At 66.6% G+C, this 93898-nt stretch carries 77 protein-coding genes and 1 tRNA gene; 42 read left to right on the forward strand and 36 right to left on the reverse strand.

What is annotated here, in order from left to right:
- Nucleotides 1-4018 precede the first annotated feature (4018 nt).
- The 7 genes from OCW50_RS22550 to OCW50_RS22580 all read left to right on the forward strand — a co-directional run bounded on the left by OCW50_RS22550 (nucleotide 4019) and on the right by OCW50_RS22580 (nucleotide 13103).
- Entirely contained in the window at nucleotides 4019-4873 is an 855-nt protein-coding gene (locus OCW50_RS22550; RefSeq protein ID WP_262299039.1) for a hypothetical protein, read from the forward strand.
- A 306-nt stretch (nucleotides 4874-5179) separates the two neighbouring features.
- Nucleotides 5180-6316 carry a glycosyltransferase gene (locus tag OCW50_RS22555; protein WP_262299040.1) on the forward strand — a complete coding sequence of 379 codons (1137 nt, stop codon included), beginning with the start codon at nucleotides 5180-5182 and terminating at the stop codon, nucleotides 6314-6316.
- Between the two features lie 321 nt (nucleotides 6317-6637).
- Nucleotides 6638-7879: a sensor histidine kinase gene (locus tag OCW50_RS22560; RefSeq protein WP_262299041.1), complete on the forward strand. Its 1242-nt coding sequence runs from the start codon at nucleotides 6638-6640 to the stop codon at nucleotides 7877-7879.
- Nucleotides 7876-8520, forward strand: coding sequence for a response regulator (locus OCW50_RS22565; protein WP_262299042.1), 645 nt, complete (start codon nucleotides 7876-7878; stop codon nucleotides 8518-8520). Before OCW50_RS22560 ends, OCW50_RS22565 begins: the two co-directional genes overlap by 4 nt.
- A gap of 449 nt (nucleotides 8521-8969) precedes the next feature.
- Nucleotides 8970-9953, forward strand: a complete 984-nt coding sequence (locus OCW50_RS22570) for a TAXI family TRAP transporter solute-binding subunit (RefSeq protein WP_262299043.1) — start codon at nucleotides 8970-8972, stop codon at nucleotides 9951-9953.
- Nucleotides 9954-10043: 90 nt separating this feature from the next.
- Nucleotides 10044-12215, forward strand: coding sequence for a TRAP transporter permease (locus tag OCW50_RS22575; protein ID WP_262299044.1), 2172 nt, complete (start codon nucleotides 10044-10046; stop codon nucleotides 12213-12215).
- Between the two features lie 78 nt (nucleotides 12216-12293).
- Nucleotides 12294-13103, forward strand: a complete 810-nt coding sequence (locus OCW50_RS22580) for a tellurite resistance TerB family protein (RefSeq protein WP_262273139.1) — start codon at nucleotides 12294-12296, stop codon at nucleotides 13101-13103.
- Nucleotides 13104-13114: 11 nt separating this feature from the next.
- Here OCW50_RS22580 and OCW50_RS22585 read toward each other — a convergent pair whose 3' ends face one another.
- Entirely contained in the window at nucleotides 13115-13711 is a 597-nt protein-coding gene (locus OCW50_RS22585; protein ID WP_262299045.1) for a hypothetical protein, read from the reverse strand.
- 235 nt (nucleotides 13712-13946) lie between these two features.
- Between OCW50_RS22585 and OCW50_RS22590 the strand changes: the two genes are divergently transcribed.
- Both OCW50_RS22590 and OCW50_RS22595 read left to right on the forward strand, forming a co-directional pair.
- On the forward strand, nucleotides 13947-15755 hold the full coding sequence (locus OCW50_RS22590; RefSeq protein WP_262299046.1) for an IlvD/Edd family dehydratase: 1809 nt from the start codon (nucleotides 13947-13949) through the stop codon (nucleotides 15753-15755).
- Nucleotides 15756-15781: 26 nt separating this feature from the next.
- A complete protein-coding gene (locus OCW50_RS22595) occupies nucleotides 15782-16525 on the forward strand; it encodes an SDR family oxidoreductase (protein WP_262273136.1) in 744 nt (247 codons plus the stop codon).
- A gap of 137 nt (nucleotides 16526-16662) precedes the next feature.
- Here the strand turns inward: OCW50_RS22595 and OCW50_RS22600 are convergent, their stop codons facing one another.
- Nucleotides 16663-16917: a hypothetical protein gene (locus OCW50_RS22600; RefSeq protein WP_262299047.1), complete on the reverse strand. Its 255-nt coding sequence runs from the start codon at nucleotides 16915-16917 to the stop codon at nucleotides 16663-16665.
- A gap of 808 nt (nucleotides 16918-17725) precedes the next feature.
- Here OCW50_RS22600 and OCW50_RS22605 point away from each other — a divergent pair.
- On the forward strand, nucleotides 17726-18811 hold the full coding sequence (locus OCW50_RS22605) for an AraC-like ligand-binding domain-containing protein (RefSeq protein WP_262299048.1): 1086 nt from the start codon (nucleotides 17726-17728) through the stop codon (nucleotides 18809-18811).
- 46 nt (nucleotides 18812-18857) lie between these two features.
- Here OCW50_RS22605 and OCW50_RS22610 read toward each other — a convergent pair whose 3' ends face one another.
- The 8 genes from OCW50_RS22610 to OCW50_RS22645 form a co-directional block, all read right to left on the reverse strand.
- The gene (locus OCW50_RS22610; protein ID WP_262299049.1) at nucleotides 18858-19823 is read right to left on the reverse strand and encodes a 2-hydroxyacid dehydrogenase; all 966 of its coding nucleotides are present in this window, start codon (nucleotides 19821-19823) and stop codon (nucleotides 18858-18860) included.
- Nucleotides 19824-19846: 23 nt separating this feature from the next.
- Nucleotides 19847-20149, reverse strand: coding sequence for a TfoX/Sxy family DNA transformation protein (locus OCW50_RS22615; protein WP_262273132.1), 303 nt, complete (start codon nucleotides 20147-20149; stop codon nucleotides 19847-19849).
- Entirely contained in the window at nucleotides 20146-21069 is a 924-nt protein-coding gene (locus OCW50_RS22620; RefSeq protein WP_262299050.1) for a DMT family transporter, read from the reverse strand. The genes OCW50_RS22615 and OCW50_RS22620 overlap by 4 nt, the downstream gene beginning before the upstream one ends.
- Nucleotides 21070-21262: 193 nt before the next feature.
- On the reverse strand, nucleotides 21263-21793 hold the full coding sequence (locus OCW50_RS22625; RefSeq protein ID WP_262273130.1) for a MarR family winged helix-turn-helix transcriptional regulator: 531 nt from the start codon (nucleotides 21791-21793) through the stop codon (nucleotides 21263-21265).
- 260 nt (nucleotides 21794-22053) lie between these two features.
- The gene (locus OCW50_RS22630) at nucleotides 22054-22899 is read right to left on the reverse strand and encodes an ABC transporter permease (protein ID WP_262273129.1); all 846 of its coding nucleotides are present in this window, start codon (nucleotides 22897-22899) and stop codon (nucleotides 22054-22056) included.
- The gene (locus OCW50_RS22635; protein ID WP_262299051.1) at nucleotides 22896-23675 is read right to left on the reverse strand and encodes an ABC transporter ATP-binding protein; all 780 of its coding nucleotides are present in this window, start codon (nucleotides 23673-23675) and stop codon (nucleotides 22896-22898) included. Before OCW50_RS22635 ends, OCW50_RS22630 begins: the two co-directional genes overlap by 4 nt.
- 36 nt (nucleotides 23676-23711) lie before the next feature.
- Nucleotides 23712-24716 carry an ABC transporter substrate-binding protein gene (locus OCW50_RS22640; RefSeq protein ID WP_262299052.1) on the reverse strand — a complete coding sequence of 335 codons (1005 nt, stop codon included), beginning with the start codon at nucleotides 24714-24716 and terminating at the stop codon, nucleotides 23712-23714.
- Between the two features lie 417 nt (nucleotides 24717-25133).
- Nucleotides 25134-26705, reverse strand: coding sequence for an OpgD/OpgG family glucan biosynthesis protein (locus tag OCW50_RS22645; protein ID WP_262299053.1), 1572 nt, complete (start codon nucleotides 26703-26705; stop codon nucleotides 25134-25136).
- A gap of 644 nt (nucleotides 26706-27349) precedes the next feature.
- Between OCW50_RS22645 and OCW50_RS22650 the strand changes: the two genes are divergently transcribed.
- Nucleotides 27350-28504: a type III PLP-dependent enzyme gene (locus tag OCW50_RS22650; RefSeq protein ID WP_173946044.1), complete on the forward strand. Its 1155-nt coding sequence runs from the start codon at nucleotides 27350-27352 to the stop codon at nucleotides 28502-28504.
- A 185-nt stretch (nucleotides 28505-28689) separates the two neighbouring features.
- Nucleotides 28690-29262, forward strand: coding sequence for a GNAT family N-acetyltransferase (locus OCW50_RS22655; protein ID WP_262273125.1), 573 nt, complete (start codon nucleotides 28690-28692; stop codon nucleotides 29260-29262).
- A 7-nt stretch (nucleotides 29263-29269) separates the two neighbouring features.
- Here the strand turns inward: OCW50_RS22655 and OCW50_RS22660 are convergent, their stop codons facing one another.
- Complete coding sequence (locus tag OCW50_RS22660; protein ID WP_262299054.1) at nucleotides 29270-30499, reverse strand: MFS transporter; 1230 nt, start codon at nucleotides 30497-30499, stop codon at nucleotides 29270-29272.
- A gap of 250 nt (nucleotides 30500-30749) precedes the next feature.
- On the opposite strand from OCW50_RS22660, the gene OCW50_RS22665 reads away from it, so the two are divergent.
- Both OCW50_RS22665 and OCW50_RS22670 read left to right on the forward strand, forming a co-directional pair.
- Nucleotides 30750-32177, forward strand: coding sequence for a homospermidine synthase (locus OCW50_RS22665; RefSeq protein WP_262299055.1), 1428 nt, complete (start codon nucleotides 30750-30752; stop codon nucleotides 32175-32177).
- 199 nt (nucleotides 32178-32376) lie between these two features.
- Nucleotides 32377-32715 carry a hypothetical protein gene (locus OCW50_RS22670; protein WP_262299056.1) on the forward strand — a complete coding sequence of 113 codons (339 nt, stop codon included), beginning with the start codon at nucleotides 32377-32379 and terminating at the stop codon, nucleotides 32713-32715.
- 174 nt (nucleotides 32716-32889) lie between these two features.
- Here the strand turns inward: OCW50_RS22670 and OCW50_RS22675 are convergent, their stop codons facing one another.
- Genes OCW50_RS22675 through OCW50_RS22685 form a run of 3 tightly spaced genes read right to left on the reverse strand, consistent with a single transcriptional unit; the run spans nucleotide 32890 to nucleotide 34722 of the window.
- Complete coding sequence (locus OCW50_RS22675) at nucleotides 32890-33414, reverse strand: DUF2937 family protein (RefSeq protein ID WP_262299057.1); 525 nt, start codon at nucleotides 33412-33414, stop codon at nucleotides 32890-32892.
- A gap of 13 nt (nucleotides 33415-33427) precedes the next feature.
- On the reverse strand, nucleotides 33428-33706 hold the full coding sequence (locus tag OCW50_RS22680) for a hypothetical protein (RefSeq protein WP_262299058.1): 279 nt from the start codon (nucleotides 33704-33706) through the stop codon (nucleotides 33428-33430).
- 8 nt (nucleotides 33707-33714) lie between these two features.
- Nucleotides 33715-34722: a WD40 repeat domain-containing protein gene (locus OCW50_RS22685; protein WP_262299059.1), complete on the reverse strand. Its 1008-nt coding sequence runs from the start codon at nucleotides 34720-34722 to the stop codon at nucleotides 33715-33717.
- A 176-nt stretch (nucleotides 34723-34898) separates the two neighbouring features.
- Here OCW50_RS22685 and OCW50_RS22690 point away from each other — a divergent pair, with 176 nt between their 5' ends.
- Nucleotides 34899-35144 carry a hypothetical protein gene (locus tag OCW50_RS22690; protein ID WP_262299060.1) on the forward strand — a complete coding sequence of 82 codons (246 nt, stop codon included), beginning with the start codon at nucleotides 34899-34901 and terminating at the stop codon, nucleotides 35142-35144.
- A gap of 165 nt (nucleotides 35145-35309) precedes the next feature.
- Here OCW50_RS22690 and OCW50_RS22695 read toward each other — a convergent pair whose 3' ends face one another.
- The 6 genes from OCW50_RS22695 to OCW50_RS22720 all read right to left on the reverse strand — a co-directional run bounded on the left by OCW50_RS22695 (nucleotide 35310) and on the right by OCW50_RS22720 (nucleotide 40963).
- Entirely contained in the window at nucleotides 35310-36272 is a 963-nt protein-coding gene (locus OCW50_RS22695) for a CobW family GTP-binding protein (protein WP_262299061.1), read from the reverse strand.
- A gap of 146 nt (nucleotides 36273-36418) precedes the next feature.
- On the reverse strand, nucleotides 36419-37342 hold the full coding sequence (locus OCW50_RS22700) for a metal ABC transporter substrate-binding protein (protein WP_262299062.1): 924 nt from the start codon (nucleotides 37340-37342) through the stop codon (nucleotides 36419-36421).
- A gap of 24 nt (nucleotides 37343-37366) precedes the next feature.
- Entirely contained in the window at nucleotides 37367-38233 is an 867-nt protein-coding gene (aztB, locus tag OCW50_RS22705) for a zinc ABC transporter permease AztB (protein WP_262299063.1), read from the reverse strand.
- A gap of 12 nt (nucleotides 38234-38245) precedes the next feature.
- Nucleotides 38246-38995, reverse strand: coding sequence for a zinc ABC transporter ATP-binding protein AztA (aztA, locus tag OCW50_RS22710; protein WP_262299064.1), 750 nt, complete (start codon nucleotides 38993-38995; stop codon nucleotides 38246-38248).
- Nucleotides 38996-38998: 3 nt separating this feature from the next.
- Complete coding sequence (locus tag OCW50_RS22715; protein WP_262299065.1) at nucleotides 38999-39175, reverse strand: hypothetical protein; 177 nt, start codon at nucleotides 39173-39175, stop codon at nucleotides 38999-39001.
- Between the two features lie 210 nt (nucleotides 39176-39385).
- A complete protein-coding gene (locus OCW50_RS22720; RefSeq protein WP_262299099.1) occupies nucleotides 39386-40963 on the reverse strand; it encodes an OpgD/OpgG family glucan biosynthesis protein in 1578 nt (525 codons plus the stop codon).
- 156 nt (nucleotides 40964-41119) lie between these two features.
- Between OCW50_RS22720 and OCW50_RS22725 the strand changes: the two genes are divergently transcribed.
- The 3 genes from OCW50_RS22725 (at nucleotide 41120) to OCW50_RS22735 (ending at nucleotide 44835) form a co-directional block, all read left to right on the forward strand.
- Entirely contained in the window at nucleotides 41120-42088 is a 969-nt protein-coding gene (locus tag OCW50_RS22725; RefSeq protein ID WP_262299066.1) for a TAXI family TRAP transporter solute-binding subunit, read from the forward strand.
- Between the two features lie 87 nt (nucleotides 42089-42175).
- Nucleotides 42176-44467: a TRAP transporter permease gene (locus tag OCW50_RS22730; RefSeq protein ID WP_262299067.1), complete on the forward strand. Its 2292-nt coding sequence runs from the start codon at nucleotides 42176-42178 to the stop codon at nucleotides 44465-44467.
- Entirely contained in the window at nucleotides 44467-44835 is a 369-nt protein-coding gene (locus OCW50_RS22735) for a DUF1850 domain-containing protein (protein WP_262299068.1), read from the forward strand. The genes OCW50_RS22730 and OCW50_RS22735 overlap by 1 nt, the downstream gene beginning before the upstream one ends.
- Before the next feature lie 160 nt (nucleotides 44836-44995).
- Here the strand turns inward: OCW50_RS22735 and OCW50_RS22740 are convergent, their stop codons facing one another.
- Nucleotides 44996-45193 carry a hypothetical protein gene (locus OCW50_RS22740; RefSeq protein ID WP_262299100.1) on the reverse strand — a complete coding sequence of 66 codons (198 nt, stop codon included), beginning with the start codon at nucleotides 45191-45193 and terminating at the stop codon, nucleotides 44996-44998.
- A gap of 148 nt (nucleotides 45194-45341) precedes the next feature.
- Between OCW50_RS22740 and OCW50_RS22745 the strand changes: the two genes are divergently transcribed.
- Complete coding sequence (locus OCW50_RS22745; RefSeq protein ID WP_262299069.1) at nucleotides 45342-46940, forward strand: gamma-glutamyltransferase family protein; 1599 nt, start codon at nucleotides 45342-45344, stop codon at nucleotides 46938-46940.
- A 312-nt stretch (nucleotides 46941-47252) separates the two neighbouring features.
- Here the strand turns inward: OCW50_RS22745 and OCW50_RS22750 are convergent, their stop codons facing one another.
- Together OCW50_RS22750 and OCW50_RS22755 are read right to left on the reverse strand one after the other, a co-directional pair.
- A complete protein-coding gene (locus tag OCW50_RS22750; protein ID WP_262299070.1) occupies nucleotides 47253-48269 on the reverse strand; it encodes a nickel/cobalt transporter in 1017 nt (338 codons plus the stop codon).
- Entirely contained in the window at nucleotides 48260-48901 is a 642-nt protein-coding gene (locus OCW50_RS22755) for a DUF1007 family protein (RefSeq protein ID WP_262299071.1), read from the reverse strand. Before OCW50_RS22755 ends, OCW50_RS22750 begins: the two co-directional genes overlap by 10 nt.
- A 207-nt stretch (nucleotides 48902-49108) precedes the next feature.
- Here OCW50_RS22755 and OCW50_RS22760 point away from each other — a divergent pair, with 207 nt between their 5' ends.
- Both OCW50_RS22760 and OCW50_RS22765 read left to right on the forward strand, forming a co-directional pair.
- Nucleotides 49109-52609 (forward strand): indolepyruvate ferredoxin oxidoreductase family protein, encoded by a 3501-nt coding sequence (locus OCW50_RS22760; RefSeq protein ID WP_262299072.1) that lies wholly within the window; start codon nucleotides 49109-49111, stop codon nucleotides 52607-52609.
- Between the two features lie 133 nt (nucleotides 52610-52742).
- Nucleotides 52743-53510 carry a DUF2243 domain-containing protein gene (locus OCW50_RS22765; protein ID WP_262299073.1) on the forward strand — a complete coding sequence of 256 codons (768 nt, stop codon included), beginning with the start codon at nucleotides 52743-52745 and terminating at the stop codon, nucleotides 53508-53510.
- 76 nt (nucleotides 53511-53586) lie between these two features.
- Here OCW50_RS22765 and OCW50_RS22770 read toward each other — a convergent pair whose 3' ends face one another.
- Together OCW50_RS22770 and ung are read right to left on the reverse strand one after the other, a co-directional pair.
- The gene (locus OCW50_RS22770; protein WP_262299074.1) at nucleotides 53587-54795 is read right to left on the reverse strand and encodes an amino acid aminotransferase; all 1209 of its coding nucleotides are present in this window, start codon (nucleotides 54793-54795) and stop codon (nucleotides 53587-53589) included.
- A 104-nt stretch (nucleotides 54796-54899) separates the two neighbouring features.
- Nucleotides 54900-55607, reverse strand: a complete 708-nt coding sequence (gene ung / locus OCW50_RS22775; protein ID WP_262299075.1) for a uracil-DNA glycosylase — start codon at nucleotides 55605-55607, stop codon at nucleotides 54900-54902.
- A 198-nt stretch (nucleotides 55608-55805) separates the two neighbouring features.
- On the opposite strand from ung, the gene OCW50_RS22780 reads away from it, so the two are divergent.
- The 5 genes from OCW50_RS22780 to OCW50_RS22800 all read left to right on the forward strand — a co-directional run bounded on the left by OCW50_RS22780 (nucleotide 55806) and on the right by OCW50_RS22800 (nucleotide 62655).
- Entirely contained in the window at nucleotides 55806-57317 is a 1512-nt protein-coding gene (locus tag OCW50_RS22780; protein ID WP_262273047.1) for a bifunctional metallophosphatase/5'-nucleotidase, read from the forward strand.
- Nucleotides 57318-57553: 236 nt separating this feature from the next.
- On the forward strand, nucleotides 57554-59761 hold the full coding sequence (locus OCW50_RS22785) for an HWE histidine kinase domain-containing protein (protein WP_262299076.1): 2208 nt from the start codon (nucleotides 57554-57556) through the stop codon (nucleotides 59759-59761).
- 142 nt (nucleotides 59762-59903) lie between these two features.
- Nucleotides 59904-60965 carry a ferrochelatase gene (gene hemH / locus OCW50_RS22790; RefSeq protein ID WP_262273045.1) on the forward strand — a complete coding sequence of 354 codons (1062 nt, stop codon included), beginning with the start codon at nucleotides 59904-59906 and terminating at the stop codon, nucleotides 60963-60965.
- A 260-nt stretch (nucleotides 60966-61225) separates the two neighbouring features.
- Nucleotides 61226-62209 (forward strand): SPFH domain-containing protein, encoded by a 984-nt coding sequence (locus OCW50_RS22795; RefSeq protein ID WP_262299077.1) that lies wholly within the window; start codon nucleotides 61226-61228, stop codon nucleotides 62207-62209.
- Nucleotides 62206-62655: an NfeD family protein gene (locus OCW50_RS22800; RefSeq protein WP_262299078.1), complete on the forward strand. Its 450-nt coding sequence runs from the start codon at nucleotides 62206-62208 to the stop codon at nucleotides 62653-62655. Before OCW50_RS22795 ends, OCW50_RS22800 begins: the two co-directional genes overlap by 4 nt.
- On the opposite strand, the gene OCW50_RS22805 is transcribed toward OCW50_RS22800, so the two are convergent.
- Nucleotides 62656-63651, reverse strand: a complete 996-nt coding sequence (locus tag OCW50_RS22805) for a KpsF/GutQ family sugar-phosphate isomerase (protein WP_262299079.1) — start codon at nucleotides 63649-63651, stop codon at nucleotides 62656-62658.
- A 73-nt stretch (nucleotides 63652-63724) separates the two neighbouring features.
- Nucleotides 63725-64591: a UTP--glucose-1-phosphate uridylyltransferase gene (locus OCW50_RS22810; protein ID WP_262273055.1), complete on the reverse strand. Its 867-nt coding sequence runs from the start codon at nucleotides 64589-64591 to the stop codon at nucleotides 63725-63727.
- Between the two features lie 545 nt (nucleotides 64592-65136).
- Here OCW50_RS22810 and OCW50_RS22815 point away from each other — a divergent pair.
- Both OCW50_RS22815 and OCW50_RS22820 read left to right on the forward strand, forming a co-directional pair.
- Nucleotides 65137-66363, forward strand: a complete 1227-nt coding sequence (locus OCW50_RS22815) for a lytic murein transglycosylase (protein ID WP_262299080.1) — start codon at nucleotides 65137-65139, stop codon at nucleotides 66361-66363.
- A 57-nt stretch (nucleotides 66364-66420) separates the two neighbouring features.
- Nucleotides 66421-67665 (forward strand): SGNH/GDSL hydrolase family protein, encoded by a 1245-nt coding sequence (locus tag OCW50_RS22820; RefSeq protein ID WP_262273040.1) that lies wholly within the window; start codon nucleotides 66421-66423, stop codon nucleotides 67663-67665.
- Between the two features lie 758 nt (nucleotides 67666-68423).
- On the opposite strand, the gene OCW50_RS22825 is transcribed toward OCW50_RS22820, so the two are convergent.
- Both OCW50_RS22825 and gltB read right to left on the reverse strand, forming a co-directional pair.
- Nucleotides 68424-69845 carry a glutamate synthase subunit beta gene (locus OCW50_RS22825; protein ID WP_262299081.1) on the reverse strand — a complete coding sequence of 474 codons (1422 nt, stop codon included), beginning with the start codon at nucleotides 69843-69845 and terminating at the stop codon, nucleotides 68424-68426.
- Nucleotides 69846-69863: 18 nt separating this feature from the next.
- A complete protein-coding gene (gltB, locus tag OCW50_RS22830) occupies nucleotides 69864-74582 on the reverse strand; it encodes a glutamate synthase large subunit (protein WP_373371492.1) in 4719 nt (1572 codons plus the stop codon).
- Nucleotides 74583-75440: 858 nt separating this feature from the next.
- Between gltB and OCW50_RS22835 the strand changes: the two genes are divergently transcribed.
- Nucleotides 75441-76517: a threonine aldolase family protein gene (locus OCW50_RS22835; protein ID WP_262299082.1), complete on the forward strand. Its 1077-nt coding sequence runs from the start codon at nucleotides 75441-75443 to the stop codon at nucleotides 76515-76517.
- Between the two features lie 163 nt (nucleotides 76518-76680).
- Here OCW50_RS22835 and OCW50_RS22840 read toward each other — a convergent pair whose 3' ends face one another.
- Nucleotides 76681-77139: an Hsp20 family protein gene (locus OCW50_RS22840; RefSeq protein ID WP_262299083.1), complete on the reverse strand. Its 459-nt coding sequence runs from the start codon at nucleotides 77137-77139 to the stop codon at nucleotides 76681-76683.
- A 288-nt stretch (nucleotides 77140-77427) separates the two neighbouring features.
- Here OCW50_RS22840 and OCW50_RS22845 point away from each other — a divergent pair, with 288 nt between their 5' ends.
- Complete coding sequence (locus OCW50_RS22845; protein ID WP_262299084.1) at nucleotides 77428-78489, forward strand: alpha/beta fold hydrolase; 1062 nt, start codon at nucleotides 77428-77430, stop codon at nucleotides 78487-78489.
- On the opposite strand, the gene hisN is transcribed toward OCW50_RS22845, so the two are convergent.
- Complete coding sequence (hisN, locus tag OCW50_RS22850; RefSeq protein WP_262299085.1) at nucleotides 78409-79191, reverse strand: histidinol-phosphatase; 783 nt, start codon at nucleotides 79189-79191, stop codon at nucleotides 78409-78411. The genes OCW50_RS22845 and hisN overlap by 81 nt on opposite strands.
- Before the next feature lie 117 nt (nucleotides 79192-79308).
- Between hisN and OCW50_RS22855 the strand changes: the two genes are divergently transcribed.
- Nucleotides 79309-80568, forward strand: coding sequence for an MFS transporter (locus tag OCW50_RS22855; RefSeq protein WP_262299086.1), 1260 nt, complete (start codon nucleotides 79309-79311; stop codon nucleotides 80566-80568).
- A 323-nt stretch (nucleotides 80569-80891) separates the two neighbouring features.
- Here OCW50_RS22855 and OCW50_RS22860 read toward each other — a convergent pair whose 3' ends face one another.
- Nucleotides 80892-81782, reverse strand: a complete 891-nt coding sequence (locus OCW50_RS22860; protein WP_262299087.1) for an N-formylglutamate amidohydrolase — start codon at nucleotides 81780-81782, stop codon at nucleotides 80892-80894.
- A gap of 174 nt (nucleotides 81783-81956) precedes the next feature.
- On the opposite strand from OCW50_RS22860, the gene cpdR reads away from it, so the two are divergent.
- The 5 genes from cpdR to OCW50_RS22885 all read left to right on the forward strand — a co-directional run bounded on the left by cpdR (nucleotide 81957) and on the right by OCW50_RS22885 (nucleotide 84321).
- Nucleotides 81957-82313 (forward strand): cell cycle two-component system response regulator CpdR, encoded by a 357-nt coding sequence (cpdR, locus tag OCW50_RS22865; protein WP_036361886.1) that lies wholly within the window; start codon nucleotides 81957-81959, stop codon nucleotides 82311-82313.
- Nucleotides 82314-82402: 89 nt separating this feature from the next.
- Nucleotides 82403-82477, forward strand: a tRNA-Val gene (locus OCW50_RS22870).
- A gap of 44 nt (nucleotides 82478-82521) precedes the next feature.
- The gene (gene ykgO / locus OCW50_RS22875; RefSeq protein WP_009763379.1) at nucleotides 82522-82647 is read left to right on the forward strand and encodes a type B 50S ribosomal protein L36; all 126 of its coding nucleotides are present in this window, start codon (nucleotides 82522-82524) and stop codon (nucleotides 82645-82647) included.
- Nucleotides 82648-82719: 72 nt separating this feature from the next.
- Nucleotides 82720-83325 carry a tetratricopeptide repeat protein gene (locus tag OCW50_RS22880; RefSeq protein ID WP_262299088.1) on the forward strand — a complete coding sequence of 202 codons (606 nt, stop codon included), beginning with the start codon at nucleotides 82720-82722 and terminating at the stop codon, nucleotides 83323-83325.
- Nucleotides 83326-83340: 15 nt separating this feature from the next.
- Nucleotides 83341-84321 (forward strand): alpha/beta fold hydrolase, encoded by a 981-nt coding sequence (locus tag OCW50_RS22885; protein ID WP_262299089.1) that lies wholly within the window; start codon nucleotides 83341-83343, stop codon nucleotides 84319-84321.
- Here the strand turns inward: OCW50_RS22885 and pyk are convergent.
- The 3 genes from pyk to OCW50_RS22900 form a co-directional block, all read right to left on the reverse strand.
- A complete protein-coding gene (gene pyk / locus OCW50_RS22890) occupies nucleotides 84312-85748 on the reverse strand; it encodes a pyruvate kinase (RefSeq protein WP_262299102.1) in 1437 nt (478 codons plus the stop codon). The genes OCW50_RS22885 and pyk overlap by 10 nt on opposite strands.
- Nucleotides 85749-85750: 2 nt before the next feature.
- Nucleotides 85751-86212 carry a DUF1036 domain-containing protein gene (locus OCW50_RS22895; protein ID WP_262299090.1) on the reverse strand — a complete coding sequence of 154 codons (462 nt, stop codon included), beginning with the start codon at nucleotides 86210-86212 and terminating at the stop codon, nucleotides 85751-85753.
- Nucleotides 86213-86412: 200 nt separating this feature from the next.
- Nucleotides 86413-87351: a DMT family transporter gene (locus OCW50_RS22900; RefSeq protein WP_262299091.1), complete on the reverse strand. Its 939-nt coding sequence runs from the start codon at nucleotides 87349-87351 to the stop codon at nucleotides 86413-86415.
- A gap of 111 nt (nucleotides 87352-87462) precedes the next feature.
- On the opposite strand from OCW50_RS22900, the gene OCW50_RS22905 reads away from it, so the two are divergent.
- The 4 genes from OCW50_RS22905 (at nucleotide 87463) to OCW50_RS22920 (ending at nucleotide 90523) form a co-directional block, all read left to right on the forward strand.
- On the forward strand, nucleotides 87463-88302 hold the full coding sequence (locus tag OCW50_RS22905; RefSeq protein ID WP_262299092.1) for an N-formylglutamate amidohydrolase: 840 nt from the start codon (nucleotides 87463-87465) through the stop codon (nucleotides 88300-88302).
- Nucleotides 88303-88306: 4 nt separating this feature from the next.
- Nucleotides 88307-88612 carry a DUF1244 domain-containing protein gene (locus OCW50_RS22910; protein ID WP_210812398.1) on the forward strand — a complete coding sequence of 102 codons (306 nt, stop codon included), beginning with the start codon at nucleotides 88307-88309 and terminating at the stop codon, nucleotides 88610-88612.
- 61 nt (nucleotides 88613-88673) lie between these two features.
- Nucleotides 88674-88934 carry a DUF2312 domain-containing protein gene (locus OCW50_RS22915; RefSeq protein WP_262299093.1) on the forward strand — a complete coding sequence of 87 codons (261 nt, stop codon included), beginning with the start codon at nucleotides 88674-88676 and terminating at the stop codon, nucleotides 88932-88934.
- Nucleotides 88935-89503: 569 nt separating this feature from the next.
- Nucleotides 89504-90523, forward strand: a complete 1020-nt coding sequence (locus OCW50_RS22920; protein WP_262299094.1) for a purine-nucleoside phosphorylase — start codon at nucleotides 89504-89506, stop codon at nucleotides 90521-90523.
- A gap of 461 nt (nucleotides 90524-90984) precedes the next feature.
- Here OCW50_RS22920 and OCW50_RS22925 read toward each other — a convergent pair whose 3' ends face one another.
- A complete protein-coding gene (locus OCW50_RS22925; protein ID WP_262299095.1) occupies nucleotides 90985-91407 on the reverse strand; it encodes an Lrp/AsnC family transcriptional regulator in 423 nt (140 codons plus the stop codon).
- A 128-nt stretch (nucleotides 91408-91535) separates the two neighbouring features.
- Here OCW50_RS22925 and rocF point away from each other — a divergent pair, with 128 nt between their 5' ends.
- On the forward strand, nucleotides 91536-92534 hold the full coding sequence (rocF, locus tag OCW50_RS22930; RefSeq protein WP_262299096.1) for an arginase: 999 nt from the start codon (nucleotides 91536-91538) through the stop codon (nucleotides 92532-92534).
- Between the two features lie 64 nt (nucleotides 92535-92598).
- Nucleotides 92599-93666 (forward strand): ornithine cyclodeaminase, encoded by a 1068-nt coding sequence (ocd, locus tag OCW50_RS22935; protein ID WP_262299097.1) that lies wholly within the window; start codon nucleotides 92599-92601, stop codon nucleotides 93664-93666.
- Nucleotides 93667-93898 lie beyond the last annotated feature (232 nt).

A 93898-nucleotide genomic window follows, 5' to 3' on the forward strand; every position in this document is an offset into this window, starting at 1 on the left:
ACAGGTCCGAGTGGTGCTACCGGCGCGACGGGTCCGCAGGGCGAAACAGGTGCCACGGGTGCAACCGGCTCGCAAGGCGAGACCGGCGCGACCGGTCCAACGGGAGCCACTGGAGCGACGGGACCGCAGGGCGAAACCGGAGCGACGGGTCCAAGCGGTGCCACCGGAGCGACGGGGCCGCAGGGTGAGACCGGCGCCACCGGCGCGACAGGTCCGCAAGGTGAGGTAGGCCCGACCGGAGCCACTGGTCCGTCCGGAGCGACGGGGGCAACGGGCCCATCCGGAGCTACCGGTCCGCAGGGTGAGACAGGAGCCACTGGCCCGCAGGGCGAAACTGGTGCCACCGGAGCCACTGGAGCAACGGGTCCGCAGGGCGAGACTGGCGCCACCGGTCCGAGCGGTGCAACAGGCGCGACGGGTCCGCAAGGCGAGACTGGTGCGACCGGCCCTCAGGGCGAGATTGGAGCGACAGGTCCGTCCGGAGCCACTGGCGCGACGGGCCCGCAAGGCGAGACAGGCGCAACCGGTCCGTCCGGCGCCACCGGCGCGCAGGGCGAGACCGGCGCGACGGGAGCCACGGGTCCGTCCGGAGCTACCGGAGCCACTGGTCCGCAGGGTGAGACTGGCGCCACCGGTCCGTCCGGCGCAACAGGTCCATCGGGTGCGACTGGAGCGACGGGCCCGCAGGGGGAAACCGGTGCCACCGGTCCGAGCGGCGAGACCGGGGCTACAGGCCCTGTCGGCCCCACAGGCGCGACCGGCCCGTCCGGCGCAACGGGAGCCACGGGTCCAAGCGGCGAAACAGGCGCGACGGGCCCGCAAGGCGAGACTGGGGCGACAGGTCCGTCCGGCGCTACGGGTGCAACCGGCCCGCAGGGTGAGAGCGGAGCGACAGGTCCGACGGGAGCCACCGGTCCGTCCGGAGCAACCGGAGCGACCGGCCCAACCGGTTCTCAGGGCGAGACTGGCGCCACCGGTCCACAGGGTGAGACAGGCGCAACGGGAGCCACTGGTCCGCAGGGCGAGACCGGTGCCACTGGAGCGACGGGTCCGCAAGGTGAGACTGGGGCCACAGGTCCCAGCGGAGCGACAGGTGCAACCGGTGCCACCGGCCCGCAGGGTGAGACTGGCGCCACGGGTCCGTCCGGAGCAACCGGAGCCACCGGTCCGCAGGGTGAGACCGGCGCGACGGGTCCGCAGGGCGAGACTGGTGCCACCGGGCCAAGCGGTGCCACGGGAGCGACGGGCCCGCAGGGCGAGACCGGAGCCACGGGTGCAAGCGGCGCCACTGGAGCCACTGGCCCGCAGGGCGAAACAGGTGCCACCGGTCCCAGCGGAGCGACAGGTGCGACTGGCCCGTCCGGATCTACTGGCGCGACAGGTCCGCAGGGCGAAACCGGCGCCACAGGCGCAACCGGTCCGTCCGGAGCCACTGGCGCAACAGGTCCGCAAGGCGAGATCGGAGCCACAGGTCCGTCCGGCGCAACCGGTCCGCAGGGTGAAACCGGCGCCACCGGTCCGAGCGGCGAGACCGGGGCTACAGGCCCCGTCGGCCCCACAGGCGCGACTGGTCCGTCCGGCGCAACGGGAGCCACGGGTCCAAGCGGCGAAACAGGCGCGACGGGCCCGCAAGGCGAGACTGGGGCGACAGGTCCGTCCGGCGCTACGGGTGCAACCGGCCCGCAGGGTGAGAGCGGCGCCACGGGTCCGACCGGAGCGACAGGTCCGTCCGGAGCAACCGGAGCGACCGGCCCAAGCGGCGCCACCGGAGCCACTGGTCCGCAGGGTGAGACAGGCGCCACCGGTCCGTCCGGTGCGACTGGAGCCACTGGCCCGCAGGGTGAGACCGGAGCAACAGGTCCGAGTGGTGCTACCGGCGCGACGGGTCCGCAGGGCGAAACAGGTGCCACGGGTGCAACCGGCTCGCAAGGCGAGACCGGCGCGACCGGTCCAACGGGAGCCACTGGAGCGACGGGACCGCAGGGCGAAACCGGAGCGACGGGTCCAAGCGGTGCCACCGGAGCGACGGGGCCGCAGGGTGAGACCGGCGCTACTGGAGCGACGGGCCCGCAAGGCGAGACCGGAGCCACCGGTCCGAGCGGCGAGACCGGGGCTACAGGCCCCGTCGGCCCCACAGGCGCGACTGGTCCGTCCGGCGCAACGGGAGCAACGGGTCCGAGCGGTGCTACCGGAGCGACAGGTCCGCAGGGTGAGACTGGTGCCACCGGCGCGACAGGTCCGCAAGGCGAGACTGGAGCCACGGGTGCAACCGGTCCGCAAGGCGAAAGTGGCGCGACTGGCCCAAGCGGTGCCACTGGAGCGACAGGTCCGTCCGGGGCGACGGGCGCAACCGGCCCGCAGGGCGAGACTGGTGCAACCGGCCCGTCCGGTGCAACCGGCCCGACCGGAGCCACAGGTCCGACCGGCCCGCAGGGTGAGAGCGGCGCCACGGGTCCGACCGGAGCGACAGGTCCGTCCGGCGCTACGGGTGCAACCGGCCCGCAGGGTGAGACCGGCGCGACGGGTCCGACGGGAGCCACCGGTCCGTCCGGAGCAACCGGAGCGACTGGCCCAACCGGTTCTCAGGGCGAGACTGGCGCGACCGGCCCAAGCGGTGCCACCGGGGCAACAGGTCCAACCGGACCCACGGGCGAGACCGGTCCGACGGGAGCCACCGGTCCGACCGGCAGCACGGGTGCCACGGGCCCGACCGGAGCCACAGGTCCGACAGGTCCCACCGGCGCCACCGGTGCAACGGGACCGACAGGACCCACAGGCCCAAGCGGTGCCACCGGCCCAACAGGTCCGACCGGCCCACAGGGTGAGACGGGCGCAACCGGTCCAACCGGAGCCACGGGTCCGAGCGGCCCGACCGGCAGCACGGGTCCCACGGGACCGACGGGTCCAAGCGGTCCGACAGGTGCCACCGGTCCCACCGGTCCCAGCGGCTCGACGGGTCCCTCAGGGCCTACGGGAGGAACCGGCGCCACGGGTGCGACCGGAGCGACTGGCCCAACCGGAGCGACCGGTCCGAGCGGAGCGACTGGCCCGAGCGGTCCCACGGGTCCGAGCGGCCCGATAGGTCCGACTGGAGCGACTGGTCCGTCCGGGTCAACCGGCCCGACGGGACCCACAGGCCCAAGCGGCCCGACGGGAGGCACGGGTGCGACGGGTCCGATCGGCGGCACGGGTCCAAAGGGTCCGACGGGAGGCACGGGTGCGACGGGCCCCACAGGCGGCACGGGTCCCAAAGGTCCGACAGGCGGCACAGCTCCTGGCGGTCCTACCGGCGGCACGGGTCCCAAGGGGACGGCGGGAGCCACCGGTCCGAAAGGCGCGCCCGGCCCCAAGGGTCCGGGTCCGAAGGATGATCACGGCCACGTTAAGGGGCATGGTCATGACAAGGGACATGGTCATGACAAGGGACATGGTCATGAGAAGACCCCGTCGAAGCCGAGCAAGGTTCCTGTCTGCTCGAACAAGTGGTGCCCGGGCGATGGCAAGCTGCACTTCGTCAAGGACCACCATCACGGCGGCAGCCATTCCCTGCCTCCGCTGGTCAAGGGCCACACGGCTTCACTCGTAAGCTTCGGCTGGGGCCACGAGGCGGGCGGCCTGAACGCGAAGTCCCTGCTGGGTCTTCTGCAGAGCGTGCTCAAGGATCACCTGACCCATGCGGGTGTGATGCCCCCGAAGAGCAAGCCTTCGGTGGGAGGGACCATCCCGCAGCATGGATCCAACCAGGGCGCACCGGCTCCGACTTGGGAGGATCCCTCCAAGACGGGTCACGGGGTGTGGAAGCAGAGCACTTAGTCGCCGCGTGATGGCAGAGTGTTGGGGCACGGGACCAGGCAACTGGTCCCGTGCCCCGAACGTTTCGAACTGGCGCCGCCGGTACGAGAAGAGGCGAGCCGAAGGTGATGTCGTGACGAGGTGCGGACACAGACAGGCGACGCGCCGCACGGTCCTCGCCGGGTTTGCCGGTTGCGTTTTCAGTCGAGAGTTCAGGACGACCAGCATGGCGCAAGTCCCTTCCCCCGCATCGGCTTCCCCCGATCCGAGCCTGCTCGCCGCTCCCGTCACATTGACGGGAAACTGGGGCGCCTCTGCCGAGGCGGCCGCGCAGGTGGTGGCCCGGATGCGCGAGGCGTGCCTGTCCGGCATTCCCTTGAGGTCCGACAGCCAGCCGCGAAGCCTTCTGGTCGACAACCGCTCCGCCAGCGGCGCCACGTCCCCGCCGGCGCAGCCTCCGGCGGAGCAGCCCTCCGTGCATCTTCATGCGGATCGGCCGCAGATGGCCTGGATCGTCGTCACCGCCGGGGAGCGCGACTGGTCGCGGCTCTCCTATCAGTTCGGGCACGAGCTCGGTCACGTGTTCTGCAACAGCTGGCAGGCCTTCGCCAAGCCCCAGCTGCCATCGCAATGGGTGGAAGAGGCGCTCGTCGAGGCCTTCTCCATCCGGGGCCTCGGCCTCCTGGCCGACGGCTGGGAGCGCAAAGCTCCATTCGCCGGTCAGGAGCCGTTCGCCGGGAAGATCCGGCAGTACCGGGACAACCTCGTCGCCAAGTACGGGAAGCGTGCGGCGGAACTGGGCGCGCAGGACGATCTGGCAGCCTTCTTTCGGACACATCGGAAGGCACTCGACAGCGATCTCGGCGTGGCACCGAAGACCGCCGGGGCCGTGTCCGGGTTCTTGGCCGAACTCGAGCGGGACAGCAGCCTCGTGGCCGATCTCGGAGCCTTGAACCGCTGGCCCGAGCGCAGCGCCGTTCCGGTGGAGCGCTATCTCGATCAGTGGGAGGCAAGCTGCTCCGAGGTCGGGACCTCCGGCCTCCTGCCAGGGCGCATCCGAGGCCTGCTTAAGCTCGGATAAGGGTCTGCGGCGGAATACGCCGGAATGAGCGGGAGGCGACCTCCGGTGCCATCCCTCGGGGGTAGGGACAGCCGACTAAATTCTGTGCATGCTGCCTGAAATCGGTCTTTCGAGAGGCTCTTCGCACCCATCATCCGTGAAGCAGCAGCGTCAGGTGAGCGGAGTGCATGGCGTCCCCGTCGAAGCGGAAGTGCCACACGTGCAGGAAGGTCTTACCTAATGCAGATATCGCGCGTCGATGCGACAGCCACAGCACTCGTGCCCGGTGCCGCACCGGACCAAAGGCCCAAGCGGATCGGTCTTTGCATGATCGTCAAGAACGAGGCGCATGTGATCATCGATTGCCTCGAGAGCGTGCGGCCGCTGGCGGATTATATGCTCATCGAGGATACCGGCTCGACGGACGGAACGCAGGAACTCATAAGGAGCTACCTGGCCCGCGAGGGAATCGCCGGAGAGGTGATCGAGGAGCCGTGGCGGGACTTCGCCCACAATCGCAGCCTCGCCCTGTCTCGTCTGCGCGAGCGCACGGATGTGGACTTCGCGCTGATGATCGATGCCGACGAGGTTATCGCCTACGATCCGGGCTTCGACGCGGTGGCGTTCAAGAAGGGTCTGACGCAGGATCTCTACTCCATCAAGATCCGCCTGCATTCGATCGAGTATTCCCGGCCGCAACTCGTCAGCAACAGGGCGGAGTTCCGTTATCGCGGCGTCCTGCACGAATTTGTCGAGGGCCCACCCGGCGGCTACTCCTCGGACACCGCCGAGGGCTTCTGCATGCTGTCGGGGCGGGGCGGCGCCCGGAGCAAGAACCCTCGCAAATACGAGGACGATGCGGCCGTTCTCGAGCGCACGCTGCAACATGAGACGGACCCGTTCCTGGTCTCGCGCTACACGTTCTATCTCGCGCAGAGCTACAGGGACAGCGGTAGGCCGGAGAAGGCCTTGCCGCTGTATCTCAAGCGCACGGAGCTGGGCTTCTGGGATCAGGAGACTTTCATTAGCCTCTACTCCGCCGCACAGATCCTTGAGCAACTCGGGCGCCCGGATACGGAAGTCGTTGGAGCCTATCTGCGCGCCTACGAGGCCTGTCCGTGGCGCGCGGAGGCGCTTCACGGCGCCATGCGCTACTGCCGCCTCGCCGGCAAGCATCACCAGAGCTACCTGATCGGACGGCATGCGGTTACCCTACAGCACCCTGCGGGCGGTCTGTTCGTCCAGCCGTGGGTCTACGAGTACGGCGTGCTCGACGAGTTTTCGATCGCGGCCTACTGGGCGGGTCACTATCAGGATTCCTTCGATGCCTCCCAAAGACTTCTCCGGGAGGACAGGATCCCCGCAGGGGAAAGATCCCGCGTTCTGGCGAATATGAATTTCGCGCTGAAAAAGCTCCCAGGGTCCGCAGCGGCGGAGCAGCCTCTTGAAAGCCTCGCGTCATAAAAGGCTTCGCTGCGCCTCATTTCTCGGCCGCCGGACAAGTGATGCCTGTGCGAACGATCGTCCCCGCCCATCCGCGTTGGCTCCAGGCATGCAACCCCTTTGGAGAAATTTATACTCCCAAATTTGAGTATTATGCCCTGTTGTGATTGTTAAAATCAGCATCGAGGAGGATTTTCTTGATGGCCGACACAAAATATCCGCCCGCCAATCTTAGCAATAACGAGCTTGGCGGAAGTTCCCGAGCTACAGTTTCATTCAAGTTCTAGTTCTATGCACGCCATCCTCGCTTCAATTCTCCACCGTGGCGAAACTTCTCAGGCAATGCTTCGAACGCCTTTGATCGGCCTTGGGCCGGAAGCTCGTCCGGCGGTGGCGGCCGAGCGGATGTTCTCCCGGGGCCGTGCCTTTCTGGCCGGTGCAGCGGCCCGCTGCGGTCGCCGCCGCGCGCCGGCCATGGAGATGGCCGCATGGCCGGCCCCGGGGAGCCTTTCGGGCGGCATGCCGCTTGCAGCTTTGCTCCCCCACGCCGCAGGGATCATGGGGGCCGCTCACATTCTCGTCGTCTGCGACCATGACGACGAGCCGGGCCGTCGGATCGTCCTATGGTCGAATGGCGAGTACCAGACCTGGACCCTGCCTCCGCATGCGGTCGCGCGGCCGGTCGCGGCCGGGCGCGATAAGGCTGCGGAGGCCGGAACACACTCACGCTATCACCCCCTGTCGGATACCCGTTTCCTGTCGGGCGACATCGCGCTGCTCGATCCCTTTCTGAGCCGCGCGTTTCCGGTCCAGAACACCGTGACGGCTCCTTTCCGGCGCCTCTCGTGCCGGGGACGGATCTTCATCCTGCGCCGTGCGTCCTGGAACCAGGGTGACGCGGATCTCGCTAGGCTCGTGGCGCTTCGGGTCGGGATCGAACTCGAGAATCATGTGGTCCGTTCCAGGGACGAGGCGGCGGCTGCGCGCCGCGAGCGGGCGCAGATGGCCCGGGATCTGCACGACAGCATCCTGCAGAGCCTCGCCGCCGCGAGCCTCCATCTGAGCCTTGGCGCCAGCCGATCGTCTGGTGAAGCCAAGAAGCACCTTGACCAAGTGCGCTGGATCCTGTCCTTCGAGGCCGGCCGCATCCGGCGGATCGTGGACGAGACCCGATCGGGCCCGCCTGCAGAGCGCGGCAGCGTGCGGATCGCTGCCGAGCTGGGCCGGCTGATCGATGGGCTGGCGCAGCAATGGGCCTGTTGCATTGCGCTCGATGCGGGCCCGGACGATCTCGCGGTCGCGCCATCGATCGCCGCCGGCATCAGCCACATTCTCATGGAGGCGGTGTCGAACGCCGTCCGCCATGGGCAGGCGTCAGAGGTGAAGGTCTCCGTTCAGGCGTCAGGCTCCTGTCTCGTCGTCGGCATCGAGGATAACGGCGCCGGTTTCGCCTGGTCCTTGGAAGCGGTCGGTCCGCGAGCCGCTCCCGTGTCCCTCTCCTCGCGGGTTGACGACATGGGAGGAACCCTCTTCGTCGCCAGCCGCAAAGGCAGCACCCAGGTCCGAGTAGAACTGCCATTATGATCCAAGCATTGCGGGTTTCGATCGCCGATGATCATCCAGTATTCCTGGGAGGATTGGAGGCGCTTCTTCGGGATCGGCAGGAGTTCCATGTCGTCAGCGTCGACGCGGACGGCACATCGGCCATCGGGAGCATCCGCAGGCTCACCCCCGACATTGCCGTTCTCGACGTGGCCATGCCTGGCCTCACCGGCATTCAGGTCCTGAAGCTTGCGAGCAGCGAGCAGCTGCCCACCCGGATCGTGTTCCTCACCGCTTCGTTGACCAACCAGGATGTTTTGGATGCGGTCGAGTGGGGAGCCTGGGGGATCGTCCTGAAGGAGGCAGCCGCAGACACTCTCGTGCAGTGCCTGATGCAGGTGGCTCAGGGAACCCGGTGGCTCTCCAGCGAACTGATCAATAGTGCGGCAGAGCGCCTATCCGAGCGGCGCCAGAACGTCGGCAAGTTCGAGACGCTTACGACCCGTGAGCGGGAGATCGCTCTACTGGTGGCCGACGGGCTGTCCAACAAGGAGATCGCGCGCCATTTCAACATTTCGGACGGCACCGTTAAGATCCACCTGTACAATGCCTACTATAAAGTCGGCGTCGCTAACCGTGCCTCACTCGCTGCGTTGGTTCGGGCCTATATCGGCAGCACATAACATTCGCGTTGGAACGATCCTGACACGGCGCTGTCCCTTCGTGTCCGCAGCGGTGATCACCATGAAATGGGTTGGACACAGGGATTTGGAACAGTCGTAGGCTTCACCTTCGTCCGACGATCCACCTGCGACGAAGCCCTCGCACGACAACGGCCAGGACCGTCGGCCTTTCGGCGGAACCGCACGGAACACCCGACGAGGATATCCGACGCCGTGGCGCCGGCCTGCCTCTCGAGCTCGACAGACCGGCGATATGCCTCCGCGTCGAACAATGGCCAGCCGGCAACCCGTCGCGGGCATCCATTCCCTGTTGGCGCGCTGATCTCGTCCGCAGGAAAGAACAACATCCCTGGAACTGAGCAGAACCGCCTATGGACGGGGACCGGTTTCCAGCTAGAGTGAAGCAGAACCGTGTTGCAAGCGGTCACATCCTTCACCAGGGGAACACCATGTCCGTCAGATTCACCCGCCGCGACCTCGCGAAGATCGGCCTCGGCCTCGGGGCTGCCACTGTCCTGAGCCGCCACGCCCTCGCACAAGCACCTGCCTTCTTCCGCATCGGCACCGGCGGCACGGCCGGCACCTACTACCCGGTCGGGGGCCTCATCGCGAATGCCGTCTCGAACCCGCCGCAGCTCGTTCTGACCGCCCAGGCGTCGAACGGCTCGGTGGCCAACGTCAATTCCATCGTGTCGGGTGCCCTCGAGTCGGGCTTCACCCAGGCCGACGTCGCCTACTGGGCCTATACGGGGACCGGATTGTTCGAGGGCAAGGGCAAGATCGAGGACCTGCGCCTCCTCGCAAACCTCTATCCCGAGAGCATCCATCTGGTGGCGGCGAAATCCGCCAACATCAAGTCCGTCGCCGACCTCAAGGGCAAGCGCGTGTCGCTCGACGAACCGGGCTCCGGCACCCTCGTGGATTCCCGGATCATCATGTCGGGCTGGGGGGTCAAGGAATCGGACGTGAAAGCGGATTTCCTCAAGCCCAACCAGGCGGCCGAGCGCATGCGCGACAGCGGGCTCGACGCCTTCTTCTTCGTCGGCGGCTATCCCACCAGCGCCATCACGGAGCTCGCGGCGACGGGCGGCGGCGTCGATCTCGTCCCGCTCTCGGGCCCCGAGGCGGACGCGATCCGCAAGCAATACAGCTTCTTCGCGGCCGACGAGATCCCGGCCGGCACCTACAAGGACGTGGCTGCCGTGAAGACCCTCGCGGTGGGCGCCCAATGGGTGACCTCCGCCAAGGTGCCCGAGGCGGTCGTCTACGAGGTCGTCAAGGGTCTATGGAGCGACAAGACCCGTGCGGCCCTCGATGCCGGACACGCCAAAGGCAAGCTCATCCGCAAGGAAAGCGCCCTGGCGGGCGCGGGCATCCCCGTGCATCCCGGGGCCGAGCGCTTCTACAAGGAAGCCGGCCTGTCGAAGGGCTGATCCGTCCCGTCCATCCGCCCGTTCGACCTCCCGTGGCCGACGCCGCGGGAGGTGCTTTGCCTGCCACGTTTGCCTGCCACGAGAGCCCCCATGCCCGCAGCCGATCCCAGCGTCATCATCGAGAACCGCAGCCTCGAGGAGAAGTTCGATCCCGAGATGCGCTTCCGGCCCCTGCCGCCCGGCACCGCCTGGCTCGTGGCCGGTCTGCTGTTGGCGCTCTCGTTCTTCCACTATTACACGGCCGGTTTCGGGCTGCTGCGGGAAGCCACCCATCGCGGCATTCACATGGCTTTCGTCCTGGGCCTGATCTTCCTCGTCTTCTCGGCCTTCAAGAGCGATCAGGACCGGATCGCTCCCTCCACGTGGTGGCGGCCGGGCAGCATCTCCCTGCTCGACTGGGCTCTCGCCGTGGCGGCGGCCGTCTCCAGCCTCTACGTCCCCTGGATCTTCAGCGAACTCGCGTTCCGGGTCGGCAATCCGTCGCCGACGGACGTCGTCATGGGGACCATCCTGATCCTCGTCCTCCTGGAGGCGACCCGCCGATCCGTGGGCTGGCCGCTTCCGGTGATCGCCATCGGGGTCATGCTCTACGCCTATTTCGGCCCCTCCATGCCGGGCATCCTCCAGCATCCCGGCGCCTCCTGGTCCAACATCGTCAACCATCTCTACCTGACCAGCCAGGGCATCTACGGCATCGCCCTGGGGGTGGTCGCCACCTACGTGTTCCATTACGTGCTCTTCGGCGTGCTCGCGACCCGGGTCGGCCTCGGCAAGCTCTTCATCGACCTCGCGACCTGCGTGGCGGGCCGCTACGCGGGCGGCCCGGCCAAGGTGTCGATCTTCGGCTCGGCCCTGTTCGGCATGATCTCCGGCTCCTCCATCGCCAATACGGTCACGGTCGGCTCCCTGACGATTCCGGCCATGATCCGCGTCGGCTACCAGCGCCATTTCGCGGCGGCGGTGGAATCGGCGGCCTCGACCGGCGGCCAGATCACCCCACCGATCATGGGCGCCGCCGCCTTCCTCATGGTGGAGTTCCTCAACGTTTCGTACCAGACGGTGATCCTGGCGGCGGTCGTTCCGGCCTGCATGCATTTCTTCGGCGTGTTCATGCAGGTCCATCTCGAGGCCAAGCGCTCCGGGCTGAAGGGGCTGCCCGCGGAGGAACTGCCCCGGGCCGCCCAGGTCGTCCGCGAGGGCTGGCAGACGATCATGCCGCTCGCCGTGCTGCTGATCGTGCTGTTCTCCGGCTTCACCCCCTATCTCGCGGCCTTCTGGGGCATCACGGCCTGCCTGGTGGTCGGGGCCTCGCGCGTTCCGGCCATCACGCTCGGATTCCTGGCCGCCATCGTCGGGGCCATCGCCATGGGGGTGCTCACCCAGCTGGTCTTCGTGGTCCCGCTCCTGGCCCTGGTGCTGGCGCTTCTCGTCGTCACGTTCCTGCGGAGCGAGGCCGGAAAGGCCATCGTTCTCGACCTCGTCGACGCCTTCGTGGTCGGGGCCAAATATGCCATCGGGGTGGGCGCGGCGGCCGCGACCGTCGGCATCATCGTGGGCATCGTCACGCTCACCGGCGTCGGCTTCAAGATCTCCTTCATCGTCACGTCGTTCGCCGCACAGCTCGCCCAGGGCTTCATGGACTTCGCGCCCGCGGGCCTCGCCGACATGAAGGCCATGACGCTGTTCTTCACCCTGCTGATGACCGCCATCGTGTGCATCCTGCTGGGGTGCGGCGTGCCGACGACGGCGAACTACATCATCATGGTCACGGTCGCGGCGCCGGCCCTGGGCCTCCTCGGCGTCCAGCCCCTCGTGGCACATTTCTTCGTGTTCTATTACGGGGTGCTGGCCGACATCACGCCGCCCGTGGCGCTCGCCGCCTATGCGGGGGCGAGCATGGCGGGGGCGGATCCGTTCAGGACGGGCAACACGGCCTTCCGGCTGGGCCTGGGCAAGGCCCTCGTTCCGTTCGTGTTCGTCTATGGCCCGGCCATGCTGATCGTCACCCCGGAATTCACCTGGCCGGGCTTCCTCTTCGTGACGGCCGGAGCCGTCATCGGCATCGTGTTCCTGTCGGCGGCTTTCGCCGGGTACGGGCTCACGCTGATGCGGCCCTGGGAGCGCTGGCTCATCGGCCTCGCGGCGCTGCCGATCATCGCGCCCGACGTGGAGACCACTCTGATCGGACTGGTGATGGCGAGCCCCGTGGTCGTGTCGCAGCTCGTGAGGGCGCGGGCCGCGATGGTGCCGAGACCTGCCTGAAGATCGGCCGCGCAACCTGAACCATTCGGCGATCCTCCCGTTGTTCTTTGCTTGGATCGAAGACAACGGGAGAGCCTCATGGTCGATTACAGGAAGCTTCTGGATGCGTTCGTGGGAGCCATCGGCCGTCCTGATCACCGCACTCCCGACCAATCCGGTCCCGGGAACCAGGGCCAGCAGGCCGGCAGGAGCGTGACCCAGATCGCCGGTCACACGCCCGATCAGCTCCTGCAGAAGGCGAAGGACTTCGCCGCCCAGCATCCCGGGCTCACCCAGACGGCCCTGGTCAGCCTCGCGGGCCTTCTGTTCAAGGGGCGCAAGAAGGGCAAGGTGACCGGCAATCTGGTCAAGCTCGGCGGCCTCGCGGTGATCGGCGGCCTAGCCTACAAGGCCTACCAGAACCAGCAGACGGCCAAGGGAGCGTCAGCGGGCGGAACGACCGCGCCCTCCGCTCCCGCAGCCCGATCCGAGGAGGATGTCGCGCAATCCGCCCTGAGCCTGCCGGAGACGTCGCGGTTCCACCCGGTCTCGCAGACCGAGGACGACGCGCTCCTGTTCCTGCGCACCATGGTGGCGGCCGCCGCCGCGGACGGGCACATCGACCAGGCCGAGCGGGCCAGGATCGCCAAAGGGCTGACCGAAGCCGGAATCGACCCGGAGGCGAGCCGCTGGCTGGAGACGGAAATGGCCTCGCCGGCCGACGTCGAGGAGCTGGCCGCCAACGTCAACGACCCCGACAAGGCCGCGCAGGTCTATGCGGCCGCTCGCCTCGCCATCGATCCGGATACGATGCAGGAGCGCGAGTTCCTGCACCAGCTGGCCCAGGCGCTGGATCTCGATCCGGCCATGCGTGCGCAGATCGACGACACGGCCGGCGGCCTGAGCTGACGGCGCGCCTCTCAGAGGGGTGACACCCGCCCCAGGGGCCGGATGCTCTGGTACCTCACGGTGCTCTGCGCGCCGCCCCGCTCCTCGTAGCGCTTTCCGAGGACGAAGCCGAGCTCCGGGGAGTACAGGTCCGTGTGCTCCGAGGTGACCTTGCCCTCGCCATCCAGGAAGCGGTTGCGCACCACCAGGACCGCGTAGGAGCAGGTTCCGAGCTGAATCTGCTCCTGACCCGTGACCGTCAGCTCCAGCGAGATCAGGGCGCCGACCTTGTCGGGCTGCGCCGGCGCATAGGTCAGGGCGCGGCGGGCCTTCGGTTCGAGCGGGAAGACCGTCCGCAGATCCGATACGGGAATGTTGATGCTCCGGGCCGTGTCGTCGAAACGGCTGATCGGGAAGAACCCGCGATAATAGATCACGTCCTGTCTCTTCCCGCCCGGATAGGCGTTCACCACGTGGACGAAGTGATCCGAGGCGGGGCGGATTTCCGAAACCGTTCCCTGCCGTTCGAGAACAAAGCCCAGCTTCGCGGTCCGGGCCCCCGGGCAATCGTCCCCCAGGGCAGGAGACGCGAGGATCGTCAGGGCGAAAGGGAGAATGCGTCGAAACATGGGGGGCGACCCGACGTTGTTGGACGAGGAGGCGGTGCGCCGGGACGCTTCCCGACTCCGAAACGATGTAACACGAACTTTGCCCTGGTGGAATGCCTCTGGATCGCTGTCGCGTGAAGACGCCTCTTCGCATGCCCGAAAGGCAGCTACTTTAGTCAGGGGACGGTTGATCTTGCCCCCTGACCTGGATCAAATACCGCCACTGCGTTTACGGATGCCCGAAAGGATATGAAGAATGGCTGAGAGGCCTCACCGTCGCACTCCCGATCAGCTTCGCTCACGGCTATGGTTCGACAATCCGGACAACCCGGGCATGACCGCGCTCTACCTGGAGCGCTACCTGAATTTCGGACTGACGGGGAAGGAGCTGCAGGGCAAGAAGCCGATCATCGGCATCGCACAGACCGGATCCGATCTGTCGCCCTGCAACCGCCACCATCTCGAACTTGCCAAGCGCGTGCGCGACGGCATCACGGCGGCCGGCGGCGTGCCCTTCGAATTCCCGTGCCACCCGATCCAGGAGACGGGCAAGCGCCCCACCGCCTGCCTGGACCGCAATCTCGCCTATCTCTCCCTCGTGGAGGTCCTCTACGGCTATCCCCTCGACGGCGTCGTGCTGCTCACCGGCTGCGACAAGACCATGCCGGCCTGCATCATGGCGGCCGCGACCGTGAACATCCCGGCGATCTCGCTCAACGTCGGTCCCATGCTCAACGGCTGGCACCACGGGGAGCGCACCGGTTCGGGCACCATCGTCTGGAAGGCGCGCGAGCGCCATGCGGCCGGCGACATCGACTATCAGCAGTTCATCGACATCGTCGGCTCGAGCGCGCCCTCGGTCGGCCATTGCAACACCATGGGCACGGCCTCCACGATGAACGCGCTCGCCGAAGCGCTCGGCATGTCCCTGCCGGGCTCCGCCGCCGTGCCCGCGCCGTACCGCGAGCGCGGCCAGATGGCCTATGAGACGGGTCTGCGCATCGTCGACATGGTGTGGGAGGACCTGAAGCCCTCCGACATCATGACCCGCGAGGCGTTCGAGAATGCCATCGTGGCCAATGCGGCCATCGGCGGTTCCACCAACGCGCCGATCCACATCAACGCGATCGCCAAGCATATCGGCGTGCCGCTCGACAACGGCGACTGGGAGCGCATCGGTTTCGAGATTCCGCTCCTCGTGAACGTCCAGCCCGCGGGCGAGTATCTCGGCGAGGAGTATTTCCGCGCCGGCGGATTGCCGGCCGTGATGGCCGAGCTGATCGGTGCCGGCAAGATCCACGAGAACGCGCTGACCTGCACGGGCACGACCATCGGTGAGACCTGCAAGGGCAAGTTCACCTGGGATCACGACGTGATCCGGTCCTACGACAATCCGCTGAAGGAGAAGGCCGGGTTCCTCAACCTGAAGGGAACCCTCTTCGATTCCGCGATCATGAAGACCAGCGTGATCAGCCCGGAATTCCAGGAGCGCTACCTCAACAATCCGGAGGATCCGAACGCCTTCGAAGGACGGGTGGTCGTGTTCGACGGGCCGGAGGATTACCACCACCGCATCGACGATCCGTCCCTCAACATCGACGAGCACACGATCCTCATCATGCGCGGCGCCGGCCCGGTCGGCTATCCGGGCGCTGCCGAGGTGGTGAACATGCAGCCGCCGGGCGCGCTCATCAAGCGCGGCGTTCTCTCGCTGCCCTGCATCGGCGACGGGCGCCAGTCCGGCACCTCGGGAACGCCGTCGATCCTCAATGCTTCGCCGGAGGCCGCCATCGGCGGCGGTCTGGCGCTGCTGCAGACGGGCGACCGGATCCGCATCGACCTCAACAAGCGCAGCGCCGATATCCTTCTCTCGCCGGAAGAGATCGAGAAGCGGCGTGCCGATCTCGAAGCCCGGGGCGGCTATGCCTATCCGGCGAGCCAGACTCCCTGGCAGGAGATCCAGCGCTCGATGGTGGATCAGCTCTCCGAGGGCATGACCCTGAAGCCGGCCGTGAAGTACCAGAAGGTCGCGCAGACCTTCGGCGTGCCGCGCGACAACCACTGAGCTGAACGAAAGGAGCGGGGGCTGTCATGAACAGACTTCACGGAAAGACGGCCCTCGTCACGGCGGCCGGGCAGGGGATCGGACGCGCCATCGCGAAAGCTTTCCTTCGCGAGGGCGCACGGGTCTGGGCGACGGATCTGGACGTCGCCAAGCTCGACGGCCTCGAGGGCGCCGAGCGGCGCAGGCTCGACGTGCTGTCGAACGCCGACGTTGAACAGCTCGTTGCCGAGGCGGGGCCGTTCGACGTTCTCGTCAACGCGGCGGGTTTCGTTCATCACGGTACGATCCTCGAATGCTCCGACCGGGACTGGGATTTCTCGTTCGATCTGAACGTCAAGTCCATGCACCGGACGATCCGGGCGGTGCTGCCGGGCATGCTGGAGAAGGGCCGGGGTTCCATCGTCAATATCGCGTCGGGCGCCTCGTCCGTCCGCGGGATTCCCAATCGATACGTCTATGGGACCACGAAGGCGGCGGTGATCGGCCTGACGAAGGCCGTTGCGGCCGATTTCATCAAGCGCGGGGTCCGTGCCAACGCCATCTGCCCCGGCACGATCCAGTCGCCCTCGCTCGACGAGCGGATTGCCGCGCTCGCCGCGAGTTCCGGTCAGAGCCTGGAGAGCGTGCGTCAGGCCTTCGTCGACCGTCAGCCCATGGGTCGGCTCGGCACGGCCGAGGAGGTGGCGGCGCTTGCCGTCTATCTCGCGTCCGACGAGGCCAGCTACACGACGGGACATATCCATCTCGTCGACGGCGGGTTTGCGCTCTGAGCCGTCGTTGCTTCGAGCGCCGGTCCCGCACTGCTCCCGTCACGGGTGAACCAAGGAAAAAAGGCAGGCTTGAAAGCCTGCCTTTTCAGTTTGCCGTGGTTTGGGATAGGCGGATTATTTCTTGTGGTTGATCGGCATTACCCCCGCGCGGCTCTGCTGTTGGCGCGCTCTGCTTTGGCAATCCATGCCGCCGCCCCACGGTGCCTCCAATCCATCCGCAGGACGATACTGAAGTCCCGAATGGAGCCGCTATACTGACTGAGGCAATACAACATAATTCCTCGTGCAAAATAGAACTTCACCAAAAACGTCGTCAAATCGGATGCTCTTGAGTTGTAGCAAGGTACCTGCTGTGCTTTTTCTCCGAACATGAAGTCGATCAGGATCGACATGGTTGACTGTCGCGGACTTGCAGTTGTTGTGATCATTTTAAGCCTCACGCGAAAGTTGGTTGTATCGTCTCTGGTATAGGATGTTCGTCATCTGTTTGACTTGATGAAGTCGTCCCAACGATCTCACGTCGGTTACCTAGCGGAAATCGGAGAAGCGCAAGGCATATCGGAATTGCGCAGCAAACCTCATGATCGAGCCGTGTTCGCACCGGGAGGGCGTCGCGACGGGCCCCCGGGACGGACTCACGCCGACCGGAGCCGCCCGCATGGAAGGGTTCGAACGGGCGGAGGGGCTGGAGCCTCGGACATGGCCCTCCGGGTCCGTCCGAGGCTCCCTCTCTTGACCGGCACATCGGATGAGGCGGACCCGGCGGGCCACGCTCGTGACCCGCAGGGCCGCGTCAGCGAATACCGGGTCCACTTTTCACTGGCGTGGCCCTTCGGGTCGCTGACGCGGCCCTCTGGGTCCGTCCGATGCGCTAGGCCCCCGCCCAGGCTCACTCCTGAGACGGCTCTTCTCGGTCCGTATTGATTATAACGTCATCATGTTGCAGAAAGAGCATTCGAGAGATGTGCCGAAATTTCATATCGGTCGGCGCATCGTCGGAGCTCTGACAATCCGGGCGGCATCAATGGTGCGAAGGACACACGAACCGAGACGTGAACACGGTGCATCGGTCCCGATCTTGGACCCACGTGACGAGCCACAGCCTCCGCTGGAAGCGGCTTTTGGCATGGCACGGGAACATCCGGGACGAACCGGGGCCTGCCCGCACGCCCGTGCCAGGAACCTTCCAGGAGAAACTCCGTGCAGGACGGCGTGATCATGGACGGGGCGGAGAAGCACGCATCCGGGGAAGGGCCGCCATCGGACCCGCGGGACCGGATTCGCGGCCGGAAGGAGCGCAGCGGAGCCATTCTCGAGCATTCCTACCGGTCTCTCGAGCTCGATGAGATCGAGCACGTGGTCAGCTCGCAGATCACGCCCCACAAGCTTGTTCCCTTGAGCCGTGACAGGTCGGTCAACAGCACGTTCCGTTTCCATGGTGCGGAGAACCTGGCGGTCTTCGACATCCGCTACGGCTCTCAGATCGCCGTCGAGTTCGAGCACTACGAAGCCGGCGATCTCTTGGGCTTCGTGATGGCCAACGAGGGAACGGGCCGGGTTCTCCTGGACCGGGAGGAGTTCGGGATCTCGCGGAACCAAGGGGTGATGATCACCTCCGGACCCCGTGAGACCCTGCACTATTCGGAGGATTGCGAGACGCGCGTCGTGCTGATGAATCGAGGCAGAATCGCCGAGTATTGTGCGAAGCTGCTCGGGAGGGACATCGAGACACCCATCGATTTCCAGACGAACTTCTCCCTCGACAGTGCGGCGGGGCAGAGCTGGCTGCGGCTGACCCAATATGTGGCGTCCGAGCTGCAGGATCCGCATTCGATGCTGAAGCTGCTGCCCGAGGCGCAGCGACAGCTCGAACAGACCCTCCTCACGTCTCTGCTGCTGGGGCACTCCCATACCTACTCGGAGGCGCTGCTGCGGCCGCAATCGGCGGCGGCGCCCTTCTACGTGAAGCGGGCGGAGGCCTTCATCGAGGCGCATTTCGCCGAGCCCCTGTCGCTGGCCGACATCGCGGCACATGCCGGGGTGAGCGCCCGCAGCCTGCAGAACGGCTTCCAGGGCTTTCGCGGCATGACCCCGATGGCGTTCCTGCGCACCCTGCGGCTCCGGCGGGCCCAGGAAGCCCTCCTTCTGGCGGATCCAGCCCACGCCACGGTGACCGAGATCGCGCTCAGCTGCGGATTCAATCACATGGGCGAATTCGCAAGCCTCTACCGACGCACCTTCGGCGTCTCGCCGCGCCAGACCCTGTCCAAAACGATCTATCGCTGAGCCGACCCGCTGCGTTGGCGCGTTCGCATCCGGCCAGGGAAAGCCCTTACGTTCGGGGCCAGGGGGTCTCCGCCACGGGCGTCAGCGGGCCCTTCCCGTCGAACCATGAGATCAGGTTGTCGGCCACGAGCTTGCCCATCGCATTGCGGGTATGAACCGACGCGGAGGCGATGTGGGGCAGGAGCACCACGTGCTCCAGATCGATCAGGTCCTGCGGAACCCGCGGCTCGTCCTCGTAGACGTCGAGGCCCGCGCTCAGGATCGTGCCCGACCGGAGGGCTTCGATCAGGGCCTGCTCGTCCACGACGCTGCCGCGGGCGACGTTGATCAGAACGCCGTCGGATCCCAGAGCCTTGAGCACATCGGCGTTGATGAGATGCCTCGTCGAAGCGCCGCCGGGCGTGATGACGATCAGCACGTCGCACGCCTCCGCGAGCCCCGTCACGGTCGGATAGTACGGGTAGGCCACGTCGGATTGCTGCGTGCGCCCATGATAGGCGATGCTGACATCGAAGCCTTCCAGGCGACGCGCGATGGCTTTGCCGATCCGCCCCAGCCCGACGATGCCGACCTTCCTCTCACGCAAGGTTGCGGAGAGGGGAAACGACGCCTTCGGCCACTTCCCGTTGCGCAGATAGCGGTCGGCCTGCGGGATCTTTCTCAGGGTCGCGAGAAGGAGGCCGAGGGTGAGATCGGCCACCTCGTCGTCGAGGACGCCGGGCGTGTTCGTGACGACGATGTTGCGTCTGGCGGCCTCCGCCGCATCCACGTTGTCGTATCCGACGCCGAAGCTCGCGATGATTTCCGCATGCGGCAGGCGGTCGAGGAGGGTGGCGTCCACGCGGCCGAAGAGCGTGCTGGTCGCCACGCCGCGGATGCGCGGTCCGGCTTCCTTGAGAAAGGCATCCTTGTCCGCCTGCTCCCACAGTCGGTGGAGTGTGAAGGCCTTGTCCAGCGCGTCGATCACGAGCGGCATCATCGGCGCAGTCATCAGGATGTCGGTTCGGCTCATGGCGTTTCCTATGGCGATGTCGGTTAGAGAGCGCAGCGTGTGACGCCGCCCCGGCGAAGGGCCTCGTCGATGATCCTGCCCTGGTGCTGGAGGACCGCCTTTACGTCCTGGGGCAGATCGAGCCAGTGGCAATCGCGCAGGGCGGCTTCCAGGGCGTAGAGCGCATCGAGTCTCACCTGCCGGGGCAGCATGAATGTGAGCCGGCGATAGGCCTCGACCGATCCCATGGATCGAAGATCGTCCAGCGTCCGGATGCCGATGTCGTCCAGTCGGCTGAGCGTGACCGGGCCGATCCCGCGCAGATTGTCGATGGAGGCGTCGCTCATGAGGAGTGGTCCGGCTTTCGGGGCTTCACACGTTCACGGTAGAGCAAATAGAGCCCCGATGCGATGACGATGCCAGCCCCGACGAAGGTCCAAGAATCCGGCCAATCGCCGAACAGGACATAACCCAGGACCAGCATCCAGACGATCTGGCTGTAGATGAAGGGCGCAAGGATCGCGGCCGGGGCCCGGGCATGGGCCAGGACCAGCAGCCAGTGGCCGAACGCCCCGTAGAAGCCTGTCGTCGCGAGAAGGAGCCAGACGAGGGGCGAGGAAGGGGTCGACCACACCCAGGGGAGCACGGGCGTGACGAAGACGATGCCGGCGACGCTCGAATAGAGTGTCGTGGTCGCGATGGAATCGCTCGAGGCCAGGATGCGCGTGACGATGTTGTAGAAGGCATAGGCTACGGAACCCGTCAGCGAGAGAAGGGCTGCCGGATGCATGGTGCCCAGGCCCGGTCGCGTGATGACGAGGATGCCGATGAAGCCGACCCCGATGGCGGCCATGCGCTGCCAGCCGACGCGCTCCCCCAGGACCGGGCCGGCGAGAAGGGCCACCAGCAGGGGCGTCGCGAAGATGATGGATTGCGTTTCGACCAGCTGCAGGGACTTCAAGGCGAAGAAATTGCACAGGGTCGAGGCGAAGAGCAGGAACGACCGGAGGAGTTGCAGGGGAAGCCGGCGTGTCCGAAGGGCCCCGGGCCGGGTCCGGGGATTGATGACCAGGACGGTGAGAAACGCCGCCGAGATGTACCGGGCCCAGACCGTGACCATCGGGTCGACCGAGTGGTTGACCCATTTGGCCGTCGCGTCCAGGCACGAAAAGCAGAACAGCGCCGCACACATCAGGGCGATGCCGATCATGCGGTTCTGACGCTGGGCGGCAAGTGTGGGCGGGGTCGTCGTGACGGTGTCGGCCATGCCGGGGATGCTAGCGCATCGTGCGGAAAAGTGGACCCGGTTTTCCGCTCGAACGATGCGCCAGCCAAGAGTGGAGCATCGGATCGATCCCAAAAGTGGGTCCACTTTTGGGTCCGATGCTCTCGCCGCTCCGCCGTCCCGAGGCGAATGTCCGCCACGCACGGCCCTCGTGCGCGGCACACAGGGGTGATGGTCAGGCCGTCGCGGCCATCTCCGGCTCGCTGGTGGCTTCAAGACCGTCCACGTCGTCGTCGGCCTCGAACCCGGTCTGATCGGCTCCCGTGAGGCCCGCGAGGTTCTTGGCGGCCTTGCGCAGGAGCTTGCGCAGGCGCTTGCGGTCCTTCGCATCGAAGCCCTGAAGCAGCTCGGACTCGACCTCGTCCCACAGGGCGTCGATGGCGGCCGCCTTGCGCTTGCCCTCCTTGGTGAGCTTCACGCGCACCACGCGGGCGTCGCCCGGCTCGGTATGGCGCTCCACCAGCTTGAGGCTGGAGAGGCGGGAGACCGTCTTGGAGGCGGTCGGCGGACGCACCCGCAGGATGGCCGCGAGTTCGCCCATGGTCATGGGGCCGGCATTGCCGAGGGCCTGGAGAACCTGCTCCTGCCCGGCGAAGAGACCGAGTTCGGAGAGCTTGTCGCCCGTACGGCTGCGATGCAGGCGTGAAGCCTGAACCAGAGCCCACCCGACGCTTTTGACGCCCGGATGCTTGTTGTCGGTATCCATCGTCTCTCGGCCCTCGAAGCTTTTCCGAGCATAGCATGGCTCGGACTCATGACGGTACGATGACAAGCCGGCATATATTTAACAGGCTAAAGCATCGGACCCAAAAGTGGACTTGCACTTTTGGGATCCATCCGATGCTTTCTTCTTGAATGAGAGCATCGGTCAGAACGGACCCAGCGGGTCGCGCCAGCGAAAACCGGGGCCACTTTTCGCTGACGCGGCCCTCTGGGTCCGTCCGATGCTCTAAGGAATCGCACGGTTCAGATGTCCGGCGCGAGGGCGCTCTCGTGCCAGCGGCGCAGGAGGATGTGATTGAGCCAGGCGAGGATGAGAAACAGCCCGATGCCCGTCAGAGCCAGCAGCACGAGGGCCGCGAAGAGCCGCGGAATGTTGAGCCGGTATTGGCTCTCGATGATGCGGTAGGCCAGTCCCGATCCGGCCCCGGCCGATCCCGCGGCCATCTCGGCCACCACGGCGCCGATCAGCGAAAGCCCTCCGGCAATCCGCAGGCCGGCCAGGAAGGCCGGCAGAGCGGCCGGGCGGCGCAGATACCAGAGGGCTTTCAGCCGGGCTCCGAAGCGCGCCGCTGCGCTGCGCGAGGCCGGCGCACCATAGAGCTCGAACAGCTCCATGAGGTTCCGGTCGACGGATTGCAGGCCCAGCATCGTGTTCGACAGGACCGGGAAGAAGGCGACCAGCCAGGCGCAGGCCAGCACGGCCACGTCCTGCGGCATGTAGATCAGGAGCAGGGGCGCGACCGCGATGACGGGGGTGACCTGCAGGACGACGGCGAACGGATAGAGCGAATACTCGACGACCTTCGAGAGGCTCAGAAGGACCGCCAGCAGCACGCCCCCGCAGACGGCCAGCACGAGGCCGGTGATCGTCGTCTCGAGGGTCGTCAGGAGCGAGGCTGACAGCAGCGGCCAGTCGGTCACGAGGGTTCGGGCGATCAGGCTCGGCGCAGGCAGGATGTAGGGCGGGATGCCTTCGATGCGCACGACGGCTTCCCACGCCGCGATGGCGGCTGCGAAGACGACGAGCGGCAGGACGATCTTCAAAGGATCGCCTTGCCTGCGTGTGGGTCCGGGAGCCGCTGCCGTCACGGTCGCTCCTCCGGCGTCTGCTGGAGGAGGATCTGCGAGATCCGTCCGGACAACTCGGCAAAGCGCGCGCTGGTGCGGAAGTCTTTCGGGCGCTCCCCGGGCCGCTCTCCCCGGATCTCGGCGACGATGCGGCCCGGCCGCCCGGACATGATCGCGATGCGGCTCGACAGATAGGCGCTCTCGTAGACCGAGTGGGTCACGAACACGATGGTGCAGCGCAGCTCGGCCTGCAGGCGCAGCAGATCGTCGTTGAGCCGGAAGCGGGCGATCTCGTCGAGGGCCGCGAAAGGCTCGTCCATGAGAAGCAGCCTGGGCCTCAGGGACAGGGCGCGGGCGATCGACACGCGCATCCGCATGCCGCCGGAGAGCTCGCGCGGATAGGCTTTCGCGAAGTCGCTCAACCCGACGAGGGCGAGACTCTCGGCGATGCGATCGCGCGCATCGCGCCTCGACACGCCGCGCAGGCGCAAGGGAAGCCACACGTTGTCCGCCGTGCTGGACCAGGGCATCAGGGTCGGATCCTGAAACACGAAGCCGATTTCGCCGCGGTGATCGTCGCCCGTCGAGCCCGGCCAGGCGATGCTCCCTTCCGTCGGCTGCGCCAGACCCGCGATCAGGCGCAGCACCGTGGACTTGCCGCATCCCGAAGGCCCCAGCAGCGACACGAACTCGCCCGCCACGATGTCGAGGTCGAAGCCGGCGAGCGCCGTCACCCCGTTGGGGAAGACTTTCGTGACGTCTCTCAGGGACACGAGCGCGGACGGGAGCTGCGTCATGGGTGCGGGGACGCGGGACGGCGTCGCTCTCCTGTCTTATTTCTTCAGGGTCAGCCCCACGCCCTTGTTCACGAACCGGAGCGTATAGGCCTTTCGATAATCGAGATCCGGCTTGAAGAGGCCGGCCTTCACCATCTTGTCGAAGAAGTCCTTCATGCGCGCGTCGGTCATGGCGCCGATCCCGAGGGTCTGCGTGTCGCCGGAATCGACGATGCCGTATTCCTTCATCTTGGCCTGGGAGTAGCCGAGCAGCTCGTCGGTCATCTCCGGGTTGTCGCGCTTGATGAGCTCCTTGGCCTTCGTGTTGTCCCCGTAGAGGTAATGGTACCAGCCGATCGTCGAGGCATCGACGAAGCGCTGCACGAGGTCGGGGTTCTTCTCCACCGTCTCGCGGCGCGTCTCCACCGTGGTGGAGTAGGTGCTGAAGCCGTAATCCGCGAGCAGGAACACCTTGGGCCTGAAGCCCCCCGCCTTCTCGATGGTCAGCGGGTCGGACGTGACGTAGCCCTGCTGCACCGCCGCCTTGTCGGCGATGAACGGCGCCGGGTTGAACCCGAAGGGCTTCACCTGCTCGTCCTTGAATCCGTATTCCGCCTTCATCCATTGAAAGAAGGTGGCGACACCGTCCTTGGACAGGAGGATGTCGTTCGACGTCTTCAAATCGAGGAAGGTGTCGAGCCCCTGGCCCGGATGGCTGAGGAGCACCTGGGGCTCCTTCTGGAAATGGGCCGCCACCACGATGGTGGGAATGTCCTTCTCCACCGCCGAAAAGGCCTGGATCAGGCTGCCGCCCATGTAGAAATCGAGTTTGCCGACCGTCATGAGCATGCGGTTGCTGGCCCGGGGGCCGCCCGGCACGATGGTGACCTTGAGGCCGTATGTCTCATACGTCCCGTCGGCCAGGGCCTGGTAATAGCCGCCGTGCTCGCCCTGGGCGATCCAGTTGGTGCCGAAGGTCACCTCCGTCAGCGGCTGCTGGGCCCAGGCGCCCGTGCCCAGGCCGATTGCCGCCGCTCCTGCGATCCAGGCGCTCCGCCTCATCGACACTCACCTTCCGCTCCGCAGGGCAAGGCCCCTGCCATCGGGCACAGCTTCTGCGCGGTTCGGCCGGGGTTGGCAAGGTCTTCGTGATTCCGGGTGGACGGCCTGGTCATGACACGCTCCGTCGTTACCGGCTTGTGCCGGTGGTCCCGCTGCTGTGGGGCGCCGTGCCTGTCCGGCCGGAATCGTTGCGAACGGCCCCTCTCACGTCATGGCCGGCCTTGTCCCGGCCATCCCGACCGGCCATGACGTGGGGAGGGTGTCATCACCCGCTCACACCACCCGCCACGTCATCACCGGGCTTGTCCCGGTGATCCCGCTTCTGAGAGGCGCCGCGCTTCACCGTATCGGGATGGCCAGGACAAGCCCGGCCATGACGGGGAGGGTGTCAGGGAGGCCGCAGGCTGGCCCGCACGATCACTCCACGAACCAGGGATAGGTCCAGGTCTCCGTCAGGGCCCGGTTGCCGGCGCGCAGGAAGGCGCGCAGGTCCGTCGATTGTCCCGGCTCCAGCTTCACGTCGATGGCCGCCCGGAAGCCGCTCGTGTGGTCGTTGGGCATGATGAACGTGTTGGTGATCTGCCCGGCCGACGTGGAGGGCACCAGCTGCACCTGCTCGGGAGCGCCGAGATAATAGGGCAGGTTGCCGCCCGCGAAGTCGATGATGAAGCGCCGGTGCCGGGCATCGCTCGGCGCGTTCGATCCGCTCGCCCGGGGCGGGGTCTGGAAGGTGTTGATCACCTTCCCGCCCGGATGCATGGCGCCGATCGCCGATGCGGCGCGCAGCCGATAGGACAGGACGACCTCCTGGCCGGGCTCGAAGGGCCGGCTCGGCTGCCAATACGCCACGATATTGTCGTGGGTCTCGTCGGGGGTCGGAAGCTCGACCAGCTCGACCCAGCCTTCGCCCCATTGGCCGATGGGCTCGACCCAGTAGCCGGGGCGCTGGTGGTAATGGGCTTCGAGATCCTGATAGTTCTCGAACACCCGGTCGCGCTGCATCAGGCCGAAGCCGCGGGGATTGTTGTCGCTGAAGGACGAGATCGTCTTGCGGCCCGGGTTGCGCAGCGGCCGCCAGATCCACTCGCCCGCGCCCGACTGCATGAGGAGCCCGTCCGAATCGTGGATCTCGAGGCGGTAGTCGTCGGTCGGCTTGCGGTCGTTCTCGCCCTCGAAGAACATGGACGTGAGGGGCGCCACGCCCACATTGGCGAGGGTCTGGCGCGGGAACAGCGTCGCCGTGACGTCGAGGGTGGTTTCCTTCGACGGGTAGATCTCGAACCGGTAGGCGCCCGCCACGGACGGGCTGTCGAGGAGGGCGTAGACGATGGCCCGCTCGTCGTTGGGCCGGGGCATCTCGATCCAGAATTCGCGGAAATGCGGGAATTCCTCCGCCTCGCCGCCTTCCACGTTGATTGCCAGGCCCCGGGCCGAGAGGCCGTAGTTCTGGCCCGCGCCCAGGAAGCGGAAATAGCTCGCACCCAGGAAGGCGATGAGCTCGTCGAGGACCTTGGGGTCGTTCAGGGGATAGTGGAGCCGGAAGCCCGCAAAGCCCAGATTGACCGGCAGCGGCCGCTCGATCTTGTTGCGGCCGTAGTCGAACAGCTCCCGCTGATAAGGCACGGGCGTGGGCACCCCGTCGCGGATGATGTTCACGGTCACGGGGCGCTGGTAGAGGAAGCCCAGGTGGAAGAGCTGCATCCGGAACGGCCCGTTGCCGGAGCCCAGCAGGGCCTTGTCGGGCCGGAAGCGGATGTCGCGGTAATCGTCGAAGCTGAGCCGGTTGAGGGGCTCGGGCAGCTGGGTCGGAGGAGCCTCGAAGGGCACGGCGGCCAGCTCACGGGCGCGACGCACCACGTCCTCGTACCGGAAGGGATTGGGCGCTGGCACGCCGGTCTGCTGCTGCGCGGAGGCCTGGCAATGGAGGGCGGGCAGCGCGGTGGCTGCGAGCAGGCTTTGCAGGAGGATACGGCGGGACAGGTTCGTCATGGCTGCGGGGCGTTCTCGGCTGAAGGAGGAAAATGGCTGAAATTCAAGGGATTGGAATATGGGGCTGGAGCGTCTTCCGTGTACCTGTCCCGCTTAATGGAGGCTGAACGGTGATGCGGGCAAGACACAGGTCCCGGCAGGGTTAAAAAAATCTCAGGCCGGGTTCGAAAAGCTCTTGTGATCCCTGGCGAATATGCTTATTTCACCCCTGCCCAATTTCGCACGTGCCTGTGGTCGCGTGCCGGTTGGTGGGCATCCGGACAAGAGGCCGGACAGCCGCCCGAGAGCGCCCTAGCTCTCGATACCCCTAACCGGCAGCCGGAGGCGAAAACCGGCGCACCTCGTTCTCAACGGGGGACGCGACTTAAAGCAACGACGAACGGGCTTTTTTGGTCTCGTTGGCCCTCCAAAGGTCAACACCGAAGAGGCTTGTTTATCATTGCCAGGCGTGCGGATGGAGTATCCCCATCCAATCCAAGGCAGCATCGTCGGGTGAAGAGCCCATCGCCGCTTCTCGTGTCTCCATCGCACGAAGCGGGATGCCATCTTTCCCCGCTGACGCCGGACGGCAGGATGTCCTGATCGTCTGAATTTCAATCCGGAGGCTTGAAGACCTCCATTGAACCTTTGGTGGGGAGAGCGCCATGACTCAGCGCATCCGTGAATTCCTGCGCAACCGACGTGAGGATGGCCCGTGCGTGGTCGTCGACCTCGAGGTCGTGCGCGACAACTACTCCAAGTTTGCCCGTGCGCTCCCCGACACGCGCGTCTTCTACGCCGTGAAGGCCAACCCGGAGCCGCAGGTGCTCAAGCTCCTGGCCGAGCTCGGCTCGTGCTTCGACACGGCGTCCGTGGTCGAGATCCAGCTCGCGCTGGATGCCGGCGCGACGCCCGACCGCATCTCCTTCGGCAACACGATCAAGAAGGAGCGCGACGTCGTGCGCGCCCTCGAGCTCGGCGTTCGCCTCTATGCGGTCGACTGCGAGGCCGAGGTCGAGAAGATCTCCCGGGCCGCTGCGACGGCCGGCATCGACGCGTCCGAGGTGAAGGTGTTCTGCCGCATCCTGTGCGACGGCGCCGGCGCCGAGTGGCCGCTCTCCCGCAAGTTCGGCTGCGTGCCCGAGATGGCCGTGGACGTGCTGGAGCATGCCTACCGTCAGGGCCTGGAGGCTTACGGCGTGTCCTTCCACGTGGGCTCGCAGCAGCGCAACACCGAAGCCTGGGACCAGGCTCTCGGGTCCGCGTCGGCGATCTTCCGTGAATGCGCGCACCGCGGCATCCACCTGTCGATGGTCAACCTCGGCGGCGGCTTCCCGACCAAGTACCTGAAGACGGTGCCGCAGGTCGAAGCCTATGGCGAGTCGATCTTCCGGGCGCTGTCGAAGCACTTCGGCAACCGCATCCCGGAGACGATCATCGAGCCGGGCCGCGGCATGGTCGGCAATGCGGGCGTCATCGAGGCCGAGGTCGTTCTCGTCTCGAAGAAGAGCCGCGACGAGGACGAGGTGCGCTGGGTCTATCTCGACATCGGCAAGTTCGGCGGTCTCGCCGAGACGATGGACGAGTCGATCCGCTACCCGATCCGCACGGAGCACGACCAGGACCGCATGGTGCCCTGCGTGCTCGCGGGTCCGACCTGCGACTCGGCCGACGTCCTCTACGAGAAGGAGCCATACCTGCTCCCCGTCTCGCTGGAGATCGGCGACAAGGTGCTGATCGAGGGCACGGGCGCCTACACGACCACCTACTCGGCGGTCGCGTTCAACGGCTTCCCGCCGCTCAAGTCCTACGTGATCTAAAGCATTCTCCGCAAAAGCGGCTTGCCGGTTTCGCGATAAGAGAATGCGACTTTAGAAACTCACGTCCCGCCTGCCCCGAGACATGGGGCAGGCATCAACCCCACAGAGTTGTCCCGGACGGCCTGCTCGGCTCGAGCAGGTGCGAGGGCTGTCGCTCACCCCACGTGTATTGGGAGGCCACGGCCATGATCACGATCCGCGAAGAAACCTTCCGCGATGTCGAGGCGCGCGAGGCGCTGCTCGATGCCTGCTTCGGACCCGCCCGGTTCCAGAAGACCTGCGAACGCCTGCGCGAGGGCAGGATGCCGGCCGACGGCCTGTCCCTGGTCATCGACCGGGACGGCGAGATCATCGGCACGGTGCGCCTGTGGCACGTCTCGGCCGGTCCCAACCGCGCCGCCCTGATGCTCGGCCCGATCGCGATCGATCCGTCCGTGCAGAGCCTCGGCCTCGGGGCCAAACTCATGCGCGAGGCGCTGAAGCGCGCGGCCGATCTCGGTCACAAGGCGGTGCTTCTCGTGGGCGACGCGCCCTATTACGAGCGCTTCGGCTTCGCGGCCGACAGGACCGGCTCCCTCTGGCTGCCGGGCCCCTACGAGCGCGGCCGCTTCCTGGCGCTCGAACTCGAGGCCGGCGCCCTCGAGGGGGCGCGCGGTCTCGTATCCGCCACGGGAGCGCTCGAGCAGAAGCCCGATCTCGGCGCGCTGGTCGCGGCCGCCGCGCAGGGCGCGCTGGCGGGTCTCCGCCGCTCGCTCTGAGGCTGTCCTACCCGTCCGAGGGCTGCCAACGCCCAACCCTCGGATCGGGCAGGGTGAAGGTCATGCCCGCTGCAACGATCATGTAGGCGGCAAAGCCGAGAGCCACCGTGTTCACGCCCACGCCGATGTCGAACAGCGTGCCTGCCCCGACGGGGCCGATGGCCGAGGCGATCACCATGATCGCCCCTGCCAGCGCGCGGATCTTGCCGAGATGGCGCGTCCCGTAAAGCTCGGCCAAGGTGGCTGCGATCACCACATTGGTGCAGCCCGTCGTCAGGCCGATCAGGGCAAAGAAGACGAGGGGAGTGAAAGCTCCGCTCACGGTCACCAGAACGATCGACGCCGTGATCATCCCCACAAGATAGAAATGGCTGACCTTGATCGCTCCGACCCGGTCGATCAGCGTGCCGGCAGTCATTGTGACGGCCACTGAAACGAGGGCGAAAACCGTGATGCCGGTTGCCAGAAGCTCAACCGCCCAACCCTTGGTCTCGGCAATGAAACGCTGATGGAACAGATAGGCCGTCATGATGGCCGGATAGCCCATCATGGTGGGCACGAGGGCGAGAAAGCGCCGATCCTGCAGCAGTTGAAGCCAGGACGGTCCCGGTTCGCCCGCTGCGGGATGCAAGGCTCCATCCAGGCCCTCCGACGATCGGGATTTCCTGAGAAGGCCGCACAGCCAGCCGATGGCGAGGCTCGTGATCAGCACGAGTGCGGCCACGCGCCATGTCCCGGCCCAGCCCAGGGCCGCAATGAAGGCCACCGCGACGCCGGGCAGGAGCGCCTCCCCGGCTGAAAAGCCGAGGGTTGCCACGCCGACGGCTCGGCCGCGAATGCCCTCTGGAAGGCGGGCGGTGCTCATGACGCCCGCGTGGCTCATCATGCCCTGCCCGAACAGGCGCAGGAGGAAAAGGCTCAATCCAAGCATCACCGGATTGGGCGCGAAGGACAGGCTGAACGCCGCCGCCGCCAAGCCGAGCATGGCGGCGGTCGCGTAGAGGCCGACATCGATCCGGTCGATCGCGCCGCCGATCCAGATCATCAGCAGGCCCGCCGCGAGGGTGGCCACCGAATAGATCAACCCGAAGCTGCCATGCGTCAGCCCGAACGTATGGCGGATATCGGGTCCTGACAGGGAGATGAAGAAGGTCTGCCCGAAAGACGACAGCAGGGTCAGGGCAAATCCGAGGCCGATGACGCGCCCGTGGCGCATGAGGAGTTCATGGAGTTTCATCGGTCTTCAAGTGGGACATCAACAAGGAAGCCGCATCATGCAGCCCTGTTGCACGTTGTCGAGGATGAAATCAGCGTGACGGGGCCGCGGCTGTCATCCGGCCTTCGCCATCCGCAGGGAAAGTGCCCCGCGGGGCCGGGGGAGGGCTCCGGGCATTGACCCAGGGGGCTCCTCACTCCTACATGCGCCCAAACCCGCCCTCGGGCGTTTACCGTTTTCCATCTCTGCTATCGCGAAGGAGACAGCTCTGATGACCACTTGGCCCGTTCACGGTCGCATCACCGGCCCCATCGTCATGATCGGCTTTGGCTCGATCGGCCAGGGCACCCTGCCGCTCATCGAACGCCATTTCGAGTACGACAAGAGCCGCTTCGTGGTCATCGATCCGCAGGAGAAGCACAAGGAGCTCCTCGACGAGCGCGGCATCCGCTTCATCCAAAAAGCCGTCACGAAGGACAATTACCGCGAGTTGCTCACGCCGCTGCTCACCGCCGGGGGCGGACAGGGCTTCTGCGTCAACCTGTCGGTCGACACCGGCTCCGTCGACATCATGGAACTGTGCCGCTCGCTCGACTGCTTCTATATCGACACCGTCAACGAGCCCTGGGCCGGCTTCTATTTCGACAAGAGCAAGGGCCCGGAATCGCGCACGAACTTCGCCCTGCGCGAGATCACCATGGAGGCGCGCAGGCGCAATCCGGGCGGCACCACGGCGGTGTCCTGCTGCGGGGCCAATCCCGGCATGGTGTCCTGGTTCGTCAAGCAGGCCCTCGTCAACATCGCGGGCGATCTCGGGATCGCCTATGACGAGCCGAAGAGCCGCGAAGACTGGGCCGGTCTCATGCAACGCGTCGGCGTGAAGGGCATCCACATCGCCGAGCGCGACACCCAGCGGGCCAAGTCCGAGAAGCCCATGGGCACCTTCGTGAACACCTGGTCGGTGGACGGATTCGTGTCCGAGGGCCTGCAGCCGGCCGAGCTCGGCTGGGGCACGCACGAGACATGGATGCCGGAGAATGCGGGAACGCTCGGCCCCGACGCGCAGGCGATCTACCTGCTCCAGCCCGGCGCCAACACCCGCGTGCGCACCTGGTGCCCGACCCCGGGCCCGCAATATGGATTCCTGGTCACCCACAACGAGTCGATCTCGATCGCGGACTATTACACCGTGCGTGAGAACGGGAGGGCCGTGTACCGCCCGACCTGCCACTACGCCTATCACCCGTGCAACGAGGCGGTGCTCTCGCTGCACGAGATGTTCGGCAGCGCCGGCAAGTTCCAGGAGGAGCAGCACATCCTCGACGAGAACGAGATCGTGGACGGCATCGACGAACTCGGCGTCCTGCTCTACGGCCACGGCAGGAACGCCTACTGGTACGGCTCGCAGCTCTCCATCGAGGAGACGCGCCGCGTGGCGCCCTACCAGAACGCCACCGGCCTGCAGGTGACCTCCGCGGTGCTCGCCGGCATAGTCTGGGCGCTGGAGAACCCGAACGCCGGCATCGTCGAGGCCGACGAGATGGATTTCCGCCGCTGCCTGGAAGTGCAGCTGCCCTATCTCGGCCCGGTGAACGGCCATTATACCGACTGGACCCCGCTCACAGACCGACCCGGCTTCTTCCCGGAGGATATCGATTCGTCCGATCCGTGGCAGTTCCGGAACGTGCTGGTGCGCTGACCCGCTCGTCGTTCCCGGCCGTCCCATGACGGTCGGGAAGGGGACGCTCTTCCCGTCATCGCCGGCCCTGTGCCGGTGCTCTCGGTCAGAAGAGCGCGGCGATTCGAACGATCGGGATGGCCCGGCCGGGCCCGGCCGTGACGGGGTGGATGTCATGCCCGGCGGCGAGCGCCGGACATGACCCATGGAGTGAGCTGACATGCCCCATTTCGAGGAATTCTATGCCAACAAGCTCCGCGGCGGCCTCGGCGTCACCGATGCCGAGAGCGTGCTCGATCTGCGGGGCGCCTCGCGGGAGAAGGCCGCGGCCTCGATCCAGGACATGCTGGAGCGCAGCCGCTTCTCCGCGCCGAAATCGGTCGCCATCCGCCTCGACCCGCCGCCGGAAGGCGGCGGCGAGACCCTGTTCCAGCCTGTCGGCAAGGCCCTGCTCGAGGCCAAGAAGCGCGGCTGGATCGACCGGCTGCAGACCCTGCCGGGCCAGGACGGCCTGGGCTTCTACGTGGTGCTGGCCGGAAAGCCCGAGCGGGACGCTTAGCGCATCGGACGGACCCAGAGGGCCGCGTCAGCGAAAAGTGGATCCGGTTTTCACTGACGTGGCCCTTCGGGTCGCTGGCGCGGCCCGCTGGGTCCGTTCTGACCGATGCTCTCATTCAAGAAGGAAGCATCGGATGGATCCCAAAAGTGCAAGTCCACTTTTGGGTCCGATGCTTTAGGCCTGCACCGCGCTCCGTCGCGAGCGCGGCCGCCGCCACAGGCTGCGGACGAAGCCCGCCAGAAGCAGGATGCCACCCCAGACGGCGACGAAGCCGGCGGCCGTCGCCAGGATGCCCTCTTCGGTGACCGGAAGTGCCGGCTCGAAATCCCGGGAGACCGCCTCCATGACATCGCGGTCGCCGTCGCGCACCATCAGGGCGACGCGGCCAAAGGGTCCGGCCTGAACCATCGTCGACCGGTGGGCCTCGAGGCGTCTCAGGCGCTCCACGTTCGCCTGCATGGCGGCACCCTGGCGGCTGACGAAGTCGTCCGCGTTGGAGCGCAGGCGCGCGATGGCGCTCGCCTGGGTCTCGCCGCTCGCCTGGGCATCCGCGTCGAAGCGCGCGATCACCTGGCGCAATTCGTCGATCGCGCCGCCGAGGCGCTGGCGGTACTGCTGGGCGAATTCGGGGCCCTGAGAGGCGACGATGCCGCCGCACAGGCCCAATCCGAAGGCGATGATGCGCGTGATCCTGGGCAAGCTTGACCTCTTCTTACGAGTCAAGGGCCTGAAGGATATCTTGTTCCATCACCTCGTCGAGAGGCTTCCGCACCTTCAGGGCGCGGGTCTTCCGGCCGGGCTCCATCACCAGGATCACGGTCTCGATGCCCGGACAGCCGGGATCGTTGCAGGCGATCTCGTTGACCGCGAAGGCGGTCTCCGGCGAGACCCGCAGGGCCATGCGGGCCAGGTCCTTGACCCGGTCGACGGCCGGCTTGTCGGGCTTCGGCAGGCCGAAGGACCCTCTCAGGAACGCGCCGAACAGGGCCACGGGCGATCTCACGCGGGCAGGGTCAGGATGCCGGCCTGACCGTCCTCGCAGCCGAAGGCGAGGCGTTTGCCCCCCTTGTCCCAGGCCATGGCCGTGATCCCGCTGTCCTTGACGGCCGGACGCACCAGGAGCTCGGAGGCGTCGTTGAGGCGGATGAGCAGGATGCAGCCGTCCTCGTAGCCGACCGCCAGCACCAGGGTGTTGGGGTGGAAGGCCACCCGGCTGACCTTGGCCGGGCGGACGCCGCATTCCCGCGGCGCCTTGCCCATGGGGCCTTCCTTCGATTCGAACGGCCAGACGATGGCCGCCTCGGCGCCCGAGGTGGCGAGCCACTTGCCGTCGCTCGACCAGGACAGGGAGCGAGTCTTCGACGGATAGCCGCTCATGCGCATGTGGCCCTTGTCGGGGACGAGCCGCCAGCCATGGAGGGCGTTCTCCTGCATGGAGGTCACCACGAAGCGGGCGTCGGGCGACCAGGTCACGTCGAGATGGGAGCCTTTCCATTCCAGGCTCTCGGGCTTGGCTTCCACGTTCGGGAACCAGAGCGTCGCCCCGTTGTAGTGGGAGATCGCCAGCCGGTAGCCCTTGGGCGCGAAGGCGAGGCCTCGGGCCGCCGAGGGAACCTCGAGCATCTTCTCCCGCCCCTTGTCGTCGCGGGCGACGACCCGCTTGCCCGCCCCGTAGGCGAAGGCGCCGCCGGCATTGACGGCGAGGGAATCGATCCAGGCGCCCTTCGTCTCGGCCAGCGTCTTCGTGGAGCCGTCGGGGCCCGTGACGGCGACGCGGCCGTCGTCGCCACCGCTGACGAAGCGCTCCCCGTCGCTCGCCGCCACCAGCACGCCCGCATCCGGGTGAGCCTCGACCCGGTGGGTCTCGCCGTCCCGGGCCAGCAGAACGCCGCCGTCGCCGAGGCCGAAGGCGGCCGTGCCCTTCAGCCAGCCGATGGCCGTGACATGCGCGCCCGCCGCGACGGGCGTCACGCTCTGTGTCAAGGACGGTGCGGTTCCAGTACTCATCGATGCGATCCCTTCATGCGGGCTGCCCATAGCACGGATCATCCGATCGGGGGCAGGGGCATATCCACTTTCTCAACGGCGGGTGATCCCCCAATGACCCTGGGATTAGGCCTTTTGGACTTTGGCCAGATCCGGGCGCCTGCTTCACAATGCGCGACTCAAGAAGGAGTGAGTGAATGCGAGTCCTGCCACTGTCCGCCCTGGCCCTTGCCGTCATGATTGCCGCGCCGGTTCTCGCGCAGGAGCAGGGCGCGGCGCCGTCGGCCAGGGAGGCCCGGAAGGCGGCCTGTCAGCAGGAGGCCAACCTGATCTACCGCACCAGCAGCCGGGGCATCGGCATGGCCGAGGACACGCGCAGCCAGATCATCGCCGCGCGCAGGGCCCACGTGCGCGAATGCATGGCCAAGGCGGCCCCGGGCTAGAGCATCGGACCCGAAAGTGGACCCACTTTTGGGATCGATCCGATGCTCCACCCTTGGCTGGCGCATCGTTCGATGCGAAAAACCGGCACCACTTTTTCGCACGATGCTCCACTCTTGGCTGGCGCATCGCACGATGCGCTCGAGCCCGAGGCCGTTCGGCGGGATTCAGGCCGCGCAGGCCAGGAAGCCTTCCTTGATCGCCTTCTCGTTCAGGTCGCGGCCGATGAAGACCACCTTCGAGGTGTGCTTCTCGCCGGGCTTCCACTCGCCCTGGACGTCGCCGTCCAGGATCATGTGGACGCCCTGGAAGACGAAGCGCTTCGGCTCGTTCGGGAACGCCACGATGCCCTTGCAGCGCAGGATGTTCGGCCCCTCGACCTGGGTCAGGTTCGAGATCCACGGCATGAACTTCTCGGGATCCACCTCACCGTCGAGACGCACGGCGACGGATTGCATCTCCTCGTCGTGATGATGGTGGTGACCTTCCTCCAGGAAATCCGGCTCGAGCTCGATGATCCGGTCGAGATCGAAGGCCTTGCGGTCGAGCACCTCGGCGATCGGGATGGAGCAGTTCTGCGTCCGATGGAGCTTCGCATAGGGATTGATGGCGCGGATGCGCGCCTCGACCTCGTCCAGCTCTGCCTCGGACACGAGATCGATCTTGTTGAGGATGATCACGTCCGCGAAGGCGATCTGGTTCTTGGCCTCGGGCGCGTCCTTCAGGCGGTCGGAGAGCCACTTGGCGTCGGCGACCGTCACCACCGCGTCGAGGCGGGCGGCGTCGGACACGTCCTGGTCCATGAAGAAAGTCTGGGCCACGGGGGCGGGGTCGGCGAGGCCGGTCGTTTCGACGATGATGGCGTCGAACTTGCCCTTGCGCTTCATCAGCCCGTCGAGGATGCGGATCAGGTCGCCGCGCACGGTGCAGCAGATGCACCCGTTGTTCATCTCGAACACTTCCTCGTCGGCGCCGACGACGAGTTCGTTGTCGATGCCGATCTCGCCGAACTCGTTGACGATGACGGCATATTTCTTGCCGTGCTGCTCGGTCAGGATGCGGTTGAGAAGGGTGGTCTTGCCGGCGCCGAGATAGCCTGTGAGGACGGTGACGGGAATCTTGTCGGTCATCGGAGCTTCCAGAATGAGTGGGTGTCATCCCCGGCGGCCCCGGGGGGCCGGGAAGGGGATCCAGGCTCCGGACGCGATCCGAACCTGGATTCCCTTCCCTCGCCGCGCGCCGGGAATGACACCAGACGCCGCGGCGATCAGGGCTTTCAGCTCGATAAAGCCGCGCTGAAAGCCCTTATATTGTGTCTCATCATGTCAATGTAAGTGCCGGCGGGACCGCCCGGTTCGGAGAGAGCATCCGAATAGACCCGGGAGCCGATCCGGGCACCGGTCTCCTTGGCGATGCGCTCCATCAGGCGGGCGTCGGAGACGTTCTCCACGAAGACCGCGGCGATCCGCTCGCGCCTGATCTGCTGGATGATCCGGGCCACGTCCCTGGCGGAGGCCTCCGCCTCGGTCGAGACCCCCTGGGGGGCGACGAAATCGATGCCGTAGGCCGCCTCGAAATAGCGGAAGGCGTCATGGGACGTGATGATCCTGCGACGCTCGGGCGGGATCCCGGCGACAAGCCCCTTCACCTCCGCGTCCAGGTCGTCGAGCTGCTTGAGGTAGGCGGCGGCATTGGCCTCGTACGTGGCTCTGCCGGCTCCATCCGCGGCGATCAGGGCGTCACGGATGTTGGCCACGTAGATCTTCGCGTTGCCGATGCTCTGCCAGGCATGCGGGTCTGAGCCGCCATGGCCGTGATCGTGGCCATGCCCCTCGTCGTCGTCGCTCTTGAGGGGCTTTACCCCCCTGGCCGCCTCGATGGTCACGGCCCTGGTGCCGGAGGACTTCACGAGTCGGTCGATCCAGCCTTCGAACTTCAGGCCGTTGGTGAAGACGATCCCGGCCTCGGCCAGGCGCCGTCCGTCGGCCGGGGTCGGGGAATAGACATGGGCATCGCCGTTCGGACCGACGAGGGTCGTCACCGCGACGCGCTCGCCGCCGACCTTGCGCACCATGTCGCCGAGGATCGAGAAGGTCGCGACCACCTTCAGCCGGTCGGCGCCTTGCGCCAGTGACGGCGTCGAGGCGGCGAGGGCGAGGCATCCTGCCAGAAGGGAGACGGCAGCTCTTCGCGTCAGCATGGGTGTCGGTCCTTGTGAAGAGGGTCAGGCTTCCAGATGCCTGCCGGGCCAGGCGAGCCACAGCAGGCCGCCCTCGCGCCCCAGCACGAGGGAGGCGACATACACGGCACCGGCCGAGAGAATGATCGCCGGTCCTGCGGGCAGTTCCGCGTGGAACGAGAGCAGGAGCCCGCTCACGCCCGACGCGATGCCGATTGCGATGGAGACCAGCATCATCATGGTGATGTCGCTGGTCCAGAACCGGGAGGCGGCCGCGGGCAGCATCATCATGCCCACCGCCAGCAGGGTTCCGAGCGCATGGAAGCCGCCGACGAGGTTCATGACCACGAGCCCGAGGAAGATCAGATGCGTGGGCGTGCCGGCGCGGCTCACCGAGCGCAGGAAGACCGGATCGACGCATTCGAGGACGAGCGGGCGGTAGAGCACGGCGAGCGCCAGCACGGTGATGGTGGAGATGGAAGCGAGCAGCAGCAGGGTGTCGTCGTCGAGCGCCAGCACCGTTCCGAACAGGACGTGGAGCAGGTCCACGTTGGAGCCGCGCAGCGACACGATGGTGACGCCGAGCGCCAGGGACAGCAGGTAGAAGGCGGCGAGCGAGGCGTCCTCCTTCAGGGAGGTGAAGCGGGACACGAGGCCCGCCGCCACCGCCACGACGATCCCGGCGACCAATCCCCCGACCGTCATGGCCGGCAGGGAGAGGCCGGCCAGGAGATAGCCGACGGCGGCTCCCGGCAGGATCGCGTGCGCCATGGCGTCGCCGGTCAGGCTCATGCGGCGCAGCATGAGGAAGACCCCGATGGGGCCGCCGCCCAGCGCGATGGCGATCACCCCCACGAGGGCGCGCTGCATGAACTCGAATTCGGCAAACGGCGCATAGATCAGGTCGAGCATGAGAGGACGTCCTTACGCGACGGTGCGGTGGCAGACATCCGCATGCGGATCGTAGGCCTCGACCATGCGCCGCGCCTTCAGGAGATTTTCAGGCTGCAGCACCTCCGGCGTTTCGCCCCAGGCCACCGGCTCGCGGGCGATCAGCAGGGTCTGCGGGAAGGTGCGCCGGACCATGTCGAGATCGTGCAGCACGGCGACCACCGTGCGGGATTCCGTGTGCCAGCGGCGCACCAGATCGAGCAGATCCGCCGTGGTCTTGGCGTCGATGGCGGTGAACGGCTCGTCGAGCAGGATCACGGGAGCGTCCTGGAGCAGGAGGCGGGCGAAGAGCGCCCGCTGCATCTGCCCGCCGGACAGGGTCGAGATCGGGCGCCGTTCGAAGCCGGTGAGCCCCACGGCCGCCAGGGCCTCCTCGATCTTCGTCCGGTCGCGCCGCGCGATTCCGCCGAACAGGCCCGAGCGGGACCAGAGGCCCATGGCCACGAGATCGTAGACCGAGAGCGGGAAGGACCGGTCGATCTCCGCCGCCTGCGGCAGATAGGCGATGCCGGACGAGGAGTCCTTCAGGCGGATATGGCCCTCGAGGGGTTTGAGCGTGCCGACGATGCCCTTGAGCAGGGTGGACTTGCCGGCCCCGTTGGGCCCGACCACGGCGATCAGGCTGCCGGCCGGGATCTCGCCGTCGAGGTGGTGGACGGCGGGCCTGCGGCCGTAGCCGAGGGTGACTTCGTCGAAACCGATGGCGGCCGATGCTGCGGACATGCGTTACCCGATCACGCTGAAGACCAGCAGCCACAACCCGGCCAGCACGACGGACGTTCCCGTCAGGCGCTGCCCGACCGAGAGGCGCAGGAGCGAAAACGTCGGGGCGGCGGCAACAGCCCGATGCTCGTGCCCATGCTCATGCCCGTGGGCGTGGTGATGGTGGTGGCCATGCGACATGGCCTCCTAAATAGACCGGTCCGAACGCGATTTCCAGGGGCGTATAGTATTTTATACGCTGCCTTCAAAGCTATGGTTTACAAGCCCAATCCCGGGATTTGGGTTGCCGGCGATCTCGGCCCGCTCCGGCCCTCCTGTCATGGCCGGGTTCGTCCCGGCCATGACGGGGAGGTCGGATGTGCTATGGCCCCGAGCCGCCGCAGCGGAGCCTCAGAAGGTCGGGTGGTACTGGTAGAGCCAGGTCTCGCTCAAAACCTCGTTCTCGTTGCGCAGGTAGCAGCGCATCTCCACCGGCTCGGTCCCGGTGACCGACAGGTCGAACTGGGTGCGCCAGTGGCCGGGCACGTTGTTGGGCACGGCCTCGGTCAGGATGTTCGAGAACTCGCCCCGGGAGGCGCTCAGAACGGGCTTGGGGATCACCCCGCTCGGCAGCCTGGTCAGGGGCTGGCCGATGAACTCCACCATGAACTTGCGCACGCCCTTCGGGCGCGCCGTGCCGGCCTGCCCGCCATTGCCGAGACGGGTGGCGACCACCCGGGCGAGCGGCGTCGGGTAGGGCTCCTCCGCCGACCAGTGCATGCGGTAGCGCTGTTCGATGGCCTGACCGGGCCGCACCGGCTCGGACGGCACCCACATGACCACGATGTTGTCGTGGATCTCGTCGTCGGTGGGAATCTCGACGAGCTGGATGGAGCCCCGGCCCCAGGTGCCCTGCGGCTCGATCCAGAGGGACGGGCGGCGGTCGTAATAGACGCCGTCGAGGTAGTGGTCGAAGTTCCGGTCGCGCTGGAGCAGGCCGAAGCCCTTCGGGTTCTCGTCCGTGAACGCCGACGTGATGATGCGCGGCGGGTTGTTGAGGGGGCGCCAGATCCGCTCGCCGGTTCCTGTCCACATGGCGAGGCCATCCGAGTCGTGGATCTCCGGGCGCCAGTCGATGGCGGTGGTCTTCGCCTTCTCCGAGTACCAGTACATGGAGGTCAGGGGCGCGAGGCCGAGGCGGCTCACGTCCTGGCGCGTGTAGATGGCACTGTCGATGTCCATGATCACCGCCGCTGCCCGCTGCATGATGAAGCGATAGGCACCGGACACGCTCGGGCCGTCGAGGAGCGCATAGACCGTGACCGTGTTCGAGCCCGGCTGCGGCGTTTCGAAATACACATGGGTGAAATCGGGAAATTCCTCGTTCTTCCCGAAGACGGCCACGTCCACGGCGAGGCCGCGGGCCGAGAGGCCGTACTGGAACAGCTCGCCGATGGCGCGGAAATACGACGCGCCCAGGAAGGCCACCCAGTCGTTCTTCCTCCAGTCGAGCTTGCCGCTGCGCGCCTCCTGGAACCGGAAGCCCGCGAAGCCCGAATTGTCGGGCAGCTTGCGGGCGGGCGAATCCGCCGGCATGTCGAAATAGTCGCTGTCGTAGATGATCTCGCGCGCCTGCCCGCCCTCGACCACGTGCATGCGCACGGGCTTCTGGAAGAAGCGGCCCAGGTGGAAGAAGGTGACGGGGAATTCGCTGGGGCCGTTGGCCCAGAGCGCCAGGTCCGTCTTGAAGCGGATCTTGCCGTGGGCGTCGTAGTCGATCTGGTACAGAACCTCCGGGGAGGGGCTCTGCGGCGCCACATAGGGGGAGCGCGCCATGTCCTGCGCCCGCTTCTTCAGCTCCTCGAACGAGAACGGCGCAGGGGCTCCCATCTTCAGGGACTGCTGGGCCAGGGCTGCGCCTGAAAAACCTTGTGCGGCAAGGGCGGCCGTGGCGGTGGCGGTTTGGAGAAAGCGGCGGCGATTGATCATGGATGAGCGCATGTGATCTCTGGGAAGGACGCACCCCTACCGACCAAGGTGGCAGGATTAAGTCCCTCATAGCCTCTTGAGAATTCTTCGTCAGCGGGCAAAGTTACCCCACACACAGGCGTAGGAATAACTGCGCCATGAGATAGGGAGTACGCCATGTTTCGAAAAGTCATGCGCGGCGCCGTCGGCGCTGCGGCCGCTCTTGCGCTCGCCGGAGCCAGCCTGCCGGCCCAGGCTCAGGACTTCATCAATATCCTGACCGGCGGCACCTCAGGGGTGTATTACCCGCTCGGCGTCGCCCTCTCCAAGGTGTTCACGGACAAGGTCCAGGGCTCCCGCCCCTCGGTCCAGGCCACGAAGGCCTCGGTGGAAAACCTCACCCTCCTGCAGCAGGGCAAAGGCGAGATCGGCTTCACCCTCGGGGACAGCCTGGCCATGGGCTGGGCGGGTGACGAGGAGGCCGGGTTCAAGAGCAAGCTCGACAAGCTGCGCGGCATCACGGCGATCTATCCCAACTACATCCAGGTCGTGGCCACGCAGGAATCCGGCATCAAGTCGCTCGCGGACCTGAAGGGCAAGCGCCTCTCGGTCGGGGCCCCCAAATCCGGCACCGAGCTCAACGCCCGGGCGATCCTCCAGGGCGCGGGCCTGACCTACAAGGATCTCGGCAAGGTCGAGTATCTGCCCTTCGGCGAATCCGTCGAACTGATGAAGAACCGCCAGCTCGACGCCACCCTGCAATCGGCCGGCCTCGGCGTGTCGTCCATCCGCGACCTCGCCACCTCGGTGCCGATCGTCGTGGTGGAGATCCCGGCCAGCGTCGTGGACAAGGTGGGCACGCCCTACGTGAAGGCCACGATCCCGGCCAACACCTATGGGGGCCAGACCGCCCCCGTTCAGACGGCCGCCGTGGTGAACTACCTGGTCACCCATTCCGGCGTGAAGGACGAGACCGTCTACCAGATGACCAAGGCGATCTACGACAGCCTGCCGGATCTCGCCGCCGCCCACGCGGCCGCCAAGGACATCAAGCTCGAGAGCGCGCTCTCCGGCATGCCCGTCCCGATGCATCCGGGCGCGCAGCGCTACTTCGACGAGAAGGGCATCAAGAAGCAGGGCTCCTAAACCCTTCGGCCGATTTACATCTCCGCCGGGGCAGGTGAACTGCTCCGGCTTTTTTGCGCCAAGAAGAACAAACCTTGAGGATGCGCTATGAACCAGGGAACGAACGGTTCCGAACTCGCCCGGATGGAAGCGCCGGCTGACACCGTGAACCCGGAGCACGGCCTGCCGGAAAGCTTCGGCGAAGGCCTTCCGGGCAGGGTCCTGTTCTGGATCGCCGTCGCGTTCTCCACGTTCCAGATCATCACGTCCTTCGGCATTCCGCTCGATCAGCCCTTCATCGCGGGCTTCAGCCTCACGCATCTCTGGGCCGTGGCCATGGCGGTCTGGGCCGCCTGGCTGATCGGCCTCGCCGTGCGTCGCCGCCCCATCGTCGACGGCGCGCTCGCGTGGGTCGCCATCGCGGGCGCATTCGGGCTCGTCCTCTGGTTCGGCGGCAGCATGCCGAGCCAGGTCGTGCGCACGGTCCATGTGGGATTCCTGTGCCTCGTGGCCGGAGCGATGATCGCCAATCACCGGTCCGGGTCGTCGAGCGAGCGCGTCCTCGGCTGGATCGTCGGCATCGCGAGCTTCCTGGTGGGCCTTTATCACTGGGCGCTCTACGAGGAGCTGGTCGTTCGCGCCGGCGAACTCACCACCCTCGATCTCGTCGTCGGCATCGCCGGGCTCGCGATCCTGATCTACCTCGTCTGGCGCGTCATGGGACCGGCGCTTCCCATCGTGGCCGGCCTGTTCCTGTCCTATTGCCTGTTCGGGCATCTCCTGCCGGCTCCCCTCGATCATCGCGGCTATTCGCTGGAGCAGGTGATCGAGCACATGTCCTTCGGCACGGAGGGCATCTACGGCACGCCCACCCTGGTCTCGGCGACCTACATCTTCCTGTTCATCCTGTTCGGCGCCTTCATGGAGAAGGCCGGCGTCATCGACTTCTTCAACGACATCTCGATGGCGGTGTTCGGCGACAAGCAGGGCGGGCCCGGCAAGGTCTGCGTGGCGTCCTCCGCCCTCATGGGCACCGTCTCGGGATCCGGCGTCGCCAACGTGGTGGCGTCGGGCCAGTTCACGATCCCGCTCATGAAGCGCTTCGGCTTCACCTCGGCCTTCGCGGGCGGCGTCGAGGCGACCTCGTCCATGGGCGGCCAGATCATGCCGCCGGTCATGGGCGCCGTCGCGTTCATCATGGCCGAGACCATCGACGTGCCGTATTCGAAGATCGTCGAAGCGGCGATCATCCCGGCCATCCTGTACTTCGCCGCCTGCTATCTCGCGGTGCATCTCGAGGCCGGCAAGCGCAACCTGCGCGGCCTGCCGAAATCGGAGCTGCCGAACGCCTGGACCGAGCTGAGGACGAAATGGTTCCTCATCGCCCCGCTCGGCGTTCTCGTCTACCTGCTCTTCACCGGCTACACGCCGCTCTTCGCCGGGGCCGTCGGCCTGTCGCTCACCGTGGCGCTGATCCTCGGCACGGCCATCGTGGCCGGCTTCGCCACGCCGGCCCTGCGGGTCGTCTTCTGGATTGGGCTCGCCCTCCTGTCCGCCTATTCGCTCGCCTCGACCGTGACGCTCGTCGTGCTCGTGGTGGCGGGCCTGTCCCTGTGGAACGCCTTCTCGGGCCGCGGCCGCACGACCCTCCAGGCCTGCGTCGACGCCATGGCCGACGGGGCCCGTCAGGCCTTGCCCGTGGGTCTTGCCTGCGCGGTCGTCGGCATCGTGATCGGCACCATGACGCTCACCGGCCTCGGCACCATCGTGGGCACCTGGATGATCTCCATCGGCAAGGAGAACATCTTCGCGGCCCTCGTGCTCACCATGATCTTCAGCCTGATCCTCGGCATGGGCATCCCGACGATCCCGAACTACATCATCACCTCGTCGCTGGCCGCTCCCATCCTGCTGCAGCTCGACGTGCCGCTCATCGTCTCGCACATGTTCGTGTTCTATTTCGGCATCATGGCCGACCTGACGCCGCCGGTGGCGCTCGCGGCCTTCGCGGCGGCCCCCATGGCGAAGGAATCGGGCCTCAAGATCGGCATCCAGGCCGTCAGGATCGCGCTGCCCGGCTTCGTCATCCCGTACATGGCCGTCTACGACCCCACCCTGATGCTGCAGCCGGTGCCCGGGCTCGGGGGAGTGGGCTACTGGCTCGCGGTCGCCTACATCGTCGTCAAGGCGTCGCTGGCGATGGTTCTCTGGGGCGTGGCTTCCGTCGGCTATTGTCTGAAGCCCGTGGCGTGGTGGGAGCGCCTCTGGGCCGCGGCGGCGGCGGGCTTCCTCGTGGCGGCGATCCCGCTCACCGACGAGGCCGGCTTTGTGCTCGCGGGCCTCTTCGTCGGCTATCACGTCTGGCAGACCCGCCGGGTCGCCACGCCGGCCATCGGCTGATGATCTGCCTGCTCGCCGGCGCGACGGTCGCGCCCCTCATGGCGGGCGCGATCACGCTCGCCTGGACCCATTCGGTCGAAAAAATCCTCTGGGAGGAGGATTGGCGCTCGACCCCGCGCGGGCTCGAACTCGTCGAGGCGCGGGTGCGCGGGTCCGGGGCCGGCATGGAGCCCCCGCCGGAGGCGCGGTTCGCCAACGGGGTCTGGTCATGGGCGCCGAACCTGCCGCCGCAGGCGCAGGTGACCATGCGCCGCTCGGGGGCGACGGCCGATTGGCGGATCTGCATCGCGGGCCGATGCCAGCCGATGGACGCCTATCTGCCCGCCGGAGCCGATCCGGTCGTCATGAAGGCGTGCGACGGCTCCTAGAGCATCGGGCGCAAAAGTGGGAACCGGTTTTGCGTGCAAAGATGCTCAAGCAAAAGCCAAATGCATCGGGCGCAAAAGTGGGAACCGGGTTTGCGTGAAACGATGTTTTAAAACAGAAGCTTAAAGAATCGGGCGGGAGCTCGATGACACGTCCGGTGCTTCAGGCGCGCCCGGTCAGGGGCTCGACGGCGATGCAGCGGCGCCAGAGGTTCACGAGGATGTAGACGGCGAACAGGCTGAACAGGACCATCAGCGCGTAGCCCACGTAGTCGCCGAGCTCGAACAGGCCCGCGATGGCCCAGCCGGCGGCGATCGCGACGCCGAAGACTTCCGCGCCCACCAGGACCATGATGCTCATGATGGTGACCACGTTGCGCCAGTTGGTGCTTTTCGCCTGAGCCACTTTCGCCTCACTGAGTTTGTTGCACAGGGGACTACCCTAAACGCCCCCTCGGGTGCAAGGTCTGCCCGAATCTCATTCTGTCGCGCCTCACATTCAAGAGCCCATGCCCGAGACCCCCGTCTTCTCGACGGCCGCCGTTGCGGCCCCTCATCGTCTTGCGGCCGAAACCGGCCAGACCGTTCTCGCCGCCGGCGGCAACGCGGTCGAGGCCATGGTGGCCATGGCGGCGACGATCGCCGTGGTCTACCCGCACATGAACGGCCTGGGCGGCGACGGGTTCTGGCTCGTCCGGGAACCGAAGGGCCGCGTCCACGCCCTCGATGCGTCGGGGCCGGCCGGCGCGCTCGCCACGATCAGGCGTTACCGGGACAAGGGTTACGACGCCATCCCGCCGCGGGGGCCGGATGCCACGGTCACCGTGGCCGGCGCGGTGGCCGGATGGGGGCTGGCGCTGGAGCTCGCCAAGGCTCTGGGCGGGACCCTGCCGGTCGATCTCCTGCTGGGCGACGCGGTTCGCTTCGCCCGGGACGGCTACCCGGTCTCCCGCTCCGAGCAGTGGTTCAAGACCAGCGAGGAAGCGGCGCTCTACGAGGTTCCCGGTTTCGCCGAAGCGTTCCTGGTCGAAGGGAAGCGAGCCCCGGAGGGCACGCAGAGGCGGACGCCGCGCCTCGCCGACACCCTGGAGCAGCTCGCCCATGCCGGCCTCGGCGACTTCTACCGGGGTGACGTGGGGCGGGAGATCGCCCTCGACCTCGAGCGGATCGGCAGCCCTGTCACCCGCAAGGATCTCGAGACCTATCGGGCTCGCGTGGTGGAGCCCCTGTCGGTTCGGCTGAACCGCGCCACGATCTACAACCTGCCGCCGCCGAGCCAGGGGCTGGCCACCCTGCTGATCCTGGGCATGGTCGAACGCCTCAAGGGGCTCGGAGGCGAGACGCCGGAACGCCATCACGGGCTCATCGAGGCCGCAAAGCGCGCCTTTTCCATCCGTGACCGGGTGGTCTCGGACCCGCGCAACCTCGCCCACGACCCGGCCTCCTTCCTGACGCCGCAGGTGCTGGAACGGGAGGCTGCCCTCATCGACATGAAGCGGGCTGCGCCCTTTCCCCTGCCGCGCCCCATCGACGGGGACACGATCTGGATGGGGGCCATCGACCGTGACGGTCTCGCCGTGTCCTACATCCAGTCCGTGTTCTGGGCCTACGGCTCCGGCTGCCTGCTTCCGGCGACCGGCATCCTCTGGCACAACCGCGGCACCGCCTTCTCCCTCGATCCGGCCAGCCGCAACCGACTGGAGCCCGGCCATCGGCCGCTCCATTCCCTCAACCCGGCCATGGCCGTGTTCGACGACGGGCGGTTGCTGTCCTTCGGCGCGATGGGCGGCGAAACCCAGCCCCAATTCCTCAGCCAGATCTTCACCCGCTATGCGGATTGCGGCATGGGCCTCGCCGACGCCGTGGAGGCGCCCCGCTGGCTGCTCGATGCGAGGATGCGCGGGGGCGAGGCCGTGCTGACGGTGGAGAGCCATTTCGATCCCGGCCTGATCCGCGGCCTCTCACGGCTCGGCCATGCGGTCGAAGAGACGGAGGAGGCCTCTTCGGGACGCTTCGGCCATGCCGGCCTGCTGGTGAAGCACCCGCGCAACGGCCGCGTCGAGGCGGTGCACGATCCGCGCTCGGATGGCGGATCCCTCGGCCTCTAGCGCGTCGGACGATCGGGATGGCCGGGACGAGCCCGGCCATGACAGGGGAGTGATCGTGGGAGGGTGTTGTCACCGGCCCTGACCATCTTCTCCACGTCATCACCGGGCTTGTCCCGGTGATCCCGATTGTTCGAGGCGCCGCGCTTCACCTTATCGGGATGGCCGGCGAGAGGTGGGTCATGACTGGCCGGCCATGACGTGCGGAGGGTATCATCGCCGGGCCTGCCCCGGTGACCTCGATCGGACCACCGCCGAGCGCATTCTGCGGACGGAAGCGGGTCACGCTCGTGGCCCTGCGGGCCGTCCGATGTTCTAGCCCGCCGCCCACAGGCCGTAGAGCAGGCTTCCTCCCAGCACGAGCACGAAGGCGGCGGCCAGAAGCTCGAGGCCCGCGATGGCGATGGCGCCCGAGGCTCCGCGTCCGCCCGCGACCCTCAGGGCCATGGCCTTGAAGAAGACCGCGAGCGCCGCGATGGCGCCCGTGGTGAGCGCCGTGCCGAGCGCCATGGCGAAGGTCGCCGCGACACCGGCCGCGAAGAGGCCCTGGGACAGGGAAAAGACCAGCACGATGAGGGCGCCCGCACAGGGCCGGATGCCGGCCGCGACCGCCACGCCGGCCATGTCGCGCCAGCCGGTCAGGCGGCTGAGTTCCTGCGGCGGCGGCATGTGGACGTGGTCGCAACCCTCCTCGACGGCCGCATAGGGGTTGCGGGCAAGGGCCATCACGCCGAGAACCTTGCCGGCCTTGCGCCAGGTCATGAGAGCGCCGAGCAGGGCCACGGCCAGGAAGCTCGCCACCTCCACGTTCATGGCGAGCCTGTTCATGGTGGACGCGGTGGCGCGCAGCGCGAGGCTCACGACGGCCACGATCGCGATGGCGACCAGGGCCTGCACGAGGGCGGCCGCCAGGCTCAGGGCGAATCCCTTGCGCAGGGCCTTCTCGTCGGCCACGAGATAGGCCGAGATCACGCCCTTGCCGTGCCCGGGCCCGGCCGCGTGGAAGACCCCGTAGGCGAAGCCCACGAGCAGCAGGGAGAACAGGGCGGAGCCGTTCTCCTTCATGGCCCGCACGCCCGCCTGGAGGCTGCCGTAGAAGCCCGACTGCACGGACAGGATCCAGGCCCCGATGCTGCCCGACGGCGTGGCTTCGCGCAGGCCCATGCCGAACGGGTTGCGCGGCGGCGCCTTGCCGACGGGGCCGAGCCACAGGCCGATCAGCCCCATGGCCAGGGCGACGATCGCCACGGCCGCCAGCGCGAGGCCGAGGCGGCGGCGCAGGGGCGTCGGTCCCGCGCCCGGGACGGCAGGGACATCCGATGTCAGGGACATGCGATGATCGCCCGGTTGGAATACTCGACCCCGACATCCTGGGGCTGGAGCGCGCCTTCGCTTTGCAGGATCTGCTGCATGGAGGCCTCGAGCGGCTTGGCCTTGGCGATGCTCGTCACGCAGCCCTGCGGGGCATTGGCGAGCGCGATGGCCGCTTGGCCGTCCGACAGGCTGAAATAGACGAAGAAGGTCGGGTCCTCGATCTCGATGGAGACGGCGCCCGAGGGGGCCGCCGGCGCCTTGAGCGGCAGGAAGAACGACATGGCGACCTGGGTCTTCTCCATGCTCATCCGGGCCTCGCGCGGCGGATCGAAGCTCTGCGGCTTGCCGCGGGCCTTCAGGACCGTGAAATAATCGAACTCGTTCAGGGAGGCGGCGTTCTCGTTCGCCAAATCCTGAAGCTCCTCCGGGGAGAGCTTGCCGTCGCCATTGGTGTCGAGACCCTGGGTCACGTAAGCCGTATAGGCCTCGTCGAAGGTCCAGTGATGGCGCACGCCCGTCACCTTCCCGTCGGGCGCGAACACGATCTCGGCCCTGGCCGTGACCCAGACATGGGGATGGGCGAGGGCCGGCGAGGCGACGCTCAGAATAAGAGCCGCCAGGGCGGATTTCAGACCAAGACGAAGTGTCATGCAGGGACCCTGGAACAGCGACGCGTCCGGCAAAAACCCGGAGACCGGGAGCGGTATGCCGGTTTCGTGGTTAACAGAGGCGAAACGAAGGCGTGACCGGAGCATCGATTGACGGCCTCCGGAAGATATGTCAGCATTACTGACATATCTCACCAGAATAGACCGGAAGACCGGCAGCGGAGCCATGGCTCCAGGAGGAAACGGATGATGACCGAAGGTCATGGCGCGCTCCGTCACGTCACGCTCGACGACAAATACGACCTGTCCAAGGATCACGTGTTCATCACCGGCACGCAGGCGGTCATCCGCATGCTGCTCATGCAGCGCGAGCGGGACCGGCTGGCGGGCCTCAGCACGGCGGGCTTCGTGTCCGGCTATCGCGGCTCGCCCATCGGCGGCCTCGACCAGAACCTCTGGCGCGCCCGCAAATGGCTCGAGGCGTCCAACATCGTGTTCCAGCCGGGCCTGAACGAGGAACTCGCCGCCACGGCGGTCTGGGGCTCGCAGCAGGCGGAGATCCGAGGCGACGGCAAATATGACGGCGTCTTCGGCCTGTGGTACGGCAAGGGACCGGGCGTCGACCGCTCCGGCGACGTCTTCCGCCACGCCAACATGGCCGGCTCCTCCAAACATGGTGGCGTGCTGGCCCTGATGGGCGACGACCACACGGCGGAATCCTCCACCGTGGCCCATCAGTCCGAATTCCACTTCGTCGACGTGATGATCCCGATCCTGAACCCGGCGGGCGTTCAGGAGATCCTCGATTACGGCCTCTACGGCTATGCCATGAGCCGCTTCTGCGGCACCTGGGTGGCGTTCAAATGCGTGAAGGACAACATCGAGTCGACCGCCTCGGTCGATGCGTCGCTCGACCGGGTGAAGATCGTCATCCCGGATGACTTCGCCATGCCGCCGGGCGGCCTCAACATCCGCAACCGGGACGGCGTCCTCGACCAGGAGGCGCGGCTCCAGGACTTCAAGCGCGACGCCATGCTGGCCTTCGTGCGCGCCAACAACCTCAATCGCATCGTGCTGTCCGGCGGCCGGAATCCGAAGATCGGCATCATCACGGTCGGCAAGTCCTATCTCGACGTGCGCCAGGCCCTCGACGAGCTCGGCCTCGACGAGGTCAAGGCGAACGACATGGGGCTTCGCCTCTACAAGGTCGCGTGCCCGTGGCCCCTGTCCCAGGCCGAGCTCGCGGATTTCGCGCGCGGCCTCGACAAGGTCATCGTCGTCGAGGAGAAGCGCTCCCTCATCGAGGTGCAGCTGCGCGAGGAACTCTACGGCACCGCCAACCAGCCGCTCTGCATCGGCAAGAAGGACGAGGAGGGCCGCTGGCTCTTCCCCGTGAAGGGCGCGCTCGATCCCAACGACATCGCGGTCGTCATCGGCGAGCGGCTGCTGGCGTACCACAACAACGACGACCTGCGCGGCCGCGTGGCCCGCCTTCGTCACGCGCAGGACGTGCTGGCGACGACCGGCGACGTGGCGACCCGCGTGCCGCATTTCTGCTCGGGCTGCCCGCACAACTCGTCCACCAAGGTGCCCGAGGGCATGCGCGCCTATGCGGGCATCGGCTGCCACTACATGGTGCAGTGGATGGACCGCTCCACCGAGGGCTTCACCCAGATGGGCGGCGAAGGCGCGAACTGGATCGGCGAAGCGCCGTTCTCCAAGCGCGGCCACGTGTTCCAGAACCTCGGCGACGGCACCTACAATCATTCGGGCATCCTGGCCCTGCGCTGGGCGATCCACACCAGGACCCACGTCACCTACAAGATCCTCTTCAACGACGCGGTCGCCATGACCGGCGGGCAGCAGCACGAGGGCGGGCTTACCGTCGACATGATCGCCCGTCAGGTGCGCGAGGAGGGCGTGGAGCGCATCGCCCTCGTGACCGACGAGCCCCACAAGTACCCGAAGGAGATCCGCTGGCCGGCCGGCATGACGATCCACCACCGCAGCGAGCTCGACGCGGTGCAGCGCCAGCTCGCGGAGATCCCGGGCGTGACGGTGATGATCTACGATCAGACCTGCGCGTCCGAGAAGCGCCGCCGCCGCAAGCGCGGCGAGTTCCCGGATCCGGACAAGCGCGTGATCATCAACGATCTCGTGTGCGAGGCGTGCGGCGACTGCTCGGTGCAGTCGAACTGCGTCGCCGTCCAGCCGGTGGAGACCGAGTTCGGGCGCAAGCGCCAGATCGATCAGTCCAACTGCAACAAGGACTTCTCCTGCGTGCAGGGCTTCTGCCCGTCCTTCGTGACGGTCCACGGGGCCAAGATCAGGAAGGCCGTGCCCGAGGCCGCCGCGACGGACGGCATGACGTTCAAGCCGCTGCCCGATCCGGCCATTCCGGCCATCGACCGCACCTTCAACGTGATCGTGACGGGCGTGGGCGGCACCGGTGTCGTGACCATCGGGGCGATCCTCGGCATGGCCGCCCATCTCGAGGGCAAGGGGCTGGGCATGATCGACATGGCGGGCCTCGCCCAGAAGGGCGGCGCGGTCTACAGCCATGTGCGGCTCGCCAACCACCAGGACGACATCCACGCGATCCGGGTCAGCGCGGAGTCCGCGCATCTCGTGCTCGGCTGCGATCTCGTGGTGACCGGCACCAAGAAGGTGCTGGCCTCCGTGAAGCAGGGGCAGACCGGGCTCGTGGTGAACACGGCGGAGGTCATGCCGGGCGAGTTCACCCGCAATGCGGATTTCTCCCTGCCGACCGAGCGCCTGAAGCGGGCGATCAAGTCGGCGGCCGGGCAGGATGGCGTGTCCTTTGTCGACGCGACGGCGATCGCCACCGCGCTCCTGGGCAATGCCATCGCGGCCAACATGTTCATGCTGGGCTATGCCTATCAGACCGGCCGCGTCCCGCTCTCGGGGGCTGCCATCGAGAAGGCGATCGAGCTCAACGGCGAGGCGGTGAAGATGAATCTGGCCGCCTTCACCTGGGGACGCCGCGCGGCCGCCGAGCCGGAGCGGATCGCCGCCATGATGGGCGAGCTCAAGGCGCCGACCGAGTCGCGCAAGCTCTCCGAGACGCTCGACGAAGTCGTCGGGCGGCGGGTGGCGTTCCTTACGGACTATCAGAGCAGGCGCTACGCCCGCCGCTACAGCGCCCTCGTGGAGCGTGTGCGTGCGGCCGAGGAGAGGGCGGTGCCGGGTTCGACCGCCCTGGCCGACGCGGTGGCGCGCTCCCTGTTCAAGCTCATGGCCTACAAGGACGAGTACGAGGTCGCGCGTCTCTACACGAACGGCGATTTCGAGAAGCAGGTCGCCTCCGCGTTCGAGGGCGAGAACCTGCGCTACGAGTTCCACATGGCGCCGCCGATCCTCGCCAAGAAGGATCCGGTCACCGGCCTGCCGCGCAAGATGAGCTTCGGCCCGTGGATGCTCAAGGCCATGGGCGCTCTGGCCAAGTTCAGGGCCTTGCGCGGCACGCCGCTCGACGTCTTCGGCTACACCCACGAACGCCGCACCGAGCGCCGGCTCGTCCGCGAGTTCGAGGAGCGGATCGACGAGATCGTGGCGAAGCTCGATGCCGGCAATCATGCCGTGGCGATCGCGCTCGCGGGCATCCCGCAGAAGATCCGCGGCTTCGGCCACGTCAAGGAGCGGAATCTCGAAGCCGCGAAGGCCGAGGAGGCGGATCTCCTCGCCAAGTTCCGCGCCGGCCCGCAAACGCTGCCGATCGCCGCGGAGTGAACGTCCTCCGGTTCCGGCGGATCAGCCGGAGCCGCTCGTCATGGAACATCGGACCGGTGCCCGGCTTGACGTGCCGGGCCGGGCACCTTGCGGTCGCACGCGCGACGCGGCCGGCGCATGATGGAGGATGGGCATGGAGGCACCTGGAGCCGACCCGCGCCCGCGCGACCCGCGCTGGTCAGGATGTCTGCTGGGATTCGCCCTCGGCGGGTTCTTCGACGGCATCCTGCTGCACCAGATCCTGCAGTGGCATCATCTTCTCAGCGCCATCGATCCGGACAACCTGCGCTTCCAGGTTGCCGCGGACGGGTACTTCCATGCGCTGATGTACCTGATCGCGGCCGTGGGCCTCTGGCTGCTCGCAACCTCGAAACGGGGATCCGGCCGCCTCCTGCTGGCCGGCCTGCTGATCGGCTTCGGCCTGTGGCACGGGGTCGACGCGGTCCTGTCCCATTGGACGCTCGGAATCCATCGCATCCGCATGGACAGCCCCCGGCCCCTGGTCTGGGATCTCGCATGGTTCGGGATCTTCGGTCTCGTGCCGATGATCGGCGGATGGACGATGGGGCGCAGGCCCGGTCGCAACGGTGACGGAGAACCGCGGTCGACCACGGCGGCACGCGCGACGGTAGCCCTTCTGGTCGCCGCCGCAGGCCTTCAGGCGCTGGACACTCAGGGCGGCGCGTTCACGACGGTGCTGTTCGCGCCGGGAACCGACCAGGCGCAGGTGATGAGGGCCGTGGCGTCCGTCGAGGGCGAGCTCGTCTGGACGGATCGGACCGGCGAGCTCGTGGTGATCCGCCTCGCCGGGGCATCGGGATGGCGGCTGTTTCGCGAAGGCGCCATCCTGGTGAGCGGGGCAGGCTTGCCGCCCGGCTGCTTCGGCAATCTGCGCACCTGACGGCGCTTTTCGGACAAGGCCGCGAGGGAGGGAGCAGCCTGACCCGCCCCTTCCTGCTGTCGCTGGCCCCGGGGGCTCAGCCCCGTGTCGCCTGCGCGGCCTCGACGAAGCTCTTCGCCACCTTCGGCACGTTCGCCTCGTTGAGGCCCGCCACGCACATGCGGCCCGACCCCACGAGATAGACGCCGTCGCGCTCGCGCATGGCGCGGACCTGCGCCTCGCTGAGGCCCGTGTAGCTGAACATGCCGCGCTGATTGAGCAGGAAGCCCACATCGACTTCGTTCGACAGGGCGCGGATCGCGTCGGCGAGGCGCTTGCGCATGGAATCCATGCGGGTGCGCATCGTCTCGACCTCGCCGGCCCATTGCGTGCGCAGATCATCGTTGCCGAGCACGGTCGCCACGAGAAGTCCGCCGGTCATCGGGGGGCTCGAATAGCTGCGGCGCACGGCGAGCTTCAGCTGCCCGAGCACCCGCTCGGCCTCGCCGGCATCCCGGCAGACGACGCTCAGGCCCCCGCAGCGCTCGCCGTAGAGCGAGAAGTTCTTCGAGAAGGAATTGGCCACGAGGCAGCTCGCGCGCTCCGCGTAGCGCCGCACGAAGGCGGCGTCCTCGTCGAGGCCGGTGCCGAAGCCCTGGTAGGCCATGTCGAACACCACGATGTGGCCCTTGGCGATCAGCACGTCGGTGACGGCCGCCTGCTGGCGCTCGTCGAGGTCGACGCCGGTCGGGTTGTGGCAGACGGGCTGCAGCACCACGATGGAGCCGCTCTCCGCCGCCTCGAGCGCCTTGACCATGCCGTCGAAGTCCACGGACCGGCTGGCGCTGTTCCAATAGGGATAGGTGGCCGTCTCGAAGCCCGCGCGCTGGAACAGCCCGTGATGGTTCTCCCAGGTCGGATCGCTGACGAGCACGGTGCGGCCTGGGGTGTGCTTGGCGAGGAAATCGGCCGCGATGCCGACCGCCCCCGTGCCGCCGAGGGTCTGGATCGTCGCGACGCGCTCGTCGGCGAGAGCCGGATGACCGGCGCCGAAGACGAGCGTCTGGACGCCCTCGCGATAGAGCGCATGCCCCTCCATGGGGAGATATGGCCGCTCGGCGAACCCGGCGCGCTCATGGGCGGCCCTGACCGCGCCCAGCACCGGAAGCCGGCCCGTCTCGTCCGTGTAGACGCCGATGCTCAGATTCACCTTCTCGGACCGGGGATCGGCCTTGAAGCTGTCGTTGAGCGAGAGAATCGGGTCGCCGGCGAAGGGCTCGACCTGTCCGAACAGGGATTCCGTCATGATGATCTCCAAGCCTGTCGCGGCGGGCAGCCCCGACCGCATCATTGCGCGTGAGGGAGACCTATCCCTTGGAGCGGTCTCTCGGCAAGCGCCTTCGTCGAGCCTCAAGGGTCGAGCCGCCAATCCACCGGCTCGAGCCCCTTCTGGACGAGCCAGGCATTCGCGCGGCTGAAGGGCTTCGTGCCTCTGAAGTCGTTGAGCCGGTTGAGCGGGGAGGGATGGCCCGCCTCGATCACGAGATGCTTCGTCCGGTCGACCAGCGCCGCCCGTTTGCGGGCCGGGCCGCCCCAGAGAAGGAAGACGACGGCGGGCTGCCGTGCCGAGATCGCCGCGATCGCCTGGTCGACCAGGGCGGACCAGCCGAATTTCATGTGCGCGCCCGATTGCCCGGCCTCGACCGTCAGCGCCGTGTTGATGAGCAGCACGCCCTGCCGGGCCCATTTCGACAGGTCGCCCGATGTCGGCATCGGCACGCCCAGGTCTTCGGCCATCTCGGCCAGAATGGTGCGCAGGGAGGCCGGCAGCCGCCGGGAGCCGCGATAGGAGAAGGCGAGGCCATGGGAATCGCCCGGCGTCGGATAGGGATCCTGGCCGAGCACGACCACCTTGACCCCCTCGAGAGGCGTCAGGGAGATGCTGGTGAACACGGCCTCGGGCGGGGGCAGCACCTGCGCGCCCGCGGCGATCACCGCATCGACCTTGGCGGCGACCGCCTCGGCGCTCCCATCCTGAAAGAAGGGCAGTTGCAGCCACCCGGCGGCCGTGGGCTTGGCGCGGAACTCGGCGAGGGCTCGGGTGATGGGTCCGGTCATGGATGGGCGCGTCTTTCCGGTGGGCGGGGCATGGTTGCTGCGCCGGCTAACCGAGACCGCGGCGTTCGCTGAAAAAGGCATCAGGCGTGCCGCGGAACCAGGCGCCGAGGGCGTCGACAGGATGTTACTTCTGTGACACGTTGCCGGTCTAGGTTCCAGGGTGAACACCCGCGGTTCCAACCTTCTACGAGGACCTTCATGATGTTTCAGAGCCGCCCTTCCGCTGCGTTCCGCGCCGGGTTTCTCGGATTGTCCATGCTTCTGTCGGGCACGGCCCTGGCGCAGGAGGCCGTGACCATCCGCTTCGTCCAGACCAACGACATCGACCGCATGAGCCCGGAGAAGGGCCGCGGCGGCTTCGCCAGGCTCGCCACCGTGATCAAGGAGGAGAAGGCCAAGGGCAATGCCTTCTTCATCCATGCGGGCGACACCATCTCCCCGTCGCTCCTGTCGGGCTTCGACAAGGGCGCCCACATCATCGACATCCTGAACCGGATGGGCGTCGACGCCATGGCGCCGGGCAACCACGAATTCGACCTGGGCGACGCCGCGTTCCGGGCCCGCATGGCGGAGGCCAAGTTCGACGTGCTCGCCACCAACATCGTCGACGGCAACGGCCTTCCGGCCAACACCAAGCCGGACAAGATGATCGACGTGCAGGGCGTGAAGGTCGGCTTCTTCGGCCTCACCACGGAGGACACGCCGATCGCCTCGAGCCCCGGCACCATCAAGTTCTCCTCCACCATCGACACGGCCCGCGCCAAGGCCAAGGAGCTGCGTGAAAAGGGGGCCGACATCGTCGTGGCGGTTGCCCACACGCCCCTCGAGGTGGACATGATCATCGCCCGCTCGGCCGGGGTCGACGTGATCATCGGCGGCCATGACGAGCACCTGCTCGCCTTCTACGACGGCAAGGTCACGCTGACCGAATCGGAGTCCCAGGGGAATTACGTCGTCGTGACGGAGCTCGCCGTGACGAAGGCCGCCAAGGACGGCAAGACCACCGTGTCCTGGACGCCGAACTTCCGCATCGTCGACAGCGCCACGGTGAAGCCCGATCCGGAGATCGAGGCCGTGGTGAAGGGCTACGAGGACAAGCTTTCCAAGGAACTCGACGTGGAGATCGGCGTGACGGAAACGCCCCTCGACAGCCGCCGCGCCACCGTGCGCGGAGGCGAGGCCGCCATGGGCAACCTCGTGGCCGACGCCCTGAAGGCCTCGGTCGGCGCCGATGTGGCCATCACCAATGGCGGCGGCCTGCGCGCCGACAAGCAGTACGAGGCCGGCCAGAAGCTGACCCGCCGCCACATCCTGGCCGAGATGCCTTTCGGCAACACCACGGTGCTGCTCGAGGTCACGGGCGCGCAGATCAAGGCCGCGCTCGAGAACGGCGTCAGCCAGGTGCGCGAGCTCGGCGGCCGCTTCCCGCAGGTCTCCGGCATCGTGGCGGAGGTCGACGTGAAGGAGCCGGTCGGCAGCCGGGTGAAATCGGTCAAGATCAACGGCGAGCCGCTCGATCCCGCCAAGACCTACAAGCTCGCCACCAACGACTTCATGGCTCGCGGCGGCGACGGCTACCGGGTGTTCACGGAAGCCAAGTCGCTGGTCGACGTCTCGGCGAGCCAGCTGATGGCCAGCCAGGTGATCGATTACGTGGCCAAGGCCGGGAAAGTGGCCCCGAAGGTCGAGGGCCGCGTCGTCCTGCGCTGATCGAATCCGGTCGGCGATCGCTGCTGCGCCGGGGCTGATGCGAGCCCCGGCGCTTCTTCGTTGAACATTGTAGCGGACGTGACGTTCGGGCGCATTTGTCGCCGGTCTGCAGCGCGATAGTTCGCCTGCCTCTGGTCAACCGGAAGGCGAGCCGTAAATTCCCTCTCCATCAAAGGCGTTTGCTGTGCCATTCTGGCCGCGCAACGGCGAATCTCCCACTCAAAAGCGATCTCCCCTTGCAGTACTACACGCGCCCCGAATCGATGAGCCTGTCCCAGAAGCGGCGCCGCCGCTCCCTTGCGCGCGGGCGGCTCACTCTGTTCATGGGCCTGTTCGGTGTCGCGTTCATTCTCCTGACCTTCGGCTACATCGCCTGGGAACAGCGCAACCGCCTGATCCAGCGCAACGAGGACGACCTTCGAAACGCGGCCTTCTTTCTGGCGGACCACACGGCCCGGCTCCTGGAGGTGACGGATCTGACGCTGAAGCAGACCACCGCCCTCATGCAGGGACAGAGCTGGGACCAGGTGGAACGCTCGACGGCCCTATGGCAGCAGATCCATGCGGTTCAGGAGGCGTTACCCTATATCGAGGACGTCTGGCTCAATGATCCGAGCGGACGACTGCGCCTGACGTCGGCGCAGTTCCCGGCCCCGGAAACGAATCTGTCCGGCCGGGACGTCTTCAACGCTCAGGTTGCCGCCGACCAGGGATTGTTCATCGGAGAGCCGATCCTGGGCCGGGTCACCAAGACGCCGACCTTCATGATCAGCCGCCGTCTCCAGGACGGCGGCACGGAATTCGGCGGCACGGCGGCGGTCACCGTCTCCCTGTCCTACTTCTACGATTACTGGTCGAAGATCCGACTGCCGAAGGGCAGCCGGGTCGCCCTGTTGCGGGCCTCCGATGCCACGGTCATCGCGCAGCATCCGCCCCCGCCCGATGGCCTCTCCTTCGCGCCCATCGACAAGGCGGCGCTCGACGCGGCGCTCGCTTCGGCGGGCCGGGCCGGGCTCTATTCCTTCATCAGCATGAACCAGGAGCGTGTCGGGGCCTATCGCCAGGTGGGCGCGATGCCGCTCTACATCAATGTCAGCATGCCGGAAGATGCATACTGGACGCCCTGGTTCATCCAGACCCGGCTCTACGGGGCCTTCGCGCTGATCGCCCTTCTGGCGCTGCTCGCGCTCACCGTGCTGGCGTCCGAGCAGTTCCAGGAGCAGGCCGCCAATGCGGCGCTGCTCGAGCGGCAGGTGGCGCTGCGGACAAGCGAGTTGCGGACGGAAACCGCGGCGCTCGAGATCCTTAACCGGACGGGCAGCGTGCTTGCGGCCGAACTCGATATCGACCGCATCATCGAGAGCGTCGTCGATGCCGGGATCGAGCTGACCGACGCACAGTTCGGCGCCTTCTTCTGCGGTGCCTCCCAGGAGGGGAGGGAGCATTACGGCAAGTTCGAGCCCGCAGGACTTCGCGACGCCTTCGCCCTCCTGAACATCCGGGAGATCTGCGCCGCGGCGTTCCAGGAGGGCAAGACGGTTCGCCTCGACAATATCGCCGTGGAGCAGGGGCACGACGGCACGCCCTTCACGATGGATGCGACGACGGACGCGCCGGTCATCCGCAGCATCCTGGCCGTACCGGTGGTTCTGCGGACGGGGGACGTCCACGGCATTCTCGTCTTCGGGCACGAGAGGGCGGGCGTGTTCAACCGCCGCGCGGAGCGCCTTCTGGCGGGCCTGACCGCCCAGGCGGCCATCGCGCTGGAGAACAGCCGCCTCTACCGCAATGCGCAGGGCGAGATCGAGGAGCGCAAGCAGGCCCAGACCCAGCAATCCCTTCTGATCCGCGAACTCCATCACCGGGTGAAGAACACCCTGGCCACGGTCCAGGCCGTGGTGGGAGCGACCGCGCGCTCCGCCTTGAGCATCGACGATTTCTATCAGGCCTTCGTCGGGCGCATCATCTCGCTCGCCAACACCCATTCGCTGCTGACCGAGGCCGTGTGGCAGACCGCGTCCCTGCGCGAGATCCTGGAGAAGGAGCTTCGGCCCTACAACGATGCCCAGGGCGAAAGGATCACCCTCGACGGCCCGGCCGTGGACCTGCCCTCCGAGGCGGCCGTGCCCATCGGCATGGCGATCCACGAACTGACGACCAACGCGGCGAAATACGGGGCACTCTCGGCGCCCGGCGGCCGCGTGGCCATTTCCTGGGAGGCCGAGCCGGCGGAGGACGGGACCCGGCTCAGGCTCACCTGGGAGGAGCGGGGAGGCCCGGCCGTCTCGGCCCCCACCCGGCAGGGATTCGGCTCGCGCCTGCTGCACCGGGTGCTGGCCACGCAGCTCAACGCCAAGGTGGAAACCGATTTCAATCCGACGGGATTGCGCGTTGCCATCGACGCCGTGCTCAAGCAGGCGCGATTCCCGGAAATGGGCGTCTGACCCGGCTGGCGTGCAAAGCCTGTTTGCAGCCGGCCGCGACGATGCGGTCAGGCGTCCTGTTGGCGGAACAGCCTGAACCTTCTATCTAAGCGGCAGAAAGAGCAGGATCCGTATCTCTGATCCTGCGGCCAAGGGGCTATCGATGAACGAGAGTGTGAGTCTGACCGACCTTCGCCAGGGCGTGCGCCCGGTGGACCACCCGGCCGTACGAACCGGGCGGATCGGCGTGCTTCTGATGAATCTGGGCACGCCCGAGGGCACCAGCTACTGGCCCATGCGCGCCTATCTGAAGGAGTTCCTCTCCGACCGGCGCGTGATCGAGACGCCCCGCCTCCTGTGGTGGCCGATCCTCAACCTGATCATCCTCACCAAGCGCCCCGGCCCCAAGGGCCGCGACTACGCCACGATCTGGAACAACGAGCGCGACGAGGGTCCGCTCAAGACCATCACCCGCAACCAGGCGGCGAAGGTCACCGAGCACCTGAAACGCATCGCAGGCGACAGGATCACGGTCGATTGGGCCATGCGCTACGGCAAGCCCGAGGTGCGCGAGCGCATCCAGGCGCTCCTCGATCAGGGCTGCGACCGCATCCTTCTCGTGCCGCTCTACCCGCAATACGCGGCCGCCACCTCGGCGACGGCCTGCGATCAGGCTTTCCGGGCGCTGATGGACATGCGCTGGCAGCCGACCGTGCGTGTCTCGCCGCCCTACCACGACGACGCCGTCTATATCGACTCGGTCGTCGCTTCGATGAAGAAGGAACTGGCGAAGCTCACCTTCGAGCCGGAGGTGATCCTCGTATCGTTCCATGGCGTACCCAAGGAATACCTGCTGAAGGGCGATCCCTACCATTGCCAGTGCGTGAAGACCTGGCGCCTCATGCGGGAGGCCTTCGGCTGGTCGCCGGACCGGTTCCGCATGAGCTTCCAGTCCCGCTTCGGCACGGCGGAATGGCTCCAGCCCTATACGGACAAGACCGTCGAGGCGCTCGCCAAGAGCGGCGTGAAGCGCATGGCCATCGTGGCCCCGGGCTTCTCGGCCGATTGCCTGGAGACCCTGGAGGAGCTCAACGGGGAGAACCGGGAGATCTTCATGCACAACGGCGGCGAGGAATTCGCCTATCTGCCCTGCCTCAACGACAGCGACGACGGCATGCGGGTCATCAACCACATCGTCGAGCGTGAGCTTCAGGGGTGGATCTGATCGGCTGACAAGCCCTTGCGCGGATTGGCGGGATGTTCGCCCCGCCGTCATCACCGGGCTTGTCCCGGTGATCCCGCTTCCGAGAGGCGCGGCGCCTCAAGCCATCGGGACGGCCGGGATAGGCCCGGCCATAACCTGGGATGGCTGCGACCCATGGAGGGTTGAAGGTGGCGGCAGCCTCCTCGCACGGCAGCGCTCTAGGACTCAAGGCCTGTTTGCGCTAGCGTGACTCCTCTGCAACGGGGTTGCCCGGGGGGCTCATGCCGCTGAGTGGTTTCGACATCTTCGTCATCGTTCTGGTGCTCGTCGTCGTGGTGACGATCGCCATGGGCATCCGGACGGTTCCCCAGGGTTATGCCTATACGGTCGAGCGGTTCGGGCGCTACTCGCGCACGCTCACCCCGGGCCTCGGCCTGATCGTGCCCTATATCGATCAGATCGGGAAAAAGGTGAACGTCATGGAGCAGGTGCTCGACGTTCCGAGCCAGGAGGCCTTCACCCGGGACAATGCCGGCGTGACCATCGATGCGGCGGCCTTCTACCAGGTGCTCGATGCCGCGAAGGCCTCCTATGAGGTGGCGGATCTGAACCAGGCGCTCCTGGTCCTGACCATGACCAACATCCGCACGGTCGTGGGCTCCATGGATCTCGACCAGCTTCTCTCCCATCGCGACGAGATCAACGAGCGGCTCCTGCGGGTCGTGGATGCCGCAGCTTCCCCCTGGGGCGCCAAGGTCACCCGGGTCGAGATCAAGGACATCCTCCCGCCCCAGGATCTCGCCGGCGCCATGGCCCGGCAGATGAAGGCCGAGCGCGAGAAGCGCGCCGCCGTTCTGGAGGCGGAGGGTCTGCGTCAGGCGGAAATCCTGCGGGCCGAAGGTCAGAAGCAGTCGCAGATCCTCGCGGCCGAAGGCCGGAAGGAAGCGGCGTTCCGGGACGCGGAGGCCCGCGAGCGGCAGGCGGAGGCCGAGGCCAAGGCCACCGGAATGGTCAGCGAGGCCATCGCCCGGGGCGATCTCGCCGCCGCGAACTTCATCGTGGCGGAAAAATACATTGACGCGATCCAGGCGCTGGCCTCGGCGCCGAACCAGAAGGTGGTGATCGTGCCCATCGAGGCGGCGGGCCTCGCCGGAACCCTCGGGGGCATCGCCGAACTCACCAGATCCGTCTTCGGCGAGGGCGGGGCCGGGGTCAAGCCTGTCCGCAGCGTCCCGACGGTCACGGGCGGAGCCGAGCGCCCATGATCGCCGACGCGTTCACCGGCCTCGGGGCCTGGGCGTGGATCATCCTCGGCGTCGTCCTGATCGGGGTCGAGCTTCTCGCGCCGGGCTCGTTCTTCCTCTGGCTCGGTCTGGCGGCCATCGCCACGGGACTGCTGGATGCGGTGCTCGGCCTGTCCTGGCAGGCCGCGGCGCTCCTCTTCGCCCTCCTGTCCGTGGGAGCGGTGATCCTGGGGCGGTACGCCACCCGTTCGAAGACGCAGCCGGATGCCGGGGCCACGCCGCTCAATCAGCGCGGCCAATCCCTCATCGGGCGGGTCTTCATCCTTGAGACGCCGATCAAGGACGGCGAGGGTCGGATCCGGGTGGACGACAGCTCCTGGCGGGTGACCGGCGCCGACCGGTTCGCCGGCGCCAAGGTGCGCGTCGTCCGGGTCGAGGGCGCGACGCTGGTGGTCGACGATTCCTGATCAGGCTGCGCCTGCCCGCAGCAGGTCGAGGTAGTGCACGAGGCCCACGGGGCGGTTGTACTCGACCACGATCAGGGCGGTGATCCGGGACGCCTCCTCCATCTCGAGAGCCGTGGCCACGAGGGCATCGGGGGCGATCGTGCGCGGCGTCCTGGTCATGATCGCCGTCACCGGCAGGGTCATGAGGTCCGGTTTCAGGTTGCGGCGCAGGTCGCCGTCGGTGACGATGCCCGCGAGAGTGCCGTCGTCGTTCACCACGATCACCGCCCCGAAGCCCTTGCGGCCGATCTCGCCGATCGCCTCGTCCATGCGCGCGCCGACGCCGACGACCGGCAGGCGCTCGTCCTTGTGCATGATGTCGCGCACCAGCTTGAGCCGGGCGCCGAGCTTGCCGCCGGGGTGGAACACCTTGAAATGCTCCGCCGTGAAGCCGCGCTTCTCCAGGAGGGCGACCGCCAGCGCATCGCCGAGCGCGAGCTGGATGGTGGTCGAGGTGGTGGGCGCCAGCCCGTTGGGACAGGCTTCCTTGGCCTTGGGCAGGGTCAGGCAGATGTCGGCGGCGCGCCCGAGGGTCGATTCAGCATTCGACGTGAGGGCGATCAGCGGGACCCGGAAGCGCCGGGAATAGCCGATGATGTCGGCAAGCTCCGCGGTCTCTCCCGACCAGGACAGGGCGATGATCACGTCGTCCGTCTGGATCATGCCCAGATCGCCGTGGCTCGCCTCGGCGGGATGCACGTAATGGGCCGGCGTCCCGGTGGACGCGAAGGTGGCGGTGATCTTGCGGCCCACATGGCCGGACTTGCCCATGCCGGTCACGATGACCCGGCCCTTGGCGGCGGACAACGTCTCGACCGCGGCCGTGAAGAGGGGGCCGAGGCCGTTGCCGATGGCCTCCATCAGGATCGTCAGGCCGTCCCGCTCGGTTTCGAGCGTGCGCAGGGCCGAGGCGACGGCGGGATCGGGGGAATGGGGGGCTGGTTTTGCAAGTGCCATGCCCGCCCTCTAGCACAGAGGGGCGGGCATGAGGAACCCTCGGCGGTCCTTGGCCTATTTCGGCGGACTTGGCCTATTTCTGCCGCAGCAGCGCCTCGAGCTCCCGCCGGAACTCGGCGGACAGCTCCTCGCGTTCCAGCGCATAGGCCACGTTGGCCATGAGGAAGCCGATCTTGGAGCCGGTGTCGTAGGTCTTGCCCTGGTACTTCATGCCGAAGAACGGCTGATCCTTCATCAGGCGGATCATGGAATCCGTGAGCTGGATCTCGTTGCCGGCGCCGCGCTCCTGGGTGGAGAGCAGGTCGAAGATCCCGGGCTGCAGGATGTAGCGGCCGGAGATGATGTAGTTGGACGGGGCGGTGCCCTTCGGGGGCTTCTCCACCATGCCGGTGATCTCGAAGGTCTGGCCGAATTCCTGGCCGACCGACACGATGCCGTACTGGTGCGTCTGATCCTCCGGCACCTCCTCGACGGCGATGATGTTGCCGCCGTGCCGGTCGTAGGCGGCGATCATCTGTTCCATGGAGCCACGGCTGAGCATGTCGGGCAGGATCACCGCGAAGGGCTCGTCGCCCACGAGCTCGCGGGCGCACCAGACCGCGTGGCCGAGGCCGAGCGGCTCCTGCTGGCGGGTGAAGCTCGTCTGGCCGGCCTGGGGCTGGTCCTTGGCCAGAATCTCGAGCTCCTTCGTCTTGTTGCGGCTCTCCAGCGTCCGGTTCAGCTCGTAGGCGATGTCGAAGTGGTCCTCGATCACCGCCTTGTTGCGGCCGGTGACGAAGATGAAGTGCTCGATTCCGGCGGCGCGCGCCTCATCCACCACATGCTGCACCACGGGGCGGTCGACGACGCAGAGCATCTCCTTGGGGACGGCCTTGGTGGCAGGCAGGAACCGGGTGCCGAGACCGGCGACGGGAAGGACTGCTTTGCGGATACGCTTCATTGATCGGGCCATCTTGAGCATCACGAGGGAGGGGTAATTTAAGTCAGGACGGGGAAAAGGGAACCTGTCATTGTCAAGCTTCGGCACCTTCCAACGCCGGAGCTTTACCGAGGTTTCGTTGTCGCGTGCGCCTCATTGCAGCTAAGGACCTGAACGAACGCTGAGTTCCCGTGGTTGAGCTGCCAACAGAGGCGGTTTTGAGGAGAGCGCCCGGCCCTAGCGCATCGGACGGACCCAGAGGGCCGCGTCAGCGAAAAGTGGACCCGGTATTCGCTGACGCGGCCCTTCGGGTCACTAGCGTGGCCCTTCGGGTCGCTTGCGCGGCCCGCTGGGTCCGCCTGATCCGATGCGCCGGTCAAGAGAAGGAGCCTCGGATGAATCCCAAAAGTGGTGTCCACTTTTCACGTCCGAGGCTCTAACGTCCCGTTGCCGGCCCCTCGGCACATATGGACGCACTCTCGAACGGGAGAGCTATCAACCGCCTGTTAACCTGCTTAGTGTCGCATTGGCAGGGCAGATCTGTCCTGTTTCCGTGAGCGACGTCCATGCGCCAGCCGCTGTCCCTGGTGCGCCGAATGTCCGGCGCACTCCTCCTCGGCCTGAGCCTCACCGCAGGTGCGGCCGGCATTCCTCTGCCCGTGCAGGCGCAGGAAGTCTCCCAGGCCGGGTTCCAGCGCTTCGTGCAGGGCCTTTGGCCGGCGGCCAAGGCGCGGGGCGTGTCACGGGCGACCTTCGAGGAGGCGTTCCGGGGCGTCGAGCCCGACGGCAAGATCATCGCGCTCACGAAGAAGCAGTCGGAATTCGTCCGGCCGATCTGGGATTACATCAACGGCGCCATCTCGGCCCAGCGCCTGAAGCGCGGGCAGGACATGGCGGCCGAGTGGTCCAAGACCCTGGCGGCGGTCGAGCGTACCTACGGGGTCCCGCGGTCGGTCGTGCTCGGCGTCTGGGGCATGGAGACCAATTTCGGCAGCTTCACGGGGTCGATCTATGCGGTCCGGGCGCTGGCGACCCTGGCCTATACCGGCTACCGGGGCGACTTCTTCCGGGAGGAACTGCTGACCGCCCTTCAGATCCTTGAGGGCGAGCACATCGACCGTTCCAAGATGCTCGGATCCTGGGCCGGCGCCATGGGCCAGACCCAGTTCATGCCCTCGAGCTTCATGAAGTTCGCCGTCGACGGCAACCGGGACGGCATCCGGGATATCTGGTCCTCGGTGCCCGACGCCATGGCGTCCACCGCCAACTACCTGCGGCAGCACGGCTGGGAGCCGGGACTGCCCTGGGGCTTCGAGGTGGCGCTCCCGCGCGGCTTCGACTACCGGCATCTGCGGCAGGACTTCGCCCGTTGGCAGGCCGCGGGCGTCCGGCGCGCCGACGGAAAGGCGATGCCCCGCTCGGGCGAGGCCACGCTGTTCCTGCCGGGCGGCGCCGGCGGCCCCGCCTTCCTGGTCACCCGCAACTACGACGTCATCAAAGCCTACAACTCGTCCGACGCCTATGCCATGGGAGTCGCCCACCTCGGCGACCGCGTCCTGGGCGGGCTGCCGATCCAGGGGGCTTGGCCGAAGGATCAGCCCATGCTCGACAAGGATCAGCGCCAGGAATTGCAGGAGCGGCTGGCCGGCCTCGGGTTCTATGAAGGCACCACGGACGGCAAGCTCGGCTCCAGGACCCGGGAAGCCGTTCGGAACTTCCAGCTGCGCCGTGGCTTGATCCCGGATGGCTATGCCGATTATGCGGTCCTGCGCGAATTGCGCGCGACCCGCTGACGGAGTTCCTAACAGGCTCTATACTCAAGGCTGGTCCGGAATGAAGTGGAACCGCCTATGACCCTGGTGCCGATCCTTCGCTGCGCGACCCTCGCCCTGTTTCTCGCCGGGAGCGGGGGCGCCATGGCCCAATCCGGGTATTACCAGCAGCCCGGCCAGCGCGATCTGCGGGCCTATCCGCCGGGCTATTATCCGGGAAAGCTCGTGCAGCCCGCGCAGCCTCAGCCGCAGCAGGGCTTCAGCCTGCGGCGCTTCTTCGGCGTCCCCGACGAACCCCCGCCGGCCGCCCGCGCGCCCGTCGCACGCCCCCGCAGGTCCGCCCCGCCACCCGCCGCGGTGGCGAAACAGGAAAAGCCGAAGGTCGATCCGAGCACCCAGGTGGTGGTGTTCGGAGATGCCCTGGCCGGCTATGCCCGCCAGGGGCTCGACGCGCATTTCTCCGAGAACCAGGATGTGGCGGTCGTGCCGAAAACCCGGGACGTCAGCCTCGTGCGGACCGATCCGTCCGACTGGCCCAATTTCATTAAGGCGACCCTTGACGGCGGGCAGAAGGCCACGGTGGCGGTCGTCATGCTCGGCGCGAGCGACCGGCAGGCGATCCGCGAGGGCGAGGACAATGTCGAGCCCCTGTCCGACCGCTGGAAGGACCTCTACCGCCAGCGCGTCGACGCCATCGTGAACACGTTCAGGGAGCGCAGGATCCCCTTCGTCTGGATCGGCCTGCCGCCGATGAAGAACAGCAAGGCGACGGAGGATCTGGTCGCCATCAACGAGATCTACAAGGACAGCGTCCAGCGCGGCGGTGGCGCCTATGTGGACATCTGGCCGGGCTTCGTGGACGACGAGAACCGCTACACGGCCGAGGGGCCCGATGTCGACGGCGAGCCCGCCAAGCTGCGGACCAACGAGGGCGTGTTCTTCACCCGTGCCGGCGCGCGCAAGGTCGCTTTCTTCGCCGATACCGAGATCAAGCGGATTCTCGGTCAGGGCGGAACGGCGACGGCTGCCGCGCCCAAACCCGCCGACACCGCCCCGGCGGATGGGTCCCCAGCGCCCTCCATCGAAGCGGCGATCCCGGCGCCGCCGGATGCCGCCGTGCCGGTCACGCTGCCCTCGAAGCCGCTGGTCGGACCGGTCCTGCCCCTGACCCGCCAGGACGTGGCTCCCGGAGGAACGCTGGTTTCGGCCCCGCCGAAGCTGACCGGGGACAGCGCCTACACGGTGCAGCGCGCGCTGCGGGTGGGGATCGCCCCCGGCTCACGTCCCGGCCGCGCGGATGATTTCCGCTGGCCCAATCCTTAGAGCATTTTTCGGTGAGGTGGATCCGGTTTTTCGCGCTCAACGATGCTCTCATCTAAAGAGAACGCATCGGATCTGATCCCGAAAGTGGTCTCCACTATTCACGTCCGAGGCTCTAAAGCATCGGACGTGAAAAGTGGACTTGCACTTTTGGGATCCATCCGATGCTTTCTTCTTGAATGAGAGCATCGGTCAGGACGGAAAACCGGATCCACTTTTCCGTCCGATGCTCTAGCACATTGTTCGGGGCGGACCCGGAGAGCCGCGTCAGCGGCCCGCTTTCGTGCGCACGATGCGCCCGGCTCTCTTCCGATCGAGATCACCGGGACAAGCCCGGTGATGACGTGGAGAGGTGAAACGGGCCGGTGCGAACACCCTCCCCACGTCATGGCACCCTCCGCCCGTCCTGCCACCCTCCGCACGTCATGGCCGGGCTTGTCCCGGCCATCCCGATCCGGTGAAGCGCAGCACCTCTCAGAAGCGGGATCACCGGGACGAGCCCGGTGATGACGTGGTGTGTGTGTGGTCCGGCGATGCCACCCTCCGCACGTCATGGCCGGGCCTTGTGCCGGCCATCCCGATTGTTTGAAGCGCTAGAGCGGCTTCCACTCACGTGGAATCATCTCTCTTCTTTGCCGAGCCGCATTTTTTGACGGTGAACCGGATCCACTTCACCGAAAAATGCTCTCGCGATCTCCGTCACGAGAAAGGCGGTTCACTCCTCATGAACCGCTTTGTCCTTTTGCAGGCAGGCCGCCGGGTCACACCGGCAGGCTGCTCTGCCCCATCAGGAAGGTGTCGATCGAGCGGGCGGCCTGGCGCCCCTCCCGGATGGCCCAGACCACGAGCGACTGGCCGCGGCGCATGTCGCCGGCCACGAACACCTTCTCGCTCGACGTCCGGTAGCTCCGGTCGTCCGCCACCACGTTGCTGCGGCGGTCCAGGGCGACGCCGGATTCGTCCAGCAGGCCCGCCTTCACCGAGCCGGCGAAGCCGATGGCGATGAAGACCAGGTCGGCCTTGAGGAGGAACTCGGTGTCGGGAATCGGCTGGCGCTTCTCGTCCACGCGGGCGCATTGCACGCCGATGACGCGACCCTTCTTGCCCTCGATGCCGAGCGTTGCCGCCTGGAACTCGCGCTCCGCACCTTCCGCCTGGGACGAGGAGGTGCGCATCTTGGTCGGCCAGTAGGGCCACACGGTCAGCTTGTCCTCGCGCTCCGGCGGCTTGGGGCGGATGTCGAGCTGGGTGACGGAGAGCGCGCCCTGGCGGAAGGCGGTGCCGACGCAGTCGGAGGCCGTGTCGCCGCCGCCGATCACCACCACATGCTTGCCGGCCGCGACGATCGGATCGGCGGTGACGTCCTCGTTGCCGACGCGCTGGTTGGCCTGGACCAGATAGGGCATCGCGTAGTGCACGCCGGCGAGCTCCTGCCCCGGCAGGTTCGGGTTGCGCGGATCCTCCGCGCCGCCGGCGAAGAGCACGGCGTCGAACTCGTTGTGCAGCGACGCGAAGCTCTTGTCGACGCCGACATTGACGCCGCAATGGAAGATCACGCCTTCGGCTTCCATCTGCTTCACGCGTCGGTCGATGTGGTACTTCTCCATCTTGAAGTCCGGGATGCCGTAGCGCAGCAGCCCGCCGGGCTTCGCCTGGCGCTCGAACACGTGCACCTCGTGACCGGCGCGGGCGAGCTGCTGGGCGCCGGCCATGCCGGCCGGGCCCGAGCCGATCACGGCCACGCGCTTGCCGGTCGAGATGTCCGCCGGCTCCGGCTTCACGAAGCCCATCTCCCAGGCCTTGTCGGCGATCGCCTGCTCGATGGTCTTGATGGTAACCGGCTGGTTCTCGAGGTTGAGCGTGCAGGCTTCCTCGCACGGTGCCGGGCAGATGCGTCCGGTGAATTCCGGGAAGTTGTTGGTGGTGTGAAGGTTGCGCGCAGCCTCCTCCCAGTCGTCGGACCAGACCAGATCGTTCCAGTCGGGGATCTGGTTGTGCACCGGACAGCCCGTCGGACCGTGGCAAAAGGGAATGCCGCAATCCATGCAGCGCCCCGCCTGCTTCTTCAGATCGTTGTCGTCGAGCGGCAGCGTGAACTCGCGGAAGTGGCGCACGCGCTCCCCGGCGAGCTGATACTTCTGCTCCTGCCGGTCGTATTCGAGAAAGCCTGTGACCTTGCCCATCGGTTTGCCCCTTAATCCTTATTCCGCCGCCTGCAGGTTCCGGAGACGGTCCATCTCCTGGAGCGCGCGGCGATACTCGACCGGCATGACCTTCACGAACTTGGTGCGGTAGGTCGTCCAGTTGTCGAGGATCTCCTTGGCGCGCGTCGAGCCCGTGTAGGTGTGGTGGTTGGTGATCAGCTGCATCAGGCGCTCTTCATCGGGGCCGGACATGTTGGCCATGATGTCGATGCGGCCCTTGGTCTCCAGATCGCCGCCGTGATGGTGGAGGCGGCGCATCAGGTCCTCCTCTTCCTCGACGGGTTCGAGATCGACCATGGACAGGTTGCAGCGCTTTCCGAACGTGCCGTCCTCGTCGAGCACGTAGGCGATGCCGCCCGACATGCCGGCCGCGAAGTTGCGGCCCGTCTGTCCCAGCACCACCACGAGGCCGCCGGTCATGTATTCGCAGCCGTGATCGCCCGTTCCCTCGACAACCGCGATGGCGCCCGAGTTGCGGACGGCGAAGCGCTCGCCCGCGACGCCACGGAAATACGCCTCACCGGCAATCGCCCCGTACATCACCGTGTTGCCGACGACGATGGAGCGCTCGGGGAGAGCCTTCGAGTCCGGCGACGGTGCGATGATGATCTTGCCGCCCGACAGCCCCTTGCCGACATAGTCGTTCGCCTCGCCCTCCAGGTTGAGCGTCACGCCGGCCGCGAGCCATGCGCCGAAGCTCTGGCCGGCGACGCCCTTGAGCTTCACGGTGATCGTGTCGTCGGGCAGGCCCTCGTGGCCGTAGCGCTTCGCCACCTCGCCGGACAGCATGGCGCCCACGGTTCGGTCGGAACTCTTCACCTGCGACTCGATGGTGACGGCTTCGCCGTTCTCCAGCGCGGGACCGGCCTGCGCGATGAATGTGCGGTCGAGCACGCTGGCGATGGGATGGACCTGCCGTTCCTGGTGGCGGATCGCCACGCTCGCAGGCACGTCCGGCTTGTGGAACAGCCTCGTGAAGTCGAGCCCCTTCGCCTTCCAGTGGTCGATGGCCGCGTTCTTGTCGAGGAGATCGGATTGACCGATCATCTCGTCGATGGACGTGAAGCCCATCTCGGCCATCAGCTCGCGCACCTCTTCGGCGACGAAGAAGAAGTAGTTGATGACGTGCTCCGGCAGGCCCTTGAAGCGCTTGCGCAGAACCGGATCCTGCGTGGCCACGCCGACCGGGCAGGTGTTGAGGTGGCACTTGCGCATCATGATGCAGCCGGCGGCGATCAGGGGCGCGGTCGAGAAGCCGTATTCGTCGGCGCCGAGCAGCGCCGCGATCACCACGTCGCGTCCGGTGCGAAGTCCGCCGTCGGCCTGCAGGGCGACACGCCCGCGCAGGCGGTTGAGCACGAGGGTCTGCTGGGTCTCGGCGAGGCCGATCTCCCAGGGCGAGCCCGCATGCTTGAGCGAGGTGAGGGGAGACGCTCCGGTGCCGCCCTCGAAGCCGGAGATCGTGATGTGATCGGCGCGCGCCTTGGCGACGCCCGCCGCCACCGTGCCGACGCCGACCTCCGCCACGAGCTTCACCGACACGTCGGCCGACGGGTTCACGTTCTTCAGGTCGAAGATCAGCTGCGCCAGATCCTCGATGGAGTAGATGTCGTGGTGCGGCGGCGGGGAGATCAGGCCCACGCCGGGAGTCGAGTGGCGCACGCGGGCGATCTTCACGTCAACCTTGTGGCCGGGCAGCTGGCCGCCTTCGCCGGGCTTGGCGCCCTGGGCCACCTTGATCTGCATCATGTCGGCATTGACGAGATATTCCGTCGTCACGCCGAAGCGGCCGGAGGCCACCTGCTTGATGGCGGAGCGCTTGGAGCGTCCGTCGGAGAGAGGACGGAAGCGCTCCGGCTCCTCGCCGCCCTCGCCGGTGTTGGACTTGCCCCCGATGGCGTTCATGGCAAGCGCCAGCGTCTCGTGCGCCTCCTTCGAAATCGACCCGAAGGACATGGCTCCCGTGGAGAAGCGCTTCACGATCTCCTGGGCTGGTTCCACTTCGCTCAGGGCGACCGGCGCACGGCCCGTCTCGTCCGCGTTCTTGATGCGGAAGAGGCCGCGGATGGTCTTGAGCTCGTTGTCCTGCTCGTTCACGAGGCGGGCATATTCGCGGTAGCGGTCCTGCGCGTTCAGGCGCACGGCGTGCTGCAGCGTCGCGACCGTGTCCGGGTTCCAGGCATGGACTTCGCCGCGCTGGCGATAGGCGTACTCGCCACCCACGTCGAGCGCGTTGCGGTAGATCGGGGCGTCGCCGAAGGCGTCGCGATGGCGGCGGACGTTCTCTTCCGCCACCTCGTCCATGCCGATGCCCTCGATGGTGGTCGCGGTCCCGAAGAAATCGCGCGCCACGAATTCGGACTTCAGGCCGACCGCATCGAAGATCTGCGCGCCGCAATAGGACTGGTAGGTGGAGATGCCCATCTTGGACATCACCTTGAGCAGGCCCTTGCCGATGGACTTGATGTAGCGCTTGATCGCCTCGTCGGCGTCGACCTCTTCCGGCAGCTCACCGGCTTCGAGCATGGCCGCGATGGTCTCGAAGGCGAGATAGGGGTTGATCGCTTCCGCGCCGTACCCGGCGAGGCAGGCGAAGTGATGGATCTCGCGCGGCTCGCCGGACTCGACCACGAGGCCGACCGAGGTGCGCAGCCCCTTGCGGATCAGGTAGTTGTGAACGGCCGCGGTGGCGAGCAGCGCCGGGATCGGAATGCGGTCCGGGCCGACCATGCGGTCGGACAGGATGATGATGTTGTAGCCGCCGTGCACGGCGGCTTCCGCCCGGTCGCAGAGACGGTCGAGCGCGCCGTCGAGAGCCGATGCGCTGAGCTCGGCGTCATAGGTGATGTCGAGGGTCTTGGTGTCGAACCGGTCCTCGAAATGCCCGATGCAGCGGATCTTCTCCAGGTCCTCGTTGGTGAGGATCGGCTGGCGCACCTCGAGGCGCTTGCGCCGGGACGTGCCTTCCAGATCGAGGATGTTCGGGCGTGGCCCGATGAACGACACAAGGCTCATGACGAGCTCCTCGCGGATCGGATCGATCGGCGGGTTCGTCACCTGGGCGAAGTTCTGCTTGAAGTAGGTGTAGAGCAGCTTCGGCTTGTCGGAGAGCGCGGAGATCGGCGTGTCCGACCCCATGGAGCCGACCGCCTCCTGGCCGGTGACGGCCATGGGCTGCATGAGGAGCTTGAGGTCCTCCGCCGTGTAGCCGAAAGCCTGCTGGCGGTCGAGGAGCGACACGTCCGTGCGGGACTCGCGCGCCTGCACGGGCTTGAGATCCTCGAGCACGATCTGCGTGCGCTTCAGCCACTCCTTGTACGGGTGCGCGTTGGAGAGCTGCTGCTTGATCTCGTCGTCGGAGACGATGCGCCCTTCCTCCAGATCGATGAGAAGCATCTTGCCCGGCTGCAGGCGCCACTTCTCGACGATCCTCTCCTCCGGGATCGGCAGCACGCCCATCTCGGAGGCGAGCACCACGAGCCCGTCGTCCGTCACGAGGTAGCGCGCCGGCCGCAGGCCGTTGCGGTCCAGCGTCGCGCCGATCTGCTTGCCGTCCGTGAAGCACACGGCCGCCGGGCCGTCCCACGGCTCCATGAGGGCCGCATGATATTCGTAGAACGCGCGCCGGTCGTCGTTCATGAGCGGGTTGCCGGCCCAGGCCTCCGGGATCAGCATCATCATGGCGTGCGAGAGCGCGTAGCCGCCGCGCACCAAGAACTCGAGCGCGTTGTCGAAGCAGGCCGTGTCGGACTGGCCCTCGTACGAGATCGGCCAGAGCTTCGAGATGTCGTTGCCGAAAAGGTCCGAGTCGACCGAAGCCTGGCGGGCCGCCATCCAGTTCACGTTGCCGCGCAGGGTGTTGATCTCGCCGTTATGGGCGACCATGCGGTAGGGGTGCGCGAGCTGCCAGGTCGGGAAGGTGTTGGTGGCGAAGCGCTGGTGCACGAGCGCGATGGCGCTCTCGAAGCGCTCGTCCTGCAGGTCGAGGTAATAGTCGCGCAGCTGGGTGACGAGCACCATGCCCTTGTAGACGATGGTGCGCGAGGACAGGCTGACCGGATAATAGCCGGCGGTGCGCCCATCCTTCATGTCGTAGACGGCGTTGGAGATCACCTTGCGGGCGATGAACAGGCGGCGCTCGAACGTCTCGGCATCGTCCATGCCCTTGCCCTTGCCGATGAAGATCTGGCGGTGCTGCGGCTCGGTGGCCTTCACGCTCTCGCCGAGATCGCTCGAATCGACCGGCACGTCGCGCCAGCCGAGAACCTGCAGGCCCTCGTCGGTGATCGCCTTGGTGACGATCTCCTCGACGAGCTGGAAGCCCTCCGGATCGCGGGGCATGAACAGATGGCCGACGCCGTATTGCCCTTCCTCGGGCAGCCAGATGCCGACCTTGGCGCATTCGGCGGCAAAGAACTTGTGCGGGACCTGAACCAGGATGCCGCAGCCGTCGCCCATCTTGGGGTCGGCCCCGACCGCGCCGCGGTGATCGAGGTTATGCAGGATGGACAGGCCCTGCTCGACGATCGCGTGCGACTTGCGGTTCTTCATGTCGGCGATGAAACCGACACCGCAGGAATCCTGCTCGTTCGAGGGGTCATAGAGCCCCTGGGCAGCCGGCAGGCCCGGATCGCGCACCACTTTGACCGCATCCGCCATCGTGGCCGTACGGCTTGGCACTTGTGCTTCCAGGCTCTTTGTCGGCTCGTCGCTCATGGCAGATCCTCACATCCGAACACGTCATCTCAGCATCGGACCCGAAAGTGGCGCCCACTTTCGGGATCAACCCGATGCCCCGTTTCTCGCCTGCGCATCGTTCGGCGCGGAAAACCGTGTCCGCTTGTCCGCACGATGCGCTGTTCTTTGAGGCGGCTTTTGGGCCCACCGGATGATCGGATCGTCCGGGCGCCCGCCGCTTCTTCGGGTTCCGAGGGTTGGGTCCGGCAGGGGAGCCCGCACCTCGCGGGCACCTTTGGGCTGTCGTCAGCCCAGAGTCGCCCGTTCCGCCCACGCTTTGCGGGCGGCTTTTTTGGTATCTCGTTTCGTTCGCGTCAGGCGAAGCATCAAGAAAACCCCAGGGCAACGTCAGGGTGAAAGCACCCCGAAAGGGACAGCATGGCTGTCCTAATAAGGGCAAGGTGCCAGAGATCAGCGCAGTGCACAAGAGGGTTTGGAAAGATTTTAGACAAAAGTTACAAGGCGGGGACTCAGAATGTAACAAAAGCAGGTTTGGCCCTGGAGGGACGAAAGTCTCCGCCGATGGGTCAACGATCTTGACATGTTGCCCGCGATGCAGCGTTTCGGTCTCCGTCCAGCAGGGGAAGCATCCGGCCCATGTCCAAAACGGGCATTCCCCGGGCGGTCGCAATGGTCTAGAGCATCGGACCCGATGCTCATATCTTGAACGGCGTATCGGAAGAGGCGGACCCAGCGGGCCACGCTCGTGAGCCGAAGGGCCGCGCCAGCGGCCCTCTGGGTCCGTTCTGACCGATGCTCTCATTCAAGAAGAAAGCATCGGATGGATCCCAAAAGTGCAAGTCCACTTTTCACGTCCGATGCTCTAGGAAACGATTCATGAATTTCGCCAGCGACAACATCGTAGGAGCCAGCGCTCCCGTTCTCCAGGCCATCATGCAGGCCAATGCCGGGGCTATGGCGGCCTACGGCCATGACGAGATCACGGCCCGCGTCCGGACGCGGTTCAACGCGATCTTCGAGCGCGAGGTCTCCGTGTTCTTCGTCACGACCGGCACGGCCGCCAACGCGCTCGCCCTGTCGGCCGCGGTGCCTCCTTACGGCCTGTGCGTCTGCCACCGGGAGGCGCACATCATCGATGACGAGTGCGGCGCACCGGAATTCTTCATGCACGGGGCAAAGCTCGCCGGATTGCCGGGCGTCGGCGCCAAGCTGACGGCGGCCGATGTCGCGTCCTATCTCGAAAGCCTGCCGAAGGCGGTCAAGCAGATGCCCCCGAAGGCGCTGTCGGTCTCGCAGGTGAGCGAATGCGGCCTCGTCTACGGGCTCGATGAACTCGCCGAACTCGGACAGGTCTGCCGCGAGCGCGGCCTCTCGTTCCACATGGACGGGGCGCGATTCGTGAACGCGCTCGTCTCCCTCGGCTGCACCCCGGCCGAGATGACCTGGAAGCAGGGCGTGGACATCCTGTCCTTCGGGGCCACCAAGAACGGCGGCCTGATGGCCGAGGCCATCGTGGTGTTCCGGAAGGACCTGGCGGAGGCGCTCGACTACCGGTCCAAGCGCGCCGGCCAGATCATTTCCAAGGGCCGCCTCATCGGGGCGCAGTTCGAGGGCTATTTCGCGGACGATCATTGGATCGCCAATGCGCGCCACGCCAACCGCATTGCGGGGATCCTGTCGGAGGGGCTCTCGCAGTTGCCGGGCGTGCGTCTCGCTTGGCCGTCGCAGGCCAACGAGGTCTTTCCGATCATCCCGAAGGCTCTGGACCAGGCGCTGAAGGCGGCCGGGATGCACTATCATTCCTGGACGGAGCTGAGCCTGCCGGAGGCCGAACAGGTCGCCGAGCACGAGGTGCTGATCCGTCTCGTGACCTCTTGGGCCACCAGGGAAGAGGACGTGAAACGGCTGCTGGAGGTCGCCTCTTCCGGGGTAGCGCGCCAAGCCGCCGAGTGATTGCCCTAACCCTGCCGCAATCACCCGCGATTGCTTGTGGCCAGAGACCCTTGACCGACGGGGCCCCTCCAGCCCCAGCGGGATACCAAGGACCAGGATCCGACAATAAAAAAGCGCCCCGGACAAACCGGGGCGCTCTTCGTTCGGGGCTCTCGAAATCCGGTTACGCAGCCTGCTTGGCTTCGATGGTCCGAGCGCCGTTCGAGGAAATCGGGATGAGCTTCGGCTTCTTGGCCTCCGGAATCTCGCGCACGAGGTCGAGATGGAGCAGGCCGTTCTCGAGGGCCGCGCCCGTCACCTGCACGCCGTCGGCGAGCTGGAAGCGCCGGTCGAAGCTGCGCGCCGCGATGCCCTGATGGAGCACGTCGACCTTGGGCTCTTCGGAGGGCTTGCGGTCGCCCCGGACGGAGAGGGTGTTCTCCTTGACCTCGATGGTCAGGTCACGATCGGTGAAGCCGGCAACCGCGATCGAGATGCGATAGGCATTCTCGCCGGTGCGCTCGATGTTGTAAGGGGGGTAGCTCGGGGCCGCGTCGACGCTGACGAGCTGGTCGAGCATCGAGAACAAACGGTCGAAGCCGACCGTGTTGCGGTAGAGGGGAGCAAGATCGTACTGTCGCATGGCATATCCTCCGCTTGAAGCGACATGCAGAATAGGGATCCACCTGAAGCGGCTGGATCCGGGTTGGCGTGCCGCCGTCATGGCCGGCACGATCTCGATGTGGGAACCGATACGATTGCTTTCAAGAGGCTCGTTTCCTAAGCTCCAACCGCCCTATAAAGGCTAGAGCATCGGACCCGAAAGTGGACCCAGGTTTGGGTCCGATGCTCATCCCTTACAAGCGCGCATCGTTCGGAGCGGAAAACCGGGTCCGCACGATGCGCTCGTGTTCTCGAGTTGGAACCCGCCGTGGAATTCATCACCACCCCCGACAATCCCGTGCCCGGGGACCCCAAGCTGGTCTCGGTCACGGCCCGTGACGGCATCAAGATCCGGGCCGCCACCTGGATGCCCGAGACGGAGGAGCCGCAGGGAACGGTCTGCATCCTGCAGGGCAGGGCCGAGTTCATCGAAAAGTACTTCGAGGTGGTGGGCGAGCTGCTCGACCGGGGCTTTGCCGTGGTGGCCTTCGACTGGCGCGGGCAGGGGCTGTCCGGGCGCCAGGTGGGCAACCCGCGCAAGGGCCATGTCCGGCGCTTTTCGGATTTCCGGCACGATCTGGAGGCGATCCGCGACCAGATCCTGGTGCCGCACATGCCCCGGCCGCATTTCGGCCTCGCCCATTCCATGGGCGGTGCCATCGCGCTGAATGCCGCCTACGAGACCTGGCTGCCCTTCCGCCGCCTCGTCACCACGACGCCGATGATCGCGCTGTGCATCGTCAGGCGGACCCGCACCTCTGCCTTTTTCGCCCGGATCCTGAGATGTCTCGGAATGGGCGGCATGTTCGTGCCCGGTGGGGGCGAAACGTCGATCTCCACCATGCCGTTCAAGGGCAACCGCCTCACCGGCGATCCCGTCCGCTATGCCCGCAATGCCGAGGCGGCCCATGCCATCGGGGCCGGAGCCGTGGGGGCGCCCACCGTCGCCTGGCTCGACGCCGCCTTCCGCCTGATGAAGCGCTTCGCCGATCCGCGCTACGCGGTGAAGATCCGCCTGCCCACCCTCATCGTGGCGGCCGGCGCCGATCCGGTCTGCGCCACGCCGGCCACCGAGCGCTTCGCGTCCCGGCTCAAGGCCGGCTCCGTCATCGTGATCCCGGGAGCCCGGCACGAGATCCTGATGGAGCGGGATCCGATCCGGGAGCAGTTCTGGGCCGCCTTCGACGCCTTCATCCCGGGCTCTCCCGATCCGGACGCGGGCACGAAGCGCGATCTCGGAGCCGTCGGCTTAACGGCTGAGCAGCTCGACGGCGGCGGCGTGGACCCGGCGGTCGCCCGCCGCGACGATGCGCCCGCCCTCGGCCGCTGAGCCGCCCTCCCAGGTGGTCACGACGCCGCCGGCCCCTTCGATGATCGGCACGAGAGCCGCGATGTCGTAGGGCTTGAGCCCGGACTCGACCACCAGGTCGATATGGCCCGCCGCCAGCATGCAATAGGCGTAGCAATCGCAGCCGTAGCGGGCGAGGCGGGCGACGCTCTCCACGCGGTCGTAGGCGCGCAGCTCGTCGCCGGCGAAGAGGCGCGGGCTCGTGGTCGAGATGACGGCATCCTTCAGGGAGGCGCAGCGGCGCGCCATGAGCTTGCGCTCGCCCCCCGGGCCCCGATAGGTCGCGCTGCCGCCGTCGCCGAAGAAGCGCTCGCCGGTAAACGGCTGGTGCATCATGCCGAAGACCGGGCGGCGCTTGTAGGTGAGGCCGATCAGGGTGCCCCAGGTGGGCAGACCGGCGATGAAGGCCCGCGTGCCGTCGATGGGGTCGAGCACCCAGACGTAGTCCGAATCCTCGCGCTCGGCGCCGAACTCCTCGCCGACGATGCCGTGGGTGGGGAAGCTGCGCTTGATGAGGTGACGCATGGTCGCCTCGCTCGCCCGGTCGGCTTCCGTGACCGGGTCGAAGGCGCCGCCGCGAGACTTGTCCTCGGTGGCGATCGCCGTGCGGAAGAACGGCAGGATCGCTTGGCCCGACTGGGTCGCGAGCTCGTTGACGAAATGGGTGAAGTCGATGAGCCCCATGACTGAGCGGTATCCTCTTAAAGGCTAATGCGGGCAGCCTTGGCCCGGTTGCGATCAGCTTTTATCAAGCGCTTGGCGCGCGGCAAGAGAGCGATTGCGCAAAGGGATACGGCATCGATGAATTTTGCGCCCAGGCTTGGCACCTCCCGCTCGGAAACGGCGCTCTTCCTGATCGCGGTGCTCGCCGCCCTCTACGCGGTCAGCCAGTTCCTGCGCAATTCCATCGGCGTCATCGCCAACGACCTGGCCCGGGAGCTTCAGCTCTCGGCCACCCAGACGGGTCTCCTGTCCAGCGCCTTCTTCTTCGCCTTCGCGGCGGTCCAGGTTCCCATCGGCATCCTGATCGACCGGTACGGGCCGAAGCGCACCATGGTGGCGACCGCCGTGGTCACGGTGGCCGCAACCGTGCTGTTCGCTCTGGCTCCCTCCGCCTCCTGGCTCATCGCGGCCCGGGCCCTCATGGGGCTCGGCTGCTCCACGTTCTTCATGGCGCCCCTCGTGATCTATGCCCGGCGCTTCCCGCCGGAGCGGTTCGCCGGGCTCGCGAGCCTGCAGATGGGCCTGGCCAATCTCGGTACCCTGGCCGCAACGGCTCCCCTGGCGGCCGCGTCCGCCGCCTTCGGCTGGCGCTCCTCGTTCCTCGCCGTCGCCGCCCTGACGGTCGTCATCGTGCTGGCGATTCTCTGGATCGTGCCGCGGGATTCCGGCACGGGCAGGCCGAAAGAATCCTGGGCGGCCGCCTTCCAGGGCGTGCCCGCCGCCCTGAAGGTGCCGTCCTTCTGGCCGGTGTTCTTCATGCACCTGACCACCTATGGATGCTTCGCCTCCGTGATCGGGCTCTGGGGCGGGCCCTGGCTGTCGGACGTGCACGGGGCCGATCTTCCGACCCGAGGGAACATCCTGCTCCTGGGCGCCACGGCCCAGATCTGCGGCATGTTGCTCTGGGGAGCGACGGATCGGTTCTGGGGCAGCTACAAGAAGCCCGTTCTGATCGGCAGCACGACGACGATCCTGCTTCTGAGCGTCCTCGTCCTGGCGCCCCTCGACCGGACCTCCGCGACGGTCTGGTTTCCGCTCTTCGGCCTCTGCGTCGCCTATACGCCGATCCTCACCAGCCATGGAAAGTCGCTGTTCCCGGCGACCCTGACGGGCCGGGGCATCACCCTCATGAACATCGGCACCATGGGCGGAGCCTTCCTGTCCCAGAGCGTGACGGGAATGCTGATCGACCTGATGGGGCGATCCGACCAAGGCCTCTACCGGCCCGAGGGCTATCGGCTCGTGTTTGCCGCCCTGGCCGCCTGGCTGCTGCTGAGCCTTGCCTTCTACGTCAGGGCCATCGATCCGCATCCCAGCAGCCATGCAAATAAGGCATGACAAAAGCCAAGATTTTAGTTGCAATTTGTGCGATGCGGCGTAATTATTGCAGTGCGATATGGCGATGGCGTCGCCTTATCGCAGCCCTTCTTGGGCGTTTCCTCCCTAAACTTCGGGCCGCTGGCAACAGTGGCCTTTTTTCTTGCCCGCATGCTGTCTTGCCCGCATGACAAGGCGCGGCGCTGTTCGCCGAAGCGGCCCGCTGGGTCCGTTCTGACCGATGCTCTCATTCGAGAAGAAAGCATCGGATGGATCCCAAAAGGGCAAGTCCACTTTTCATGTCCGATGCTTTAGCCTGCAGGGGGATTGGCCGGGCGTCGAGGTCACTCGGCCGCAATGGACCGGATCGTCAGCTCGCCCTCGATTTCCGCGATGACCTGGGCGAAGGCCTGCGTCAGGTCCGCCGTCAGAACGGCGAAGCCGGGTTTTCTCTGCATGCTGCGCTCGTCCATGTAGAGCGCCCGGTTGATTTCAATCTGGAGCGCATGGCGCCCGAGAGCGGGCTCCCCGTAGTGTTCGGTGATGAAGCCGCCCGCGTAAGGCTTGTTGCGCAGCACCGTGTAGCCGCGTCCCCGAAGGGCTGCTTCGACGAGGTCGATCAGCAGGGTGGCGCAGCTCGTGCCGTAGCGATCGCCCAGGACGATATCGGCCTTGGCGCCGTCTTCGCGGCTGACGCTGGAGGACGGCATGGAATGGCAGTCGATCAGGATCGCGTGGCCGAAATGCTGGGCTGTGTGGCGGACCAGTTGCCGCAGGGTCCGGTGATACGGCTTGTAGAGCCATTCGATCCGCTGGAGGGCCTCCTCCACATGAAGGCGCGTGCGGTAGATCTCCTGTCCGTCGGCCACGATGCGCGGAATCGTCCCCAGGCCCCCGGCCACCCGCATGGAGCGGGTGTTGGTGAAGGGCGGCAGACGGCCGTCGAACATGCGGGAATCGAGTTCGTAGGGCTCCCGGTTCAGGTCCAGATAGGCCCGGGGGAAACGGGCGGTCATGAGGGGAGCCCCGAGGTCCGTCATCGCGGCGAACAGCTCGTCCACGAAGGCGTCTTCGGATCGCCTCAGGGCAACGGCATCGAGCCGGGACGCGGCCAGAAAGGAGGCCGGATAGACGGCTCCAGCATGCGGCACGTTGAACACGAAGGGGATCGTCTGCGCCGAAGGCTCCGTGACGATGAAGGGAGGGTCGAACTCATCAACGATGGCTGGCCGCATCAGAAATCTTGGCTAGGTTGGAAGGAAGCGGATCGTCGCGCCAGTGTAAGGCAGCCCTGACGCCTGTCCATGACAATATCGTAGCAAGGCTGCGTCGTACTTTCACGGCTTGTTTACCCTCGATCCGTCATGAAGGGCATAAGACCATCCGCCACGATTCGGGACTGGCAACCGATGAAGATCCTTCTTGCCGAAGACGACAACGACATGCGCCGCTTCCTCGTGAAGGCGCTCGAGAACGCGGGCTACGACGTCGCCTCGTTCGACAATGGCCTTTCCGCCTATAACCGCCTGCGCGAGGAGCCCTTCGAGCTCCTGCTGACGGACATCGTCATGCCGGAGATGGACGGGATCGAGCTGGCCCGCAAGGCCACCGAGCTCGACCCGGAGATCAAGGTGATGTTCATCACCGGCTTCGCGGCCGTTGCGCTCAACCCGGATTCCCAGGCCCCGCGGGACGCCAAGGTCCTGTCGAAGCCGTTCCATCTGCGCGACCTGGTGAGCGAAGTCGATAAAATGATGGCTGCCTAAAAAAGGGCGGCCTTCAGGCTTGCGCCAGAGCCCGCTTGTGGGTATATCGCCCCCACAGCCGAAGCGGGACGTCAAAATCACCGTTTCCCGGGCGCGTAGCTCAGCGGGAGAGCACTACGTTGACATCGTAGGGGTCGCTGGTTCGATCCCAGCCGCGCCCACCATTTTCTTTTTTCCGGCCTTCCCGAGGGGCCGCAGGAGACCGGATATGAAGATCCGTAACTCGTTGAAGTCGATCCGCGGCCGCCACCGCGACAACCAGCTGGTTCGTCGCAAGGGCCGGGTCTACATCATCAACAAGACCCAGAAGCGCTACAAAGCCCGCCAGGGCTAAGCCGGCGCGTGCGGCAATGCCGCACACGATAATCTGAATTGACCGCGCATGCCGGGATCCTAGAATCCCGGCATGCGCTTTTTCGCGTCCATCCTGATCCTGTCCCTGAGCCTCGCGTCCCACACGGCCGGTGCGCAGGAGCCCGCACGTCCCAAAGACCCGAAGGAGCAGGCCCGGCCGCCTCACGCGCGCCCCCGGGCTTCTACCCTGGACGAGCTCTTCGAGCGCCTGGGCAAGGCCCAGACCGAGCGCGAGGCGGAAGGCATCTCGTCCCTGATCGAGCGGCGCTTCGCCCGTTCGGGCTCCGATACGGCGGACCTTCTCCTGAACCGCGCCGCCGAGGCCTTCGGCAAGAAGGACTATCCGCTCGCCATCGAACTGATCGACCGGGTCCTCGTCCTTCAGCCGAACTGGGCGGAGGCCTGGTACAAGCGCGCGACGGTCTTCTACCAGCTCGACGATCCGGTGGGGGCCATGGCCGATCTGCACCGGGCGCTGAAGATCGAGCCCCGACATTTCAATGCCTGGACCGGGCTCGGCCATATCCTCATGGCGTCCGACGACAAGGCGAGGGCCCTCGCGGCCTATCGCAAGGTGCTCGCGATCAATCCGCAGATGTCCGATGTGAAGACCATCGTGAACCGCCTCGGCCCGGAGATTGACGGGCAGGATCTCTAAAGCCACGTACCAGGGATGTCCCTGCTCCTCGTCCTCCTGGTCCCGCTCGCGCTCCTCGTCCTGGGAGCCGCCTTCACCTACGCCTATGCCTGGGCCATCGAACGGCGATATCCGCCGACCGGCCGGTTCATCGCGGTCGAGGGCCGCCGGCTCCATTACCGGGAGGAGGGGCCGGCGGGCGAGCCGCTCGGGACGGTCGTCCTGCTGCACGGCGCCTCGTCCAATCTCGTCGAATCCATGCTGGGGATCGGCGGAGCCCTCTCGCGCCGCTACCGCGTTCTCGCGTTCGACCGTCCGGGCCATGGCTGGAGCGAGCGCGGCCCGGGCCTGAGCGAAGCGGAACCTGCCCGGCAGGCGGCGCTCATCGCCGGAGCCTTGAGGCAGCTGGACGTGCGCGATGCGGTCATCGTCGGGCATTCCTGGTCGGGCACGATCGTGCCGCATCTCGCCCTCGACCATGGGGATGTGACCGGGGCGATCCTGGTCCTGTCCGGCATCACGTCGCCCTGGCCCGGCGGCTATATCGGCTGGTACCGGCGCCTGATCGATTCCCGCGCGGGCTGGCTCCTGCTGCGCACCCTGGCCGTGCCGGTTCTCCTCGTGCTGCGGCCCTTGATGAAGAGAAAGACGTTCTGGCCCCAGTCAGCCCCGGAAGGCATCGTGAGGAAGGGCTTCATTCCGCTCGCCTTCCGGCCTCGCGCCTATGAGTCCAACATGCAGGACTTCGCCGTCATGTACCATGCGGTGCTGCGGCAGAGCGCGCGCTACGGGGAGATCCGCGTGCCCGTGACGGTGGTGGCGGGAGACCGGGACGAGATCGTCTGGACGGACCTTCACAGCCGGTCCTTCGCGCGCGAGGTGCCGGGCGCACAGCTCATCGTGATGCCCGGGATCGGCCACATGCCGCAATATGCCGATCAGAGAACGGTCCTGGAAGCCATCGAGGCCCTGGCCGGACGCGTCGTGCCGGCCAGGGTCGGGGCGGATCAAGCCTGAGCGGCGTGTTCCTGGTTGACGAAGGCGATGCGTACCATGTTGGTGGCGCCGGGCGTCCCGAACGGCATGCCGGCCACGACGATGATGCGGTCGCCGACGGTCGAATAGCCTTCGCGCAGGGCGAACTTGCAGGCGCGGAACGCCATGTCGTCGATGTCGCTGGCATCCTTCGTGCGGATCGAATGAACGCCCCAGACCAGCGCCAGGCGCCGCGCCGTGTTCACGCTCGGCGTGAGCGCGATGACCGTGGAGTTCGGCCGCTCGCGGGCGATGCGGAAGGCGGTCGAGCCCGAGAAGGTCCAGGCCGCCACCGTCTTGATGTTGAGGGTGTCGGCGATCTGGTGCGAGGCCGCCGCGATGGCGTCCGATCCGGTGGCCTCCGGCTCCGCGTTGAGGGTGCGCATGATCGACCAGTAGTTCTGGTCCTGCTCCACCTCCTCGGCGATTCGGCTCATGGTGGCGACCGCGTCGATCGGGTACTGGCCCGAGGCGCTTTCGGCCGACAGCATCACGGCATCGGCCCCGTCATAGACCGCGGTGGCCACGTCGGACACCTCCGCCCGGGTCGGCACCGGCGAGGTGATCATCGATTCCAGCATCTGGGTCGCCACCACCACGGGCTTGCCGAGACGGCGCGCCGTGCGGACGATACGCTTCTGGATGCCCGGCACCTTTTCCAGCGGCATCTCGACGCCGAGATCGCCGCGGGCGACCATGACCGCGTCGGAGATTTCCATGATCTCGTCGAGCCGCGCGATGGCCTGCGGCTTCTCGAGCTTGGACATCACGAGGGCGCGCCCGCGCGCGACCTTCTTCACCTCGGCGACGTCTTCGGGGCGCTGCACGAAGGAGAGCGCGATCCAGTCGACGCCGGCATCGAGCGCCGCTTCGAGATCGGAGCGGTCCTTGTCGGTCATGGCCGCGACCGGGATCGTGGTGTCGGGCAGGCTCACGCCCTTGCGGTTCGAGATCTTGCCCGCGACCTCGACCGAGGTGGTGGCCGATCCCTTCTTCACGCTCTTCACCCGCAGCCGCAGCTTGCCGTCGTCGATCAGCACCGTGTGGCCGGGCTCGAGGGAGGACAGGATCTCGGGATGGGGCAGGTGCACGCGGTCCTTGGTGCCCGGCGTCTTGTCCGCGTCGAGCGTGAAGGTCTGGCCCGGCACCAGCATGGCGCCGTCGCCCTCGAAGGCTCCCACGCGCAGCTTCGGGCCCTGCAGGTCGGCGAGGATCGCGATGGGGCGCTTGAACCTGGCCTCGATGGCGCGGATCATCTCGACCCGCTCCTTCAGCTTCTCGCGCGGCAGATGGCTCATGTTCAGACGGAAGACGTCGGCGCCGGCCTGGAACAGCTTGGCGATCATCTCCGGGTTCTCGGACGCCGGTCCCAGGGTTGCAAGGATCTTCGTGCGCCTCTCGCGTCTCATCGTCATGGCCCCCCTGGCCGGTTCGTTTCGGTGAGCTGGATCGTCCAGCTCTTCTGTTCACCCGTGTCGACTTCGAAGAAGCCGCTGCGGTCGAAGCCTCGGGCGAGGCAATCCTCCGTGCCACGGATCGTGAATTCGCGCTCCCGGGTGCACATGAAGGAGCGTCCGCTCCACTCGCCGCCCCGGTCGTAATCGATGGCGTAGATATAGTAGAAGCGTCCGCCGAGCTGTCCCTTGAGCAGGGTCTCGCAACCGCGGGCGTTGAGATTCCACCATCCCTCCGTCACCCATCCCTGCGCATCCCGGTAACCGAGCGCGATGCCGACGCGGCTCGGCGTCATGTTGCACAGGCGCAGGTCCGCCTTGGCGGGCGCCGCCGCGAGAAGGCAGCCGCCGACGAGAAATGTCGCGAACGCAAGGCTTCGCCGCCGGCGGGGAGACGATGTGAGAGAAACGGCCTTCATGGGTGCGGTATGGTCGAATCGAAAGGAATGAAATCGCACAATGCGGTGAGAACTATGTCGAATCGTTGTCGGCCAGAAGATCAGCCGGAGCAAGAGTTTACAGCAGGGATGCTGCAGATTTTGCAGGCTGCATGGCCTTTACGACACGAAGGGGCGGTTCGGAAAGGGGCTTTGCCCTCCATTTGAAGGGGCTCCGGATCCTATCCACCGGGTGTATCGGCCCTGGGTCTGGCGATCCAGATTCCGAACAGGATGAGGGCGCCGCCCAGGCTCTGGACAGGGGTCAGCGCCTCCCCGAGAATCGCCCAGCCGAACACCGCTGCGGCGATCGCCTCCAGGAAGATCACCAGCGACGAGAAGACGGCCGGCAGCCGCCCGAGGGCAATGGCCAGCAGTCCCTGGCCGCCCGCATGGCTGACATAGGACATGGCGAGAAGGGCCGCGATGCCCTGTGCGGTCCGCGGCACCACCCGCGTGTCGAAGAGAAGCGCGACGACGAGGAGGATGGCCGAGGTGATCAGCCCGGCCTCGAAGGTCACCCGCGCGGCGCCCGCCGTCTTGCGCGCCCGGCTCGCGGCCAGGAAATAGAGGCCGAAGAAGAAGGCCGTGGCGACCCCGTAGAGATCGCCGACGATCCGGGCGGGATCCGCCTGGAGGCTCTGGCCGATCAGCGCCGCGCCGCCGAGCAGGCACAGGGCGAGGCCCATGAAGGTTCCCCGCGAGACCTGCTGCCGGAGCACGAGCCAGACGATGAGCACGACGAAGAGCGGGGCCATGGTGGCGAAGAAGGTCGCGTTCGCCACCGTGGTCTTGAGAATGGCCAGATGCCAGAAGAACAGGTCCCCGGCGAACACGATGCCGCCGAAGACGCTCGCCTTCGAAAATCGGACCTTCGGGGCGCCGGCGGGCGCGCGCCTCTCCTCGATCCGCATCCAGGCATAGAGCAGGGGCAGGCAGAGCGAGACGCGCCAAAAGGCGCTGGCGAACGGTCCCACATCGGCCGGCGCCCCGTCCATGCCGGCGGAGGCGAAGCGCACGAAAATCGGGGAGATCCCCATGGCGACGGCGCCGAGACACAGGGCGGCAAAAGCGGAGGCGAAGCCCGGCTCGAGGCGGGCCGTTGTGGAGGGAGAAGCCATGAAGGTCGTGAAAGTGTGTTGCGCGGAAGGTCGCGTTGCCAGGGTCGGAGGGGCAGGGTAAGGCTTTTCGTCCGCCGTTCAATCCACCCTGTCTGAAATCCATTCCTCGCCATGCCTGCTTCCGCCGCGCTCACGCTCGACGATCCTCGCCTGGAGCCCTGTCCTGTCGAGACGATTCCCGGCTCCATCAGGACCGGGATCCTGATCCTGTGCGACCACGCGTCCAATGCGGTGCCGCCGGATCTCGGCGATCTCGGCCTCCCGGCGTCCGAATTCGAGCGCCACATCGCCTACGATATCGGGGCCGCGGCCGTCACCCGGTCTCTCGCCCGCCGCCTGGGCGCTCCGGCCATCCTGACCCGGTTCTCGCGCCTCGTCATCGATCCCAACCGGGGCCGGGACGATCCGACCCTGGTCATGCGCCTGTCCGACGGCGCGGTGGTGCCGGGCAACGCCCGGGTGGACGAGGCCGAGGTGCAGCGGCGCATCGCCCGGTTCTACGATCCCTACGACGACGCCATCGCGGATGCGATCCACACGGCCATGGCGGCGGGCCACCCGCCGGTCGTCGTGACGGTCCACAGCTTCACGCCCGTCTGGCGCGGCTGGCCGCGGCCCTGGCATGTGGGGATCCTGTGGGACGCGGACGAAAGGTTCGCCAAGCCCCTGCTGGAGGGCCTTGCGGCCGAGGACGGACTCGTCGTCGGCAACAACGAGCCTTATGATGGGGCGCTTGCGGGCGACACGGTCGACCGGCATGCCACCGTCCGGGGGCTGGCCAACGCGCTGATCGAGATCCGTCAGGATCTGATCGCCTCGGAGGCAGGGGCCGAGGAATGGGCCGAGCGCTTCGCCCGGCTCCTCGAGCCGCTCGCCGGCCGGGCGGAGCTCCGGGAGCCGAGAATCTTCGGAACCCGCACCCGGGATCGCCTGCGCCAGCACGGAGGATAGATCGATGAAGGATATCGACGGGAAGACGCAGGTCGAGCTGGAGGCCGCCGCCTTCCGCAGGCTGGTCGAGCACCTGCGGGAGCGGACCGACGTGCAGAACATCGACCTCATGAACCTGGCGGGCTTCTGCCGGAACTGCCTGTCCAACTGGCTGAAGGAGGCGGCGGACGAGCGCGGAATCGCCCTGTCCAAGGAGGAAAGCCGGACCCATGTCTACGGCATGCCCTACGAGGAATGGAAGGATCGCCACCAGGGCGAGGCCTCGGCGTCCCAGCGGGCCGATTTCGAGAAATCGAAGTCTGGGCATTAAAACGGCTTCAACCAAATGACCATAACACTGGCGCCAATGCCATCAATCAGGGGCTTCATTCATGGATGACGCAGCTTTCAACACCGAATCCGTCGCGGCCGACCAGCTGAAGGCCTTCATCGAGCGCATCGAGCGCCTCGAGGAGGAGAAGGCCGGCATCGCGGGCGACATCAAGGACGTCTATGCCGAGGCCAAGGGCAACGGCTTCGACACCAAGGTCCTGCGCAAGATCGTCTCCCTGCGCAAGCGCGACTACGCTGAGCGCCAGGAGGAGGAGGCGATCCTCGAGCTCTACATGCAGGCGCTCGGGATGTTGGGTTAGTTTCAAATCTGTTGCGCGGGATCGCATCTCTCGCGCAACAGCACCCCGCTTAAAGTTCGGTTCCAAGTGTTGCGGTCTCACAGCCGGAGCTTGCTCGTCGGCTTTTGACGTTTGCCAGTGAGTCGTCTGACGCTGCTCCTATCAGACGATGAAACCAACGCTGTGATCCGAACGGGGTTGTGAGACGCGCCGAGGTGAGCCGATCGGGCGTGCAAGCTGGTCAGTGTTGCAAGATGCAACTTACAAGGCACAGTTTTTCAACTCGTTAATGGTCGTGAACGCCTTCGGCCTGCGCACTGCGCATCGTCGGAATGTTAGGCGTGCTGGAGCATCGATGGCGACCGGCCCGCCCTGCGATTCCAGTCGATGGGGCGACGTCTCTAGGGGCCAGGGCGGCGGTGCCACTTGCGAACGCCCCGAGGGGAAATCGGCCGAGAGGCACTGAAGTCCCGGCTCCTGCCTGTGCCGCTATCGTTTGGTCAAAGATCAGGCACATGCTCGTTCTTCGCTCTGGCCTTGCGCGAGACACCCGCTTATCCAGACGTCTTGCCGTAAAGGAGGTTGTCTCGATGCCGTTCGCAAAGCTCGCGTGTCTTGTCGCCACTGCCCTGTCCTTCACAGCTCTGCCAGGATCGAAAGCGTCCGCGGACGAGCCCCTGAAGGTCAAAGCCTTCATCGGCGCGATGTTCGAGATTGGTCAGAACACCGGCGATCGGGCCGGCGAGTTCCAGCACTGGTACGAACGCTACTTCAGCCAGAGCAAGCCAATCCCCGTCAAAGGCGCCCTGAACCCGGTCTACTGCAACGACGACGGGGTCTGCGGCTCCGTTCTGGGCATGGGTAAGGTTGCATCGTCCTCCTCAGTGCAGGCAATCATCCTGAACCCGCAGTTCGACATGTCGGAAGCCTATTTCGTGATCAGCGGGGTCGCCGGCACCCCACCGGGACGGGGGACCATTGCCGACGTGAGTTGGGCGACCTGGCTCATCGACTATGATCTCGGCCACCGCTGGGCGCCGGAGGAAGGGGAGCCGGGCGCCCCGACATTCATGCCGCGCAAGGGCTACGAGAAGGTCCGGCTGTTCCAGCTCAATCCCGATTTGGTCGGCTGGGCCATGCAGGTGACGGGCAAGACAGACTTGAAGGACTCGGAGTCGGCGCAATCCTACCGATTGCGCTACCCGCAGGAGGCCGCTCGGCGGTCCCCAGCGGTGAAGACCGGCACCCACATGACGGGGGACACCTTCTTCCATGGCCCAGGCATGTCAGCTCAGGCGCAGTACATTGCCAAGCTCTATGGAGCGGACGACTACCTCATCACGGAGATGGAGGCGGCTGCGATTGCCCAGGTCATCCAGCGAACGCTGGGCGATCGCAGGCTCCTGAGCCTCCGGGGCGCAGTGAACTTCGACCAAGGCAATCCGAACGAGACCACGCTCCAGCATCTCGATCCTGCTCCAGGCCAGACTGCCGGCGGCTTTGCCGAGACGGTCGACAATATTGCCGTCGTCGGAGGGCGGATGGTCGATCACATTGTGTCCAACTGGTCCGAGTGGAAGAACGGCGTTCCGCCGCTGCCGAAGCAATAATCCGCGGCGCGTGACATCTCGGCACGGAAGATATCAAGCGAAAGCTGCTGGAGAGTTGTCATCGTTCTCGAGGAGGGTTTCCTCGGGAGCCACAATGTCTGATTGACTGAAAGTCTCGGATTTATCCATCAGCTGACCTTCCTAGGACCAAGCTCAACGGCTCGGGTTGACCCGAAGCTGACTTTGTTGGCGAGCCGGATAAGGTGAAACCCTCTCGGAAACCGACCTGCGAATGCAATGACGACAACTTTCAGCTACCCGGTCTGGAACCTCCTGCACTTTGACCGTTCCAGCCACGAACCGCTTCAGGAGCAGCTTTTCGAGCAACTGCGCAGCGGATGTAGACGCCCCAGCATGCACTGAACCCGCGGCAACATTGGCTGCGGGCCCTCCGGATTGGAGGGCTTTCCGGGTGACCGTCCTCGGATCGTGCTTGCACGCACCGGCCGTTGGTTCCTGCGCTACAGCTCATTCAGCAGGATACTCGTCTCGGAGTGCGTGACCCCGGGTATTTCCCGGATATGACTGATGATGCGGTCGAGGCTGGCAAGATCGGTCGTTGAGATCTCGATCACCAAGTCCCACCGTCCATTGGTCGAGTGGATCGCGACCGCCGCGGGTATGCGTTTCAACGTGGCGACAACGGCGCGTGCATCGCCGGCACGGATCTCGACCGCGGTCATGGCACGGACGATGTTAGCTTCCGCCTCCGCCGAAAGGCGCAACGTGAACCCTTGGATGACGCGATCCCGCACGAGACGCTCAATCCGATTTTGGACGGTGCCCCGGGACACATTCAGGATGCGGGCCAGGGTGGCGGCCGGAAGTCGCGAATCCCCTCGAAGGAGTTCAATCAGACGCTGGTCGGTTTCATCGAGACGCATTGGTCCTGCCATTTCGTCATTTTGGCTGACAGTATGCTCAAAAATATCGCCATTTCTATCGTTTAGTTGGCTTCCTGTTGGAATTTCTTTTGGTCATGCTTTGTTGATCAAGAAGCGAGTTCCCGAGCATGCACCTCCCGTCCACCACCGCTCCGTGTTCAAAACCCGATGCACCGGGCCCGATCGGCCTGATCGGTGCGCCGTTCGGCCTCGCCGCCGGCGTCCCGGGGACGTCACTGGGCCCCGCCGCCGCGCGGCTCGCGGGTCTCGCCGACGCGCTTGTCGGGCTCGGTCATCGGGTCGTCGACCGTGAGCATGTCGCACCGACGCTTCGACAGATGCAGTCACCCCGGAATATCTCCCATCTGGGCAACCACGCCGAAGTGGTATCGCAATGGATCGAGGCGATCCATGACGAGACCCTCGCAGCCCTGGCCGAAGGGCAGCGTCCCCTCCTGATCGGGGGCGATCACAGCGTCTCCATGGGTTCCGTCAGCGCAGTGGCCCGTCACGTCGCGCGGGAGGGCAAGCGCGTGGCGGTGCTCTGGATCGATGCCCATCCCGATTTCAATACGCCGCAATCCTCCCCCTCCGGCAACATGCACGGCATGAGCCTCGCATTCCTCACTGGGAACGAGGATCTGATGCAACTCATGCACGGACGCGAGTTCCCGGCGATCCTGCCAACGGACGTTTTCGTGATCGGCGCCCGGTCGATCGACCAGGAGGAAAAGGAAGCGATCGCGGACGCTGGGATCCGGTGCTACGACATGCGGGTCGTGGACGAGCATGGCATCCGGCACATCGTCGGGGAGGTCTTGAGCACGATCGATCCTGCGACGACCCACCTGCATGTCAGCTTCGACCTCGATGTCGTCGATCCCTCCCTTGCACCGGGCGTCGGTACCCCGGTTCCCGGCGGGCTCAACTACCGGGAGGCTCACCACATCATGGAACTCCTGCATGACTCGGGCCTCGTCGGCTCCCTCGACGTCGTGGAGCTCAACCCGATGCGCGACATCCGGGGACAGACCGCCGAACTGATGGTCGACCTCGTCGGCAGCCTGTTCGGCAAGGCAATCTCCCTTCGCAAGCGTCAGCCGGCAGGGCTGTCCCGCGCGGCCTGAGAGTCACGTCAAACGAAACCAGCGCTCCCCGGCACCACGCGACAAGCAACAGGATTCAGAGACCATGGACGCCAAGCTCAACATCGTCCCGTTCGTCAGTGTCGACCACATGATGAAACTTGTGAACGCCATCGGCGTGGAGCGCTTCCTCACCGATCTTGCCGCCTACATCGAAGAGGATTTCCAGCGCTGGGAACTCTTCGACAAGACGCCACGCGTGGCTTCCCACAGTACGGATGGCGTGATCGAGCTGATGCCGACGAGTGACGGTCGGCTCTACGGGTTCAAGTACGTCAACGGCCATCCCAAGAACACGCGGGATGGTCGGCAGACGGTGACGGCCTTCGGCGTCCTGGCCGATGTCGGCAACGGCTATCCGATGCTGCTGACCGAGATGACGATCCTGACCGCCTTGCGCACGGCAGCCATGTCGGCGGTGGCGGCCAAGTACCTCGCACCGGAGGGAGCGGACACCATGGCCATCATCGGCAACGGAGCGCAGTCCGAGTTCCAGGCGCTCGCCTTCAAGGCTATCCTGGATGTGCGCAAGCTGCGCCTGTACGACATCGATTCCTCCGCCAGCCGCAGGTGCGCCCGGAATCTCGCCGGCCTGGGCTTTGAGGTCACCATCTGCGCCTCGACGGAGGAAGCGGTCGAAGGTGCGCATATCATCACGACCGCCACCGCCGACAAGCAGAATGCGACAATCCTCAGCGACAACATGGTGGGCGCCGGGGTTCACATCAACGCGGTGGGGGGCGACTGCCCCGGCAAGACGGAACTGCACCGGGATATCCTCCTGCGATCGGACATCTTCGTCGAGTTTCCCGAGCAGACCCGGATCGAGGGCGAGATCCAGCAGCTCGCCGCCGATCACCCCGTGACAGAGCTATGGCAGGTGATCACTGGACGGGTCGCGGGCCGCACGGACGGGCGCCGGATCACGCTGTTCGACTCGGTTGGGTTCGCGATCGAGGATTTCTCGGCCCTGCGCTACGTGCGCGACCAGCTTGAGGCGACAGGCCTGTATCAGGAACTCGATCTCCTGGCCGATCCAGACGAGCCGCGTGACCTGTTCGGCATGCTGTTGCGTGCTGCAAGCCCGGGCAAGCTCGCCGCAGTCAGTGCCTGAGCGGGCACGGCAATGTTGGAAGCGTTGACTCTGATAGGTTTCGGGCCGACCGGGTGGGGTCGGGCTCTTCTCACCGCGACGGGCATGACCATCGCCGTGTCCGTTTGCGGCTTTCTCGCGGGCTCCATCGTCGGCACCCTGGTGGCCTGGGGCAAGATCGGGGGCAACGTGGTGATCCGCAGCCTGGCGGACGGCTACACCACCGTCCTGCGCGGCATCCCCGACCTTCTCG

It is taken from the genome of Microvirga sesbaniae (assembly GCF_025460805.1).
Taxonomy (GTDB): domain Bacteria; phylum Pseudomonadota; class Alphaproteobacteria; order Rhizobiales; family Beijerinckiaceae; genus Microvirga; species Microvirga sesbaniae.

What these genes read in the sequence shown, in the direction of transcription:
- OCW50_RS22765 (WP_262299073.1), top strand. Translation starts at nt 52,743, where the DNA reads ATGGAGGCACCTGGAGCCGACCCGCGCCCGCGCGACCCGCGCTGGTCA.
- ykgO (WP_009763379.1), top strand. Translation starts at nt 82,522, where the DNA reads ATGAAGATCCGTAACTCGTTGAAGTCGATCCGCGGCCGCCACCGCGAC.
- OCW50_RS22575 (WP_262299044.1), top strand. Translation starts at nt 10,044, where the DNA reads ATGCCCGCAGCCGATCCCAGCGTCATCATCGAGAACCGCAGCCTCGAG.
- OCW50_RS22700 (WP_262299062.1), bottom strand. Translation starts at nt 37,342, where the DNA reads ATGCTGACGCGAAGAGCTGCCGTCTCCCTTCTGGCAGGATGCCTCGCC.
- OCW50_RS22585 (WP_262299045.1), bottom strand. Translation starts at nt 13,711, where the DNA reads ATGTTTCGACGCATTCTCCCTTTCGCCCTGACGATCCTCGCGTCTCCT.
- OCW50_RS22620 (WP_262299050.1), bottom strand. Translation starts at nt 21,069, where the DNA reads ATGGCCGACACCGTCACGACGACCCCGCCCACACTTGCCGCCCAGCGT.
- OCW50_RS22780 (WP_262273047.1), top strand. Translation starts at nt 55,806, where the DNA reads ATGATGTTTCAGAGCCGCCCTTCCGCTGCGTTCCGCGCCGGGTTTCTC.
- OCW50_RS22580 (WP_262273139.1), top strand. Translation starts at nt 12,294, where the DNA reads ATGGTCGATTACAGGAAGCTTCTGGATGCGTTCGTGGGAGCCATCGGC.
- OCW50_RS22720 (WP_262299099.1), bottom strand. Translation starts at nt 40,963, where the DNA reads ATGATCAATCGCCGCCGCTTTCTCCAAACCGCCACCGCCACGGCCGCC.
- OCW50_RS22695 (WP_262299061.1), bottom strand. Translation starts at nt 36,272, where the DNA reads ATGACCGACAAGATTCCCGTCACCGTCCTCACAGGCTATCTCGGCGCC.
- gltB (WP_373371492.1), bottom strand. Translation starts at nt 74,582, where the DNA reads ATGAGCGACGAGCCGACAAAGAGCCTGGAAGCACAAGTGCCAAGCCGT.
- OCW50_RS22690 (WP_262299060.1), top strand. Translation starts at nt 34,899, where the DNA reads ATGCGAGTCCTGCCACTGTCCGCCCTGGCCCTTGCCGTCATGATTGCC.
- aztB (WP_262299063.1), bottom strand. Translation starts at nt 38,233, where the DNA reads ATGCTCGACCTGATCTATGCGCCGTTTGCCGAATTCGAGTTCATGCAG.
- ung (WP_262299075.1), bottom strand. Translation starts at nt 55,607, where the DNA reads ATGACCGGACCCATCACCCGAGCCCTCGCCGAGTTCCGCGCCAAGCCC.
- OCW50_RS22795 (WP_262299077.1), top strand. Translation starts at nt 61,226, where the DNA reads ATGCCGCTGAGTGGTTTCGACATCTTCGTCATCGTTCTGGTGCTCGTC.
- OCW50_RS22665 (WP_262299055.1), top strand. Translation starts at nt 30,750, where the DNA reads ATGACCACTTGGCCCGTTCACGGTCGCATCACCGGCCCCATCGTCATG.
- OCW50_RS22555 (WP_262299040.1), top strand. Translation starts at nt 5,180, where the DNA reads ATGATCGTCAAGAACGAGGCGCATGTGATCATCGATTGCCTCGAGAGC.
- OCW50_RS22905 (WP_262299092.1), top strand. Translation starts at nt 87,463, where the DNA reads ATGCCTGCTTCCGCCGCGCTCACGCTCGACGATCCTCGCCTGGAGCCC.
- OCW50_RS22735 (WP_262299068.1), top strand. Translation starts at nt 44,467, where the DNA reads ATGATCTGCCTGCTCGCCGGCGCGACGGTCGCGCCCCTCATGGCGGGC.
- rocF (WP_262299096.1), top strand. Translation starts at nt 91,536, where the DNA reads ATGCACCTCCCGTCCACCACCGCTCCGTGTTCAAAACCCGATGCACCG.
- OCW50_RS22815 (WP_262299080.1), top strand. Translation starts at nt 65,137, where the DNA reads ATGCGCCAGCCGCTGTCCCTGGTGCGCCGAATGTCCGGCGCACTCCTC.
- OCW50_RS22565 (WP_262299042.1), top strand. Translation starts at nt 7,876, where the DNA reads ATGATCCAAGCATTGCGGGTTTCGATCGCCGATGATCATCCAGTATTC.
- OCW50_RS22900 (WP_262299091.1), bottom strand. Translation starts at nt 87,351, where the DNA reads ATGGCTTCTCCCTCCACAACGGCCCGCCTCGAGCCGGGCTTCGCCTCC.
- OCW50_RS22760 (WP_262299072.1), top strand. Translation starts at nt 49,109, where the DNA reads ATGACCGAAGGTCATGGCGCGCTCCGTCACGTCACGCTCGACGACAAA.
- OCW50_RS22550 (WP_262299039.1), top strand. Translation starts at nt 4,019, where the DNA reads ATGGCGCAAGTCCCTTCCCCCGCATCGGCTTCCCCCGATCCGAGCCTG.
- OCW50_RS22740 (WP_262299100.1), bottom strand. Translation starts at nt 45,193, where the DNA reads ATGAGCATCATGGTCCTGGTGGGCGCGGAAGTCTTCGGCGTCGCGATC.
- OCW50_RS22560 (WP_262299041.1), top strand. Translation starts at nt 6,638, where the DNA reads ATGCTTCGAACGCCTTTGATCGGCCTTGGGCCGGAAGCTCGTCCGGCG.
- OCW50_RS22825 (WP_262299081.1), bottom strand. Translation starts at nt 69,845, where the DNA reads ATGGGCAAGGTCACAGGCTTTCTCGAATACGACCGGCAGGAGCAGAAG.
- OCW50_RS22625 (WP_262273130.1), bottom strand. Translation starts at nt 21,793, where the DNA reads ATGGATACCGACAACAAGCATCCGGGCGTCAAAAGCGTCGGGTGGGCT.
- OCW50_RS22800 (WP_262299078.1), top strand. Translation starts at nt 62,206, where the DNA reads ATGATCGCCGACGCGTTCACCGGCCTCGGGGCCTGGGCGTGGATCATC.
- aztA (WP_262299064.1), bottom strand. Translation starts at nt 38,995, where the DNA reads ATGTCCGCAGCATCGGCCGCCATCGGTTTCGACGAAGTCACCCTCGGC.
- OCW50_RS22635 (WP_262299051.1), bottom strand. Translation starts at nt 23,675, where the DNA reads ATGACGCAGCTCCCGTCCGCGCTCGTGTCCCTGAGAGACGTCACGAAA.
- OCW50_RS22855 (WP_262299086.1), top strand. Translation starts at nt 79,309, where the DNA reads ATGAATTTTGCGCCCAGGCTTGGCACCTCCCGCTCGGAAACGGCGCTC.
- OCW50_RS22715 (WP_262299065.1), bottom strand. Translation starts at nt 39,175, where the DNA reads ATGTCGCATGGCCACCACCATCACCACGCCCACGGGCATGAGCATGGG.
- OCW50_RS22770 (WP_262299074.1), bottom strand. Translation starts at nt 54,795, where the DNA reads ATGACGGAATCCCTGTTCGGACAGGTCGAGCCCTTCGCCGGCGACCCG.
- OCW50_RS22595 (WP_262273136.1), top strand. Translation starts at nt 15,782, where the DNA reads ATGAACAGACTTCACGGAAAGACGGCCCTCGTCACGGCGGCCGGGCAG.
- hisN (WP_262299085.1), bottom strand. Translation starts at nt 79,191, where the DNA reads ATGGGGCTCATCGACTTCACCCATTTCGTCAACGAGCTCGCGACCCAG.
- OCW50_RS22650 (WP_173946044.1), top strand. Translation starts at nt 27,350, where the DNA reads ATGACTCAGCGCATCCGTGAATTCCTGCGCAACCGACGTGAGGATGGC.
- hemH (WP_262273045.1), top strand. Translation starts at nt 59,904, where the DNA reads ATGAACGAGAGTGTGAGTCTGACCGACCTTCGCCAGGGCGTGCGCCCG.
- OCW50_RS22920 (WP_262299094.1), top strand. Translation starts at nt 89,504, where the DNA reads ATGCCGTTCGCAAAGCTCGCGTGTCTTGTCGCCACTGCCCTGTCCTTC.
- OCW50_RS22645 (WP_262299053.1), bottom strand. Translation starts at nt 26,705, where the DNA reads ATGACGAACCTGTCCCGCCGTATCCTCCTGCAAAGCCTGCTCGCAGCC.
- OCW50_RS22725 (WP_262299066.1), top strand. Translation starts at nt 41,120, where the DNA reads ATGTTTCGAAAAGTCATGCGCGGCGCCGTCGGCGCTGCGGCCGCTCTT.
- OCW50_RS22910 (WP_210812398.1), top strand. Translation starts at nt 88,307, where the DNA reads ATGAAGGATATCGACGGGAAGACGCAGGTCGAGCTGGAGGCCGCCGCC.
- OCW50_RS22660 (WP_262299054.1), bottom strand. Translation starts at nt 30,499, where the DNA reads ATGAAACTCCATGAACTCCTCATGCGCCACGGGCGCGTCATCGGCCTC.
- OCW50_RS22895 (WP_262299090.1), bottom strand. Translation starts at nt 86,212, where the DNA reads ATGAAGGCCGTTTCTCTCACATCGTCTCCCCGCCGGCGGCGAAGCCTT.
- OCW50_RS22835 (WP_262299082.1), top strand. Translation starts at nt 75,441, where the DNA reads ATGAATTTCGCCAGCGACAACATCGTAGGAGCCAGCGCTCCCGTTCTC.
- OCW50_RS22925 (WP_262299095.1), bottom strand. Translation starts at nt 91,407, where the DNA reads ATGCGTCTCGATGAAACCGACCAGCGTCTGATTGAACTCCTTCGAGGG.
- OCW50_RS22730 (WP_262299067.1), top strand. Translation starts at nt 42,176, where the DNA reads ATGAACCAGGGAACGAACGGTTCCGAACTCGCCCGGATGGAAGCGCCG.
- OCW50_RS22885 (WP_262299089.1), top strand. Translation starts at nt 83,341, where the DNA reads ATGTCCCTGCTCCTCGTCCTCCTGGTCCCGCTCGCGCTCCTCGTCCTG.
- OCW50_RS22805 (WP_262299079.1), bottom strand. Translation starts at nt 63,651, where the DNA reads ATGGCACTTGCAAAACCAGCCCCCCATTCCCCCGATCCCGCCGTCGCC.
- OCW50_RS22570 (WP_262299043.1), top strand. Translation starts at nt 8,970, where the DNA reads ATGTCCGTCAGATTCACCCGCCGCGACCTCGCGAAGATCGGCCTCGGC.
- OCW50_RS22750 (WP_262299070.1), bottom strand. Translation starts at nt 48,269, where the DNA reads ATGTCCCTGACATCGGATGTCCCTGCCGTCCCGGGCGCGGGACCGACG.
- ocd (WP_262299097.1), top strand. Translation starts at nt 92,599, where the DNA reads ATGGACGCCAAGCTCAACATCGTCCCGTTCGTCAGTGTCGACCACATG.
- OCW50_RS22745 (WP_262299069.1), top strand. Translation starts at nt 45,342, where the DNA reads ATGCCCGAGACCCCCGTCTTCTCGACGGCCGCCGTTGCGGCCCCTCAT.
- OCW50_RS22640 (WP_262299052.1), bottom strand. Translation starts at nt 24,716, where the DNA reads ATGAGGCGGAGCGCCTGGATCGCAGGAGCGGCGGCAATCGGCCTGGGC.
- OCW50_RS22610 (WP_262299049.1), bottom strand. Translation starts at nt 19,823, where the DNA reads ATGAGCCGAACCGACATCCTGATGACTGCGCCGATGATGCCGCTCGTG.
- OCW50_RS22670 (WP_262299056.1), top strand. Translation starts at nt 32,377, where the DNA reads ATGCCCCATTTCGAGGAATTCTATGCCAACAAGCTCCGCGGCGGCCTC.
- cpdR (WP_036361886.1), top strand. Translation starts at nt 81,957, where the DNA reads ATGAAGATCCTTCTTGCCGAAGACGACAACGACATGCGCCGCTTCCTC.
- OCW50_RS22600 (WP_262299047.1), bottom strand. Translation starts at nt 16,917, where the DNA reads ATGTCGATCCTGATCGACTTCATGTTCGGAGAAAAAGCACAGCAGGTA.
- OCW50_RS22820 (WP_262273040.1), top strand. Translation starts at nt 66,421, where the DNA reads ATGACCCTGGTGCCGATCCTTCGCTGCGCGACCCTCGCCCTGTTTCTC.
- OCW50_RS22915 (WP_262299093.1), top strand. Translation starts at nt 88,674, where the DNA reads ATGGATGACGCAGCTTTCAACACCGAATCCGTCGCGGCCGACCAGCTG.
- OCW50_RS22810 (WP_262273055.1), bottom strand. Translation starts at nt 64,591, where the DNA reads ATGAAGCGTATCCGCAAAGCAGTCCTTCCCGTCGCCGGTCTCGGCACC.
- OCW50_RS22755 (WP_262299071.1), bottom strand. Translation starts at nt 48,901, where the DNA reads ATGACACTTCGTCTTGGTCTGAAATCCGCCCTGGCGGCTCTTATTCTG.
- OCW50_RS22860 (WP_262299087.1), bottom strand. Translation starts at nt 81,782, where the DNA reads ATGCGGCCAGCCATCGTTGATGAGTTCGACCCTCCCTTCATCGTCACG.
- OCW50_RS22685 (WP_262299059.1), bottom strand. Translation starts at nt 34,722, where the DNA reads ATGAGTACTGGAACCGCACCGTCCTTGACACAGAGCGTGACGCCCGTC.
- pyk (WP_262299102.1), bottom strand. Translation starts at nt 85,748, where the DNA reads ATGAGACGCGAGAGGCGCACGAAGATCCTTGCAACCCTGGGACCGGCG.
- OCW50_RS22655 (WP_262273125.1), top strand. Translation starts at nt 28,690, where the DNA reads ATGATCACGATCCGCGAAGAAACCTTCCGCGATGTCGAGGCGCGCGAG.
- OCW50_RS22880 (WP_262299088.1), top strand. Translation starts at nt 82,720, where the DNA reads ATGCGCTTTTTCGCGTCCATCCTGATCCTGTCCCTGAGCCTCGCGTCC.
- OCW50_RS22590 (WP_262299046.1), top strand. Translation starts at nt 13,947, where the DNA reads ATGGCTGAGAGGCCTCACCGTCGCACTCCCGATCAGCTTCGCTCACGG.
- OCW50_RS22615 (WP_262273132.1), bottom strand. Translation starts at nt 20,149, where the DNA reads ATGAGCGACGCCTCCATCGACAATCTGCGCGGGATCGGCCCGGTCACG.
- OCW50_RS22840 (WP_262299083.1), bottom strand. Translation starts at nt 77,139, where the DNA reads ATGCGACAGTACGATCTTGCTCCCCTCTACCGCAACACGGTCGGCTTC.